The sequence below is a fragment of the Rheinheimera sediminis genome (assembly GCF_004005375.1).
Taxonomy (GTDB): Bacteria; Pseudomonadota; Gammaproteobacteria; order Enterobacterales; family Alteromonadaceae; genus Pararheinheimera.
The window spans coordinates 57,672-148,861 of sequence record NZ_RZUF01000013.1; the positions used below are offsets into that span (position 1 = coordinate 57,672).

The following is a 91,190-nucleotide window of genomic DNA, read 5'->3' on the forward strand; positions in this document are numbered from 1 at the left end:
CCGACCAGTTTGTTCAGCTCACGTTTGTTCAGCAACAGCTTGCGCGAGCGCTCTGGATCGCAGACTACGTGAGAGGACGCGCTGTGTAGCGCCTGAATTTGTGCACCAATTAAAAAAGCTTCGCCATCCTTTAAAATGACGTACGAGTCTGACAAATTAACTTTGCCTTCACGAATACTCTTTATTTCCCAGCCTTGCAGGCACATACCTGCTTCGAAACGCTCTTCGAGGAAATAGTCGTGTCGTGCTTTTCTATTTTGGGCTATGGTGCCGCCCTGATTTTTGCTGCTTTGTTTTTTGCTCATCTTTGCGAACGAATTAACTCTTAAAAGCCAAGGAATTTTATGGCAAAAGGCTTGCGCCTGGGACATTGAGGCTACGGCCAGATCTGTTACAATCGCCGCCTGCATTAAGGGGAGAGAGTATGCCACAAATTGAGCGCAGCGCACTGGTTTTTTACAGCGCGCGCCAGATGTTTGAGCTGGTGAACGATGTACCACGTTATCCGGAATTTTTACCAGGTTGTGCCAAAGCATTAATTTTGCAGCAGTCTGCAGATCAGATGCTGGCTAAGTTACAGGTAAAAAAAGCCGGTATTAGTCAGGAGTTCACCACTCGTAATACCTTGGTGACTGACTCGCAAATTCAAATGCAATTGGAGTCAGGCCCTTTTAAGTCTTTATCCGGTGGCTGGACTTTTATTCCACTGAGTGACGAGGCCTGCAAAGTAGTGCTGGCGTTGGATTTTGAATTTTCCAATAAAATTGTCGAATTTGCTTTTGGTAAAATTTTTAACGAATTAACAGCGGCCATGGTCGGTGCTTTTACACAAAGAGCGAAGCAGGTATACGGAGAGCAACATGGCTGAAACCAAGGCTGTTGAACTGGCTTATGCCACGCCAGCCAAACAAAGTTTGTTGAGTTTAACTGTAGATGCTAGTGCTACTGTAGAGCAGATTATTCTGCAGTCCGGTATGCTGGCGACTTTCCCTGAAATTGATTTAAGCCAGAATAAAGTTGGGATCTGGAGCCGCAGCTGCAAACTCAGTGACGTGCCAAAAGAGGGCGACCGTATTGAAATTTACCGGCCTTTAATCGCCGACCCTAAAGATATGCGTCGTCGCCGTGCTGAAAAAGCCAAAGATGAAGGTAGAGCGAATAAAACCACAGGTGGCCGGCCGCAAGGGCAGGATTGATAAAAAGTGGATTCAGATCACAATGTTGGTGAGGCCCACAATGTGATCTGACCCCTTTTCAGAAGTTATTGATCCAGCGGGATGTTGAAGTTTTCTGGTTTTTTAAAGTCACCTGTTATATCAACCAGTTTGTTATCTTTAAAATTGGCGACCAGTTGTTTTTCAAAGTTTTCACCTCGACCGCCTTTTAATGCATAAAAATAATGCCAGATGTCGTCGTCAAAGGCATTTTCCGCAACAGGGTTGCCTAAAACAAAACGTACCTGTTCTTTAGTCATTTGCACACGCAGTTTGTCGATATCTTTTTGTTCTAAAAAGTTACCTTGGGGTACGTCAATCCGGTAAATCCAACTGCTGCAAGCACCCAGAGTCAATGCTGTGGCCAATACGAGGGCCGTTTTCACTACTGCTTTCATCTGTCTCTTCATCTGAATAAGTCTGACGGCATCATACCGCAAGCTTGGGCTGAAATTAAAGCCTTAATCAGACCTAAGTCTTCTGGCTAAGTTCTCACTTTGAGAAAACTTTAGTGCACCGAGCTGCAGCTAAGGGGCGCATAGTAGCTCGCGGGCATTGGCAATTGCATTTGCGCTGACGTTCTCGCCGGCCAGTAAGCGGGCTATTTCCTGAACTCGCTCCTCATCTGCCAGTTCGCGTATACGGGTTTCTGTAGCTATTCCGTCTGTGTATTTTTCGACAAACAACTGATGATGGCCTTGACTAGCAACTTGGGGTAAATGGGTAACACAAATCACCTGAGTGGATTCACCCAACTGACGTAATAATCTGCCAACACCAGCGGCGACTGGCCCACTAATGCCCACATCTACTTCATCAAAAATCAAAGTTGGTGTGGTCACTTTGCCAGCTAATATCACCTGAATAGCAAGACTGATGCGGGATAGCTCCCCCCCTGACGCTACTTTATGCAATGCCTGTAACGGCTGGCCAGGGTTAGTGCTGACCAGAAAGTCGACCTGATCCCAGCCAGATGCATTAGCTTTATCTATACCTGCGCTTTGGACTGCGATGTGAAATTTACCATTCGCCATACTCAAATCAGCCATACTGCGGGCAATTTTATCTGATAGCTCCAAAGCGGCTGATTGACGTAATTCAGAGACTATTTCGGCCGCCTGACAATACAATTGCTGAGCTTGTTGAATTTCAAGCTGCAGCTGCACTATGCGTTCGTCGTCACCTGCCAGTTCTGATAATTGTTGGGACAATTGCTGATGAAAGAGCGCCAGTTGATCGTTTGGAATTTGATGTTTACGGCTTAAATTTAGCCACAGGACTAAACGCTGATCGATTTCCGCTAAACGTTCCGGGTCTATATCTACTTTTTCGCTATAGCGACGTAATTCCCGGCCTGCCTCTTCTATTTGTACTAAAGCTTCTGTCAGCAGTTGATGAATAGGAGCTAAAGCAGGATCTACTTCGATATAATCGTCCAACTGCTGGCAGGCATGACTTAACAAGCGGAAGCTGTTGGCTTCTTCATCTTCATAAGCAAGTTGCAGGGCTTGTTGGCTGGCTTGTATCAAGCTGTGGCTATTACTCAAACGCTGATGTTCGATTTCCAGTTCGGCAAATTCATCCTGACCAGGTGCAAACTGATCCAGTTCAGCCACCTGATACTCTAACAACTGGCGCTGCGCTTCACGTTGCTGCTGGCTACTTTGTAATTCGCTGTATTCTTGCTTCAACTGCTGCCAGGCTTTCCAATGTTGGCGACAATTGGCTAATGCAGAATGGGTATTGGCATAAGCGTCCAGTAACTGGCGCTGATGATCGGATTTTAACAACAGCTGATGGGCATGCTGGCCATGAATACTCAGCAAATGATGGCCCAAAGCTTTCAGTTGTTGAGCTGGCACTTGTACACCATTGATATAGCCACGGGAGCGGCCTTCACTGCCGATCACCCGCCGCACTATGCATTCGTTACCCATGGCCAGATCTTGTTCAGTCAGCCAGTGTTGGGCTGAAGCTAATTGACTGATATCAAAGCTCGCTACTATATCGGCTTTATCACAACCTGGGCGCACGACCAAACCATCGGCACGATCGCCTAAACATAAAGACAAGGCATCTAAGGCAATAGATTTGCCTGCACCTGTTTCGCCCGTAATAGTGGTCATGCCGCCGCGCCAGTCGAGTTCCAGTGCGCGCACTATGGCAAAGTTGCTGATATGCAGATGGTTGAGCATGGTCCAACTCCCTTATACTGTATAACTGTTAATTTATACAGTAATTAGGCTTTTAGCAAGGGAGTAGGGCAGAGATTTTTTAGTAGAGTTTGCTACCCCAGCCTAACTTGTTGCGCAGTACATTAAAGTAGCTATATCCTGGCGGATGCACCAGTTTCAGTGGCTTCGGGTGTTTACGAATACGGATTTCATCGCCAGGCATTACGGCTAAAATCACATGGCTGTCACAGCTGACCTGTAAATGCGCATCATTGCTTGGGGATACTTTAAGTATTATTTCACTGGTACCTGAGACGACGAGAGGGCGGCTACTTAAGGTATGAGGAAACATAGGTACTAAACTCATCGCATCCAACTCAGGTGTCAGAATAGGACCTCCACCTGATAATGAATACGCTGTAGAGCCAGTTGGCGTACTGACTATTAGGCCGTCGGAGCGCTGACTAAAGACAAATTCGCCATTAATATAAGCTTCAAACTCAATCATGTGTGCTACTTTGTCGGCATGCAATACCGCTTCGTTCACAGCACTGTTACTGCTTTTTACGCAGTCGTTACGATACACTTCGACTTCCAGCAGATTGCGCTTTTCTGTGACAAAATTACCGGCCAATACTGCGGCTAAAGGAGTTTCAAAATCTTCTGGTGATAAATCAGTTAAAAAGCCCAAGTTGCCACGGTTTACTCCCAGCACTGCCACGCCAAAACGCGCCAGCACACGGGCCGCGCCGAGCATATTGCCGTCGCCACCTACTACTATAGCCAAATCACAGTTTTTACCCAGGGCCACCAAATCCATCATCTGTATATCAGGCAGAGCAAGAGACTCGGCGACCTTTTCTTCTACATACACTTTTAATTGCCTGGCAGTTAAAAACTGATACAGACTGATCAGAGTGCTGTTAGCACCAGGATGATTAGGTTTTCCAATTAATCCAATAGTTTGAAATGCGCTACCAGGGTTTTGACTCATGAGTGTTCCTTTCAAAGTGCAAATGCAGTATACCCATAGTTTGCTGCATGGAACAGCTTTGTGCAGTTGGGCCTGTGACAAAGCATGAGGCTTGAATTTTTTAATAAAGTCCCCACAATGCAGGATGATAGTTAAGCATTAGTGGATGAGTCGTCTTTTTAACCGGAGTGAGAGTTGTAGTGGTTCAGTTAACCAGACCAGAACTGATATTAAAACTCATAGTCGAGCAGTATTTGACGGACGGCATGCCTGTGTCCTCTAAGTTGCTCTGTGAGCAGTCAGAACTTGGCGTCAGTTCCGCTACAGTGCGAAACACTATGATGCTGCTTGAGCAGCAAGGTTTTATCCGTTCTCCTCATACTTCGGCTGGCAGGGTGCCAACGACCTCAGGTATACGTTTATTTATCGATAAAATGCTGCAGTTTGAACCTTTAACTGGCCGCTGGTTGGATGCTATACAGGTCAACTTACCTCCTCAGTTGCCTGTGTCTTTGTTGTGTCAGCAAGCCGGGCAATTACTGGCAAACCTGACAGGTATGGTCAGTATTGTCAGTTCACCTAAGGAACAAGGGCGGGTGATCCGGCAGGTTGATTTAGTTCGTCTGGCGACACAGCGTCTGTTACTTGTAGTGATAGACGAAGACGGCGATATTTTACACCGCGTGCTCTTTTATGACGATTTAATAGATAATCCAACCTTGAGCCGGGTCTTGTGTTTACTGAACGCAGCTTTATGCGGTCAGGATTGGCTGGACGGCATTTCCCGCTTAGCTCTAATAGCCAGGCAAGAATGCGGAGCTGTGCAGGCTTTAGTGAAAACAGCCATGGCACAACTGAGTCTCGACGAGATGCAACAGCATCAGCCACTGATTTATGGCCAGCATCAATTAATGCAGGCCAGCGACTATCACCGTGATCCGCAATTGCAGCAAGTGATAGAACTCTTGGATAATCCGGCTTGTCTGGTGCAGTTATTAACACCCGTCACTCAGGATAACCAACCTAAGCTGATACTGGGACGAGAGTCTGGTATCGAACCTTTAGCCAAGGTGAGTTTGATTTGTGCGCGCTATCGTTCGGAGCCACATGGCTTTATTGCTTTGCTCGGCCCCAGACGTATGAACTACAGTCGTTTTGTACCTTTAGTCGAAGCTGTAGCACAACAAATGTTTTTTAACTTGAATCATCTTAATCAATCCCCATAATAAACCAACCTATGGTGGAGTAGTAACTAATGAGCGAGCAAGATAAAGTGCAAACTGAACAACAACAGGCTGCGGAAGCAGCGGCAGAGCAAGAAGTGGTAGAACTGACGCCGGAGCAGGAACTTATTGCAAAGTTGGATGCGGAATTACAGCAGGCAAAAGCCCAGTTGGCAGAGCAGCATGATTTAATGCTTAGAATAAAAGCTGAAGCAGACAACAGCCGTCGTCGTTCAGCCATGGACGTTGAAAAAGCCCATAAATTTGCGCTGGAGCGTTTCGCTGGTGATTTATTGCCAGTGGTAGACAACCTCGAGCGTGCTTTAACTTTCTTAAATCGTGAAGATGAAAACCAAAAAGCTCTGGGTGAAGGTGTGGATTTAACCTTGAAGGGTTTACTGGATACACTGTCAAAAAACGGTGTGCAGCAAATCGACCCACAAGGTCAGCCCTTTAATCCTGAATTCCATCAGGCCATGTCTATTCAGCCAAGCGCTGATGTAGCACCAAATACAGTGACTTTTGTGATGCAAAAAGGCTATGAACTGAATGGTCGTTTAGTACGTCCTGCTATGGTGGGTGTATCGAAAGCTGTTGAATAACAAGTAACAGCTTAAAAATGAGCTCAGCTCGATTATTCATTAGAAATAATCTGATCTGAGCTCATTTTTTTTGCTTACAATAGCGCTATTCGCACTGTAGGCATTTGTAAAGGAATCTTTTTGTCTGAGCTTGAGTCTGGTACGGCGCCAACGGCGCAATCTGTTGCTGAACTGGTGCTTTGTCGCCATTGCGATCTATTGCAACAATTGCCGCTGTTAGCCATTGGGCAGGAAGCCGCCTGTAGCCGCTGTGGTTATTTACTGGATATGCGACAAAAAGACCCGATATTGCGGCCTGTGCTCTACGCCATAAGCTCACTATTTATGCTTATTCTGGCGAATCTTTTTCCTTTTATTGGTATGGATGTCGCAGGTAACATCCATATCATGAGCTTTTTTGATACTTCCTCTGTGTTGTTTGATGAACATCAGCAATGGTTGGCTGTGCTGGTTTGGTTATTTATTCAGGCCATACCGGCTTTTTGTATGCTGGCCGTCATTTATATCAAGCTCGGCATGGTGCGCCGGGTTCGGGGCTTAGTCTGGACGGCACGAGTGCTCTATATGCTCAAGCCCTGGAGCATGGTGGATATTTTCCTGATTGGTATTCTGGTCGCTTTTGTCAAACTAGTGGTGTACGCCGATATTTCTGTGGGCATGAGTTTCTGGGCTTTTTGTTTGTTCTGTCTTCTGCATTTACGAACTTTTCAGGTCATAGACCGTCATGCCTTGTGGGAGTCTATAGCACCGGCACCGCAACCTGTTTCTGCTGAATACGCAGGACGCACAGGAGTTTCACTGAACATGGCCAGTTGTAGTTGTTGCACAGCCATAGTGCCACTGGAGCAAAAGTATTGTGATCGTTGTGGCACTAAAGTTACAGCCCGCATTCCAGCCAGTTTACAAAAAACTCTGGCTTGGCTGATCACTGCAAGCTTGTTATACATTCCGGCTAACTTGTTGCCTATTATGGAAACGGTGTCTTTGGGCAGCAGTGTTCAGTCGACTATCATCAGCGGTATTATATTGATGTGGCAGGACGGTGCTTATCCTGTAGCTATTGTGATTTTATTAGCCAGCGTTGTAGTGCCAGTGGTAAAAATAGTGGTGATGTTTTGGTTGTGCTATCTGGCTAGTCATTCCGGACATAAAAGACAATTGCTGTCGACCCGGGTGTATTTATTGGTTGATTGGATAGGGCGTTGGTCTATGGTGGACGTGCTGGTGGTGGCGATATTGGCCGCTTTAGTTCGGTTTGATTTATTAATGGGCGTGTATCCAGGTATGGGAGCTATTATTTTTGCGACTGTGGTCATTGCTACTATGTTTGCTGCTATGAGTTTTGACCCACGTTTGTTGTGGGACCAACGCAATAAAAAAGAGGAGCTACGACGTGGCTAAGACACAAGGGCGGGTGGCTGCGGTGAAAAAAATCCGACAACTATCACCCATCTGGATAGTACCGGTAATGGCTGTTGTTATCGGTATCTGGATGTTGTACTACACCCAAAAGAATCAGGGACCAGTCATCACGCTGGTCACTCTGAATGCTGAAGGCATAGTGGCAGGTAAAACTCAGATCAAAAGCCGCAGTGTGGATATAGGCAGGGTTGAATCAGTTCAGCTTTCAGAAGACTTAAGTAAAGTTTTGATCAAAGCCCGCATGGATCCCGGTCTTGAATCTCTGTTAAACGAAGATTCACAGCTGTGGGTGGTCAAACCTACTGTGGGACGAGGAGGCGTCAGTGGCTTAAGTACTTTATTATCCGGTGCCTATATCGAGTTGCAACCAGGTAAAGCTACAGTACAAAAATACTATTACGAATTACTCGACAGTCCACCTATAGCACCGGCTGATGCGCCAGGGGTGCGAGTGACTTTGCTGAGTGACGATGCGACTGCTTTGGCTGTAGGCGATCCTGTTTTGTATCACGGTTATGCTGTGGGCACGGTAGAGACAAGTAACTTTGTTGCTGAACTGGGCCATATGACTTATCAGCTGTTTGTGAGGGCACCTTACGATGCTTTGGTCACAGAGAATGTAAGGTTCTGGCAAGCCAGCGGTATGGCGTTAGATGTCTCGGCGCAAGGTGTACGGGTTGAATTAGCTTCTGTAGCCACATTGCTCAGTGGCGGCGTACATTTTGCTGTGTTGGACGGCTGGCCAGCAGGAGATAAAGTCAGCAACAATACTGAGTTTCAGCTGTTTAAAAATCCCAAGGCCATCAAAGAGGGCTTGTATACCGAATACAACGAATACCTGATGTTTTTTGACGAGTCGATCCGTGGTTTAAGTGCAGGCGCGCCTCTGGAATACAAAGGAATACGTATTGGTACCGTAGCTGTAGCTCCTTACTTTTTTAATATGGACAATCCTCTGGATATTGCCTTTAAACGCGGCATCCCTGTCCTGGTGCGGGTAGAAGCTGGGCGCCTTGCCGGAGAAATGAGCCTGAAAAAGCTGGCACAGGAATTAGAGAGCGCGGTACAGCAAGGTCTAAGGGCTGTGCTTAAAACAGGCAGCTTGCTAACCGGAGCTTTATATATAGAGCTGGAGCAAAGAGAGATGCAGCTTGGATCTTCCCAAGCAGATTTGGTTATGCCTGATGTTGTTGCTGCAGATCACTCAGATCAGGTCGAGGTCGAGATTGCACAGCCTCCGGCCTTTTCTGGCGAGGGACCTGGTACTGAGTCTTATGCTTTAGCAGAGTATGCGGGTTTAAAAATTATGCCGACGGCACCCAGCGGCTTAGCGAATATTGAGCAGAAAGTGCTACAAGTGTTAGATAAAGTCAATCGTTTACCTGTTGAAGAGGTGTTGACACAAAGTTCTGCGACTTTGGTACAAAGTGAAAAAATGCTGAAAAACGCAGAGCAACTGATCCAGTCATTGGATCAACTGGTGAAGAATAATGCGGTACAGCAATTGCCTGCTGATCTTCAGCAAAGTCTGGCTGAATTGCGTAAAACTCTGGCGGGCTTTTCGCCTGGTTCACCGGCCTATGAGCGCTTAAATGGTAATTTGCAGTCGATGGACCAGTTGCTCCGGGATTTACAACCCGTGATTAAAACTATGAATAGTCAAAGTAACTCATTGATTTTTAATGCTGATCTTCCTAAAGATCCAGAACCAGAGAAGGGCAACTAATGCGTTATTTAGTTTTTGTATTTTTGAGTCTGTCTCTGGCCGGTTGTGGTAGTTCAGCTTCACAACTGCAGTATTACCGTCTACCCGCTGTCGCTGTGAAAGCGCCGCAAGTGGACAGCAGCAAAGTGCTGGTGATAGAACCTGTGATGGTAGCCAGCTACTTAAACAGCAATGCTCTGGTGTATCAGAACAATGCTGTGAATCTGCAATTGACCCGCACTCACCAATGGGCTGAAGCTTTGGATCAGCAGCTGAGCCGCAATTTACAGGCTCATTTATCCGCAGCTTTAACTGACTGGCGCGTGACCCAACAGGTCAGCAGTTCCGGCGACAGCCGTCTGACCGTACAGGTAACGCAGTTTCATACGACTGCGGATGGACAAGTCTTGATCAGTGGTCAGGCGCATGTGTTGTCAGGTGCTGTGGTTAGACAATTGCCTTTTGAGTTGCAATTACCTATTGCTGATGATGGTTATGACGAAGTAGTCAAAACCTTGGGCGAAGGCTGGAGTCAGGTCGCAAGCCAGATAGCTGTTATGATCACAGAAAGTCCTGCTTCTTAGTTTTTTTGCCTACAGATAACTGCTTCGCCCGGTTTCAACAACATAACGAGCCCTGCCTTATTGGTGGGGTTTGTTTTTTTAAGACTTCTGGTTGACTTCAGCTTTTTATGGCTACTAAAGTAGATGTTTAGATTCTTAGCTGTCTAAATGGCTATTTCTTGCCTTTGTCAATAGAGTTACGTATAAGTTGTATAAATAACAGCCATCAATCAAAGTGATTAAGTAATGGCTTATGTTCTTCAGAGAAAACTGCTATTAATCAATACAACTATTTTACGGAGAGGACACAAGATGGACGCTGAGCAACAAGTAGGTGTATTACTGTTGGAAGCAGCTGTGTTGATGGTCGTGGGCATGGGTGTTGTTTTTGGTTTTTTGATGGTATTGGTTTTTGCCGTTCAAGCGATGTCCAGATTACTCAAGCATTCCGGTCCGGCAGCAACAACTGCTGCTGTTGCAACAACCCAGTCGGCGGCAGTGCCCGCTGCTGTTGTTGCAGCTATTAGTGTAGCTATTGAACATCATCAAAAACAAAATAAGGGATAAACATGAGCCAACCATTGTTACTGACTGAGCTGGTGCTCAGAGACGCCCATCAATCCCTATTAGCCACCCGCCTGCGTTTAGAGGATATGCTACCTATCGCAGCCAAACTGGATCAAGTGGGCTACTGGTCGATGGAATCCTGGGGTGGGGCTACTTTTGATGCCTGCATTCGTTATTTAGGAGAAGACCCATGGCACCGCTTACGTGAGCTGAAAAAAGCCATGCCCAATACCAAGCAACAAATGCTGCTGCGGGGCCAGAATTTGTTAGGCTACCGTCACTATGCCGACGATGTAGTGCAAGCTTTTGTTGAGCGCTCTTTTGCCAATGGTATAGACGTATTCCGAATTTTTGATGCCATGAATGACGTGCGCAATCTGCAGACCGCTGTGGCTGCTGCTGTCAAAGTTGGAGCTCATGCTCAGGGAACTTTGTCTTATACAGTCAGCCCGGTGCATACCATTGATGGTTGGCTGGATATGGCGATGCAGCTCGAAGATATGGGCTGCCATTCTATTTGTATTAAAGATATGGCCGGTTTACTGAAGCCTTATGTTGCGGAAGAGCTGATCACCCGCTTAAAAGAAAGGGTGAAGCTACCTATAGCGATGCAGTGTCACGCAACCACAGGCTTGAGTACTGCTACCTATCAAAAAGCTATTGATGCCGGCATTGATATGCTCGACACCGCAATTTCGTCTATGAGTATGACCTATGGCCACAGTGCAACAGAAACTATGGTTGCTATCACTGAAGGCACTGCGCGGGATACAGGCTTGAATTTAGTCTTGCTTGAAGAAATTGCTGCTTATTTCCGTGATGTACGGACCAAATACGCTCAGTTTGAAGGTTCGCTCAAAGGCGTGGACGCCCGTATTTTATTGGCTCAGGTGCCAGGTGGCATGTTAACCAATATGGAAAGCCAGCTGAAAGAGCAGGGTGCTTTAGACAAAATGGATTTAGTGTTGACTGAAATTCCTAAAGTTCGCAAAGAGTTAGGTTATTTACCACTGGTGACTCCCACATCACAGATTGTAGGTACTCAAGCTGTATTGAATGTGTTATCCGGTGAGCGTTATAAAACCATCACCAAAGAAACTGCTGCTGTGCTCAAAGGAGAATACGGTTCAACACCAGCTCCTGTAGATCTGGCATTGCAGCAGCGGGTACTGGCTGGTGCAGCAGCTATTGTCTGTCGTCCGGCCGATTTATTACAGCCTGAACTTGACTCATTAACTACTGAGCTTGAGAGCAAAACTCAGGAGCTGCAACTGAAATTGGCGCAAGACAAGATTGATGATGTCTTGACCTACGCTTTATTCCCACAGGTAGGCTTAAAGTTTTTGTTGCACAGAGGTGATGCATCGAAGTTTGAACCTGCACCTGGTCAACAAAAGCCGGCAAACCCGACGAACGCTCAGGTGGAGCAAGTCAACAACACTGCCTCCGCTGTGGGTGTTTACAGCGTCAAAGTGGATGGCAAGGTGTATCAGGTTGAAGTTGGACCCGCTGGTGCAGTGCAGCAGATCAAAGCCGTAGTGGGTGAGACTATTCCACAATCGGCCAGCATTCAGCCTGCCAGCAAGTTAAACTCGCCTTTGGCCGGCAATATACTGGCGCTTAAAGTCAGTGTGGGTCAGCAGGTGGAGGCGGGACAAGTGGTACTGTTAATGGAAGCTATGAAAATGGAGACTGAAATTCGTGCCAGCCAGTCGGGTATTGTCAGTCAAATTCATATTAGTGTTGGGTCTGCAGTCACTACCGGCGATCTGCTGGTTAGTTTTGCCTGAGGATAGATCATGGATGCTTTGTTAACATTGATTGATTCTACAGGGTTGGTGCACTTGACCTGGCCAGCTCTGGTTATGATGGCGGTGGGTTTTTTGTTGTTGTATCTTGCCATAGCTAAAGGTTTTGAACCTTTGTTACTGATCCCTATTGGTTTCGGCGCAATTTTAACCAATATTCCTCTGGCTGGAATGGGCGAAGCTGGTGGTTTGTTGTATTCCATTTATCAGGTGGGTATTGAAAGTGGCGTTTTCCCGTTATTGATCTTTTTAGGCGTTGGAGCTTTAACCGACTTCAGTGCGTTAATCGCCAACCCTAAAATGTTGTTGCTGGGTGCTGCAGCTCAGTTTGGTATTTTTTCTACCTTGTTGGGCGCTATTGCTCTGAACTGGGTGCCAGGTTTAAGTTTCTCGATGCAGGAAGCTGCAGCTATTGCCATTATTGGCGGAGCGGACGGCCCTACCGCTATCTTTTTAGCGTCAAAACTGGCGCCTGAATTATTGGGGGCTATAGCTGTGGCCGCTTATTCTTATATGGCGCTGGTACCTATCATTCAGCCGCCTATTATGCGGGCTTTAACCAGTGTAGAAGAGCGCAAAATCAAAATGGCTCAGTTGAGACAAGTCAGTCAAAAGGAGAAAATCATTTTCCCTTTGCTGGTGCTGATTTTAACTTTCCTGTTTTTGCCAACAGCTGCACCTTTGATTGGTATGTTTTGTCTGGGCAATTTAATTCGCGAGGCCGGAGTGGTGGAGCGTTTATCTAAAACAGCACAAAACGAGCTGATTAATATAGTGACTATCTTTTTAGGTTTAGCCGTAGGCTCCAAGTTAAGTGCGGATCAATTTCTGACCACTCAGACCTTGGGCATTCTGCTGTTGGGTGCCGTGGCTTTTGGGATTGGTACTGCATCGGGGGTGTTGATGGCCAAGCTGATGAATAAACTATCCAAAGATCCGGTCAATCCATTGATTGGCGCAGCTGGTGTTTCAGCTGTACCTATGTCGGCTCGTGTTGCGAACAAAGTGGGTTTGGAAGCTGACCCGCATAACTTCTTGCTGATGCATGCAATGGGTCCGAATGTGGCTGGTGTGATAGGTTCAGCAGTAGCTGCCGGTATTTTGCTGGCGCTGCTGCAGTAAAGTTATGGGTGTGGGATTTAGTTATAGCTAAATTCCACACCTAAGATCACGGCTTTGCTGGCGCCAGTAACTTCAGGAATATTACCCGGAATTTGGTTGTCATAAGCAAAAGCCAACCAGGCAAAAGCCATAGCTTCAACATCATCTGCTTTCACTCCTAAACTGGAGGTTTGCTGCAGTTGTACTGCAGGGAACAGCTGCTGTAAATCGCTCACCAGCACTTGGTTATACGCACCACCACCACAGATAAACAACTCCGCTATGGCTTCATCTGCTAATGCAATTTTGATGCTTTGTGCGGTGAAGCGGGTCAGGGTGCGCTGCACATCTGCTGGAGCATAGGGTCTGCTTTGTAATTTTTGCTCTAACCACAATTCGTTGAAATACTCTCTGCCTGTGCTTTTGGGACCTTGCAATTGAAAGTATGGGTCTGACAACAGAGCAGCTAATAAATCCTGCTGTATTGTGCCAGAAGCAGCATATTCACCATCTTTGTCGTATAAACCTAAGCCTTGTTGCTGGATCCAATTGTCCATCAGTCCATTGCCAGGGCCAGTATCAAAACCACGCACTGGTCGGTTGGGTTGCAGTAAAGTGACATTGGCGATACCACCAATATTTAGAATAGCGCGATAGCTGTCAGGTTTTGTAAAAATAGCTTTATGAAAAGCTGGCACTAAAGGCGCGCCCTGACCACCATAGGCCATATCTTTACGACGAAAATCAGCGATAACCCGGATTTGCGTTTCTGCAGCAAGACGGAACATATCACCTATCTGATAAGTAAAAGGGAACTGAGCGTAAGGGCGGTGACGGATGGTTTGGCCATGGCAACCAATAGCGCTGATCTGTTCAGGGGCAACTTTAGCTTTGGCTAACAACTGCTTCACCGCATTTGCGTAGGCTATAGCCAGTTGTTGCTCTGCTAACCCCATAAGCTCAAGCTCATCAGGGCCGGATTGAGCCAATTGACTAAGCTGCTGACGTAACTCTGTTGGGAAAGGACAAAGTAAAGATTCAAGTAATTCAGGCTGGAGTTTTACTGTAGGGGACTGACCAAAACGAACCAGCACCAGATCGATACCATCGAGACTGGTGCCGGACATAATACCTACGTAGAGGCCTGACATTATTCTGCTGTAGCTACTGTGATCCGTTGGTGATTTTGCATCTGTGCAATCAGCTGTTTAGCCTGATTGACAAAAACAATCCGCTCATTGGGCGATAAAGCTTCTGCTTGAGGCAACTTCACTGTGCGTGGGTCCCGGTGTACACCGCCAACCACAAATTCATAGTGTAAGTGAGCGCCAGTGACACGGCCAGTAGCACCTAAGCGACCTATTACCTGACCCTGACGTACGTTTTCACCTTGTTTGACATCGCGTTTGGATAAATGGAGATATTTAGTAACTATATTATTTTTGTGTTTAATAAACACATAGTTCCCGTTTACGCTGTTGCGGGTGGACGCAATAACTTTGCCATCACCAGCTGCCATAATGGGAGTGCCTACAGCGGCAACGTAATCAACGCCATTATGTGGTCGCACTTTCTTTAACACTGGGTGTAAACGGCGAGGGTTAAAATTAGAACTGACATATTGAAAACTGACTGGTGCCCGTAAAAAGGCCTGCTTAGTACCTTTGCCGTCTGGTTTATAAAAGGCCCCATCTTTATGACGAACGGCCTGATAGACTTGCCCTTGATTGGTAAATTGTGCGGCTAGTATGTCACCGTTACCTACAAACTGGCCGTCTGCATATCGGGTTTCAAAAATGACGCTAAAACTATCGCCTGCTTTGATATCTAAACCAAAATCTATGTCATAACTAAAAATATTATTGGCCAGAACCAACACTTGGGCTTCAGATAAACCTGCTTCCAAACCTGCGTTCCAAAATGAACCGTTGATCACGCCGCTGACAACTTCAGTTCGGGTCTCAACTTCCTTTAATAACTCTTCGGCCGCAAAGTCGCCTTTGGCTGTACGCTGCACCCGTAAAGTTTTAAGGTTATTAATTGGATAACGTAGTTCCTGCAACTTACCTTGATTATCTAAGCCGAATTCAATCTGTTCGCCGGGGAAAATGCGGGTTAGAGTTTTGACAGGTTTACCCAGTTCCAATACTTCCTGCATGGCAGCCTGGTCTAATTTGGCTTTGCGAAAAATAGCCGACAAAATGTCGCCTTTTTTTACATCTACTGTTACCCACTCCAGTGAGTTGTCTTCGTGTGGTAAGGTTGCAAGCTGTTCTGCTGCAATTTTCTCTTCCACCAACGGAATATCAATACTGTATCTTTTTCCAACTTCCAACTCAGAGGTTTCTGTAGTTCTGGAGGCTGAAGCTTGTTCTGACGGGATCAACAGCATAACGGCAACGATGCCGCTTAAAGCGCCGATTAATAACCGATGTTTGATAGGCAAAGAAGAAATCATAGAAAGCGCATCTCTTATTATTATCAGACAAACCAATAAAAAAATGAGGATATAACGATTTTTTGTGCGATGCCACACTTTTGTTGGTTTGATCTGAAGAAATGTTTCAGTAGAATGCAGACTTGGAATTTTGCTTAATACAAGAGAAGTAGGAGTACACCATGGCTCACTGGGAGCAGGCGCTGGCTGAGATAAAACGCGGCTGCGAAGAGATTTTGTTAGAAGAAGAGCTGATTGCCAAGTTAAAGGAAGGAAAACCTTTAAAAATCAAGGCAGGTTTTGATCCGACTGCGCCAGATTTGCACTTAGGTCATACGGTTCTCATCAACAAATTACGTACCTTTCAGCAGTTGGGTCATGAGGTCATTTTTCTGATTGGCGACTTCACCGGCATGATTGGTGATCCAACAGGTAAAAACGTCACGCGTAAGCCTTTAACCCGTGAAGATGTGTTGGCGAACGCACAGACCTATAAAGAGCAGGTGTTTAAAATTCTTGATCCGGCAAAAACCCGTGTGGCTTTTAACTCTGAATGGATGGAAGAGTTAGGTGCTGCTGGCATGATCAAGTTGGCCGCACGCCAAACCGTAGCGCGCATGCTCGAACGTGATGATTTTAAAAAGCGCTATGCCAATAACCAGTCTATTGCGATTCACGAGTTTTTATACCCGCTGGTACAAGGTTGGGACTCTGTGGCGTTAGAGGCTGACATCGAAATGGGTGGTACCGACCAGCGCTTTAACCTGTTGATGGGCCGTGAACTGCAAAAAGACGAAGGTCAGCGCCCACAAACCATCATCATGGTGCCATTGCTGGAAGGTCTGGACGGTGTGCAGAAGATGTCCAAGTCTTTAGGGAACTATATCGGTATCACTGATACGCCGGGTGAGATGTTTGGTAAAGTGATGTCTATCAGTGATGAACTGATGTGGCGTTACTACGATTTGCTGAGTTTCCGTCCTATTGCAGACATAGCTGCACTGAAGCAACAAGCGGCTGAAGGCCGTAACCCGCGTGATATCAAAATTGAGCTGGCAAAAGAAATTATTGCCCGTTTCCACGATGAGGTTTCAGCGGATGCAGCTGAACAGGATTTTATCCAGCGTTTTCAGAAGAACGCCTTACCTGATGATATTCCTGAGCTGACCTTGACCCTGACAGCCGACAGCATCCAGATTGCGAATTTGCTAAAAGAAGCAGGTTTGGTCGAGAGTACGTCTGAAGCTTTGCGTATGATTAAGCAAGGCGCTGTGAAACTAGATGGCGAAACTAAAGTGGAAGACAGCAAAATGGAATTTGCCAAAGGCAGCAGTCATATTTTCCAGGTGGGCAAAAGAAAATTTGCTAAAGTCAGAGTGATTTAACTGCTTATTTTGGAAAAAAACCGGCATCAGCCGGTTTTTTTATGACGTTCTCTTCCGCATTGCTGCAATGTCAGCCGAGCCCTTGCAAACGGGCAAAGAGTAATTTTTGCAATTCGGTTTTTAATTGCAGTGGCTCAAAAGGCTGACGCAGCCACATCATATTCATCGTCAGCCCCGGCTGTGGATCATCTGAAGCTATTATCGCAAGTTTAACCTTGTGTTGTGTCAGTTCGATTTGCAGTAATTGCATATCAATACCAGGTTGGTCAAAGCCCATCAAAACCAGTTCCGGCTTGCGCTCGCCTATCATCAGCAGTGCATCAACAGTATTACGGGCTTGCTGTAGTTCTACCGGAAAATTCCATTGCTGACATAACGCCTGCAGTAGTTCAAAAAAAGCACTTTCAAGGTTTACACAAAGGACATAAGTCAAAGGGTGTAACTTTTGCCTTTTATGCAACAAACTGAGCAGCGATTCCTGCACTATGCGTCTGTGGCCTCCGGGTGTTTTCCAGGCACTTAATAAACCCTGCTCAACCCATAGCTGAATAGTACGGACCGATACACCTAAAAGTGTTGCGGCTTGTCGGGTGGAAAGAAGTTGGCTTTGCTCTGACATAATGTTTTTTCTAATTTGATTAGATTTATCATATTTATCAAATGAGCTGGTGTCAATCAAGTCAGAGCTTTTTGTCTTCAACTGTGCTCTTTTTGCTCTGTTTTGTTGTGGTTATTTCAATATAGTACTATTGTGATATTGAATTAATATCAAATTAAGGTGAGGCTATGAAAGAGTATCTGGCAACAAGCCGCAGTGGCTTGTTGATGTTAGTTGTGTTGCCTGCAGCTTTGGTTCTATCAGTTTTGTCTCTGCTGGTCATGGGAGGACTGCTCAAACTAATTGCTGTATTGGCCCTGATTTTTGTGGTGGTCGGTTTTTTTGGTTTTTATATGGTGCAACCAAACCAATGCGCTGTCTTACAGTTGTTTGGTCGTTATGTAGGATCCGACTTACAAACAGGTTTACGTTGGGCGAACCCCTTTTATAGCAAACAAAAAGTGTCATTGCGGGTACGCAACTTTGAAAGTGGCAAATTGAAAGTGAATGATCACAGTGGCAATCCGGTTGAAATTGCAGCTGTTGTGGTATGGAAAGTGGTAGATAGCGCTGAAGCTGTATTTGAAGTGGAAGATTATGAGAACTTTGTCAGCATTCAAAGTGAGGCGGCACTGCGCTTTCTAGCCTCAAGTTATCCTTATGAAGCTGCTGAAGATGGGGATATTAGTCTGCGCAGCAATGGCCCTGAAGTCACAGACTTACTCAAAGGCGAAATTCAGGCCCGCTTGGAAAAAGCTGGTGTTGAAGTACTGGAAGCCAGGATCAGTCATTTGGCTTATGCACCGGAAATAGCCAGTGCCATGCTACAACGTCAGCAGGCAAGAGCTGTGGTGATGGCACGTCAGCAATTGGTTGAAGGTGCTGTGGGGATGGTGGAATTAGCTTTAGCCCGTTTGTCGGAAAAAAATATGGTGCAATTGGATGAAGAACGCAAGGCCGCTATGGTCAGTAACTTGTTAGTGGTGCTTTGTGGTGATCATCAGGTGCAACCTGTGATCAATACCGGCACTTTGTACTAAGCGGAGACTATGTGGTGTCGAAAAAAGCCTTTGCGTTACGTATTGATGAAACAGTGTTGCAAGCCCTGCAACACTGGGCTGATGATGAGTTTCGCAGTGTAAACGGCCAGATTGAATACCTGTTACGGGAGGCGTTAATTCAGACCGGAAGGTTGAAGAAAAAACCTCCGGCAGAGCCTTCAGCTGAGCTTGATTAAACTGAACTAGGGATTATGAGTGTCGAACTACCTGAATTTAATAAATTGAATCAATAAGATAAGACAGTTCGTTTGAAAAGGACACTCTATTTCCTGACTGAATGTGCAGATTTTTGCGCTTATCAAGGCAGGCTGTCGTACGCCATAGCGAGCTATGGTTAGACAAGGCAACACAGAGAGGCTAAACAAAAGATCCTTTAGTGTCGCTGCTTATCCCGAGTTCAGGTTGATTAGCTTAAGGTCGAAAAATGCAATGAGCATCAGTTTAAACGTAAAACTGTAATAGCCCATACCAAAACGGAAGACTAATAAAGCTAAGTAGTAAGCCCAGTCCTACTAGAGCTGGCACTAAACGTATCGCAAGTCCGGCACCAACAGCGATAGCGCCAGCGGATACCATGGGCGGCATCGCGGCTTCAAATACCACCACTTGCAGCAACAATGGGTCAGGTTGGAATAAGCTTAAAAAACCTAAAGCCAGCAAAGGCATTAAAAACAGTTTTACACCTAGTGCGAAGATCAGAGGTTTGGCCTCTTTTTTATCCAGCTGCAATCTAAACTGAAAACCTACAGCTACCATAATTACAGGCACTAAAGTAGCAGCCAAATTGTCGAGTACCAGGCTAAAAAACTGCGGATAGGTCCAAGGTTTGAGAGCCAGAGCCAATGCTAAGGCAACAAAAGACGGAAAGGTCAGAACTCGTTTAACGATGTGCGCAGCGCTTGGGGTGGTGGCATTTGGGTTGTACCAGGCCGCCAGAATAGTGGAATAAGTGGCCAGTGCAACAAAAGATCCTGCCTGATCATAAATCATGGCGTAGGGCAAAGCCTGGTCGCCAAAAAAAGCTTCAACCATGGGAAAACCTAAAAAAGAGGTATTCCCCAGTGGTAGCACGACCAGCAGGGCTCCCACTGTGGTTTTTTCCCAGTGCCAGATTTTACCTGCCAGTATGACGAGGCCTGCTACTATCAGCAGCAGCACCCATGGAGTGATAGCCGGTAACCACAATTGGCTGGAGAACTCTAACAAAGGGATTTTTTGTAGCACCAAAGCGGGCAGGGCGACAAAAAGCACATATTGGTTCAGTACTAGCCCTGTGTCCTGCGGAAATTGCGGTAACCTGCGCAGCAAAGCACCTATCACTAAATACACTAATACTAACGCAAAACTTTCCATGCGGGCTCCTTATCAATCCCCATTGTATTGCGTCTCTGGTGTCACGCCTATGCGACTTTCGCCTGATAGCTGATGCAGCAGGTTTAGTTGTTTGATTGCTTGCTTTAACAGCAATTCTTTGTCGTTTTTAGTCCACTGTTTCAGCTGATACTCCAGTTTGCTGGCTGAGGAACGGCAGGGCATAACGTAAGTGAAGGCTAACTTCAGAGGACCTTTGCCTTTAAGTGCTTTAGCGCCTCCTGTTAATTCACCCTTATGCTGGCGTAAGCGCCGTTCAGGATTAGTGCTGATCCCTGTGTATAAAGCGCCTGCTTTGGTGCGCACCATATAAACAAACCATGGGGTTGATACTGCAGTCATGCCTTGTCCTGTTAGTTCTGCTACACTAGCGACGATTTATACCCTTCGTACTTGAAGCTGTAGCTTTGTTGACTGCGTGCTCTCGCCCCAGTCACATAGGACTACTATGCTCCTGGGGGCTCACGCACTGGTCGCCTGCCTGCAACTCCAATTACTTTGTGTATAGAAGTTTGAAGGCCGATACTTTAAAGGAAATTGCATGTCATTTGCCACGCTTGGTTTAGATCCCCGTATTCTTTCTGCTGTGACCGCACAGGGTTACCACACTCCAACCCCCATTCAGCAGCAAACCATACCTGTGATCTTAGAGGGCAAAGATGTACTGGCTGGTGCTCAGACCGGCACAGGAAAAACTGCTGCTTTTACCTTGCCTGTGTTGCAATTGCTGAGTAAAAACACCTCCAAAGTGAACAATTTACAAGTGCGCTGTTTAGTGCTGACGCCGACCCGAGAGCTGGCGCAGCAGGTGGCCGATAGCGTTAAAGCTTATGGCGCTGATTTACCTCTGAAATATGCGGTGTTTTATGGTGGTGTCTCGATAAACCCACAATATGATCAGGCCAGCCGGGGCTTAGATATTCTGGTCGCCACACCTGGTCGTCTGCTTGATCATTTGCATCAGGGCACAGTGAGTTTATCTGAATTACAAATTCTGGTGCTGGATGAAGCCGACCGTATGCTGGATATGGGTTTTATTCACGACATTAAACGTATTATGGCGAAATTACCCAAAGAGCGGCAGACACTGTTTTTCTCTGCCACTTTTGCCAAAGAAATCAAAGAGCTGGCTGATACTTTGTTAAAATCACCTGTACTGATTGAAGTGGCGAAACCTAACAGTACCGCAGATAAAATAGAACAGCTGGCTTATAGAGTAGATTCACAACGCAAACGCGAGATGCTGTCTTATCTGATTGGCTCGCGGCAGTGGAAACAGGTACTGATTTTTAGCCGCACTAAACATGGCGCAGATCGTCTGGCCAAGCAGTTGCGCTTAGATGGGATTGAAGCGGGAGCTATTCACGGTGACAAAAGTCAGGGTGCCCGCACCAAAGCGCTGGATGATTTTAAAAACAACAGATTGAGTGTGTTAGTGGCCACTGATATTGCGGCCCGCGGCCTGGATATTGAAGAGCTACCTATAGTCGTCAACTACGATTTGCCGCAAGTGGCAGAAGATTATGTACATCGAATCGGCCGTACCGGCCGGGCTGGCAACTCAGGTATGGCGATAAGTTTAATTACGCCAGACGATCTGGTGATGCTGCAAGCCATTGAAAAGCTGACAAAGCAAGTGATAGTACAGCAGGTTATTCCTGGCTATGAACACGACCCGAAAATGAATCACAGCAGTAAGAAAGCCGATGCTGAAGAAGATAGAGTACAAAAAGTGGCCAGTCGCAATAAACAGCTGGCTAAAGAAAAAGCCAAGTTACGTTCGCAACTGGTGAATAAAAAATAACTGCTATAGATAGTCAGAACCTAAAAAAGCAGCGCAAGCTGCTTTTCTGATGATGGGATATCAGTCGTCTTTGGGTTCTAGCGGAGTCGCCAGCGTCAGCTGATAAAAAGCTAAATCCAGATAACGGCCAAATTTAAAGCCAGCCTGAGTGATAGTACCGCTGTGGCTAAACCCATGTTTGGTATGCAAGGCAATACTTGCTGCGTTGGCTGCATCTATACCACCAATCAGCAGGTGATAATTCTCCAGTTGGGCCTGCTCTATTATTCTCTGCAAAACCAAAGCACCATAACCTTTACCCTGCTGATCCGGTGCCACATACACCGAATGCTCAACTGAATACTTAAAGGCCGGAAACGCCCTGAATGTGCCATAACTGCCAAAAGCCACCAGTTGCTCCTGCTCATTCAAAAGACCCAACACCGGAAAATTCCCTGCCGTTTTATTCGCAAACCATTGTTGCATAGTCGCCATAGTGCGGGGTTTGTATTCATACAAAGCCGTGGTATTCAAAATGGCGTGGTTAAAAATAGCCAAAATCGCTTCGGCATGCTCATCAAAGTTACAAAACACAAAACGCATTGGTTCTCCGTTCACTTGGTCTGTCTCAACTTCTGTACAGGGTTTTAATCAGATGATAACCAAACTGGGTTTTGATGGGGCCATGCACTTCCAGCACGGATTTTTTAAATACCACTTCATCAAAAGCCCTGACCATCTGGCCAGGTTTAAACTCACCTAAATCACCACCTTTTTTGCCCGAAGGACACAGTGAGTGTTTTTTCGCAAGTTCATGAAAACTGGCGCCTTTGGCCAGTAGTTGCTTTAATTTTTCTGCTTCAGCAGCAGTTTTTACCAATATATGGCAGGCGCAGGCTTTGGGCATGTCTTTATCCGGTCTTAACTAAGGTGGGCTTGCTAGTGTAAACAGCCTGAGCTGCGTTGCCCAGATGATACAGCCTTTTCTTCATACTTTTCTTCCAGAGGGCGAAATTCAAGGCCCGTGGTTTTTCTAGCGATAAAAACCTGATAACACGAATGCAAAAGCATGTGACAAGGCTGTATTGATGTGTTAATTATTGTAATTGAGGTGTATGTGCGAATCAGTCACAGAACTGGCATGCATCGAAAACAATAAGATGGTCCAGAGAAATACATAACATCCTAAACGGAGAATTCATGAAACACATTGGAAAAACAGCGCTGGCTTCAGCTATAGGCTTAGCTTTGTCTTGCGGCGCCACGGCTGCAACCTTAGAACAATACAAAATGGGCACTCAGTCAGTTAAAGATTTGTTAGCTGGCAAAGAAGCAACAGGTTCAATCTCTAAAGATCAAGCCCAAGGTATACCTTCTTCCTACTACGTTGTGTTGAAACAAGCTGGTTTACAGGACTTAAAAGGAGCAAATCCTGCATCTGTGAAAGCTGCTTCAGCAAGTATCGCAGATTCTGTGCAAGCTGTTAGCTCTGCTTTGTTAACTTTAGACCGTGATGCTCAGGTGTTGGCGACCACGAAAAACCTGGCGTCAGGTTTAGTTGTTCGTGCATCTGCGAGTGCCCTGCAGAAGCTGCAGGCCAACCCTGCCGTTGCTTCTATTTATCCAGTTTACGACAGCAAGCCTATGGCAGCAGACAGCGCTGTGTACATGAAAGCTGATGCTGTAGTCAAAGCAGGTGTTGCTTCTGGTAAAGGTATCAAGGTCGCAGTACTGGATACTGGTATAGATTACACGCATAAATCCATGGGTGGCGCTGGTACAGTCGAAGCTTATGATGCTGTGAATCAAAGAACACAGCCAACCTGGCCTCAGGGTAAGGTCCTTGGCGGTTATGACTTTATCAACAATGATCCAAACCCAATTGACCCGCGCAGTGCTGGTCATGGTACTTATGTAGCCAGTTCTGTTAGCGCAGCAGCGCCTGATGTTGAGTTCTACGCCTACACAGTCTGTGCTGCAAACTGTCCAGGTGCTGCACAAATCGGCGCTTTAGACGCAGCTTTAGACCCAAATGGCGATGGCGATATGTCTGACCGCGTTGACGTGATCAATATGTCTTTGGGAAGTGACGTAGGTACTACTAACGCGACAAGCGGTACTCAATTTTTGATCCAAAAAGCGGCAACCCTTGGTATCAATATGGTGATATCAGCTGGTAATGATGGCCCGAACCCATTTATTGTTGGTGGTCCAAGTACAACGCCAAATGCATTGTCAGTAGGCGCTATGACGCACCCAACGGGGTCTTCAGTTATTTTTGAAGCCAACGAAATAGCTGGCAAAGCCATTGACATGATTCCGGCAGGTTTCAACACTGTTAGCGAGTTCAGTTTCAACAGCACAGCTAACCCATTGGTTTTTGTTTCAGGTAACGCACAGGGCTGTACAGCGTTTGCCGCTGGTTCGTTAACCGGAAGAACTGTGTTAATAGACCGTGGTACCTGTAACTTCACTGCAAAAGTGATCAATGCCCAGAATGCCGGCGCTGCTTTTGTTATTATCGCCAATAACGCTGCGGGCTTAGGTCCTGTAAGTGCTGGAGGTTCAAACCCGGCAGTGGCTATTCCAACTGTTGGTATTTCAAAAGAAGATGGCGATGCAATCAAAACTGCATTGGCAAACGGCGACGTGGCTTACAGCATAGTGGCTAAGTCCATCAGTTCAGCTGGTGGTTTAGCGACCTTCACGTCACGTGGTCCTTCTATCGAAGGTTTATTAAAGCCAGAAATTACCGCTCCAGGTACGAATATCGTAATGGCAGCTGTGGGTACTGGTGATCAAACTGCGTTAAACTCTGGTACTTCATTTTCTGGTCCTCTGACTGCAGGCGCTGCGGCTTTATTGCGTGAAGCCCTGCCAAATCGTACTGCTCAGGAAGTGAAAGCTACCCTGATGAATACTGCGAATATGGACGTTTATACTTTACCAAAAGCACACCCTGATGCTGAATTAGCACCTATTTCTGCTATGGGCGCAGGTTTAGTTGACGTAGAGAAAGCGGTCAATCTGCCGGTTGCAGCCTGGGTTGAAGATGCTAAGTTCAATACAGCTCAGGCTGCCTTGTCTTTTGGTCTTAATACTCTGTCTGAAACCACCACCTTAACTAAGACGGTGACGCTGAAAAACTTTGGTACTACGCCAAAAACTTACAGCTTGAGTATGCAAGATCGTTTCGCTGAGGATACAGACACTGCAGCTTTAAGCTGGGTTTTCCCTGAGTCTGTTACTGTAGCACCGGGTCAATCCACTAAATTCGATGTGACAGTCACTATTGATCCTACTAAGTTACCTGAGTGGGAGTTGGCAAATACTTCTGAATTAACTGAGAAAAATGCTCAGCTGACTACAGTTGAATACGATGGTGCCTTAGTCTTCAACGACCCAAGCACAGAAGCCACAAATGACCTGCATCTGGTTTATCATATTCTGCCAAGAGCCAATGCAGCTTTAGAATTGAGCAGCAGATTCGTTGACGATACTTCAGTTAAAGTCGTGAAAAACGTTGGTGCAGTTGAAGCAGATATTTTTGCAACTCAACTGGTTGGAACTTCAGAAAAAGACGAAAGCAACATGTACGATTTACGTGCAGCTTCGCTGGATGTGATTTCTGTACCTAACACCTACTGTACTTCAGGTTTACTGCTGGCTCCTACTTTAACTCTAGAAGAGGGTCTGAGCCATGTTCAGCAGGTGAATGTTGGCGTTGACTTGGATATAGATAACGACGGTGAATACGATATTCAGTTAAATAGCTTATTACTGACTCGCTTAGGAACCAGCTATGCAGGTTTCCCTGCTGTCATGGGGACTTTCGTCACTCCATATGGCGCTTACAGTGGCTCTATCAGTGACTTATTCCATTCAGTAGGTCAGCGCAGCGTTACCTTGTCTGCGTGTTTTGAAGACATTGGTTTAACAGCGACTGATGTTGGTCGTACTATAGGAACTCGTTACCGTACTATTAACGACGGTAGTGCTATTGGCGCGGACTGGGGCCCAGCATTAGATGACTCTATTGTGGCAAACGCCAGATTAGTTTCAGCTCCGACTGTGACCTTAACCTCCCTGACTGCTGCAACTCCGGCTTCAGCTGATGCATCACCTGCTGCTGTGGGTGACGAGTTAGAAACTCTGGCTCCGGGTGAAGAAGCGCGTATCGTGATCGATGGTGCCAGTGGTGCCGGTGTGGTGCTGTTGTCCGATGTAGGTGACGTCGCTTTTGCTGCAGAAACTCCATCTTCAACTACTGCGCCTGTGATGGCTGAAACTGTGGCATTTAGCATTGATGAGAACAAGACTGCTGGCACTGTTTTAGGTCAACTGACAGCTGAAACAGGCTTGTTAGATGCCGACGTAGCTGAATTCCTGGTAGCTGGTAGTTCAAGTCTGGCGTTTGCAGTAGCTAAAAATGGCACTGTCACCGTGGCTGATGCTTCTTTACTGGACTATGAGGCAGGTTTCACCAGCGCTCAACTGGCTGTTGTTGCAGTAAACACTGATGGCAATATCTCTGCTCCAGCTACTGTAAATATCGCAGTAAATAACGTGCCTGACGAAGCACCAGTGCTTACAGCTTCAGCAACTGCGGCCACTATTGTGGCAACAGTAGCAACTGCTGGCACTCAGGTTGGTAATGTCTCTGTAACTATCAACGAAGCAAATGCGACCTTAGATAAAGTCACAGTGACTCCGGCGCTGTTTACTTACGCTGATGGCAAAGTCAATCTTGCCCGAGTACCGACTAAGGATGAAGCTGGTACTGTAGCTGTGACTGTAGTTGCAACTGACAGTGCTGGTTTAACCTCTAACACTGCTACTTTTAATGTGACTGTTGCTCCGGCACCTAAAAAGTCCAGCGGTAGCTTCGGTTGGTTGTCACTGATGTTATTACCTCTGGCTTTATTACGCCGTCGTCGTAAATAACCGAACTTTATAGTTCAAGTCAAAAACCGCCGTTTATCGGCGGTTTTTTTATGGCTGCGCCGGGCACGGCGCATTGCGCGCAACTTTAAGGAACAGGGGGGCTGGGATGTCCGGGGAGGGACTGTATGTCGACAATGCCGGGGGATGTCGGGCTTTCGAAATGCCAACTGTTTGGCATTTCGCCGATATCACGCTTTCGCTTGTGGCGACGGCCGAAACATATTTTCGATTATGAGTTGAATTATTTCGAAGCAATAAAAAAACGGGACATGAAGTCCCGTTTTTCTCAACGCCTGAATTTAAAATTAAGCAGGTTGTTGCTGGGTAATGCAGTGCACGTTGCCGCCACCTAATAAAATCTCACGGCCAGGCACTGTGACCACCTGATGCTTTGGAAAGACTTTAGATAAGATGTCGATCGCAACCTGATCGTTGGCATCGTCAAATACCGGCAACACCAAACCGCCATTGCATAAATAAAAGTTGATGTAAGAACCGGCTAAACGGGCTTCAGATTCACGAGGTACTGCTGCGCCCGTTAAATCCACAGTGGCATATTCGTCTGCTTTGGCTAGCATAGGAGCAGGCACAGGCAGCTTGTGTACAGTGAATTTACGACCTTTGGCATCAGTGCTGTTTTCCAGCACTTCTAAAGCAGCGCGTGAGCGTTCGTACTGTGGATCGTTTTTGTCGTCAGTCCATGCCAGCAAGACTTCTGCTGGGCCGACAAAACAACACATATTATCGACGTGACCATCGGTTTCGTCGTTAAAAATGCCTTCTTTCAGCCAAATCACTTTATCAATACTTAAGTAATCGGACAGCATCTGCTCGATTTGTTCGCGCGTTAAATCCGGGTTACGGTTTTTATTCAGCAAACATTCTTCAGTGGTCAGCAAGGTGCCTTCGCCATCGACATGAATAGCGCCACCTTCCAGCACAAAGCCTTCTGTACGGTAACGAGCTGTGCCTTCAATATTGGCAATCTTTTGTGCGACTTGGTCGTCTCTGTGCCAAGGGAAATATAAACCACCGTTTAAACCACCCCAGGCATTAAAGGTCCAGTCAACAGCACGCACTTCTTTGCCATTGGTGACAAAAGTAGGGCCAGTGTCACGGCACCAGGCGTCATCTGTTGAGGTTTCAACCACACGAATGGGGTGAGTGGTTGGCTCTAAGCTCAACTGTGCCTGAGCATTGGCAAACTGAGCGGCAGAGGCCAACACAGTCACCGGCTCAAAACGGGCAATAGCACGGATCACAGCACAAAAGGCTTGCTGTGCTGGCTTGGCGCCTAAACGCCAGTTATCGGTACGTTCTGGCCATACCATCCAGGTTTGTTTATGCGTAGCCCATTCGGCTGGCATAAAAAAACCATCGGCACGAGGCGTACTGTTTAAGGTAACAGCCATCTTAGTTGTTACCTTCAGTTGGGGTAGTTTTGCCATCTTTGGTTAAGATAGCACCGTATAAGTCGATACGACGGTCACGGTAGACGCCCCAGTTACGACGGTTTTTTGCGGTCTCGTCTAAATCGAAGGTATGAACTAACACAGCTTCGCTGACTTCGTCTGCTTCTTCTACCTTGGCACCAAACTCGTTGGCAATAAAAGAGCTGCCGTAGAAGGTAATAGCAAAGTCGTCTTCGGTTTCACGACCAATGCGGTTCGATGCAATGAGTGGAACCAGGTTGGCAGCTGCGTGGCCTTGTTGAGTACGTTGCCAGTGTTCACGTGAATTGACGGTTTCGTCATGAGGTTCAGTGCCAATAGCTGTAGGGTAGAACAGCAGTTCTGCGCCCATTAATGCCATGCTGCGGGCACATTCAGGGAACCATTGATCCCAGCAAATACCAATACCAATTTTGGCATAAGCTGTATCCCAAACTTTAAAGCCAGTGTCACCCGGAGTGAAATAGAATTTTTCGCTGTAGCCCGGGCCATCAGGAATATGACTCTTGCGGTATAAACCTAAGTTGCTACCGTCGGCATCAATCACGGCCACAGTGTTGTAAAAGCAGTTGCCTGCTTTTTCATAAAAACTGATAGGCAGTACCACATTCAGCTCTTTGGCAATTTTGCTGAAATGTTTGATAGCCGCGTTGTCTTCGACAGACGTTGCGAACTCTAAATATTCATATTTTTGTTTCTGGCAGAAGTAGTTACGTTCAAACAGTTCCTGCAGCAGGATAATTTGTGCACCCTGAGCAGCCGCATCACGGACTAAGCGCTCACCACGGGCAATATTTTCTTCTACATTCCAGCCACCAATCATTTGGGTGGCGGCCACAGTTACCTTACGCATGCAAAGTCTCCTCAAGCCAGAGCTATTAGTCAAACAGAATTCAAATCAAAAGATGCAGCTACTCTAGTCAGTTTTGCCCCCCAGAGCAACCAACAGTGGCAACCAAACAAGGGCAATCAAAAGCCTGGGCTGCAAGGGCGCGCAAAATGCCGTATTTTTGCGCGCTCGTCAATGAGTTTTAAGGTGTTGCGGCTGAGTTTCAAGGCAGTTCGTGCTGCCCTGAATTAACTATGGGTGGATATGCATAAATACTGGGTTTTTAGTGAATGTTATTCCTTTGGCTCTTTTGCTAAACGTGCGGCTAACAGCAGAAGCTCCGGCTGCAAACGGACTTTGTAATTAATATGCTGATAGCTGTACTGCACTAAGCCCTCTTTGTTCAGAATATACACCGCAGGCACAGGTAGCACTACTTTGCCGCTGCTTGCTTCCTTATTCAGATTCAGTTTGTAGGTATTTAAATAGGTCGCGCTGGTTTTTTCATCCAAATAATAAGCCACTCCAAAAGCAGAGCTTAAATTGAACTGACTGTCGGATAACAGGGTATAAGTAATAGCTGCATCTTTGGTGTCTTTTAAACTGGCCTGAACGGCAGCAGGACTGTCTGGTGTCACTGCAATCAGCTGGTAACCTAAAGCCTTGAGGTCTGGCTCAATCTCGCGCAAAGCCGCCAGTTGCAGGTTGCAGTAAGGACACCAGCCGCCGCGATAAAATACCAGTACAGTGTCTTGCTGTTTTAGTACTGAGCTGAGCTCTACGGCTTTGCCTGTCGCATCCTGCAGACTGACCATTGGTGCAGACATACCGTTTAATAACGGCTTAATATCTTCAGGGTTTTGGGCAATACGGGGTTCTGCCAACAGACTAAGACTAAAGATGCTGAGGCTAAGTAATAGAATATGCTGAATTTTCATTTTAATTTTTCCTTAAGTGAGTTGAGCTTATATACCGGAGTTGTCTGGATAATCTTTCAGGGTGCGGAGAATAATTGCTGATATAGCGCAAAAAAAAGATTTCAAAGCAGGGTAGAATGGTCTGAAGTGAGCAGGAGGTTGTTGTGCTGGATATAGTAATTGTAGGTGGTGGTATGGTGGGCGCTTCAGTGGCGCTGAAGTTAAGCCGTGCTGGTTTAGAAGTGGGCTTAATTGAAAAACAGCCTGTGTCAGCTTTTGATCCTCATAGCGCCATAGACTTGCGTGTATCCGCTATTAACAGACGAAGTGAGCAGTGGCTGACTGACTTGGGCGCCTGGTCTTTATTGCAGCAATGGCGTTTATGCCCTTATAAAAGGTTACAGGCGTTTGAGGATGAACAGGCCGGACTCACTTTTCATGCCGATGAAGTGGCTTTAACCCATCTTGGCCATATAGTGGAAAACAATCTTATCCAGCAGGCGCTTTGGGCCAACTTTCCTGCCAATTTACAACTGTTTTGCCCAGCCAGTGTGACAGGTTTTGTGCAGCACTCTGACTATGCCAGTGTCAGCACAGTAGAGTTTGGTGAACTAAAAGCCAAACTAGTGATAGCTGCAGATGGTGGTCAGTCGCAGCTGCGCCAGTTAGCACAAATTGGCGTGTCGGGTTGGCAATATCAGCAAAGCTGTTTGGTGGTTACAGTCAATACAGAGTATGAGCAGCAGGACATCACCTGGCAGCAGTTTAACGAGTCAGGCCCACGGGCTTTTTTACCTTTGCCGGGCAAGCAAGGCTCTTTAGTTTGGTACGACCATCATCATAAAATTAAACAGCTGGCGGCATTATCTAAAGCTGCTTTGGCTGAACAAATACAACATGCTTTTCCGGCTAAGCTTGGCAAAATTACGGTGGAGCAAGTGGCCAGTTTTCCTTTAGCTCGTGTGCATGCGAAAGATTATGTGAAAGGGCGGCTGGTGCTGGTAGGAGATGCAGCTCACAGTATTAATCCGTTGGCTGGTCAAGGCGTGAATTTAGGGTTTGCTGATGCGATGCTGTTGTCTGAATTGCTGGAGCAGGCTTTTGCACAAGGTCAGGATTTGGCTGGCGCCGCTTTATTAAAGCAGTACCAAAGTACACGACAGCGCGAAAATGCGCTGATGATGTCGGCTATGGATCTGTTTTATCAGAACTTTAGCAGTAGCTTGCCGCCTGTGCGTTTTCTACGTCAGTTGGGTTTAGCAGTAGCAGAAAAGGCTGGCCCTCTCAAACACTGGGTCAGCCGTTACGCGGTGGGTATCAACTGATATCGGGGTCAGGCCTTGAATATTGAATTTAGATTCAATATTCAAGGCCTGACCCCTTCAGTAAACGCACCTGATACAGTCCACCTGCGATGCTGCCGGGCTTGGCGACAAATTTGACGCGGAAGTGCCCGGCATTTTTCGGCAGCAGCTCATTAGGGATTGGGTAATCGACGCTGTACCAGTCCGGTCCCAGGCCGCTTTTCAGCTCAACGTCGGTCAGCTTTTTATCATCCAGCCAGACCTCAAATTGCCTCCCGCCATCCAGACCAAAATACTCCAGCCGCAAGGTCAGATTTTGCTGGCCCTTGTGGCTTAACTGATAACTAAACCAGCTTTTACTGTGCCGCCAATGTCGGCCTAAATTGATACCTGCTTCGCTTTGTTCACCCTGATAAAAATGATCCGACTCAGGTTGTTGTTCACCCGGATAGACTTTATCCAAGGTCTGCTGTTCAAGCAAAGCTTCGGCTTTATCTTGCTGTTCTTGCTGCTGTTTCTGTTGTTGCCAGCCATCAAGGCTAGTGTGCTGAAAGTAGATTTGGTATCTGCTGTCGTGCAGCCGGAAAAAGGGGATCAGCTCAGGCTTACCCTGTAAAAAGCCTTGGCCAGTGCTGAAGCTTAAAGGTTGATTGGGTAGACGCTTTAAGTTGGCGAGGAAGTTGTTGGTATCACCAATATAAAGTGGTGCGGCAGAAACTGGACAGGTTGGGCCCGACGCTATATGGCCCATTCTGCTGTCGTCAGCAACAAATCTTAAGCTTTCGTTTTTAAAAGGTGCACTGCGACTAGCCAGCACCAGAGGACCGAACAATACCGCATGATAGTCAGGCTTGGCTGGCATAGGGCTCAAACTGAGCTGCATCGGCAGCTCAAGTTTCACTTTATCGCCTTGTTGCCAGGGGCCAGCCAGCAGAATATGTTTACCGGTTTTGGTTGTTACTTCAACTGCTTTGCCATTACGCCAGACTTTCACTGCTCCGGCCCAGGATGGATACCGCAGCTCTAGGTTCAATGTACTTGCTGCATCAAAGACCAATTCAGTGCTGTTTTCATCCGGGAATAGGGTCTGCTGGTGCAGTTTTATCTCCGGAGTGCTCATGCTGGAGGCTATCCACAAATTCACCTGCAAAGCGTTTTTATCCAGGCTGTAAATAAATTCGCCATGTTTGCTATGGCTTTCTATGCCTGAGCCAACACAACACCACATGCCTTGATCCACTTTGGAATAAACCCGGTAATGTTGAGGTCGCATAGAGGTGAAATAAACAAAACCGCCATGCTCCGGATGTTGGCTGGCCAGAATATGGTTCCACAAGCCTCGCTCATAATAATCAAGGTATTTGCTTTGGCCAGTCTGACGGTACAGCAGCATGGAGAGTTTCAGCATATTGTAGGTATTGCAGGTTTCAGGCCCCTCTACTTCATTCAGCATGGGGTTGAAGTCGTCTTTTGGATGAAAATGCTCCCGCACGCTGTTACCACCGATGGCGACAGTGCGCTGCTCTACCACTAAAGACCAGAAATATTCGGCCGCTTTTAACCAGTTTTTATCGCCGGACAATTCGGCAATACGAGCCATACCCACTACTTTAGGAATTTGGGTATTGGCATGCAGGCCGGTGAGCTTGTCTTCGCCTTTCAGTAACGGCTCCAGAATACGTAATTCGGTAAAATCTTTAGCCAACTGCATGTAGCTATTGTCATCAAAAATGACAGCCATATCAGCCAGCACTTCGTTCATGCCACCATGTTCGGTCAGCAGCATTTGCTGGATTTGCTGCGGTGATAAATGTTTGACCAGATTTTTCAGCCAGTTGCCATAATTCAGCAGCAGGGTTTTGGCTCGCTTATCGCCGGTTTGCAGGTAGATATCCCGCAGGCCAGCGAAGGTTTTATGAATATTGTAAAAAGGCACCCAGTGTTTATTCAGGCTAAATAAATCGGCTTCAATCTGGCCTTGCTGAATTTGCTGCCATAAGGCTTTACTGCCAGGCACGCCGCCTAAATAACCATGCTGAACCTGCTGGATTTTCTGAAGTTCGGTGAGTAAATAATCCAGCCGGGCTTTGATTTGTTCATTTGAGGTGGCGCTCAACATATAGGCCAGAGCCGTTAAATAATGCCCCAGCATATGACCGTCTAAACCGGTATTTTCCCAGTTGCCATAGGACTCTACATTGCTTTTAATGTCAGCTTCACGGCGCAGTGGTGCTAGTAATTTGTCTGCATCCAGTGCCAGTAAGTACTGCAGATTGGTTTGCTCTGAATGCAAAAAGGGGCCGTCAGTCAGCTTTACTGCAGACAAAGGTACGAATTCGACCGCAGCTAGCGATAAAGTGGTAAAGCAGAGTAGGGCAGTAAATAACCTAACCATCATCAATCCCCTCAAATTGGGGGCAGATCACAGTGTTAACCGTTAACAAAGTGATCTGACTCCTTTTTTATTCTTGTACTGAAGGGCGGCCAAAAACAGGCATGCCGTTGTCGTCCCAGCGCAGCGCTTTGACGTAGGTATGGCGGTTTGGATCCCAGAGTGGATCGCCAACTATTTCGGTGTAAGTGCGGGCGTGATACACCAGTAAGTCAGTTTTTCCGTCGGCGGATACTGTGAAGCTGTTATGGCCCGGGCCGTACACCTTATGTTCAAAGCAGCTTTGCAGCACAGGCTCTTTCAGCTTATGCCAGCTTTGTGGGTTCATCAGGTTGGCATTTTCATCGGCCCACAATAGCCCCATGGCATAGTTTTCATCTGTGGCACTGGCTGAGTAGCTGATAAAAACTTTGCCGTGACGAATAAGTACGCTTGGGCCTTCGTTCACCCAAAAACCACGGATTTCCCAGTCGAATTCAGGTTTGCTCAGAAGTACAGGCGCGCTGCTGATTTTGTCCGGTGTATCCATAGTGGCGATGTATAAATTGCTGTTGCCTTCAATCTGATTGTCTTTTTGCGCCCATAAATAATACAACTGGCCTTGGTGCTCAAAGGTGGTGGCGTCCAGACAAAAAGTATCGATGCCGGTATCAACCTGGCCTAAGAACTGCCACAGCCCTTCAATAGGGTTAGCGTCTTTGCAGCAAATCACATACATGCGGTGCTGGAACAGTTTGTCTTTAATCTCGCGACTAGGAGCTGCAGCAAAGTAGATATACCAGGCACCTTGGCGAAAATGAATTTCCGGTGCCCAAATAAGCTCAGAATAAGGCCCTGACTCGGGTTTTAACCAAGCGGCGATCGGTGTTGCCTGCGGCAGTTCTTCGATAGTGCGGGCACGGCGCAACTCGATTCTGTCGTAGGCCGGCACCGAGGCGGTAAAATAATAATAGCCATCGCTATGACGATAAATGCAGGGGTCGGCCCGCTGTTCAATTAAAGGCGTTAACAATCGCATAAAAACTCCACTGCGTTATTAATAAAAATCTCTAACTTAAAAAAACGTTATTTAGCATTCAGCAGCTGGACTGCTGGTGCTGCCTGTTCAGGCTTTGGGGGCTGAATTTGGCCTGCCACCATGTCCTGATAAAAGTTGTCGGTAATTTTGTATTTGTACATCAGAAGGCCCATCAGCAAATGGAAAAAGCCAGGGATCACCGACAGCATCAGCGCTATACCCACTAAGCTGGTTTCGCTTTGCATTTGATCCGGTTGATAATCAAAGAAGGTTAATAAGCTACCCACCACAAAACCCGCTATGCCCATGCCTGCTTTCTGGCAAAACGAAATACCACCAAAAGCTAAACCTGAAACGCGCTGGCCGGTTTTGTGTTCACCATAGTCCACGGCCTCAGCAATGGCCGACCAGAACACTGGGGCATGCAAATCCACCACAAAAGAGAGTAAAAAATACAATACAAAAGCCAGCCACAAATCACCGGGTTTCACCAGTACAAACAGCAGCACACTTAACACAGCTACCACAATCTGGCTTGTACGGAACAGTTTTACTTTGCAGTAATGTTTAGTGATCCAGGTCGATGCCACCATAGCCAGAATGGCGGCCACCACACCGGTAGATAAAAAGGCCGACAGCATAGTGGCATCACCACCCAGATAATATTTGGCGTAATAAGCTGCCACTGAGCCACGAATGACATAACCAATAGTGCCAGTGACACATACAGCGCATAAAATTAGCCACTGATCATTTTTGAGTAAAAGTTTTAACTGACTGAAAAAGGGTTTGGTTTCCACCTGATGCTGCAAACGTTCCGTAGTATTAAAAAAGCAGAATAAAAACAATAAACTTGCCATAGCCGCCATCAACCCCATAGCGGCCTGATAACCGGCAGCCAGTTGGCCTTCGCCCCACTGCGCAGCTAAAACTGGCACTATAATAGTCACTAAAAAGGCGGCAATTTTGGCGAAGAATAAACGGTAGCCGTTGGCAGATAATCGCTCTTTCGGGCAGTCGGTTAAAACGCCAATGATGGAAATATAGGGGATAGTGACGGCCGTGAACATCAGGGTGACAAAAATGTACGTGGCGTAAGCCCACACCAGTTTGCCGTTGTAATCCAGATCTGGTGTCGAGAAGGTTAAAAACACCGAGATACCAAAAGGGATAGCCATAAACAGGAAATAATGTCGGTAGCGGCCCCAGCGGGTGGTGAATTTATCGGTCAGCATACCCATTAATGGATCTGTAACTGCATCAATCAGTCGCACCACCAGAAATAAAATCGCAACGTCTGAGGCTTTTAAACCAAAGATATCAGTGTAAAAAAAAGTGATGATCAGCATCATGGATGAAATCACGACATTGACGGCCATATCTCCGGCGCCAAAGCCAATTTTCTCCATGACAGAAAGTTTATAACCTGCCATTCGACTCCCCTGTGGTTTATATCAGTTTTATGCTCAGTTTTTCTCACTCGTCGTTAAAACCTGGTTAGAATCTGATGCTAAAACCTGTTTTATTCGATTAATAATCTTATAGTATTACTATTGAGTTCAGCTGACAAGCCAGAAAAAAGGTTTGAACTTTTTCTGATATTTAATACTTATCTATTTGTTTTATATGGCTATTGTTTGAGTTTGGTTATTGTCTTCAGCGCAATTTATGGCAGAGGTGTTTCTGCATTTTATTGCTTGCTGCGTTGAACTTATGCTATTTGTAATACAAATTCAACTAAAACAGGATGAACTCTATGAGTAAGCCTAATTCTTTGATCACTGTAGCTGGAAAGTCACTTTTGGGCGGCGCTCTGTTGTTGAGCGCTGCTCTTTTTTCTGGTCTGGCTCAGTCTGAACAAGTCAGTATTCATGACCCGGTGATGGCAAAAGACAAAGGTCAGTATTTTTTATACAGTACTGGCCCGGGCATTACCTTTTACCAATCCAGCGATTTAACAAACTGGCGCTTAGGCGGCCGTGTTTTTGCGACTGAGCCTGACTGGGCAAAAACAGTATCCCCAAGCTTTGATGGCCATATCTGGGCACCGGATATTTTTCAGCATCAAGGCAAGTTTTATCTGTATTACTCCATCTCTGCTTTTGGCAAAAATACCTCGGCTATTGGTGTCACAGTGAATACGACTTTGGATCCTAAAGATCCAAATTATCAATGGGTGGATCAGGGCATAGTACTGCAATCTGTGCCACAACGTGACTTATGGAATGCGATAGACCCTGCCATCATTCTGGATGAACAAGGTGAAGCCTGGATGAGCTTCGGCTCTTTTTGGAGTGGGTTGAAACTGGTGAAACTGGATCAAAATCTGACCCGTATAGCGCAGCCTGAACAGTGGCACACGCTTGCCAAAGCAGAGCGACCTGCATTTTTAGATGACGCAGAACCTGGTCCTGCAGAGCTGGAGGCGCCTTTTATCTACAAAAAAGGCGATTACTATTATCTATTTGTTTCTTATGGCAAATGTTGCCGTGGTAAAGACAGTACTTATCATATGGTGGTAGGTCGTTCTAAAACCTTAGCCGGGCCTTATCTGGATAAAAACGGCAAGGATTTAGCTATGGGCGGCGGTTCTCTACTGCTCAAAGGCAACAGCGATTGGCCTGGTTTAGGCCACAACTCAGTGTACGACTTCAACGGCAAAGACTATCTGGTGTTTCATGCCTACGAGATGGCTGACAACGGTCTGCAAAAGTTAAAAATTACCGCCTTAAACTGGGATAAAAACGGCTGGCCACAAGTTGATGATAAAGACTGGTTGGGTTATCAGAGTTCCCTTATTCGCTGAATCCTTGTTTTGGCGGCTGTATGCCGCCCCTGTTGTTTTCCGCTGCTTTTCGTTTTAGACTCATAAAGTCTTATTGTAATACAAATATAAAATCAACAGACCAGACAGGGTTAGCTATGACTTTTAAAACCAAGCCTCTACCCGGCTTAAAAGGGTACGGTTTGCCATTGGCGATCGGCTTACTTAGTGTGTTGGCTGCTTGCTCGCCAGAACAAAAAGGCAGCGATCTAGTTTCAGTCGCTGCCGCGCCAGTTGAAGCTGCCACAGCAGTAATTGAAGACCAGAGTTTCACTAACCCTTTGTTTGCTAATGGGGCCGACCCATGGCTTGAATACTGGCAGGGCAATTATTACCTGACCACCACCACCTGGACCTCTCAGCTGGTGATGCGTAAATCGCCAACTCTGGCCGGTTTAGCTGCAGCCACCCCAGTGAATGTCTGGTCTGAAACGAACCCAAAAAGCTGCTGCAATTTCTGGGCTTTTGAATTTCATCGCTTACAAGGCCCTGATGGTCCACGCTGGTACATGATGTATACCTCGGGTAAGCAGGAAAATTTAGATGGTCAGCATTTGTCTGTGCTGGAAAGTGCGGGTGACGACCCTATGGGGCCTTATCAATACAAAGGTTCTCCGATGCCGGATAGCTGGAATATTGACGGCAACTATATGGAACACAACGGAAAGTTGTATCTGCTGTGGTCGGAATGGGTCGGAGATGAGCAGCTGAATTGGATCAGCGAAATGTCCAATCCATGGACTTTAACTGGCGAGCGCATGGTGTTATCCCGTCCTTCTTTGCCTTGGGAGCAATCGGGCCGTAAAGTGAATGAAGGTGCTGAAGTACTGAAACACGATGGCCGGACTTTTGTGATTTATTCAGCCAGCTATTGTGACACACCGGATTATAAACTGGGCTTGCTGGAACTGGTGGGTGACAATCCTATGGATGCCAGTTCTTGGGTAAAAGCAGAACAACCTGTGTTTGAGCGGGGTAATGGCGTTTTTGGTCCTGGCCATAATGGCTTTTTCACCTCACCAGATGGCACAGAAAACTGGCTGGTGTATCACGGCAATAACAAAGTAACTGATGGTTGTGGCGCGAGCCGTTCAGTAAGAGCTCAGCCCTTCAGGTTCAAAGCGGATGGCACACCGGATTTTGGTACTCCGGTGCCTGAAGGCCAGACAGTGGCTGCTCCCTCAGGCGAAAATGGTGCTCTGACCCTGGTGCCACAGGGCGTGAAATGGCAGTTAATTAACAGGTCTAGCCAGCTGTGTCTGATGCCATCGGAGCAAGGTCTTACAGAGCAAGATTGCACTGAGCAAGGTCAATGGGTTATTGATCCAACCACAAAAGGCCGTTATCGACTAGCCAACGCTGCTGGTTTATTTATCGGTGCAACGTCTGAATTGTCTGCCTGGATGAATCAGCCAAGTCAGCAATGGCAGCTGAAAGCGGGCACTGATGGCTACTATCAGCTATTAAATGCCGCAGATCAAAAGGCATTAAGCTCAACGGCCTGTAAAGCAGGGGATGAAGCAGAGTTATGTAACGACTGGTTCATGCTGCCGACAGGCAACACTGTGCTGAGTAGCAGGCAAAGTGGCAAAGTCTGGAGTACCCAAGGTTGCAGTGCAGAGAGCGGTACAGCAGTAACTCAACAAAACTGGGCTAATCAAAGCTGTCAGCAGTGGAACTGGCAAGTCGGGCAACAAGGTTTTGTTCAGTTACAAAACAGCCAAAACCCGCAACTTTGTGTTCAGGTGAAAGAGGACGCTTTAGCTTCAGGAGCCGATCTGGTACTGGGGAATTGTGCTGCCAAGTCCAGCCAGTGGGCTTTGCAACTCTTAGCTAATGGTGCTTTGTCTTTATTATCCCAGCACACCAAACAAGTGGCTGACTTACCCAGTTGCAGCTTGCAGGATCAGGAAAAGTTAAAACAGGCCCCGGCCTTGTCTGATGTTATCTGTCAGCAATTTCAGCTGAGGACAGCGAATTAAAGCAATGTAGTATTAAAATGCCTCCAGATTCACCACGGCTGCAGCTGTTCGCTCAGCCGTGGTTTTTTCGTCTACAAATACGATTAAGCTGTATTCACCTGCTGTGGATGAAAAGCTAACTTGTAAATGTAATCTACTGTTAGCTGGTTGAAGTTCAGGTTGAAAATCCAGGGTCAGAGTTGAGTTTGCCAGATGACTTTGTCGGTATCCTTCTGTTATTTCAGGCGCAGTTTGCATCACTTGATCCAACAAAGCCAATTGTTGTTCTGGGGTCTGGGTGGCATCAGCCCTTACTTCGGATGAAACCCAAGTCAGACTGCCAAACACAGTGATGAATTGTTGTTGCAGCGCAGAAAACTTTCTTCTGAGTTCAACGTAGTCTTGGCCTTGGTAATAAGTCAGTAACACAGCTTGTAATCTGTCGCCAGTCCACTGCGTTTCTACAGTGGCTTGTGCTTCAAATAAGGTCAGGCTGGTTTTGCTCAGCACCTCTGCATTCAGGTCGGCTTTTTTACTCCCCAACACAAAATCAGTGATCTGAAAATCTGTGGCCAGCACTGAGGCACTGAATAGAGTGACGGCAAAAAAACACAAAATACGCATGAGGACCATCCAAGCTTAAAGCCGAATTACTTATAAGATAGCAGGTATCAGCTTGTTACTAAACGTATTTGATTCAGAGGCTTGTCTTATACCAAGCTGGTTCAGGCTAAACTCCGGATCTGCACAGTGGGGTGATTTATATAAAATGGGTCAAGTCAACAGCATAAAACAACTGAAATACTTAGATTCCAACACCCGTCCCTGGGTGATGTGATGAAGCCACAACTTTGGCACAACTATAGGGTGTTGTGATTCAAATTGTCTTTATTCTTTAAATTTGGAAGACACAGTATTCAGTTCCTGCGCCAAGCCGCGTAACTGGTCGGATATATCAGCTACTGTATGCTGCACCTGAATGGTTCTGCTAAAAGAGTCTGCCATCTGATGGGTATTATCAAGCACCAGACTAGCCACCATAGTTTGTTCTTCGGTGGCTGTAGCTATTTGGGCATTCACCATATTTATTTTGTCAATTTCATGATTAATCAACTCAATAGAGCTACCAGCTTCTGCCGTCAGCACAGCGCTATTATTGGCTTTATTTACGGCTTGATTCATCAGATGCACTGCACTATCGACATTTTGCGTTAACTTACCAAGCAAGTCACGAATGGTAGTCACAGATGAGGCTGTGCGAGAAGACAACAAACGTACTTCGTCTGCAACCACAGCAAAACCACGACCTTGTTCGCCGGCACGCGCAGCTTCTATTGCTGCATTTAGTGCCAGTAAGTTGGTTTGATCGGCAATATCGTTAATGCTCTTTAAAATACCACCCACTTCCTGAGTTTGTTTAGCCAGCTCGGTAATAACGGTACTTGTATGGGCAATTTCGCCTGCAAGGTCTTTCGAAGCCTGTACTGAAGAGGTTGTTTTTTCATAACCCAGTTTGGCCAAACGGCTTGCATCGTTTGCACTGCCAGAAGCTGCATTAGCGGATTGGCTAATGTCTTTCACGCTGCTTTGCATTTCTTCCATCGAGTGTGACACTGTGTCGGCGTCATTTTTTTGTTGGCTGGTCATACCGTCCAGCTCTTTCATGCCTTTGGCCAAAGCATCAGCGGTGCGGCTGACCGGGTCCACTAACTGGGCTATGGCAACAAAAGAGCTTTGCAGTAGAGAGATAAACGCATTGAAGTTACGAGCTACAGCACCGAATTCATCCTCTGCATCAATACTGAGGCGGCTTGATAATGAACCTTTGCCAGACGCCAGGACTTGCAGTGAGCTTGCCAGGTTATTGGCCGTTTTGCTTATATTGCTGCCGATAATGTGACCAACAACAGCCATAATAATCAATAAGATAGTGCCGCATAATACGATGATCAAAACAGATCGTTCTGATGAGTCTGACATATCTACCAGAATTCTCTGAAAGCTATCATCGGTTTGCTTTTCATAGCCTACAAAACCTGTTTTCGCTGTTTCATACAAAGCTGTTTTATTTTGAATAATGCTTTGCGCTGCTCCCATATCTAAAGTGCCGTCGATCATAGATTGTGCTATTTCAGCTGCTGCTTTGGCATAGAGACTAAAATTCTGTTCCAGGCTTTCTAACTGCGCTGAATGGGCTGTATCCAGTTGTTTTAGTTTCGTCAGATTCGCAAGCACCCTTTCTTGTGTGGTTTTAGCTGTGTTTAAGATATCCGGGTCTGATAAGGAAACAGACTGGGTAAAAAATTCTTCAACAGCATTAAACTCCACCACCATTTGTGAGGCGAGTTTAGAGCTGTCGTACATTTTGTCTTTGATCAGCGCAATGCTGTCGGCGTTACGGGCAGTAAAATAAATGGATGAGGTTAGCACTATTAAAAAAGCTAAGATTGCGATAGCAATGATAAGCCATATTTTTTTTAACAAACTCAGGTATTTCAGCATAAGTAGTATCCAGAGTGTGGCTTAAAACCAAGGCAGGCGATGTACTCACCTGCCTTGATACGCTTTAGTTCAGAGTTAACGCCACTTTAACACTGCCAGTGACAGCGCCAGAGCTGACGTAACCTATAGCTGCCGGATTTTTAGCTACTGTATCCAGCACTTCCTGTTCCGACGCCAGTTCTTTCGGTGGTGTTCCTTTCCCTGTAAATACCAGTTTAGACCAATAAGCTTTCATTTGGCTGGAAGAACGGCCTAAAGCTTTTTGATCAAAATCGGCTTTAACTGCAACAGAGTCGGCCAGATTTAAAGGCTCAACAGCTTTGCCATCAGCAAAGGATTTAGCACGGCCAGTAAAAATTTTATTTACATCATCCTGCGACAAAGTCGCCGCATTGGATGGATGAACTATCACTGCAACATTGGCAAAAGCCATAAAGCTCAGAGTCAGGGCAGGAATTAAGAATAACTTTTTTAACATGATTTGACTCCTTAAAACACCAGATCTACGCCAACAACCAAAACACTGTCTTTACGATCAGTGGTTTTATTGTCTGCGTTGGTATATTGAGCTTTAAATGCAGCTGAAGGATGGAAGTCATAACGCACACCGACGTTGATGCTGTTACGTTCAGTCTCCATTTGGTTCACTAAACCTGCCACAGGAGCAAAAACAGGTGATGCAGCTGGCACACCAGCATAAATCTCAGTTTTTGCTTTGTTATCTTCTTTTTCAAACGATACATAAGGCGTTATTGTGTCAAAACGATGTCCAATAGATATGTAGTAGGATTCCTGGTCAGAGATAAAGGAGTTGTCTACTACAGCTTTGGTTACTTCTGAAACAATCAGCCAGTCATTTTTATCGATATTAAAACCAATGCCAGCAAAAGAGCTGGATTCATCGACTACATCTAACTCGCCTGCCAACGCGTTCAAACCAAAGGCTCTTAATTGTGTAAACAAACCCGTTGTGCTGTTATCCAGTGGATCCACATAAAAAGTGGTTTTACCCACCAGGTACGCCATTCTGAATGAATAACCATCCTGCCCCAGTTCCCAGGCTATGCCGCTGATACTCTCTATTTGTGCATCTGCTATCGAGCTGCCAATAGCAGCATCACCATCATAGCTACCTACAATAAATTGCAATGACGAATCAAAGGCGCCCAGAGTAGTGGTGTGATACAAGGATGCACCTTCAATGTTATCAAAACCTAAGCCGTAAACACTCTGTGGCACACGCGACCAGTCATAGGCATAACCCACATCACGGAAATCAGAATACTTGTAGAAAGGTGTTCTTAAACGACCAGCGTTCAGGCGTAAGTTTTCGGTCAGGTCGTAACTGAAAAAAGCCCATTCAAATTTAACATCCCAGTCTGAAGCGCCACGGCCTAACAGCTGAGCAGTGACAGAGAGTTTATCGCCCAAATCAGACTTGACTTGCAGAGCAGCTAAGCTTTCGTTTTTAAAATTGAAATCATTATCGTAACCGTAAAGTTCGTCATCGCTACTAAGCGCCATACCGCCTTTAATTGAAGCAAAACCATTGATATCTATTGCAGCCTGACTGGCGCCACAAAAGACTGCAGCTATGGTTGCTGCCAGCAATTTACGTTTTAACATAGAATATCCTCATCGATTTTATAAAGTTGTACGTTTTATGCAGCAAAACGGCTTAAGCCATTCAATATATCTTTAGTCAACCTTGACTCAGTGTCAGTTTTTCATTGGGTGATCAGCCCTTTTGTTGATAAGACTCTTATGCCAACCCTCTGAATGTGGGGATTTGTGACTTATCGCAGTGAAACCCCGTTTTATCGCACAAATTATACAACCTGCCGAAAGGTATTACCAGTTTTTTCATATTTATCATATTTACCAATGGCCGCACTTGGTGAAGGCGTAGCTTTTCCTTGTTTAACCATAGCCTAAGGCCAAGCAGAAGTTGGTATTTTTGTTTGATTTATAACAAGTTTAATTCGAAGCGGTAACAGTTTGTTCCGGTGGCAAATTTCTGGTGGCTGGTGATGATCACAATCTGCTGATGACAACGATGACGCAGAGTATCGATGAGTTGTTGTGCTGTGGTTGGATTTAACCCGACTAAAGGTTCGTCCAGCAACAGGATAGCGGGATTTTGTAAGAGTAAACGGGCCAGTGCTATACGTCTTGCTTGGCCGCCTGATACGGCAACACCATACTCACCAAGTTCTGTGTCCAATCCATTGGGTAAGGTATTGATCCATTCACTCAATTGAGCATCAGCCAGTGCATGCAGCAGCTCCTCGTCATTAGCCTGAGGTTTTGCCAGACGTAAATTTGCAGCCAGTGACATATTAAACAGCGTGACGTGTTGAGACAACATGCTGATAGAGTGTCTCTGTGCTGAGGCGGTATATTGTTGTAATTCAGAACCATTAAGCAGCACTTTGCCTGAAGCAGGCGGCAGCCATCCGGCCAGAGTACTGAGTAAGGTTGATTTACCTACCCCCGAAGCTCCTTGCAACCACAACATTTCCCCTGCTTTTAACGCAATAGTCAGTGGTTGAGTTTGTTGCACAGCCCCAGGATAAGCAACAGAGAGTTGCTGTAGCTCTAATCGCAAAGGCCCTTCTGCAGTGCTGTATCTGCCGTTTTCGGTTGCTGGCTGAATTTGATTTAAACGTTGTTTTGCCATCTTGCTGTCAGCCAGATGGCGATACAAAGTGGCCAGCGTTAACCAGATCTCTGGTAAAGCCAAAGTTGACATCAGCATGGCCACTAAAGCCGCTATGCTGATCTGCTGGTTTTGTAGCAATGGCAAAGCGCTCACTAACAAATGAAAACTCATCAGGGCAATAGTGCTGATCAGCAAAAACTGGCAGAACAAGTCCAGCAATTGCTGACGCCACAATAACGCTTGGTACTGTTGTTCTGTCTGTTGCCATTGTTGCTCTGCGCCTGACCAGCCCTGATGCAGTTGCAGCATGGTTAAAACGGATAATGGTTCAAGCAACTTGTGTCGGCGCTGTGATGCCAGTTTAACTAAGCTACAGGCACGCTGATAGCCAAGTGCAGCTCCAATAATCGGCACACAAATCAATACCAGCAGATACACCAGGGCGATCTGTGCAAGTTCTGCTTGCCAAAACCAAAGCGCGGCCAGCCAGCCAGCGCTGATAAGGCAAGCCCAGAATAGCGGCGCCACCACTCGCAAAGGCCATTGATCCAGTCTGTCTATGTCAGTGATTAAGCGTTGCAGCAGATCTGCTGATCGAGTATCAGGCCTGAAGCTGCTGGCTAAAAAGCGTCGCATAAACCAAAGCCTTAATTGTTGCAGCAATAACAAAACAGCCTGATGCGAGCTTAAACGTTCAAAATAACGGCTGGCTGTGCGGCTAATGGCAAAAAAGCGGATCAAAGCGCCAGGGCTAAAATAGTTGAAAGTGCCAGCACCGGCAAGCTGTAAACCTGCCACAGCAGCAGCTGTGATAAACCAGCCGGACACTGTCAGTAAACCCATGACACTGCCAAGGGTAACAGCCCCCAGTGTCAGACTAAGTAACCACCAGCGCCAGTGCAGGCGCATTAAAGCTGAAAGCTTCAGTTGATCCTTCATAAGAACTCCTGGCTGTAGCTGGCCTGATACAGAGGGTGAGCCTGAATGTCTGCCACAGAACCTGTGGCAATAATCTGGCCCTCGTTAATCAGCCATACTTGGTCCAGCCACTGCAGGTGTTGCAATTGATGAGTCGCCAGTAGCAGAGTTTTGCCACGACTTAACAGTTCCAATTGCTCAAAGTACTGCCTTTGTTGCTCAACGGGCAGCATAGACGCGGGTTCATCCAGCAGCCACAGCCAGCTTTGCTTTAATAAGGCTCTGGCCAGCGCCAGTCGCTGCAATTGCCCACCTGAGAGGCCAACTCCGCCTTCCGTCAGCTCTGTGTCTAAAGCTTGAGGTAAAGCAAAAACAAAGTCGGCACAAAGCGCCTGCTGCAACACCTGTTGCAGTTCCTGTTCTGTCGCTTGTGGTTTGGCCAGCAGTAAATTGCTTCGCACTGTGCCACTTAACCACTGGCTCTGTTGCGACAAATACACCAGTTGTTGTCGCCACTGAGTCAAATCCAATTCAGTCAGCTTGTGATCTGCAATACAGATCTGGCCTTGATTGGGCTGCTGAAAAGCCAATAAAGATTCCAGCAGACTGGTTTTTCCTGCACCGCTTGGGCCAATAATGCCAATACGTTGTTGGGGGGGGATCTGTAGCTGAATATCCTTAAGCAGTGCAGCTCTGTGTTCCGACCCCAATAGACTTAGCTGCTGAAACTCAATGCTCACTGGCTCAGTCGGGGCCTGAATCTCGCCGCCAGTGCACAGAGGCAGATCCCAGACTGGAGCCAGACTGGCAAAAGCGGCTTCGGCCTGTGCTTTGGCATGATAATCCGCTCCCAGTTGACGAAGTGGGGCATAAAATTCTGGTGCCAGCAATAGGATAAACAGTGCCGGTTGATACGAAACCGGGATCTGCGCTTTAGCCCAGGGTAACTCACCTAATAAACCCAAACCTAAATACAAAGCGACCAGCGCTATAGCTAAAGAGGCAAAAAGCTCCAGTACAGCGCCCGATAAAAAGGCTTTGCTCAGCACTGACATGGTGCGGCTTCTGTAGTCTTCGCTGGCATTGTTTAATCTGTTTAACACCAGTGGTTCGGCCTTCAGTTGCCGGATTAAAGCAGCACCGCGAAGGAATTCCAAAAAACGCCCGCCTAATAAACCTAAAGCCTGGACTTGTTGCTGACTTGCTTCGGCAGCCTTCTTACCCAGTAAAATCATAAATAGCGGGATAAGCGGAGCTGTTGCCAATAAAAGTAAAGCTGCCAGCAGGCTTTGACTTGCTACAGCGATAGATATAAACAAAGGACAAAGGACCACCAGATAAAGCTGTGGGTAATAACGACTGATATAAGGATCCAACGCGTCCACTTGTTCAAGTAAACGGGTCGATAAATCACCATCTGCAGCAATACGTTGCCGCAGTGGTCCCGCCTTGCTGATAACACCAAGTAACTGATGTCGCAGTGAGGTTCGCAGCTTTTGACTGGCTGCAAGACCAAGTAGATCTTTTGCTGCTAACAGCAAAGGACGCAGCAACCAAAGTAGTAAAATATGCAGCAGCAGATCAGGTGGGATCTGCTGCTGATGTAACGCCAGATTACATAAAGTGGCCAGCAACCAGCACTGCCAAATCATCAGTAACGAAGCCGCAGCACCCAGCATTATTGCAAGGTGCAAACGATGTTTTTCTGAGAGGACCAGTTGCCTTAAAGACTGCATGGCTGTTGTATCCGGTTCTATTCTGATGACTCATCCTCTTCGCCAGGGTAGCCATTAAATTCCAACCACATCGCATTAATGATGCCAAAGGAGCAGGCCAGTAATACGCCTAAAATCCAGGTGAAATACCACATAAATTTGCTCCTTAATAAAGTGAATGGTTATTGTTGCTGATGGTATTGCGGTCTAACCGCCCCCACATTTTCCAGTAACACCACAAAGTGTACCCCAGCACTATGGGTACGAAAATACAGGCTACAACAAACATGATTTTTAACGTCAGCTCGCTGGATGTCGCATCCCACATGGTCAGGCTATGATTCGGCATACTGCTGGACGGCATAATAAAGGGGAACATAGATACCCCACAGGTCATAATAACCCCTGTGATTGCCAGAGATGACGCAACAAAAGACTGCCAGCCTTTGGCCAGTTTGCTGAACAAGGCGCAGAGCAGAAAAGCAGCCACACCCAGTACAGGGAAAATCCATAGCAGCGGATAACTTTCATAGTTACTGAACCATGCGCCTGAACTCAGTTCTACAGTTTTAGTCACAGCACTGTTAATCGCATTGCTGTCCATCACACTGGTCACTTTATAACCCATACCTGCAGCGGCCAGCCAAACACCCGCTATAACAAATAGCACTGCGCCAAGCGTTGCGCAGATCATCGACACAGCCTGAGCGCGCTGGCGCAGTGGCGCTTCGGTTTTCATTTGCAGATAACAAGCGCCCTGATTGATAAACATCAGCAAGCTCAGCACACCCACCAGCAAGGCAAAAGGATTTAATAAAGCCCAGAACGAGCCTGTGTAGTAAATCCTTAGCAAGTCGTCAAAATGGAAAGGTACACCTTGTAACAAGTTGCCAAAAGCTACACCAAAAATAATTGGAGGTATCGCAGAACCTGCGGTTAAAGCCCAGTCCCAGTTACTGCGCCATTTGGCATTATCCAGCTTGGAGCGGTAATCAAAGCCGATAGGGCGCAGGAATAAAGCTGCCAGCGTCAACATCATGGCCAGATAAAAACCACTGAACGCTGTCGCATAGACCGGAGGCCAGGCAGCAAACAAGGCTCCACCTGCAGTAATAAGCCATACCTGATTGCCATCCCAGTGCGGCGCTACCGCATTGATTAGAATACGGCGCTCTGTGTCGTCGCGGCCTATGACTTTGAGAAGCGCACCCACGCCCATATCAAAACCATCAGTCACCGCAAAACCAATCAGCAACACGCCAACCAGCAACCACCAGATAAAACGTAAAAATTCATAATCCATATTAAACCTCCCGGGCCTGTTCGCCGTGATACTTGCCGGTATGAATAGAAGCAGGGCCTTTGCGGGCAAAATGCTGCATCAACCAGACTTCTATAATCAAAAACACTGTATAAAGCGCGGTGATTGCCAGTAAGCTGAACCAAATTTCACCTGCTGTCAGTTGAGATGCTGCCAGATGAGTAGGTAAAATTTCACCAACGGCCCATGGCTGACGGCCATATTCAGCAACAAACCAGCCAGCCTCACAGGCAATCCAGGGCAGAGGTAAAGAGAACAGGGCGGCTTTAAGTAACCAGCGTGGTTTTTCCGGTGTGCGTCTGGCGCTGTGATAAAAAGACAGGGCAAACACTAGCAGCATAATGAAACCTGCCGCCACCATAATACGGAACGACCAGAACAGCGGTGCTACTTTGGGGATACTGTTTTGTACTGCTTGTTCAATCTGTTCAGGTGTGGCATTAACAGGATCCTCTGTGTAAGCCATCAACAGCAAGCCATAACCCAAATCATTTTTTACCAAATCAAAAGCAGCGATGTTTTCCGGTGTTTTTTCACCGGCCCGCAGTTTTTTCAGCAAGCCATAAGCAACCTGACCATTGAGAATACGCTCACGGTGGATTTCTTTCAGCTCTGCCAATCCCATCACTTCTTTATCCAAAGAGCGAGTGGCAATCAGGCCCATAGCGCCCGGAATTTTTACCGCGTAGTCTGTGGTTTGTGTTTCTTCATTGGGCAGACCAAACAAGGTAAAGTCTGCTGGTGCTGGATGTGTTTTCCACTCTGCTTCTACAGCGGCTAGTTTTACTTTTTGCACATCACCCAGTTCATAACCAGATTCATCACCTAACACAATCACAGACAGCACACTGGCTAAACCAAAGGCTGAGGCAATGGCAAAGCTACGGCGGGCAAAAGCCAAATCCCGGCCTTTGAGCATGTACCAGGCGGAAATAGCTAACACAAACATGGCGCCTGTGACATAGCCAGCTGAAACCGTATGGACAAATTTCACCTGTGCGACCGGGTTAAACACCACTTCGCTAAAGCTGACCATTTCCATTCTCATGGTTTCAAAATTAAATTCAGCACCAACCGGGTGTTGCATCCAGCCATTGGCAACTAAAATCCATAAAGCAGATAAGTTAGAGCCCAAAGCGACCAACCAGGTCACAGTCAAATGCTGAAGTTTCGACAACCTGTCCCAGCCAAAAAAGAACAAGCCTACTAAGGTAGATTCGAGGAAAAATGCCATCAGGCCTTCAATGGCCAAAGGTGCGCCAAAGATGTCACCAACATAATGCGAATAATAAGACCAGTTAGTACCAAACTGGAACTCCATCGCTATACCTGTAGTCACCCCTAAAGCGAAGTTGATACCAAACAATTTACCCCAGAATTTAGTCATATCACGGTAAATTTCTTTACCTGTCATGACATACACTGACTCCATAATAGCCAGTAAAAAGGCCATTCCTAAAGTTAAGGGCACAAATAAGAAGTGATACATTGCCGTCGCAGCAAACTGTAACCTTGATAGTTCTACAACATCCATTCGGATTGCTCCTCGATCTGGAACTGTGGGCCTGGGCTGGTACTAACATGCAGTACCATTGAGTAGCTAAAACTAATACACCAGCATTAGTGAAGAGCAAACTACGCCTTTTATCTTCCGAACGTGTTGATGCTGATCAATAAAAATCTGCCTGTTAGTAGAAATTGATAAAAATTTGATAAAAGTTGCAGCACATATTCTGTTACCATCAAATGCATCAGTAAATTGGCAAAGGTGGCAGAGATGAAAATTCTTGTGATAGGAGCAGGTTGGTTAGGAACTCAATTGGCCACTCAGCTTAAAGCGGATGGACATGAGTTATGGCTTAGTAGCCGTAGTATCACCAAATCTTCAGTAGTGGCCGAACAGTTTGGTCATTTTGTTTTAGATTTAGCCCAATCCGTCCGGCCCACAGCAGAGCTGGAAAGCTTATTTAAAGACGCCCTTATTATTTGCACTGTGCCAGCCAGCCGCACTGATGGTGAAGGCTATATCAGAGCTGTCAGTCAACTTGCTACTTTGATGAAGAACTGCGGTGCTTTGGCTTGTATTCATTTGAGTAGCACTGGGATCTACGAAGGTTTATTTGGTGAAGTAGACGAGCAAAGTCAGTTACAACTGACTGATGCACGTATAGAAGTATTGGCTGCAGCGGAACAAGTGCTGAACAAGGCTGTCCCTTGTTGCACTTTACGTCTGGCAGGTTTAATTGGTCCTGGCCGTCATCCGGCGCGGTTTTTATCCGGTAAACAGGCAGGTCCAGCGGATGTGGCTGTGAATATGGTGCACAGCAGTGATATTTGTGCCGCCATCTCTGCCATAGTGCAGCAGCGGTTGTGGCCAGAGCTGTTTAACTTATCCAGCCCACTGTTTTGTTCCAAGGCTGAGTTTTACCTTACAGCCTGTGAACTGGCCTCCTTGCCGGCACCACAGTTTGAAGCAAAAAGTACTTCAGCCTTGCAAAGCAGAAGAGTACTGAGTACAAAATCGCAAAAAATTGCCGGTTTTTCCTATCAGTTTGAATCCGCGTTAGCTGCTTTGCCTTTTTGCAGCTGAGCAGCGAATGCAGCAGTTTTAGTCGCTCAGAGTAGCCGGGAAACCGGCTTGATCCAGCGCTGCAATCAGATCTTCTGCGGATAGAGAGCTTTCTACCTGTACCTGCTGTAAAGCCAAATCCACTGTCACTTTGGCATCGGCTTGCAGTTTTGTAATGGCTTTATTGACCAGACTAATACAGTGATTGCAGCTCATGCCTGTTACTTTCAATTCTGTCTTCATTCACTATTTCCTCTTTGCGCTCTTTGTGAGTTGGCGAACATGATGAAAGCTTCTGCTGTGGTAAGGTCAAGTCTTACTATAAAATTTATTCAGTTGACCTTACCACTGGGTAAGCTTCAGCCTTATTTCTGTAAAGCCTTAGCCCCTTTTGTCCGGAGTCATGTTATGTCTGAGCAAATCCAACTGAACATCAGCGGAATGAGCTGTGCATCCTGTGTTGGCCGTATTGAAAAAGCGTTAGCTCAAGTCAGCGGCGTACAACAAGCCAGCGTGAATCTTGCTACTGAAACCGCAATAGTCCAGGGGGAAAAGCTTGCACCACAGCTGCTGATAGATGCAGTAGAGCAGGCCGGATATCACGCCAGTTTACCTGCAGAAACCGCAACAACAGAAGCCATTACAACTGCTTTTTACCAACAAGAGTACTGGCCAGCTATCGCAAGCATGGCACTGACCTTGCCTTTGATGTTGCCGATGTTTGCTTTACTGTTTGGACTAGATTGGATCTTGCCATCTTTCTGGCAATGGCTGCTGGCAACACCAGTGCAGTTTTATTTTGGTGCGCGTTTTTACAAAGCAGGCTGGGCCGCATTAAAAGTGGGCAGCGGCACTATGGACCTGTTGGTGGCTATTGGTACCAGCGCCGCTTATGGTTTGTCGTTGTATTTATGGTGGAGTTTTGATGCTCATCAGGCTCAGCACGGCGCGCCCCATTTGTACTTTGAAAGCAGCAGTGCGGTACTAAGTCTGGTTTTACTGGGTAAATATCTGGAGCACAAAGCAAAACGCCGAACTACAGATGCGCTGCGGGCGCTGGAGAATTTGAAGCCTGCTGTGGCCACTTTGTTTCAAAACGGGATTTGGCTTGAAGTCAAAGCAGAGACTGTGCAGCAAAATGATTTGGTGTTGGTCAAACCAGGTGAGCGTATTGCGGTAGACGCCCTGGTTGAACAAGGCCTGAGTCATGTCGATGAAGCGCTGATCAGCGGTGAGTCTGTGCCTGTCAGTAAAAAACCGGGCGACAAAGTCACAGGTGGTTCAGTCAATCTCGATGGAGTATTACAGCTTAGAGCGACTGCTGTTGGAGCTGAATCGACTTTGTCGCGTATTATTCAACTGGTGGAGCAGGCCCAAGGCGCCAAAGCACCGGTGCAGGCCTTAGTGGATAAAATCAGCGCTATTTTTGTGCCTGTGGTGTTAGTCATTGCTGTAGTGACTTTACTGGGCTGGGGGTTGATCAGCGCAGACTGGGTGGCAGGTATTTTAAATGCGGTGGCTGTGCTGGTGATTGCCTGTCCCTGCGCTTTGGGTTTGGCAACACCTGCAGCTATTATGGCAGGCACAGGCTCGGCTGCACGCTCAGGTATTTTGATCAAAGATGCCAGTGCTTTAGAACAGGCCAAAGCAGTGACCTTAGTGGTGTTTGATAAAACCGGCACATTAACTCAAGGCAAACCCGAACTGCAGCAATTCAGCAGCTTTGTCGATGAGCCCAAACTTTTACTTTGGGCGGCCTCGTTGCAGCAACACAGCGAACACCCTTTAGCCAAAGCTTTGCTACGTTATGCCATTAAACATCAGGTAACAGTTGTTGAAACAGAACAGTTTCAGGTGGTGGCAGGCAAAGGTGTACAGGGTAAGGTGGAGGGGCATCATTTAGTGCTTGGCAGCAGTCACTGGATGCAGCAACTCGGACTTGAATTACCTCTTGATCAGGTCCACACCAGCGGCGCTTCAGTGTCCTGGTTAGCACAACAGCAAGGTAAAAGTTATCGCTTATTGGCGCTGTTTTGTTTTACGGATCAGTTAAAAGCAGATGCGTTACAGGCCGTCAGCTTATTAAAGCAACAAGGTATCACTGTGGCCATGTTAACAGGCGACAGTAAGGCCAGTGCAGCTTTAATAGCGCAGCAACTGGAGCTCAGCGACTGGAAAGCCGAAGTGCTGCCAGCAGAGAAAGCTGCTGCCATTGGGCTCTGGCAGCAACAAGGTTATAAAGTAGCTATGGTCGGTGACGGCATTAATGATGCACCTGCTTTGGCGCTGGCAGATTTAGGCGTTGCTATGGCCAGTGGTACCGAAGTTGCTGTCAGCGCTTCGGCTATGACCCTGATGCGCAGTAAGCCAGTTCTGGTCAGCGCAGCTTTGCAGATAGCGCGGCTTAGCTACCGCAAAATTCAGCAAAACCTGTTTTGGGCCTTTATCTTTAATATAGTGGGTATACCACTTGCAGCCTTGGGTTACCTAAATCCTGTGATTGCCGGTGCAGCTATGGCCAGCAGTAGTTTATTGGTGATTAGTAATGCTTTGCTGCTACAGCGCTGGAAGGCTAAGGAGTAAAATGAATGACGAATATAGTCAAAACCTTGGTGACAATAGGGCAAGCGGCAAAACAGACTGGGCTTTCAGCCAAAATGATCCGGTATTATGAAGAAGCGGGCTTGTTGCTTAAAGCCAATAGAACAGATGCAGGCTACAGGTTATATAACAGCCAGCAATTGCAGCAGTTAGGCTTTATTCAACAGGCCAGAACTTTAGGATTTTCTATAGCGCAAATCGGCTCTTTGTTGGACTTATGGCGCGATCCAAACCGCAGCAGCAGAGAAGTAAAACAGCTGGCTGAAATACATCTTGATGAAATAAAACAAAAAGTAGCTGAATTGCAGCAGATGCAAAAGGTGTTACAGCACTTAGCGAACAATTGTTGCGGTGATGATCAGCCTCAGTGCGCAATTTTGGATGGCTTGACTCTGCAGAAATAAAAAGCCCCAGCCTAATGCCGGGGCTTTCTGTTGATTTAAGGCTGATAAGAGGTCGCTAACGTGACGCCTGAGACTGCTGTATAACCGCGGATACCAATATGGTAGGTCGCTGCAACAGGGTTATTGAAGGTACAGCTTTCATTATTACCATTGAGGTAAGGGCGGCAGTCGTAAGCAGAAGTGGTGGGTCGTGAACCACGACGTACATACAAGTCTGCATCTCCAGTTCCACCAGAAGTATTGACTGTCAGCACGCTCATACCAGCCGGAACCACCACTGTGTAATATCTCCAGGCGTTACGCGCCACGCTGATATTGTTTACTGTTGAGGTAGCGCCAGTTCCGCCGCCGCCGCCCGTGCCAGAAGCAGCAGCTACAGCAGCTGCTGCATCAACAATACCAGTACCACAGTTGTTACAAGTGGCAGGGAATGAACGGGTTGTGGTTTTCAGAATAGTTTCAATCTCATCTGGTGTAGCACCAGGTTTTTTCTGAGCAATTAATGCTGCAACACCAGCGACATGAGGTGCTGCCATTGAGGTACCCTGACTATAACCATAACTGTCTGAACCCGGCGTTGTAGTACCAGTGTTGTAGGTCGATAACACGCCATTTGGATCGTTGGCTGAGTTCATGGCGCCGCCTGGTGCTGCCACATCAATGGAGGTGCCATAGTTCGAGTAATAAGCCCGACCGCCACTGCGATTGGTTGCAGCAACGTTCACTACACCAGCACAGTTGCCTGGGTTGAAGTTATTGGCATTACTGTTGTCGTTTCCTGAGGCAACAACTATCACTGAACCACGTGAACGGGCTGAGTTAATAGCAGCCTGAGTCGTTGAGTTACAGGCACCTGAACCGCCTAAACTCATATTAATCACTTTAGCCGGGTTGGCATTGGCAGGAACACCAGCTACTGTACCGCCTGATGCCCAGATGATACCGTCAGCTATATCTGAGGTGTAACCACCACATTTACCCAACACACGCACAGGTACTACTTTTGCACCATATGCTACACCAGCGACACCTGAACCGTTATTGGTGACTGCTGCTACCGTACCGGCAACATGAGTACCATGCCATGAAGAATCTTGTGCAGGGTTTGAGCCTCCGCATTCATTGGCCAGAACCCAATCGCCCGGATCCTGTGCATTGTTGTCACGCCCGTTACCGTCATTGCCGACAAAACTGTCAGAAATCATATCGTAACCAGGCAGAAGGTTAGCGTTTAGATCAGTATGAGGGCGGTAACCAGTATCTAATACGGCAACAACTACACCTGTACCTGTAGCATTGTCCCAGGCTGTGTTGGCACGTAAACCACCCGCAGATTCATAATAATGCCATTGGCTGGTGTACTGAGTGTCGTTGGGTACAGCAGCAATTTGTAACATAAGGTCTTCTTCTACCGATTCTACCAATGGGTCCTGAGCCAGCAGTTCAATGGTACGTTGCGTTTCTGATTTAGATAAACGACGTTCGACTTTGATGACGTGACGATCTGCAACAGCTAAAGAACGCACAAAGCTCATAGGTTCTCCAGCACGGCTGGATAATTCAGAAGTTGCATGAGTTTTTAACTGATTAACTGAGCTGACCGAAGTGCCGGCCAGACCCTGTGCTTGCAAGGTAAGCGCATTTTTATACTTAACAATAAAGCGGGTTGGTGGCTCAGTAGCTTTTGTTGTTTGTATTTCCGGATTAACACCTGCGGGTTGCGAAGCGGCCTGCACTGCAGTGGCCAACAAGGAAAGTGCCGACAAGGTCACGAAAGAAACTCTGGATAGGTTGAATGTTTTATGTTGCATGTTGTGCTCTCAAATTATTGTTATGTGAATTGCCTCTTCCATGCAGCCACTGTCCCTTAATTAGTTTATTTTGTGGGCGGCGGTATGATGATTGGTCAATAATTTGTTAATGTAAATAGGTTTGTATTTATCAATTAGGATATTTTGTTATCATTTTTTTCGTATTTATAGAGTGGTTTTGCGATGAATTGCGCTCTGAGAGCGGCTAAATTTGTGGGTTTGATTACATTTGGTAACAAGTGTGTATTTTGTGATTTTGGTTATTATTTATTCCTAAATAATATATAGGAGGCTTAAATAATCGTTTTAAAGCTGTTTTTTTGCAGTAGTTATGCAGCAAAACATGTCTGTAAGAGACCTCAGCCCAGCAAATGTGAGCTGAGGTTAACGCATAGTAAAAGATTCAACCGGATCAATGGTGGTGGTGTGATCCTGGTTTTTTCACTTTCAGCTCTACTGCCGCATCTTTGGTATCTGCATCCTTGGTATCTGTCTGAGCGGATCCAGCCTGCGGCACTTCACCTGTCCATTCCTGAGCCACTGTGCCGGCTGGGTGTTGATACCAGCCCGGATCTTTATAATCACCAGCAGCCTGATCTTTACGCACTTTAAATATGCTGAACATGCCGCCCATTTCTACCGAGCCAAAAGGGCCATCGCCAGACATCATGGGCAGGGTGTTAGCTGGCAGCGGCATGTTCATTTCGGTCATATCGGCCATACCCCGTTCACCCATCACCATATAGTCCGGCACCAGTTTATTGATTTTTTGCATCAAGCCACTGTGATCGACACCAATCAGCGTCGGCACATCATGACCCATAGCATTCATGGTGTGATGCGATTTATGGCAGTGAAAAGCCCAGTCACCTTCTTCATCTGCCAAGAGTTCAATTTGCCGCATTTGGCCCACAGCCACATCTGTGGTGACTTCAGGCCAGCGAGCTGAAGCCGGCACTGGGCCACCGTCTGTGCCAGTCACAGTAAACTCATGGCCATGAATATGAATAGGATGGTTAGTCATGGTCAGATTACCAACCCGGATCCGCACCTTGTCGTTTTTGCGCACCACTAAAGGATCGATGCCAGGGAATACCCTACTGTTCCAGGTCCAGAGGTTAAAGTCGGTCATCGTCATAATTTTTGGGGTAGCACCGCCGGGTTCAATATCGTAAGCGTTTAATAAAAAACAGAAATCTCTATCTACTTCATCAATATGCGGATGCGCCTCTTTTGGATGGGTGATCCACATACCCATCATACCCATGGCCATCTGCACCATTTCATCGGCGTGAGGGTGATACATAAAAGTGCCGGGACGGCGGGCGACAAATTCATACATAAAGGTTTTACCAGGCTTAATAGCGCGCTGATTTAAACCAGCAACTCCATCCATACCATTGGGTAAACGCTGACCGTGCCAATGCACAGAGGTATGTTCCGGCAACTTGTTGGTGACAAAAATCCGCACTCTGTCGCCTTCTACCACTTCAATGGTAGGGCCGGGTGACTGGCCGTTGTAGCCCCATAAATGTGCTTTCATGCCGGGTGCCAGTTCGCGTACTACCGGCTCTGCCACTAGGTGAAACTCCTTCACACCATGGTTCATGCGCCATGGCAAAGTCCAGCCGTTTAACGTCACCACAGGGTTGTAAGGCCGACCCGTGTTTGGAATTAGCGGATCCATAGTATCGGCGGATTGTTGAATAACAGGTTCAGGCAAAGCTGCCATAGAGCTTCGACTAACGGTAGCCACACCTACAGCAGCTGTAATAGCACCGACTTTTTTTAATAAATCACGACGGGTTAACATAACTTGCTCCTGTTAATGGCCAGCTGCATTAGCAGCGCTGTTTTTGGTGTCAGTTTCTGTCGTTAGAGGCAGGGAAGGGCTGCCCCATAAGGCTTGTTGCAGACGCAGTTCTGACAAATAAAAGTCCCGCTGGGCCGTCATTTGTCCTGTGACTGTTTCTACCTGAGCCTGGGTATCGGCAATCAGCTCAAATACGCCAATTAACATACCGTTGTAACGCAGCATATTTTGTTGATTAATTTTTTGCGCTAAAGGTACTAACTGCTCCTGATAGTGCCGGGCTATCTGATACGAGCTTTGCTGTAAAGCATAAGCCTGTCGTACTTCAAAGCTGGCTTTTTGCTCCAGCGCTTTAGTTTGCCACCGCGCTTGTAGATACTCTGCTTCAGCCTTACTGGTACGGGCTGCTCCTGAATCAAACAAAGGCAGTTCAACACCTAATGCCAGTTCCCGTTCTGCGCTGTGCTGCACTGATCCAGCAATTTCAGCGGACAAACCTCGGACAAAACGGCTATTTTTCTCTACTTCCAGCTGCAGTTCCAATTGAGCTAACTTTGCTTTGGCTTGTTGCAGATCCAGTCGTTGTGCCAGCGCTTGTTGTTCCAGATTATGCTGAAGAGGCAAAGTGGCTGGAATTGCAGGTAAAAAAGCGGGTAACTGCAGTGCTGTTTCTGAGGCTGATAACCCGAGCAGAAGGTAAAGTTGCTCGCGACTTTGTTGCTGTTGTTGCTGCGTTTTAGCCAGTTGCAGGCGAATTTCTGCTGCAAATTTTAGCTGCCTGGCTTGTTGCAGTTCACTGTAATTACCTACCTGATACATACGGTTAGCCAGTTCTGCTGACGCATCTATCGCTTCCTGTACTGTCTGCAGATAACTAAAACGTTGCTGTGCTACAACAGCTTCAATAAAAGCAATGCGGCTCTTTATCAGCAGATCCATCAGTTGTAACGAGACTTGCTGCTGTTGCTGCTGTGCTTGTTGCTGAGCAATCGCTTTGTTTTTATTCAAAAAAATCAAGTTAAACAAATTCAGTGAAAAATCGAGCTCTGTGTTGTAACCCTCTTCTGAGCGGCTTCGCGTTAACCGAAAACCAGGATTTGGTAATAACCCGGCTTGAGTGAGTTGTGCTTTGCCAATGGCCAGCGAGGATAGAGCAGCCAGGAAATCCGGGTTATTTAATACCGCAATACGGCTGATACTTTGCTGAGTTAAAGGTTCTGCCAGCAGCCTGTCAATTTCCTGCTCAGCCTCTGATCTGAGTGCCGGATCTGTTTGAGGAAGTTGTACTTGCTGCTCTGCAGCCTGTTGTTGCACCAGATCCACTGTATTGAATCCTGAAGTTCCGGCACAAGCACTCAGCAGCACAGCAGCCGCAAGTGGGCTCAGTTTAGTGATGATGTTCATGCTCATCTCCTGTTTTGAGCTGTGGCGGAACTGAGTGCTTTGAATGGTCCATATGATGGTGTTTTGAGTGATCGACCGGCATTTTATGCCCGGAATGATCCATCATTGTGTCCGAACCATTCTGGGTATGGTCCCTGCCCTGATCAGCAGCCGCCTCTTTAACATAAAATTGCCAGCCACCCAGTTCGGCAACTTTTTGATTGGCTTTTTTCCAGTCAGTAGTGCTGTTTTGTATAACCACTGAATGCAGCGGCTGTAGTTGGTTTTGCTCTTTTTTGAAGGCCAGAGTTGGCTCTGGATATAGCAAAGCTAAGACGCCTAAAAGCGCCGGATAAATAGGCTGATACATAAATAATCCTGTTTGTTTAAGCCAAAAAACTACACCAGATAAAAGCACCAGAGCGAGCTTTTAACGGTACAAGTAGTGGGGATCAGCTATGTAAACGGGGAGGGCGCTCCAGGCCTGATGCTATCAGAGGAAAGATAAAGGGAGTGAAACAGAGAAATCGCTCATTTTGCGTCATTTCAGAGATAAACTCATCAGGATTGCACATCAATACTGCTGCAGCACAACTGACGGCGCACCCTGTGCAGGAGAATTGCTGTTGGTCCGTCATCAAATGTTCTTTGAGCTTTTGAGATTCTTCCTGATAGTGCAGCTCTGGCGCGTCTGGCATACCAGAGTGCCCGTGCTGAACAGAATGCTGACCATGAAGTTCTGTCATGCTGTGCTCTGCAGCGGACAATTGCGAATGACTGGCAGAGTGTTCGCTATGATCCGGACCGCAACATAACATAGCCGCAGCTGCCGCTCCTTTAAATAGCAGCAAGAGGATAAGTAAAACTACGCTGATCTGGGGCAAGCGGCCCCGATTTTTATTCACGCTGTTTACTGGCCGGAGTTGTCAAAAAATAATATCGGTAAAGTAATATAAATAACCTCAGAACTCAAGTGAAAGCGATGGAGCCAAGCCTGTTCCCAGCTTTGAGCTGCAGTTAAAGTCAGGTCATTGTAACTGCTCTGAACTGGAGCTAAGTAAGGCCGCATGAAGCAGTATCTGCATGTACCTTGGCATTGATCTGTCCAGACATAGTGTGAAATGGAACGATAAAGACCTTGAAAACCACACAGAATCTCTGCATTTTTTCAGTGATGCGTTTAGTGTTTGCAAAAGAGTATTGGACCCCGTTAATTTAACCCGTCAGCCTAACGTAGGTTGATAACCACTCTCCCGGGCTCGGGTTAGCTATTTTTCGTTATATCGGAGTTTGTATTGATGTTTTCAGCAACAGAGCAAGCCTACAATCTTGAGATAGAACAAGCACAACAGGCTCGACGCCAGCAGCTCTGGCAACAAGCCTGGTATCATGCGGAGCGGGCACATATTTTGGGCCAGCAGCGGTTTTTATTGCACCTGCAAAGCCATTGGCTAATGTTAAAACTGGCGACCGAGCAAGCAGATTGGTTTGAAATCCGTGGGCAAGTACTGCGCTTGCTACTTACGCCTTTGGGGCATTTAAGCGGGCGTTTACCTGTTGGAAATCCAGGTAGTAGCCGATACCCTGTCATGCAGGCTCAGCCTGTGCCTGAAGATCTGAACTCCATTTTATCGGGTACAAAACAGTCTTAGTGATAAACTATGATCGACTATTTTGTGGTATGTTTTGCCAAAGAGCTTTTTTTATCAAAGGAGTGTATGCATGCAGGTTGCCGAAATTCCATCTAACGAACAGGAAAGATTAAAGGCGCTCCTTGCATTGCAGATCCTCGATACTGAAGCTGAGGCTACATTTGATGCTATTACATCCCTGGCAGCAACTTTGTTTCAGGTGCCTATAGCGCTTGTCTCATTGATTGACGAGCAGAGGCAGTGGTTTAAAAGTAAGCAAGGGCTGGAAGTCTGTCAGACCGATCGTAAGTTGGCTTTTTGCGCTCACGCCATTTTACAACCTGATATTTTTATCGTCGAGGACGCATCGCAAGATAAACGTTTTGCCGACAATCCTTTAGTTTCTGCAGTTCCAAATATTCGCTTTTATGCAGGTTGTCCACTGATAAACGAGCAGGGCTATGCTTTGGGCACCTTATGTATTATCGACGTTGCTCCAAGGCAGATAACGGAACAGGACAAAGCCATACTGCGTCAACTTGGCGCTATGGTCATGGTAAGGCTGAATGAGCACAAGCAAAAGCTACAAACCGAACATAAGCTACAGTTATTGGCCTTGTTATTAGATTCTATCCCCGATGCGTTGGTCGCCTGTGACAGCGAAGGAAAATTAGAGCAATTTAATAAGAGTGCGTCTGACTGGCATGGTGTAGATCTTCGGCAATGCGATTCAGAGTCGTGGAGCCACTATTACAACTTGTATGAAGAAGATGGCCATACCCTGTTGCCGATTGAACGAATCCCTTTATACAGGGCTTTTCAAGGCGAAACTGTGTTAGGGCAAGAGATATGTATTAAAGCAAAGGAGAAAGCTCCGCGTTGGGTGCGTTGTAGGGGAGAGCAACTGAAAAGCCGTTCAGGCCAACTGCTGGGGGCTTTGGTGTTGATGCATGATATCAGCGAACAAAAACAGCTGGAGCAGATGAAAACAGATTTTATTTCCACCGTTAGCCACGAGCTGCGTACTCCTATCACAGCCATAAGTGGTGCTCTGGATTTAGTGACTCATCAGGTGTTGGGAGAAGTACCTGAAAAAGCACTTGCTATGTTGAAGGTGGCCAGTCAAAACAGTAAAAGATTGCAATGGCTGGTGAACGATTTGTTGGATATGGAAAAGCTGAGTGCTGGAAAAATGGATTTTAATTTGCAGCCTTGTGACCTTGCTCAGGAATGTCAGCAAGCAGTCAACCAGAATCAGCCCTATGCTGACAGCTTCGCAGTGCAGTTGTCTCTATTACCTAATGAACCTTTGGTTCTGGTGCTGGACAGTCACAGATTGCAGCAAGTGCTGAGTAATTTACTCTCTAATGCTATTAAATACTCAACCAGCGGGGCTGAGGTTTATCTGAGTTATTACCGCAGAGGGGATAAAATTCGTATTCAGGTTGAAGATAAAGGTGAAGGTATACCGCTGCATTTTCAGCCAAAAATATTTCAGCGTTTCGCCCAGGCAGAACGCTGTGATAACAAAGCACGTTCAGGCACAGGGCTTGGCCTTGCCATCAGCCGAGCTCTTATCGAGTCTATGGGTGGTACTCTTGATTTCAGTTCAATACCAGGCCAGGGCTCAGTGTTTTATTGCGATTTTCCCTTTCCAGTCTGAGGCAAGGCCGGCTCAAAGCAAAGGTGCATTTTAGTTGTTGCCCGTCTCAGCCAACAGGCTGAATAAAGCCTCGATTGACTCTGCCTGAATTTTTACAATACAACTTTGAGCCAAGGCAAAAAAATGAGACTGCACCATGGCTGTTAACTCTGACAACTCAAACTGCTTAAATACTAAAGGTAAAGCAGAACTGTCTTGATTCATCTGATGCAGCAAATAAGCCTGACCTTTTGCATCAATCAGCAGGTCTTCTGGTGTTAAGTAAAGTTGCTGCAATGCATGGAACTGCCTGAAACAGCTTGGACCCGCTAGATAAATCAGCTCATCCTGACCTGTGAATTTAAAAATTGCCGGGTAGCTAATCATCATAAGTACTCAGTAAAATCTTAGCGCTAGTGTATCTGCAAAATCCTTGAAGTTGCCACCTGTCAGCAATTTCTGCAGAAAAAAAGCCCCTTGCTATGAATAGACAAGGGGCAAAAGGCGCGGATGGGCCTATGGGTTACACTGTTCTGTGATATTCAGCGGGAACTATCACAACGAATAAAGTTATACTCTCTTTACTTTGTCAGTAAAATTCGAATATAACTTCTGATATGTTCGTAAATTATTGAGAATTAAATGACTCCGGTGAATTACAATCAACTCTATTATTTTTACCTGGTGGCTGAACATGGCAGTATTGCCAGAGTCAGTGAACTGTTGCATATCACTCCACAAACGATCAGCGGCCAAATCAGCGCCTTTGAGCATGGTATAGGCACTGCTTTGTTCTCCCGTCAGGGCAAAAGACTAATTCCTACTGAACTTGGAATTGTGGTGCAACGTTATGCTGCTGATATCTTTCAGCTCGGAGATGAGTTGAAAGCTGTATTGACCCGCCAGCACAGTAGTTGGCAGAGTTTTAGCGTGGGTATTACCGATGTACTGCCAAAAGCTTTTGTCTATGAAATGCTTAAACCTATTTTACAGCTTCCAATTAAACTGATTTGCCGCGAAGGGGAGCAGGCTGGGCTATTGTCCGAGTTAGCCATCAATAAACTGGATATGGTTTTGTCTGATCAACCTATTCAGCCTGGCAGTCATGTCAAAGCATACAGCCATTTAGTCACTGAATCTCCTATGGCTGTGTATGCGAGTGAGTCTTTGGCTGAGCAACTCAGTGCTGATTTTCCACGCTCCTTACATGATCAGCCTTTTTTATTACAAGGAAAAAAATCTATTATCCGCCAGCAGTTAATAGGATGGTTTAACGAAGTGGAAGTACAGCCTGATGTAGTGGCTGAATTTGATGACAGTGCTCTGATGCAGGCTTTTGCTCAGCAAGGACTTGGCGCTTTTGCCGCTCCTTTGTTACTGGAAAGTCAGCTATTGACCAACTACCGCTTGTTAAAAGTTGGGGTGATCCACAGAGTCACAGAGCGTTTTTATGCGATATCGCCTGAACGTAAACTGACCCATCCGGCCGTATTGCAACTGGTAAAGGCGCTGCAACAGGACGGCCGGATCAGTAGTGACAGTTAGCTGGTTAAGCTGCAGAAAAGGGTTGCAGTTGCTGTTGAGTGCGTTTAGTCCCCGATAACAACTGCTCTGTGGCCTGATCTATAGCCGCCATTTGTTGATAGGCCAGATTGGTGCCTTGTTCAATTTCGGTCAGATGATGATGGTTTTGCTCTGAGCTATGCGCCAGTTGCTGCACATGCTGCTGGATATGGTTCAACTGCTGCTGGGCATTTTTTAGCTGCAGCTCCAACTGACTGAAATCGCCACTGGTTTGCTGAATTTGTTGCTGAGCTTCTCCAGCCTGTTGTTGCAGCTGTTCTGACTCATTTTTAGTGTCCCTTACCAGCACATCCATTTCATTCAGAAATCCTGAGATCTGGCCTGTCGCGCTATTCACTTTAGCGGCCAGAGTACGGACTTCGTCTGCTACTACCGCAAAACCACGGCCAGCTTCACCAGCCCGTGCTGCTTCAATAGCGGCATTCAGCGCCAAGAGGTTGGTTTGATCAGAGAAGTTTTCCACCATCAATAAAATCTGCCGCACGTTTTCGGCGTTTTTCTGTAAACCTGTGACTGTGCCACCAAAATTGGCCAACAGCTGCTCAATTTTATGCAGTTGAGTGGTTAACTGGTTTAGTTGAGTACTGGCTGTTTTGGCGTTATGGACAGTGCTAGTGGCCACTTCTATCACTTGGTCGTTGCTTTGCACTATTTCTGACAAACGCTGCAAGGACTGATCGCTTTGAGCGCGGATCTGTTGACTGCTTTGCTCGGCACCCTGTAATTGGTGCCTGGTACTGTGCACTGCTTCAGCTACTTGCTGGTTGACATGAAAGTTACTGGACGCTTGCTGATGAATATCCCGCAGCATAGTGGATAACTGATCAACAAATAAATTGTATTGCTCAGATAAAGTGCGGAATTCGTCAAAGGTAAACGCAGGCAAGCGGGTTTTTAAATCGCTGCCAGCCTGATTCGCTTGTTGTAGTGCATGCACCAGAGCTTTCACCGGCCGCACTATTAAGTGCATCAGATAGCCTATGGTAAAGATAAAAGCCCCGGTGCCGAGGATCAGGATCCACCACCAGCTTTGGCCTGCGCTGCCTTCATTCGGATAAGCCGCGAACATGGCCAGCCAGAAAATCAGTGTTAAGAAGCCAATATTGCCGACAATTTTTAATGTCAGGCTATAAAAAAACTGCCGCTCAACCGCACTGTAAATATCGTTAAATATGCTCATGTCCTGACTCTCAGTCTAAGTTACAAACCCAATTGCTGACGTTGAACTATAAACCATTATGGAAAAGATTTTATTGTTCTGAGTCATACCATAACCAGTTTTTCCAGATTTTTTAAGTGCATAGCGCAGATTGTTTTTATACAATGCGTATATGAATCGTATATAGGTTGTATCTATGGGTATAGTCAAAATATCGGACGACCTGCATCAGGACCTGCGCGAAGCCAGCAAAGTGATGGCGCGTTCGATCAATGCGCAGGCTGAATTCTGGATCAGAGTGGGTATGCTTGCTGAATTAAATCCGCAACACAGTTACCAGGAATTGTGTCGAAAATTGCTGAAGAATAAATCATCCACTTTGCAGGACTTGCTAAATGAACTCGATCCATCTGAAAACCCCGGTTGAACTCGAGATCCAACGCAAAGCCGGGCAGTTACTGGTGCAGGTTTTTCTGATGCTCGATGAGCTGGTTAAGCCTGGTGTCAGCACTATGCAAATTAATGATGCAGTCGAAGCTTTTATCCGTGGACCGCTGGGCGCGAGGCCAGCGAGTAAAGGTCAGTATGATTATTTGTATGTGTTGAACAGCTCGATCAACGAGGTGGTCTGTCATGGTATACCTAAACAGACGGACATTCTCAAAGAGGGCGATATTGTGAATCTGGACATAACGCTGGAAAAAGATGGTTTTATAGCCGATTCCAGCAAAATGTATTGTATTGGCAAGGTCAGTTCATTTGCGCAGAAACTGGTGGATGTGACCTATAAGGCACTGTGGCAGGGCATTTATCAGGTGAAACCCGGTGCTCGTTTAGGAGATATAGCCGCAGCTGTGCAACAGTGCGCTGAACAGCATGGTTATTCGGTGGTGAGGGAATACTGTGGTCATGGTATAGGCCGTGAAATGCACGAAGAGCCACAAATTCTGCATTATGGTAAGGCTGGCACAGGCCTGACGTTAAAACCCGGCATGGTGTTTACCATAGAGCCTATGATCAATCAGGGCGACAGGCGCATTAAACAAAAATCCGACGGTTGGACAGTGGTCACCAAAGATAAAAAACTCTCTGCGCAGTGGGAGCACACCATAGCGGTCACTGACACAGGTTTTTCCGTACTGACATTAAGGCCTGAAGAGCAGCATCTGGTTTTGGCTACTGCAGTATAACGAGGAGCATATTGACTGCTGCAGACTCCATAGGTGTAGCTAAAGCCTCGGCTTTTTTACAACATATAAAAATGACAGAGTCTTGCCAGTGCGCGAAGGGCAGCAGAACTACTGGCTTTGTAACAACTTGCAATCGCGATTGTTAGACTTGAAATGACAAAACCGGACTCAGTGCCACAGGCCTGCGCCCTGAGCAGAGCAGCTGTTAAAACCAGACTCCCGGTTGGCAGATGCTATAGGCCAGAGTGCTGTTACTTTGTTTGAGTTGGCGCACTTGATACGACAAAAATAGCTGGATAAACTCCGGTGTCACATAGTTAAACTCTCCCTATAATCTTTGAGCCTGATCAAAGACTTAGGCTTTGTTCGAAAAATTGTGCAAATTTTCGTCGAAAATAGCTTGCCTGTTGGCTGATGTTTCACCACTATGACAGTCGCTTTTTCTTCAAGGAGTGACTGCCATGACATCGAGCTTTATGCTTGCAGTGCATTTGAAAACTGCACAACAATTCAAAGAACAAGGCCATGATTTGCAGTATGTGGTAAAGCATTTTCACAAAGTGGGCATACCGGAAGATGAAATACCGGAACTGCTGCCCCTGTTGGGTTTTGCTCTGGACGCCGATCCTTTGGCTTTACGCAGTACAAGCCACAAAGACTGACTTCAAATGAAAACGCTACCTAAAAGGTGGCGTTTTACTCTGTTTAGCAAAGGCACTGTTGTAGTAAAAAAACAGGCCCATTCGGGCCTGCTATTGAGAATATAAGCCTTTATGATCAAACGGCTTTTCTATTTTTTATCCTGTCGTGGATAAACGAAGCGGCAACATAAAACACCACCAACGGCAGCAGGCCAAATAAGATACCTTGCTGCAACTCTGTTAAATACGCCTCTTTTAATGCCACAGCGACCAGATACCAGGTGTAGGCGATATACAGCAGCATAAATAACAAACCTTCTATGCGGTTCAGTACTGAGCCGATGAAAAACAGTGGTACACAAAGCACAGCTACAGCCACCATCACTGGAATGTCGACTGTTGCCATATGTTCGCCTGCCAGCAAAGGAATCGGAGATACAACGCCTGATATACCCAGCACACAAAGAATATTAAAAATATTACTACCCACCACATTGCCTACTGCTATATCACGTTCGCCTCTTAAGGTGGCCACCACTGAGGTCACCACTTCAGGTAAAGAGGTGCCCGCTGCAATAATAGTCAGACCAATCACTGCCTCATTTACTCCCAGGGCGCGGGCAATTTCCACTGCACTGTCGACCAAAAAACGAGAGCCTAAAACTAACAGCACTAAACCGCCTAACAATAACAGCAGATTTTGCCAGGTTGGAACTTTGGCTTTGAGCATTTCCTCTACTTCTTCATCTACTGTGTCCACTCCCTGAGCTTTGCCCTGACGGAATAAAAACCAGGTATAGCTAACCAGACCAAAGGCCAGAATAGCAGCTTCGATACGAGTAATAGCTCCGTCAAAAGTCATCCACATGGCAAGGATTGATACTAATACCATAATAGGCACGTCTTGACGGATCAGTTGGCGCGAGATAACTAAAGGCGAAATCATCGCTGCTGCACCCAAAATAAACAGCACATTAAAGATGTTACTGCCCACTGCGTTGGCGATAGCCAGTTCAGCCTGACCAGAATAAGCAGCTTTGACACTGACAGCCAATTCAGGTGCACTGGTGCCAAAAGCTACCACTGTTAAACCAATGACCAAAGCCGGAATGCCAAAAGAGCCAGCCAAACGCGCTGCGCCTTTGACCAACAAATCCGCACCAACGACCAACAATACCAGGCCGACCACCAACAAAAACCAGGTCATTTTTCACTCCGTCATATGATTTCAATTGGCCGCTAATTTAAAGGAAAATCAACTAACAAGGAAGGGTGCAGCCGGATTAAAAAAAGGGGCCACTTGTCATGGCTGCTGCCTGCTCTTTTCCGGCAGAAATAACAAGACCCGTTGCTCAGGCGGGTCTTTGTTAAAGCGTCAAAGTCTGTTTAATACTGCAAGCTTAGTTTATAACCAGTTTCTGTGTCTGGGTCTTTTTCAGCAACCAGCAGGTAAGTACTACCTTGTATAAATTCAATTTCGTCAGTTTGGGCCAGCAAGGTTTTGTTATTGTTTAAATCTTTGCGTACCAACAATATGCTGTAGCTATCGAGCGGCAAAGTGATACTGGCGCTGGTGGCGTCATTAATACTACTGATGTAGTAAGAGGTAGTTTCCATAGTTTTGCCTGGTGGTACAAAATAAATACTGACGTTGTCAAAGTCGGGTACCACGTTGACCACGTTAAAGACAAAGTCGTATACCTGCGGAGTGGCGCTGTCTGTGACTGCTAATACAGTAGGTTGATTATTTTCATCCCGATAAAACACCAGACTTTTGCTCTGGCCCTGATTCAAGGTTAGTAAGCCATTCGGGATCTGGCTGGAGCCTTCATTCGCTGTCAGCGTTACCCGGTAATCTCCATGTGGAATTTCAACATAAGAGGTCAAAGTATCAGCTGCTAAATCAGTAAAAACCGGAGTACCGCTGGTACTGCCTGTGTAAATTTGAGCTGGATCTAAATCGTTTATGCTGTTATAAACTCTGAACTGAGCATTACTATTAATGTCTTCAAGCGGATAGACTGAGGTGGTATTGCCTATCACATCCAGTGCAATTTTACGTTTTAAAGGGCCTGCATTGTCACGTAAAGCCAAGACATACTCTGTTTCGTAGCTGAAGGTGTAAACAGGGCTTTGCAGCACAACAGTTTTGCTGCCAGCGTCAGTTAAATACAAAATGTAGCTGCCACTATCAAAAGTATAAGCCTCGCTAAAGCCATGCTGACCTGCAGTGGCGACAAAGTCTGCGTCATCAAAGTCTTCTGTTGAGCTACTGATGTACAGATCCATGCTTTTGTTTTCTGCCAGTAAGTTGGCAAAATAGATTTTAAACTGATCATCCAGCTCATCATCCCGCAAAAAGCTCAGGTTCAGGATTTTGGGGGCTTCGTAGTTATCGACCATAAAAAGTACAGTTTTCTGGCTGGTTTTCATACTGACCTGACCTTCCAGCACTGTCTGAATATCACCGCTGTTGTCTGTGTAACTAAAAGCCAGAGCATAAGTTTCAGTATTGACGGTAAGCAGAGAGGTGGCATCGCCAAAAGTAGCTGTACCCAGAGTGCTTTCAACCTCATCGCTATCGGTTAAGGTCAGGGTGGTGGTGGCACTATTGGCAGAGCCATTGTAAAACTGCAGGTAACTGCTGGGGTAAGTGTCATTGCCCTCTGACGAGCTACTGCCGCCGCAGGCAGACAATAATACAAGGCTGGTGATAGGAAGAATAAGCTGACGTAACAACATAGTAGTTTTCTTGTCCTGTGAGAATAAATACCGTCATCAGAACAAAAAAATAACGCCGGGTTCAGGTCTTTACCCGGCATTTACTCAGCTTAACCTATCTTAATTCAGGCTTTACTCTGCTTTAGTTTTAGCCTCTTGTTGTTTGGCCCATAACTGTGCATAAAGGCCCTGCTGAGCCAGCAGTTCCTGATGTGTGCCAGCTTCTGCTACTTCTCCTTGTTGTAGCACCAGTATCTTGTCTGCATCTATGATAGTGGACAGTCTGTGAGCTATCACCACTGAGGTATGGTGTTTTGCCAGCTCGCGCAGAGCCTGCAAAATGGCGGCTTCTGAGTGAGAATCCAAGGCTGAGGTGGCTTCATCAAAAATCAGAATAGGGGAGCCTTTTAGCAGCACGCGAGCTATGGCTATACGCTGTTTTTCACCGCCAGATACTTTTAAGCCCCTTTCACCCACTAAGGTTTGATCACCTTGTGGCAAACTTTGAATAAAGCTATCCAGATGAGCCAGCTTGATCACCTGATCCACTTCGGCCTCACTGGCATCAGGTTTACCGTAGCGAATGTTTTCCCTGATACTGGTGTTAAACAGCACAGTATCCTGCGGCACTATGGCAATACTTTGGCGTAACGAGCTTTGGGTGACATCACGTACGTCTTGTCCGTCAATGCAAATACTGCCGTTTTGTATATCGTAAAAGCGGTATAAAAGCCTGGCTATGGTGCTTTTTCCTGCACCTGAAGCGCCCACTATCGCCAGTTTTTGGCCTGGTTCTACCATAAAACTTAAGCCATTCAGGATAGGACGGCCTGGCTGATAACTAAAATGTACCTGATTAAACTCAATGCGGCCTTGTTGTAACTGCAGCTCCGGCGCATTGGTTTTATCTTTAATCTGAGCTTCTTTTTTCAACAGACCCAGCATGTTTTCCAGATCGGTTAAGGATCGGCGGATTTCACGATAAACAAAACCTAAAAAGTTCAAAGGGATAAATAGCTGCAGCATATAGGCGTTGACCATGGCTAAGTCACCTAAGGTTAGCTCTTTGTTAAGCACTCCTTTGGCCGCCATCCACATCATTAAGGTAATAGCTAAAGCAATAATCAGAGCCTGGCCAGAGTTTAATGCCAGAAGCGACATACGGTTTTTTAGTTTGGCTTGCTCCCAATTGGCTAAAAACTGATCGTAAGTGCGCTCTTCATAAGCTTCGTTATTGAAGTATTTGACTGTTTCATAGTTCAGCAGGCTATCGACCGCTCTGCTGTTGGTGGCTGAGTCGGCCTGATTGGCTTCACGTATGTATTTGTTGCGCCACTCTGTAACATAAAAAGTGAAAGCCACATACAAAGCCACAGCGACAAAAGTCAGCACTGCATACCAGTACGAAAACAGCAGGGCAAAAATCACTGCGACCAGCAGAATTTCCAGCAGGGTAGGTACTATATTGAACATTAAAAACCGCATCAGAAAACTAATGCCGTTAGTGCCTCTTTCTATATCGCGGCTGATGCCACCGGTTTGGCGGTCTAAATGAAAACTCAGTTCCAGTTGGTGTAAATGATTAAATACCCGCAGGCCCACTTTACGCATGGCATGCTCAGTCACTCTGCTAAAAAGTGCGTCCCGTATTTCACCAAAAAAGACCGAGCCAAAACGTAACAGGCCATAAAACAATAAAAAGGCCAAGGGCAAACTCAACACAGAGTTTAAGCTGGGATCTAAATCATCAATGATAAGTTTCAGTGCGTAAGGCAGATATAAAGTAGCTGCTTTGGCTGCCAAAAGTGCAGCCAAAGCGAGTAATACCCGGCCTTTAAAGGCCCAGATGTAGGGCCACATATACTCTACTGTTTGTTTAAGATTAAGAGCCTCAGCCTGTTTTGCTGCATCAGCTCTTTTGGCCGCTGTTCCCATACCACGCATAAATCAGATCATCCTGAATGGGCCCGGCCTTTGGTCGATCCGGGCTTTAACTGTAAGTGCAAAGATAAGCCGTGTCAGTTTCAACTTTTAGCTGAAATTTTGCCTGTGCAGGCACTTCAAACGCAGCTCCGCGCGCAAAGGTTTGCCATTCTGCCTGGCCTGGCAATAATACGGTTAAAGCGCCGCTAATCACAGTTAAAACTTCATGTTGGCTGGTACCAAATTCGTACTCACCTGGCGCCATTACCCCCACTGTGGCAGGTAATTGTTCGCCCTGAAAAGCGATTGAGGTTACGTTGCCGTCAAAATAACTATTTACTTTAAACATCTGGTTTTACTCCTTTGAAATACTGATTTCAGTTAACCCTATTTCTATTTTGAAATAAAGAGATTTCTGGGTGTTTAGAAGTCTAAATGCGAAAGAAGGGAAGTTGCAAATGACACGGGCTTTTTCTCAAACTCTTGCTATACCTTAAAAGCACGCTCAATAAATTTTCTCTAAGTTATTGAAATTAGTTCTTAATCAGCATCGGAGTTTTTATGCGGTTCTCTACACACTTTATCTTTCCTGGCATGCTGATGCTGGGATTCAGTCCTGCGGTTTTTGCCGATCTAAGCTCCACTGTTACTCTTGGTTCCAACTATTTATTTAATGGTATTACTCTGACTCAAGATGATCCTGCTGTACAGCCTAGCCTGGATTGGGTTTCAGAGTCAGGTTGGTACCTCGGAACCTGGGGGTCTAATGTCAGCTTTGTGGATGACACTGATATCGAAGTCGATTTTTATACAGGTTATTACACTGATTTAGGGGGAAACTGGGGTTTAGATCTTGGTGTGGCGCACTACACTTATTATGGTAGTAGCGAAAGCAGCGCTTTTGATTATCCGGAAGCGTACATCAAAGTGTCTTATGAAAACACCAAACTAAGCTACTGGTACGCCAGTGACTATTTCGGTGCTGGTGGTGGCCATTACATTATTATGCTGACACAGACTGTTCAGCTTACAGAGAATGTGAGCTTGATTTTGTCAGGTGATCGTTCGACTTCAACAGATACAGATAAATTTTTGCGGGATACAGATGGCACATACCACCATTGGCGGGTTGCTCTCGCTGGTGACTGGTTAGGGGCAAGATGGACAGCAGCTTTTGATGATACTGATTTGGCGTTGGACGATTTAGGCGAAGCCACTTTTTCGCTGTCAGTAGCAAAAACCTTTCATTGGTTCTAGGTGAAGATGATGCAGTTGAATTCCTTACGTTTTAAACTCACTTTTGGTGTTGCACTTTTGTTACTTATCAGTATTGGTAGCATGGCCTTTATTGGCTGGTATTCCATGACCAGCAGCAATGACTCCGCAGTAAACCGATTAACTCAGTCGGTGCGTACTTTAGCCGAGCAAATTCTGACAGAGGCGGCTCAGCGTACTGCATTAGAAACCAGTGCTGTATTGGATCGCAATTTTGATACTGCAAAAAACTTTGCCGCAGTGTTATCCGGTTCGGCTTTAGGTAGTGGCCAAACCCCTTATAGCCGAGATCAGGTGAAAGCTATGGCTGGGCATATCTTGAGCAGCAACCCTGGCATATCATCTTTGTACGGCCAGTTTGAACCTAATGGCTATGATGGGGCTGATAGTCAGTATTCCATCGCTGATGATCACAGCTCGAAAACGGGCTCAATGGAAATTTATTGGGTTCGAGAACAAAATCAATTGAAGTTTGTGCAAACGCCCGACCCTGAAGTGAAGTACAAAGATACAAAAAATGAATACGGCGTGCGTGAAGCTGAATGGTATTTGTGCAGCAAAGACAGCAAAAAAGCGTGTTTAATGGAACCTTATCTATGGGAAATCACTCCTGGCAATCAGGTATTGTTGACTTCGCTGGTTTATCCTGTGGTAACTGAAAACCAATTCAGAGGCGTATCCGGAGTAGATTTAAACCTGCCTGTATTGCAAACCTTATTGCAGGCTCAGGCCGCTTTACTTTATGGCGGCAAAGCACAGCTGTACTTGATTAGCAAATATGGCTCGGTAGTGGCCAGTAATAAATATCCTGATCAACTGGGACAGTCGATTCAAAGCTTAGATGCCGATTTAGCAGCGCAACTACAGCAACAGCAAGTGGGTGTCAGCTTGTACAAAGAGTCAATGCTGGTGACTCAGCCCATTAAGCTTGACAGCACCGAATCCGGTTGGAAAGTTGTGGTGGCAGTACCTGAAACCATAGCTTTGGGGATGGCTATTCAGCTGGCCGATCAGCTGAATGAAGACTCAGCTCAAACCATCCAGAGCATGATAGCTTTGGGTTTAGTGCTCTTACTCGCTTTTGTTCTCTTAATGGCCCTGGGTTTAAAAAGCGCCACAGCGCCCATTTTACATATGAGTGTGCTGATGAAGGAGCTGGCTGGCTCTGAAGGTGATTTAACCCGGCAGTTAAAGCAAAGCCAATACCAGGAATTGAACGACATGGCGGACGGTTTTAATATGTTTACCGCTAAGTTGCGCTCCATGATCAATAACTTAAAAGAATCATCTGGCCTGATGCAACAGCAATCTGAGCAAATGGTGAAAACCACAGACCAAACCAATAGCTCGGTCAGTATTCAAGCTAGTGAAATTCAGAATGTAGCCTCTGCAATGCATCAGATGTCAGCTACGGCTCATGAAGTTGCTAATCTGGCGGGAAGCACAGCGCAAGGGGCGCAAGAGTCTTTAGAAGCACTCACAGCTGCGAATCATTTATTTCAAAATACGGTTGATGCGTTTAAGGCTGTATCTGTCGAATTTAATCATACCAGCCAGGGCGTCAATGACGTGGCGCAAAGTAGTCAAAAAATTAATGGCATTATTGACGTGATTCAGGCTATCGCGGAGCAAACTAATCTGCTGGCGCTCAATGCTGCTATAGAGGCTGCGCGGGCTGGTGAGCAGGGTCGTGGTTTTGCCGTAGTCGCAGATGAAGTTCGATCTTTGGCTGCGCGAACCCATAGTTCTACGGATGAAATTAAGAACCTGATCCATGCCTTGCAGCAGCAAGTCACAGCGTCTGTGCAGCAAATTCGAACCAACACAGCCAAAGTTACCAGTACCTTACAGGAAGCTGAGAGTTCTTATGAAAAACTGTCTTTGGCTACGGCTGGTATTTCCAGCATAGCCGATAATGCATTTCAGGTTGCCTCTGCGGCGGAAGAGCAAAATCAGGTCAGTGAGGAAATTAACCGTAATATTACAGCTATAGATGATGCCACTAAGGCATTACATCAACTTGCACAACAAAACCTGTTGATCAGTAAACAAATTGACAACATAACCGGAGCAATGGATGCTCAGCTGGCGCAACTGCGCTGCTGAGGAAAAAAAGTGAAACACTATCTGGGCTTGTTATGCCTGTGGCCTGCATTCTGCCTGGCCACTGAGTCTGTTCGTTTGGCCAGTTTAGACTGGCCACCTTACACTGGATATCAACTTGAACAGCAAGGTGAAACCACAGTACTGGTAAAACAAGTTTTTACTGCCATGGGACTTGAGGTACAGACGGACTTTTTGCCCTGGTCCCGGGCGCTACGTGACAGTGGGAAATCAGGGAGCTTGTATGCAGGTTATTTCCCTGAGTATCACAGTTTTAATCCTGACTTTATTCTCTCCGACAGTCTTGGTATCAGTGAGTTAGGTTTTGTCGAATCAGTGGAGAAGCCACTGGGTCAGCTCAATGCTGTTCGCTTAGCCAGGGTTCAGCTCGGTGTAGTACAAGATTACATTAATTTAACCCTCGTTGATCAGATGATTGGCAGAGGCCAACTCAAACCCGAACTCGCTTTGTCTGACAGGCAAAATATTCTGAAAGTGGCACTGGGCCGACTGGACCTGGCGGTCATTGACCGTAAAGTTTTACACTATCTGCTGGAGCACGACTCAGAAGTAAAACGCTTGGCGTCAGGTAAAGTACAATTTAATAGTAGTTTAACTGAACTGAAAACTTTACATCTCGCACTCAGGCGTGAAGTGGAATACGAGCAGTTGATAGCAGAATTTAATCAATATTTACAAAAGGTTAGGCTTGAATCTACTGCTATTCAGCTTGAACCTGATTAACTTTCCTGACCTGACGGTAAAAGTTAGCCGGCGCTTGCACTACAGCAAACAAGCTCTACACTTTGGTCAACTATGGCATTTGTACCGGGGCTTGCCTGAGTGTCGGTTTTGCCATTACCTCATCTTCGACTGAACGGAATCGGAGTCTGTTATGAATACAACATTTGGTTTAGCCGCTCGCTTGTCGTTGTCTTTTGCCATCCCATTAATTCTCATGCTGCTATTAGCCGCTACTGGATTGTTTGCTATGAACAGCATGAACCAAGGGTTGAAAACCGTCTATCTGGACAGGGTTGTGCCTTTAAAAGGGCTGAAAAATATAGCAGACTTGTATGCCGTTTCGGTGATTGATGCGGTCAATAAAGCTCAGACTGGTTTATTAAGTTCCGAACAGGCATTGCGTGAAGTGCAAAAAGCACAACAGCAAATCACTGTTGAGTGGACTGATTATATGGCCACTTCATTGACAGCAGATGAGCAACAGCTCGCGAGACAGGCATCCGCTTTATTCAAAGATGCTGACGCTGACATAAAGCAACTCGTGCTGTTTTTGCAGCAGCGCAGCGGTGATATCAGCGGTACTTTGCAGGACTTTAATGGCCCTTTGTATCGCAGTATCGACCCTATCAGCGAAAAAATCACTGAACTGGTAAATTTGCAATTACAGGTGGCTGAAAGCGAGTTCAGTGCCTCTGAAAACCTGTACAGTAAACAAGTCTGGTTTATCAGCAGTTTAACTTTGGTGGCTGTTCTGGCAGCCATAGCTGCAGCGAGTTGGATAGTGCGTCATACTCTCGGGCATTTAGGGGGGGAGCCGGAGTACGCCGCTATGATAGTGCGCAAAGTGGCTGCCGGAGAGCTGGATATTCAAATTGAACTCAAGCAGCAGGATAATTCCAGTTTATTGCATCATTTACGCGCTATGGTAGTGCAGTTATCCGGCATAGTGGGGGAGTTAAAACTAGCGTCCGGTGCTTTGGACAAGGCCGCGGATGAGCTGGCGGTCAGTAGCGAAAAAACCACAGAACAGCTTATTTTGCAGCACCAGGAAATAGAAATGGTGTCTACCGCTATGAATGAAATGAGCACTTCAGTGGCCGATGTGGCGCAAAATGCAGGCAATGCCGCACAAAAAACCAATGAAACTGAAACTAATCTGCGATTGAGCGACGAAGTGATGGCAAAAACTATAGCCTCTATTGAAGCTTTGTCTTCAGACGTTCGTCAAACTACAGACGTTATAGAGCAGCTTTCAGCCCAAAGTGCTGAAATAGGTCAGGTGGTGGAAGTGATACGAGGAGTGGCTGAACAAACTAATTTACTAGCACTCAATGCCGCGATAGAAGCAGCCAGGGCAGGTGAGCAAGGCCGGGGTTTTGCGGTGGTAGCAGATGAAGTTCGAACCTTGGCTAGCCGTACTCAAAATTCAACTCAAATGATTCAAGCTATGATTAGCCGGTTGCACGACGGGGTGCAAGCTACAGTCAGTGCTATGGCGGGCAGCCATAAGCAAGCAGAACATACAGTTCATTTTGCTGCTGGTGCTTTGGAGTCATTCAGTAAAATCAAAGGCTTTGTGGGTATCCTGAACCAAATGAATGAACAAATTGCCAGTGCGGCTGAGCAACAAAGCATAGTGGCCGAAGACATTAACCGTAATGTAATGCAGATCAAGGGCGCCACAGAACTGACAGCCAGCGCTGCCGATCAGGTTGCCCGTTCGAGTTTGGAGCTAAAACAAATCGCCAGCCGTTTGTCAGGCCATGTGAATTACTTTCGCTTAGCCTGATGAAACCCCAGGCATCAGAGCTTCTTATTTAAGTTCTGGTGCCTTGCAAACACTCTTTCAAATCTGTGGGTCGACATGAACTGCGCCCACTCTTCATCTCAGGGATATGCATGATCTTGGTTCAGAATATAAAACAATTGGTTGTTAAACTCTTGGTGGCAACCACGGCCATAGTGATTGCAATCGCCTTGTTTCGCTGGGCTTTATTACCGGCAGCACAGTGGCTGTTTCAGCTTGAGGATAATACTGTAGCTATCGTCAGAAGAGCAGGCATCTTTGTTTGTGTCGTGTTGGCGTATTGGGCTTATGTCAGGTTTTATGAAAGACGGCAGGCCGAGGAACTTCGAATAGCCCCATCGGGTATTGTTGCTGGAGCTTGTTCTGGTGCGGCTATTATTGCGCTGATTTCCTTGTTGTTGTTTGCGTTTGGTATCTATGAAGTCAAAAGCTATCATGGGCTGGATCATGCTTTGCTGGAAGTTGCCGGGGTAATTTTAGTGGCGGCAACTATTGAAGAAATTGTATTCCGTGGTGTTTTGTTTTTGGCGCTGGAAAATGCCTGGGGCACAGTACCCGCACTCTGGCTACAGTCGCTTCTTTTTTCGGTATTGCACATAGCCAATGTTGATCCGCAGATAGGGGCAGCAGAGTTGGTGATGACAGTTATTTCAGGGACTTTGCTGGGGGCATTCTGGACTTTAATCTTTATTCAGAGCCGTAATATTTGGGTGGTCACCGCCAATCATGCTGCATGGAACTTTGCCATAGTGCTGACCGGCTTGCCACTTTCAGGTTTGGATGAATGGACAGCCTTTGCTCCTATCGAAAGCAGTTATCAGGGCCCGAACTGGTTGAGTGGCGGAGCTGTTGGCCCGGAAGACTCTATTGTCACAGTGATAGCTGTGACAGGCATCATGATCGGGCTGGTGTTTTGGGCTAAAAAAACCAACAAATTCGTACCGCGCTCGTCAGGCACCTGACGGTTTAATCTCAATAAAGTGCGTGTTTAGGTTTATGACATCAATGAGCCGCGAATACTGATAGTTTTTCCCCTTGATTTAAACCTGTGTTCCAGGCCTGTGTGTCTTTTACCCATTGGTTTTTAAACTCATAGAGTTGCTAAACTAGTTTCAGCCCCCCAAAGTGGAGAAGTCCATGGATATTGATGAAGATAAAATAGACGACGCGGCTCTGGCTTTACTTTATTTGACCTTACACGAACAGCGCCGGGCATGGAAACAACTGGATTGGGATCTAATGAACAGGCTTTATCAGAAAGGTTTTATTCTCGATCCGGTGAGTAAAACGAAATCTGTGGTGCTGACAGATGAAGGGCTGCAGAAATCGGAAGAGTTGTTTAAAAAGCTGTTTTGTAAGTAGTGGGGCAGCATAGCGAGAAAATTCTGAAGCTTTACCAGTATTGTAAAAGTTTTTTTGTGCAATGTCAGAATTGATACAGCCGCTTTTTGACCCAGAACTATTACCCCGCAGCATTAATTTACGCGTTTAGAGAAATAGAGCTGAGACTTAATGCTGGGCAACAAATCAGAGATGACGACTTTTTTCGGTTACGAACAGGTTGTAATGTTAATGCAGAGACTGTTCTTGAAGGTGTCCTGGTTAAATCTAAACAGCAGTATGAAGAGAGAAAAATTCAGCTTATAGGCAATTTACTTGCTGCTATTTCATTCGACGAGACAATTTCAGCTGATGATGCATGTTGGTATTTGAATATGATCCATAGTCTTAATTATCAATCCTTACTAATTTTGGCGGCGCTCGCTGAACATCAGATCAACACGCAGAATGATGTTTCGATAGAGACTATATATAACAGCGACACTGTTGTTTTACTTCAAATTAGTCATTTAAGGAATATTGGATTGATAGAGCAAGAGAGCGGATTTGTAACAGATATTTCATTGTCTAAGGTGGGTAAAATTTTAGTAACTTCGATGAAGTTAGTTGATGAGTTGAATTTAGAAGGCGATAAAATTTGAAGAATGCTATTTTGATAAATGGATAGTTAAAAGGCGCCATAGGCACCTTTTAACTGATAGGTAAGCGATAAAATCAACCCATCAAAACTTCAACACCACAGACTCCAGCGCTGCCAGTTCAATTTGTACTGAAGCTTGATCACCTGTCACTTTCAAAGAAGCTTTACGTTCAGACAACAGGTCTTTTAACTCATAATCACCTTTGCCCAACTGCCATTGCTGCAGCAAATCGGCAGGTAATTTCAGCGCAAAGCTTGTGACCGTCGTGGCGAAATTGCTGGCCACTATCACTTTGGTTTTGTCGTTAAATCGAGCGAAAGCGTAGGTTTTATCGCTATAGCCTGCTGTATCTTTGTTGCTGCTATGCAGCTCGTGATAAGCGCCGTTAAAGACCGCTTCTGTGGCTGATAAGGTCATTAATTTGGCGTAAAACTCGCGCAGCTGTTTTTGGTCTGGCGTTAATCTTCCACCATCGTATTTACCATCGTTTAACCAGTTTTGATGAGCGGGCACACCAGCGTAATCAAAAATACTAGTGCGGCTTGGGTCGCCAAAACCTGAATCTAAAGCGCCGGCTTCACCCACTTCCTGACCAAAATACAGCATAGTAGGAGAGCTGCTGATCAAGGCTGATACCACCATAGCAGGCTTGGCTTTGTTGGCATCGCCGGCAAACTCAGGGGCGGCAATACGCTGCTCGTCGTGGTTTTCTAAAAAGTGCAGCATATGGTGTTCAATATCCGCCATACCCTGTTGCACGCTTGCGATAGCATCTGTGCTGCCTGTGCCTTGCATTACTAATTTCAGGCTATCGTACATTTCCACTTTGTCGTACAGATAATCCATTTTTCCTAAACGAATATAGTCGCGGTACAAGGCTGGGTTATACACTTCCGCCAATAAAAAGGCGTTTGGGTTTTTGCTTTTAATGCTGGAGTTTAAAAAGCTCCAGAATTCGACCGGTACCATTTCGGCCATATCAAAACGGAAACCATCGACACCTTTATCCAGCCAGTAGAAGGTGATATCACGGAACTTCAGCCAGGAGTTGGGTACGTCTTTGCCCTGCCAGAAAGCGGCATGTTCTTGTACTGATTTAGTGGCGTAGTCGGCAGGCAGGCGGTCAAAATCGTAGCTGCCGTCTGGTTTTACACCGTAGTTTACTTTGACGGTTTCATACCAGTCGTTAAAATCCGGCTGAGCTAAACGAGAGCCATTGCCTGTCCATTTCGCCGGGTTTTCTGCAAACTTACCATCAGACAATGGATGAGCTTCGCCGCCCAAAGGCTGATAACCGTTTTGTGGTGCAGGTACCTGAAAAGGCTGACCCACCACGTAATAGAAGTTATTGTCGCGTTTGTATTCCACGCTGGTGTCGTCGCTGGCACCAAAATCCTCGATACCTTCGGGTTTATGCAGCGATTGATAATGCCGTGCTACATGGTTTGGCACTATATCAATAATCACTTTTAACCCTTGTGCATGAGTACGGTCGATCAGTGCATCAAACTCTTCCAGTCGTTTGGCCGGGTCTACTGCTAAATCCGGGTTGACGCTGTAATAGTCTTTGACCGCATAAGGAGAACCAGCCCGGCCTTTGACTACATCAGGGTCGTCGTGGCTTATGCCATAGGCGCTGTAATCGCGGATCACGGCATGATGCAAAATGCCGGTGTACCAGACATAGCTTGCACCCAACTCTTTAATACCTTTCAGTGCTGCTTCGTTAATATCATTAAACTTACCCACACCGTTTTGTGCTATGGTGCCCCAAGGCTGATTGGTATTGTTGCTATTGCCAAATAAGCGGGTGAACATCTGATACACCACCACCTTGCCTGCTTGAACTTCGGCTGGTGCTGTGACTGGTGCAGGTTTTTCTGCCATTTTTTTAACTTCGGTGGCTGGTGTTTGATTTTGCACCTGAGCCTTACCGCAGGACGCTACTAAAGCCAAAGCAAAAGCGCTGAGCAGCCAGGCCTTTTGGCGGCTGCTTTTAGAATAAATAGAAAGATGCATCTTCGTCTGTATCCATATCGTTTTTCCTTATGCTAACACAGCCGATCTGTCAGACCTTTTTCCTGCATACGTTTTCATTAGGCAGCTATTCGCTTTGAGCTGGCTACTTTGCCTCTATACGTTTTAAGCGTTGGATAAACTGTTCTATATGCTCTTCGTCTTTTGCATCTATATGATATTTTTGATGAAAACCTAAAGTGACAGTCACTTTGTCAGCCACAAAATATAAATCGTAGCCATCAAAGCCGCTGGCAATAGTCATACCGTCCAGCTCAAAACCCTTGCCAAAAGGCGTATCCACTGGCTTGCCCTGTTGTTCCACTTTGCTGAATACTTTCATCAGCAACTTTGCGTCTATTAAATTTTGCATGAAGTTGTCCTGTTGTTTGGGTTTTGCGTTTTTGCCATTGATAAAGGTATAGTGCTGGTACGATAAAAAGGAGTCCGCAGATGCAAATAACTAAAAAAACATTACTTATCAACACCTTTACCTTAGCTGCCAGCCTGGCGTCTGTCTCTGTTGCTGCAGCACCCAGCCCAGCCCAGCAGCAGTTTTTTGAGCAATTAAAAGCGCTTTGTGGTAAGGCTTTTGCCGGTAAAACCACGCTGGATAATCAGCCAAGTGCGGCTTTTAGCGGTGATATGGTAATGCATGTGCGCGACTGCAGCGATACACAAATTCAGGTGCCTTTTGTGGTGGGTGAAAACCGTTCACGCACCTGGATCATTACTAAAACAGCGAATGGTCTGCAGTTACAGCATCAGCATAAACATGAAGATGGTACAGATGACATCTCGACTATGTACGGTGGTCACACTGCGACGCCGGGTTGGGCTGAAGCACAGAGTTTCCCGGCTGATAATTATTCTAAAAACTTGTTTATCAAAACTAAAACGCCACAGTCTATTGGCAACACCTGGCATATGTATTTATACCCAAATGAGAGTTTTAGCTACAGATTAACCCGCGAAGGCCGTGAATTTCGGGTCGACTTTGATTTAACTAAAGCAGTCGCCTTACCAAAAGCGAACTGGGGCGCGGCTAAATAAGCTGTTTTAACGCCATTCTCCTTTAACGGGGCAAAAGCTGCGACCACTGATCTGGTGCGTCGCAGTGGTCTTGGTTAGTATCTAAGAGTATTTACTCAAAAATTTAAAAAATTAGAAATCGGGAGTGTTATGAAACCACAATTTTGGTTTTCAGCCACAACGCTGACCATGATGGCCGCTTTAACCTTAACAGCTTGTTCTAAGCCAGCTGAACCGGAACAAAGCGCTATCACAGCAGCAGTTGAACCTGCCAGAGCCGCTGCTTTGGTTGGTACTGAGTTTAACTCAGCATACAAAGACTACTTAAAAACTCTGGCTTCTGATGAATTTCAGGGCCGTATGCCTGCCACGCCGGGCGAAGAAAAAACCATTAACTATATCTCAGAACATTTTAAGCGCATTGGCTTAAAAGGCATTAATGGTGATAGCTACCTGCAGCCTGTTTCTTTAGTACGTATTGACCCTAAAGAAGTGTCTGGCATGCAATTGTCGGGCGACAAGCTAACCACAGAGCTGAAATACAAAGAACAAATGATGGCCTGGACCACGCAAGTGACTGAACAGGTGGAAGTTAAAGACAGCGAGCTGGTGTTTGTCGGTTACGGCATAGTAGCACCGGAATACAACTGGAACGACTACCAAGGCCTGGATGTCAAAGGTAAAACCGTGGTGATGTTTGTCAACGATCCGGGTTTTGCCACTAAAGATCCAAACCTGTTCACTGGCAATGCCATGACCTATTACGGTCGCTGGACTTACAAGTTTGAAGAAGCGGCGCGTCAGGGTGCAGCTATGGCGCTGATTATCCATGAGACAGAACCTGCCTCTTATGGCTGGCAAGTGATAGCAGGCGGATCTCCTACTAAGTTTGACCTGATCAATGCCAATAAAAACATGGACAGATCCAAAGTCGAAGGCTGGCTGACCACTGAATCTGCTCAGCAACTTTTTGCCGCTATGGGCACTGACATTGACACTATGCGTCAAAAAGCACTGAGCAAAGACTTTGCACCTGTAGCCATGGGCGTGAAAGCTTCGGTTTCAGTGAAAAACAATATCAGTGAGCTAACGTCCAATAACGTGATGGGCTATATCGAAGGCTCTGAAAAACCAGACGAAGTAGTGCTTTATATGGCGCACTGGGATCACTTAGGGGTGGATTTCTCCAATCCAAAAGACAAAGTCTTTAATGGTGCACAGGATAACGCCAGCGGCACAGCGGCCATCATGGCCTTAGCTGAACATTTTGTGAAACAGCCACAACCAAAACGCTCAGTGGCTTTCCTGGCAGTTACGGCTGAAGAGCGGGGTTTATTAGGTTCTGCCTGGTATGCACAAAATCCGGTATTCCCGCTGAATAAAACCATAGCTGGCATCAATATGGACGTGATGAACGTCTATGGTCCGATGAAAGATATGGTGGTGGTAGGGCATAACAACTCAGAGCTGGAAAGTATACTGACCAAATACACTGAACAGCAGGGCCGTTATGTGGCACCAGAGCCAAGCCCTGAACATGGTTCTTTCTACCGCTCAGACCACTTCAACCTGGCCAAAGTAGGGGTGCCTATGTTGTATGCGAAAGGCGGTATCGACAGTTTTGAGCATGGTAAAGAGTGGGGCGCTGCTCAGAAACAAGAATACAACGTTTGTTGTTACCACAAAGCCGCTGACGAATTTAACGACAGCTGGGATTTACGTGGTGTGCAGCAGGACATGAATGTGTTTTATCAGCTAGGTGCTGAACTGGCGAATTCAGAACAATGGCCAAACTGGTTCGAAGGCCGTGAGTTCCGTGCTATTCGCGACGCATCATTGGCATCTCAGTAGACGTTAGTCAAAGATTTAAGGCAGAGCATCGACTCTGCCTTATTTTTTTAAAAGGAAAGCTATGAATAAGTTAATAAGTGCTCTGGCTTTAGGGCTGGTTTTTACCGCCAGTGCCGCAGAGCCAGCATTAGTACAAACCGAGTTTAACCCTAACTTTTCCGGCTATTTTGAAAAAATAGCATCGGATGAAATGCAAGGCCGGGCTCCTGCCACTGAAGGTGAAAAGCGCACTGTGGCTTACCTTGAAACTGAATTTAAACGCTTAGGTTTAACCCCTTATAAAAACGGCAGTTACCGTCAGGCTGTGCCTGTGGTGCAAATTGACCCCGTGGCTGTATCTGCTATGACGTTAACAGGAGATAAAACCGCAGCTACTCTGGCTTATAAAACCGATATGATGGCCTGGTCGACCCGAATGCTGCCGGAGATTAAGCTTGAGAACAGCGAGATGGTATTTGCCGGTTACGGCATAGTGGCGCCTGAATACAACTGGAACGATTACAAAGATTTAGATGTAAAAGGCAAAACAGTGGTGGTGCTGGTGAATGACCCTGGCTTTGCCACTCAGGATGCCAAGCTTTTTACCGGTAATGCCATGACCTATTATGGCCGCTGGACTTACAAATACGAAGAAGCGGCCCGTCAGGGTGCTGCTATGGTGCTGATAGTGCACGAAACTGAAGCCGCCAGCTACGGCTGGAATGTTGTGGCAGGCACCAGTCCTATCCGTTTTGAACTGGCCAATGCCAACAAAAACATGCACAAAGCCGAAGTGGAAGGCTGGTTATCGCTGGACGCCGCCGAACGCTTATTTGCCGCCAATGGCAGTAGCTTAAAACAGATGAAAGAGCGTGCCTTAAAGCCAGATTTTAAAGCTATACCGCTGCATGCCAAAGCCAGCATCAGTATCAAAAACAACCTGCGTGAAATTGATTCCAATAACGTCATAGGTTTTATTCCGGGCAGTAAAAAGCCGGATGAAGCTGTGATTTATATGGCGCACTGGGACCATTTTGGTCTGGATTTCAGCCGCAGCGACGACAAGATTTTTAACGGCGCACAAGACAACGCAGGCGGTGTAGCTGCTTTATTAGCGCTGGCGGAAAAGTTTAAGCAAGGCCCGGCACCAGAACGTTCTGTCGCCTTTCTTGCTGTTACAGTGGAAGAGCGGGGCTTATTGGGCTCTGCCTGGTACGCTGAACATCCGCTGTTTCCAGTGAATAAAACCGTGGCCGGTATCAATATGGACATTATGAATGTGTATGGCCCTATGCGGGATGTGATGGTGTTTGGTTACGGCAGCTCAGAGCTGGAGCCTATACTGGATAAATACGCCAAAGCGCAAAACCGCTATATAGCGCCTGAACCTACACCGCAGGATGGTTTCTATTACCGCTCTGATCACTTTAATCTGGCGAAAAAAGGTGTGCCTATGCTCTATGCCCGTGGTGGTATCGACAGTGTGGCTCATGGCAAAGACTGGGGCTTACAGCAACGTAAAAACTACGTCACAGATTACTACCATAAAGTCAATGATGAGTTCGACCCCACATGGGATTTACGCGGCTCGCAGCAGGATTTATTTCTGTTTTATCAGGTTGGCTTAGAAGTGGCGAACAGCCAAAGCTGGCCCAACTGGTTACCTGGTAAAGAATTTAAAGCAATACGGGATAAATCATTGCAGTAGTGATTTGTTTTTGTTGATGAAAACCGGCCTTAGAGCCGGTTTTTTTCTTTATCGGGCGATAGTTCTTCGTGCTACGAATATTTCTGTGTTTTGTTTGATAGATTTCGCAGTTCAATTTGTAAAGTTTTTTGTTTAGCTATTAAAAAACAATAGGTTGGCTGGTAAGTTTTCACGGTCGCCAGTATCCCGTCTTGTATTTTAGTGCAGAGTTGTTTGTATTTCTGGCCGTAGTATTTGTGTAAACTAGATAATAATCTTCTATTTTTCAATAAGATAATAAATATCATAGTTTCGTCATAATTCCTGTATTTACAAAATGCCGACTTTAGGTAATTGTATTTTCCAGTGTCGTTTTAGAGAACATAAGTCGAAGGAGAGGCAATGAAACATTTACCAGCGGTGATACTGACCACTTTAGTAGCATTAACTGCAAATCCAGTCTTTGCAAGTTGTGAAAACTTAAGCTGTTTCGGAAAAATTAATGGTTTTGCACAGTCACTAAAAGTGACATCAGAAGGAGTCTTCATCACTGTACTAAAAGATGTCGACAGAAAAGCTTTGGCCTGTGAACTGGTGAAAGGAGACTTTATCCGCATCCCGGATAAAGCTGCACATTTTGACAGTATGCATGCTTTGCTGTTAACCGCATTTTCTTCCAATGCCGACGTGATCATCGAGTTTGATCCAACAAAAACAAAGTGCGTGCTGGATAGTATCGAACTTATGCCCGCCAACTGATTCTAGCCCCCATTTTTGCCTGTAGTTGCAAAGGAGTGCGTATTGATGCGTTCTGGATTATTTCGCTTATTGGTTTTAGTGTTTTTATTCATGTCATCTGTCGTCATGGCCAAAGGCTATGAGGTTTATACCGACGAATACGGAGATATTTATTTAAAAGCGCCAGATAAGCTGGTGGTACTACCAGAACGAAAAGCCACCCCTATCTTTGTTCCCTCACCTAATGGCTTGCTGCGGTTGTATGAAGTCAATGGTCAATGGCAGGTGCAACTTTTGTCCAAAGCAGAGTGGGAGCTGCTTAACCTGACTCAAGGGCATGATCAGATTGAAAGTGTGCAAAAAGCAGATTTCGACGGAGATGGTAAAAGCGAGTTGTTTATCGCATTAAATCATCTGACGGCCAACCAGCTATTGCTCAGGGATTTGGAGGGAAATCCCAGCATAGAATCCTCTTATTTTGAACGAATGGAATTAACGGGTGGCATAGGTCAGGACAGACCGGTATTTTCGACTTTTGCTTTGCTCAACCCTACGACAACTGTTGGTTTAAGCAGCGGAGAGTTCAGGGTTGATGAGTCTGGCAATGCAAACTACTCCATGCCTCTGGCTTTGCCTGATGGCATTGCCGGTGTAAAACCTCAGTTAGCATTTAGCTACAGCAGCGCTGCCGGTGACGGATATATGGGCGCTGGCTGGAGCTTAGCTGGCGCATCAGCTATTACTCGTTGTCCAAAAAACTTAGCTGTAGATACAGTGCAGGGCAATGTAGCTTTTGCGGCCTCAGACAGGCTCTGTCTTGATGGCCAGCGACTGGTAAAAAATGGCGCCAGCAATGACAAAGCTGTGACTGATGCCAGCTACTGGGCTACAGCCACCGAGTTTCACACTGAGTTGGATGGCTTTGCGAAAATCCGCCAGCATGGTATAGCCAGTCAGGGGCCGCGTGCTTTTACCGTAGAAACCAAATCAGGTGAAATACATTATTACGGTGATGTTACAGCGGTTTCCGGTACTGATAGCATGAATAAAGCCTTGACTATCAGTTTGAAAAACGCCTCTGGTGGGGCTGAAACCGGAGCTGATGCCTTTTTTGACACTTCATTAAACAGTAACCTCGCAAGGATGTGGGCACTGAAAGCTATTCGGGATGTCAAAGGCAACTACATTGTCTTTAAGTACCATGAAGATCAGGCATTGGGGGAGCACTATTTAACGGAAGTGCACTATACCGGCCGTTCCGGCGGTAATGCGCCATTTGCCAAAGTAGTGTTGAACTATGTGGACAATACTAAAATAGCCATTGGCTGGCAGGCTCAACAGCGGGTGGGGATGACGAAGCTGCTTGATACCGTAGAGGTATTTCAGGACAGCGCGCTGTATCGGAAATACCTGCTGAATTATTTCAATACCAACGTACTGGAAGAAAAAAATTATCTGCTCTCTATTCAGGAGTGTGCTGGCAGTAGTGCAAACCAATGTTATGCACCTACCACTTTTGATTGGAACAGACCTGCAGCTGTAAGCACCACATACACGACTCGTTGCGCCAACGAGCCTGGTACCCCCCAATATTGCTGGCAGGAACCTGTAACAAAGAGTTATTCGCCTTTTATCAGCTTGTCTCAAACCAAAGGCAGTTCTGTTGATCGTTATAATCAAAAAATTATAGATATTAACGGTGATGGTTTTGCTGATTTAGTGTATCCAAGAGGTGGGGCATGGCAGGTTCGTTTAGGGGGGGCTTCAGGTTCAAGTGATGGTTGCAGAACTCCAGCAGGGGAGCCTACTCAATGCACACCAGCGCCTTTGATCAGTAATTTTGCGACTGAACAAACGCTGACCTCTACAGGCATAGCTAAAAAAGAATATGCCCAAACCATAGACTTTAACGGGGATGGTCAACGTGATTTATTAGTAGCCGATAGCGCAAACAGCAATTGGTTTATTATCAGCTTTATTCCTTCAGTGCGTACTGAGCGGACATGTGAACCCTATCCCGACGAGGAAATTTGTGGCACCTATCAGGTAAACAGCAATTATTCTATTGTTCCTGTTGGATTTAAAGCCACAGGCCTGGAAGGTGGTGCTTTAGTTGCTGACTATGATGGTGACGGTTTAGAGGACATAGTGTTTGTCAGCGGCAATGTTTTTCAGGCGTACCGCAACAGGGGCTCTGGTACAAACAATGTTCATTTAGGTTTTGAACATAAAGCAAATTTAGGCTCTGTAGCTGCTGGTGCCGGCCAGATGGGCTGGAATATGGCCTCTTTTACTGCAGATGCCAAGTCTACTGCAGCGATAGATGTAAACGGTGATGGTCGCACAGACTTATTAATTAAAGTGACAGAGGGGCAATGTTCAGTTGAAGGTTTCCTTGAGCAGGAATGTTACTATGAAGGCCATCAGTGGAGCGTGGCCACAACCTGGCGTTTATATCTATCCACTGGCACAGGTTATGCGCATCATCAAGTTATAGAAAACAACCCCAATTTACGGGCCGTAGATTTAAATGGCGACGGGTATACTGATTTGATGTATCAATCAGGCACAACCTGGTATTACCAACTATCGAACGGCAACACCTTATTGCCTGCCAGAAGTAGCGGGCTGACCTCTGCAGCCAACCTGCTTAATTATGTGTATTTCCTTGATTTAAATGCGGATGGCCGGACCGACGTATTACTCCCCACAGCCACTAACAGTTGGAAAGTGATGTTGTCTCGTCCCAGCAAAGTTCACGAACAAGTTTTGTTTGAGCAGCGCGGGACCCGCAGTTTTGACAATACAGCGGCCATCCAGTTTGCAGATATTGACGCAGACGGCAAACTGGATTTGCTAACGGCAACCAATGATGCTGGCTGGAAGATATTCCGCAATAACAGGGCTTATTTTAAAGACCACAGCATTCGTAAAATTACCAATGGCTGGGGTGTCAGTACCATTATTGAGTATCAGGCTATTGCTGATCAAAATGTGTATGTGCGTCAGGATTCAGCCAACAACAACAGCAGCGATTATTTTTCCCCTCGAGCTGGAATGTCTGTTGTGTCGAAGGTGAGCACTGAAGTGAAGCCAAATCAGTTTGTCAGTGTAAGTTACCAGTATGGTGGCTTACTGATAGATAAAAAAGGCCGTGGCTTTTTAGGTTTTGAAATGTTGCGTACGACTGATAATCAAAGCGCTGTGGTGACAGAAACTTTATACCATCAGCTATGGCCCTACACTGGCATTCCTAAAAGCACGTTGCAGACCAGAGCTGGTCATACCCTTTCATTTTCCACTAATACAGTGGCTCAGCGCATCACAAGCTATGATGGGGTGTATCCTTATATTGCGTCTTCCACTGAGCATAGTTATAGCCTGAATACTGCTTTAACCGCCAGCAGCCATCTGGCAACAACAAACAGCAGCTTTTCCTATGATGGTTACGGCAATTTAACCAGTAGCACTGTCACTATTTCTGACCCGGCCAATGCAGCCAATAAACTGCTGACAGAGACCAGCAATACCTTTAACTCAACTACAACCTATCAGCGTTATGGTCGTTTAACCGCCAGTACGGTGCGTAAACGTTTGTATGTAAATAATGCAGTGACCAGCGATATCAGCCGTCAAAGCAGCTTTAGCTATAACGCAGATTATTTACTGGAGACAGAAGTATTTGCCCCAAATCTGGCTGCTGCAAAAAGCACTACCACTTATGGCTATGATGCAGCGGGCAACAAAACCTCGGTGAAGGTGAACGCAGGCACCGGGGCTAATGGTGCAGCAGCAACAGACAGAACCAGCAGCAGTAACTACACAGCTAATTTTCGTTATGTTGCCAGCAGTACAGATGCTATGGGCAAAACCAGCAGTTACAGATACAACGGTGTAGCAGCCACCAGTTTTACCCCAACACTGATTACATCCATCACAGCGGTGAGCCCGAACAACCAAAGCAGCACGACGAACTTTGACGCCTTTGGCCAAAGTACCAGCAGCTCAGTGAAAGGGGCTTTATCCGGCGATATAGCAGTGACAGGCACAGTGACAAAAAGCTTCTGCTCCGGCTGCGAAACTTTATTCCCGGACGCTTATATCAAAGTGGTCACCAGCAGTGTGACGGGGGCGGAGCAACAGCAGTTTATCGATAAAT

General features: G+C 46.3%; 79 protein-coding genes (1 of these 79 only partly in view). 39 read left to right on the top strand and 40 right to left on the bottom strand.

What is annotated here, in order from left to right:
* Window positions 1-305 carry the 5' portion of an SsrA-binding protein SmpB gene (smpB, locus tag EMM73_RS10370; RefSeq protein ID WP_008897453.1) on the bottom strand. The gene continues 178 nt to the left of window position 1, outside the view, so 305 of the gene's 483 nt are visible here — the first part of the coding sequence; it begins with the start codon at window positions 303-305; the stop codon falls past the left edge of the window.
* Between the two features lie 119 nt (window positions 306-424).
* On the opposite strand from smpB, the gene EMM73_RS10375 reads away from it, so the two are divergent.
* Both EMM73_RS10375 and EMM73_RS10380 read left to right on the top strand, forming a co-directional pair.
* On the top strand, window positions 425-868 hold the full coding sequence (locus tag EMM73_RS10375) for an SRPBCC family protein (protein WP_127686360.1): 444 nt from the start codon (window positions 425-427) through the stop codon (window positions 866-868).
* Window positions 861-1,196 carry an RnfH family protein gene (locus tag EMM73_RS10380; RefSeq protein ID WP_127686361.1) on the top strand — a complete coding sequence of 112 codons (336 nt, stop codon included), beginning with the start codon at window positions 861-863 and terminating at the stop codon, window positions 1,194-1,196. Before EMM73_RS10375 ends, EMM73_RS10380 begins: the two co-directional genes overlap by 8 nt.
* 65 nt (window positions 1,197-1,261) lie before the next feature.
* On the opposite strand, the gene EMM73_RS10385 is transcribed toward EMM73_RS10380, so the two are convergent.
* The 3 genes from EMM73_RS10385 to nadK form a co-directional block, all read right to left on the bottom strand.
* Window positions 1,262-1,612 carry an outer membrane protein assembly factor BamE gene (locus EMM73_RS10385; protein ID WP_127686362.1) on the bottom strand — a complete coding sequence of 117 codons (351 nt, stop codon included), beginning with the start codon at window positions 1,610-1,612 and terminating at the stop codon, window positions 1,262-1,264.
* Between the two features lie 129 nt (window positions 1,613-1,741).
* On the bottom strand, window positions 1,742-3,409 hold the full coding sequence (recN, locus tag EMM73_RS10390; RefSeq protein ID WP_127686363.1) for a DNA repair protein RecN: 1,668 nt from the start codon (window positions 3,407-3,409) through the stop codon (window positions 1,742-1,744).
* Between the two features lie 79 nt (window positions 3,410-3,488).
* Window positions 3,489-4,382 carry an NAD(+) kinase gene (gene nadK / locus EMM73_RS10395; RefSeq protein WP_127686364.1) on the bottom strand — a complete coding sequence of 298 codons (894 nt, stop codon included), beginning with the start codon at window positions 4,380-4,382 and terminating at the stop codon, window positions 3,489-3,491.
* A 179-nt stretch (window positions 4,383-4,561) separates the two neighbouring features.
* Between nadK and hrcA the strand changes: the two genes are divergently transcribed.
* From hrcA to EMM73_RS10435, 8 genes are all read left to right on the top strand, one after another.
* Window positions 4,562-5,587, top strand: coding sequence for a heat-inducible transcriptional repressor HrcA (gene hrcA / locus EMM73_RS10400; protein WP_186435185.1), 1,026 nt, complete (start codon window positions 4,562-4,564; stop codon window positions 5,585-5,587).
* Window positions 5,588-5,616: 29 nt separating this feature from the next.
* Entirely contained in the window at window positions 5,617-6,186 is a 570-nt protein-coding gene (gene grpE, locus EMM73_RS10405; RefSeq protein ID WP_127686366.1) for a nucleotide exchange factor GrpE, read from the top strand.
* 120 nt (window positions 6,187-6,306) lie between these two features.
* Window positions 6,307-7,587, top strand: coding sequence for a PqiA/YebS family transporter subunit (locus EMM73_RS10410; RefSeq protein WP_127686367.1), 1,281 nt, complete (start codon window positions 6,307-6,309; stop codon window positions 7,585-7,587).
* Window positions 7,580-9,334, top strand: a complete 1,755-nt coding sequence (gene pqiB / locus EMM73_RS10415; RefSeq protein WP_127686368.1) for an intermembrane transport protein PqiB — start codon at window positions 7,580-7,582, stop codon at window positions 9,332-9,334. Before EMM73_RS10410 ends, pqiB begins: the two co-directional genes overlap by 8 nt.
* Window positions 9,334-9,897 (top strand): ABC-type transport auxiliary lipoprotein family protein, encoded by a 564-nt coding sequence (locus EMM73_RS10420; RefSeq protein WP_127686369.1) that lies wholly within the window; start codon window positions 9,334-9,336, stop codon window positions 9,895-9,897. Before pqiB ends, EMM73_RS10420 begins: the two co-directional genes overlap by 1 nt.
* A gap of 225 nt (window positions 9,898-10,122) precedes the next feature.
* The gene (locus EMM73_RS10425) at window positions 10,123-10,443 is read left to right on the top strand and encodes an OadG family transporter subunit (RefSeq protein WP_261373380.1); all 321 of its coding nucleotides are present in this window, start codon (window positions 10,123-10,125) and stop codon (window positions 10,441-10,443) included.
* A gap of 2 nt (window positions 10,444-10,445) precedes the next feature.
* Complete coding sequence (gene oadA, locus EMM73_RS10430; RefSeq protein ID WP_127686370.1) at window positions 10,446-12,233, top strand: sodium-extruding oxaloacetate decarboxylase subunit alpha; 1,788 nt, start codon at window positions 10,446-10,448, stop codon at window positions 12,231-12,233.
* Window positions 12,234-12,242: 9 nt separating this feature from the next.
* A complete protein-coding gene (locus EMM73_RS10435) occupies window positions 12,243-13,373 on the top strand; it encodes a sodium ion-translocating decarboxylase subunit beta (protein ID WP_127686371.1) in 1,131 nt (376 codons plus the stop codon).
* Between the two features lie 17 nt (window positions 13,374-13,390).
* On the opposite strand, the gene EMM73_RS10440 is transcribed toward EMM73_RS10435, so the two are convergent.
* Both EMM73_RS10440 and EMM73_RS10445 read right to left on the bottom strand, forming a co-directional pair.
* The gene (locus EMM73_RS10440) at window positions 13,391-14,503 is read right to left on the bottom strand and encodes an anhydro-N-acetylmuramic acid kinase (protein ID WP_127686372.1); all 1,113 of its coding nucleotides are present in this window, start codon (window positions 14,501-14,503) and stop codon (window positions 13,391-13,393) included.
* On the bottom strand, window positions 14,503-15,810 hold the full coding sequence (locus EMM73_RS10445; RefSeq protein ID WP_127686373.1) for a peptidoglycan DD-metalloendopeptidase family protein: 1,308 nt from the start codon (window positions 15,808-15,810) through the stop codon (window positions 14,503-14,505). Before EMM73_RS10445 ends, EMM73_RS10440 begins: the two co-directional genes overlap by 1 nt.
* A 161-nt stretch (window positions 15,811-15,971) precedes the next feature.
* Between EMM73_RS10445 and tyrS the strand changes: the two genes are divergently transcribed.
* Entirely contained in the window at window positions 15,972-17,174 is a 1,203-nt protein-coding gene (gene tyrS, locus EMM73_RS10450) for a tyrosine--tRNA ligase (protein ID WP_127686374.1), read from the top strand.
* Between the two features lie 70 nt (window positions 17,175-17,244).
* On the opposite strand, the gene EMM73_RS10455 is transcribed toward tyrS, so the two are convergent.
* On the bottom strand, window positions 17,245-17,793 hold the full coding sequence (locus EMM73_RS10455) for a MerR family transcriptional regulator (protein WP_127686375.1): 549 nt from the start codon (window positions 17,791-17,793) through the stop codon (window positions 17,245-17,247).
* 167 nt (window positions 17,794-17,960) lie between these two features.
* Between EMM73_RS10455 and EMM73_RS10460 the strand changes: the two genes are divergently transcribed.
* Window positions 17,961-18,812 carry an SPFH domain-containing protein gene (locus tag EMM73_RS10460; protein WP_127686376.1) on the top strand — a complete coding sequence of 284 codons (852 nt, stop codon included), beginning with the start codon at window positions 17,961-17,963 and terminating at the stop codon, window positions 18,810-18,812.
* 14 nt (window positions 18,813-18,826) lie between these two features.
* Window positions 18,827-19,009, top strand: a complete 183-nt coding sequence (locus EMM73_RS10465) for a type II toxin-antitoxin system antitoxin (protein ID WP_127686377.1) — start codon at window positions 18,827-18,829, stop codon at window positions 19,007-19,009.
* Window positions 19,010-19,274: 265 nt separating this feature from the next.
* Here the strand turns inward: EMM73_RS10465 and EMM73_RS10470 are convergent, their stop codons facing one another.
* On the bottom strand, window positions 19,275-20,186 hold the full coding sequence (locus EMM73_RS10470; RefSeq protein WP_127686378.1) for an AEC family transporter: 912 nt from the start codon (window positions 20,184-20,186) through the stop codon (window positions 19,275-19,277).
* 12 nt (window positions 20,187-20,198) lie between these two features.
* Window positions 20,199-20,546, bottom strand: coding sequence for a GIY-YIG nuclease family protein (locus EMM73_RS10475; RefSeq protein WP_261373381.1), 348 nt, complete (start codon window positions 20,544-20,546; stop codon window positions 20,199-20,201).
* A gap of 199 nt (window positions 20,547-20,745) precedes the next feature.
* On the opposite strand from EMM73_RS10475, the gene EMM73_RS10480 reads away from it, so the two are divergent.
* Window positions 20,746-22,008, top strand: a complete 1,263-nt coding sequence (locus EMM73_RS10480) for a DEAD/DEAH box helicase (protein WP_127686379.1) — start codon at window positions 20,746-20,748, stop codon at window positions 22,006-22,008.
* A gap of 60 nt (window positions 22,009-22,068) precedes the next feature.
* On the opposite strand, the gene EMM73_RS10485 is transcribed toward EMM73_RS10480, so the two are convergent.
* Together EMM73_RS10485 and EMM73_RS10490 are read right to left on the bottom strand one after the other, a co-directional pair.
* Window positions 22,069-22,590 (bottom strand): GNAT family N-acetyltransferase, encoded by a 522-nt coding sequence (locus EMM73_RS10485; protein WP_127686380.1) that lies wholly within the window; start codon window positions 22,588-22,590, stop codon window positions 22,069-22,071.
* 25 nt (window positions 22,591-22,615) lie between these two features.
* Window positions 22,616-22,894, bottom strand: coding sequence for a peptidylprolyl isomerase (locus tag EMM73_RS10490; protein ID WP_127686381.1), 279 nt, complete (start codon window positions 22,892-22,894; stop codon window positions 22,616-22,618).
* Window positions 22,895-23,187: 293 nt separating this feature from the next.
* Between EMM73_RS10490 and EMM73_RS10495 the strand changes: the two genes are divergently transcribed.
* Complete coding sequence (locus EMM73_RS10495) at window positions 23,188-26,931, top strand: S8 family serine peptidase (protein WP_261373382.1); 3,744 nt, start codon at window positions 23,188-23,190, stop codon at window positions 26,929-26,931.
* A 305-nt stretch (window positions 26,932-27,236) separates the two neighbouring features.
* On the opposite strand, the gene aguA is transcribed toward EMM73_RS10495, so the two are convergent.
* The 3 genes from aguA to EMM73_RS10510 all read right to left on the bottom strand — a co-directional run bounded on the left by aguA (window position 27,237) and on the right by EMM73_RS10510 (window position 30,149).
* Window positions 27,237-28,343, bottom strand: a complete 1,107-nt coding sequence (gene aguA, locus EMM73_RS10500) for an agmatine deiminase (RefSeq protein ID WP_127686382.1) — start codon at window positions 28,341-28,343, stop codon at window positions 27,237-27,239.
* A gap of 1 nt (window position 28,344) precedes the next feature.
* Complete coding sequence (gene aguB / locus EMM73_RS10505) at window positions 28,345-29,235, bottom strand: N-carbamoylputrescine amidase (protein ID WP_127686383.1); 891 nt, start codon at window positions 29,233-29,235, stop codon at window positions 28,345-28,347.
* 269 nt (window positions 29,236-29,504) lie between these two features.
* The gene (locus tag EMM73_RS10510; protein WP_127686384.1) at window positions 29,505-30,149 is read right to left on the bottom strand and encodes a peroxiredoxin-like family protein; all 645 of its coding nucleotides are present in this window, start codon (window positions 30,147-30,149) and stop codon (window positions 29,505-29,507) included.
* Window positions 30,150-30,292: 143 nt separating this feature from the next.
* Between EMM73_RS10510 and EMM73_RS10515 the strand changes: the two genes are divergently transcribed.
* Window positions 30,293-31,453 carry an FAD-dependent oxidoreductase gene (locus tag EMM73_RS10515; protein WP_127686385.1) on the top strand — a complete coding sequence of 387 codons (1,161 nt, stop codon included), beginning with the start codon at window positions 30,293-30,295 and terminating at the stop codon, window positions 31,451-31,453.
* Between the two features lie 34 nt (window positions 31,454-31,487).
* On the opposite strand, the gene EMM73_RS10520 is transcribed toward EMM73_RS10515, so the two are convergent.
* From EMM73_RS10520 to EMM73_RS10530, 3 genes are all read right to left on the bottom strand, one after another.
* Window positions 31,488-33,827 (bottom strand): beta-L-arabinofuranosidase domain-containing protein, encoded by a 2,340-nt coding sequence (locus EMM73_RS10520; RefSeq protein WP_127686386.1) that lies wholly within the window; start codon window positions 33,825-33,827, stop codon window positions 31,488-31,490.
* A gap of 67 nt (window positions 33,828-33,894) precedes the next feature.
* The gene (locus EMM73_RS10525) at window positions 33,895-34,842 is read right to left on the bottom strand and encodes a glycoside hydrolase family 43 protein (RefSeq protein ID WP_127686387.1); all 948 of its coding nucleotides are present in this window, start codon (window positions 34,840-34,842) and stop codon (window positions 33,895-33,897) included.
* A 47-nt stretch (window positions 34,843-34,889) separates the two neighbouring features.
* Window positions 34,890-36,275 (bottom strand): MFS transporter, encoded by a 1,386-nt coding sequence (locus tag EMM73_RS10530; protein ID WP_127686388.1) that lies wholly within the window; start codon window positions 36,273-36,275, stop codon window positions 34,890-34,892.
* Window positions 36,276-36,598: 323 nt separating this feature from the next.
* On the opposite strand from EMM73_RS10530, the gene EMM73_RS10535 reads away from it, so the two are divergent.
* A complete protein-coding gene (locus EMM73_RS10535) occupies window positions 36,599-37,648 on the top strand; it encodes an arabinan endo-1,5-alpha-L-arabinosidase (RefSeq protein WP_127686389.1) in 1,050 nt (349 codons plus the stop codon).
* 116 nt (window positions 37,649-37,764) lie between these two features.
* Window positions 37,765-39,648, top strand: a complete 1,884-nt coding sequence (locus EMM73_RS10540) for a family 43 glycosylhydrolase (RefSeq protein WP_127686390.1) — start codon at window positions 37,765-37,767, stop codon at window positions 39,646-39,648.
* Window positions 39,649-39,660: 12 nt separating this feature from the next.
* Here the strand turns inward: EMM73_RS10540 and EMM73_RS10545 are convergent, their stop codons facing one another.
* The 9 genes from EMM73_RS10545 to EMM73_RS10585 all read right to left on the bottom strand — a co-directional run bounded on the left by EMM73_RS10545 (window position 39,661) and on the right by EMM73_RS10585 (window position 50,279).
* Entirely contained in the window at window positions 39,661-40,251 is a 591-nt protein-coding gene (locus EMM73_RS10545) for a hypothetical protein (RefSeq protein WP_127686391.1), read from the bottom strand.
* 264 nt (window positions 40,252-40,515) lie between these two features.
* Window positions 40,516-42,129, bottom strand: a complete 1,614-nt coding sequence (locus EMM73_RS10550) for a methyl-accepting chemotaxis protein (protein ID WP_127686392.1) — start codon at window positions 42,127-42,129, stop codon at window positions 40,516-40,518.
* Window positions 42,130-42,193: 64 nt separating this feature from the next.
* Window positions 42,194-42,607: a type 2 periplasmic-binding domain-containing protein gene (locus EMM73_RS10555; RefSeq protein ID WP_127686393.1), complete on the bottom strand. Its 414-nt coding sequence runs from the start codon at window positions 42,605-42,607 to the stop codon at window positions 42,194-42,196.
* An 11-nt stretch (window positions 42,608-42,618) separates the two neighbouring features.
* Window positions 42,619-43,755, bottom strand: a complete 1,137-nt coding sequence (locus tag EMM73_RS10560) for a hypothetical protein (RefSeq protein WP_127686394.1) — start codon at window positions 43,753-43,755, stop codon at window positions 42,619-42,621.
* 340 nt (window positions 43,756-44,095) lie between these two features.
* Complete coding sequence (gene cydC, locus EMM73_RS10565) at window positions 44,096-45,730, bottom strand: thiol reductant ABC exporter subunit CydC (RefSeq protein WP_127686395.1); 1,635 nt, start codon at window positions 45,728-45,730, stop codon at window positions 44,096-44,098.
* Window positions 45,727-47,445, bottom strand: coding sequence for a thiol reductant ABC exporter subunit CydD (gene cydD / locus EMM73_RS10570; protein ID WP_127686396.1), 1,719 nt, complete (start codon window positions 47,443-47,445; stop codon window positions 45,727-45,729). Before cydD ends, cydC begins: the two co-directional genes overlap by 4 nt.
* A 17-nt stretch (window positions 47,446-47,462) precedes the next feature.
* A complete protein-coding gene (gene cydX / locus EMM73_RS10575) occupies window positions 47,463-47,579 on the bottom strand; it encodes a cytochrome bd-I oxidase subunit CydX (protein ID WP_008897492.1) in 117 nt (38 codons plus the stop codon).
* Between the two features lie 11 nt (window positions 47,580-47,590).
* A complete protein-coding gene (cydB, locus tag EMM73_RS10580; RefSeq protein WP_127686397.1) occupies window positions 47,591-48,727 on the bottom strand; it encodes a cytochrome d ubiquinol oxidase subunit II in 1,137 nt (378 codons plus the stop codon).
* A gap of 1 nt (window position 48,728) precedes the next feature.
* On the bottom strand, window positions 48,729-50,279 hold the full coding sequence (locus EMM73_RS10585) for a cytochrome ubiquinol oxidase subunit I (RefSeq protein ID WP_127686398.1): 1,551 nt from the start codon (window positions 50,277-50,279) through the stop codon (window positions 48,729-48,731).
* 243 nt (window positions 50,280-50,522) lie between these two features.
* Between EMM73_RS10585 and EMM73_RS10590 the strand changes: the two genes are divergently transcribed.
* Window positions 50,523-51,335 carry an NAD-dependent epimerase/dehydratase family protein gene (locus tag EMM73_RS10590; RefSeq protein ID WP_127686399.1) on the top strand — a complete coding sequence of 271 codons (813 nt, stop codon included), beginning with the start codon at window positions 50,523-50,525 and terminating at the stop codon, window positions 51,333-51,335.
* 18 nt (window positions 51,336-51,353) lie between these two features.
* On the opposite strand, the gene EMM73_RS10595 is transcribed toward EMM73_RS10590, so the two are convergent.
* Complete coding sequence (locus tag EMM73_RS10595; protein WP_127686400.1) at window positions 51,354-51,557, bottom strand: heavy-metal-associated domain-containing protein; 204 nt, start codon at window positions 51,555-51,557, stop codon at window positions 51,354-51,356.
* A 165-nt stretch (window positions 51,558-51,722) separates the two neighbouring features.
* On the opposite strand from EMM73_RS10595, the gene EMM73_RS10600 reads away from it, so the two are divergent.
* Together EMM73_RS10600 and cueR are read left to right on the top strand one after the other, a co-directional pair.
* Window positions 51,723-53,897: a heavy metal translocating P-type ATPase gene (locus EMM73_RS10600; RefSeq protein ID WP_127686401.1), complete on the top strand. Its 2,175-nt coding sequence runs from the start codon at window positions 51,723-51,725 to the stop codon at window positions 53,895-53,897.
* A 5-nt stretch (window positions 53,898-53,902) separates the two neighbouring features.
* Entirely contained in the window at window positions 53,903-54,319 is a 417-nt protein-coding gene (cueR, locus tag EMM73_RS10605) for a Cu(I)-responsive transcriptional regulator (RefSeq protein ID WP_127686402.1), read from the top strand.
* Window positions 54,320-54,354: 35 nt separating this feature from the next.
* Here the strand turns inward: cueR and EMM73_RS10610 are convergent, their stop codons facing one another.
* The 5 genes from EMM73_RS10610 to EMM73_RS10630 all read right to left on the bottom strand — a co-directional run bounded on the left by EMM73_RS10610 (window position 54,355) and on the right by EMM73_RS10630 (window position 60,231).
* Window positions 54,355-56,130, bottom strand: coding sequence for a S8 family peptidase (locus EMM73_RS10610; protein ID WP_127686403.1), 1,776 nt, complete (start codon window positions 56,128-56,130; stop codon window positions 54,355-54,357).
* A gap of 412 nt (window positions 56,131-56,542) precedes the next feature.
* Window positions 56,543-57,943 carry a multicopper oxidase family protein gene (locus tag EMM73_RS10615; protein ID WP_127686404.1) on the bottom strand — a complete coding sequence of 467 codons (1,401 nt, stop codon included), beginning with the start codon at window positions 57,941-57,943 and terminating at the stop codon, window positions 56,543-56,545.
* Between the two features lie 12 nt (window positions 57,944-57,955).
* The gene (locus EMM73_RS10620) at window positions 57,956-59,347 is read right to left on the bottom strand and encodes a TolC family protein (RefSeq protein ID WP_186435186.1); all 1,392 of its coding nucleotides are present in this window, start codon (window positions 59,345-59,347) and stop codon (window positions 57,956-57,958) included.
* Window positions 59,331-59,696, bottom strand: coding sequence for a hypothetical protein (locus EMM73_RS10625; RefSeq protein ID WP_127686406.1), 366 nt, complete (start codon window positions 59,694-59,696; stop codon window positions 59,331-59,333). The genes EMM73_RS10620 and EMM73_RS10625 overlap by 17 nt, the downstream gene beginning before the upstream one ends.
* Window positions 59,697-59,778: 82 nt before the next feature.
* The gene (locus tag EMM73_RS10630) at window positions 59,779-60,231 is read right to left on the bottom strand and encodes a hypothetical protein (protein ID WP_127686407.1); all 453 of its coding nucleotides are present in this window, start codon (window positions 60,229-60,231) and stop codon (window positions 59,779-59,781) included.
* Window positions 60,232-60,624: 393 nt separating this feature from the next.
* Here EMM73_RS10630 and EMM73_RS10635 point away from each other — a divergent pair, with 393 nt between their 5' ends.
* Both EMM73_RS10635 and EMM73_RS10640 read left to right on the top strand, forming a co-directional pair.
* Window positions 60,625-60,978, top strand: coding sequence for a DUF3703 domain-containing protein (locus tag EMM73_RS10635; RefSeq protein WP_127686408.1), 354 nt, complete (start codon window positions 60,625-60,627; stop codon window positions 60,976-60,978).
* A gap of 70 nt (window positions 60,979-61,048) precedes the next feature.
* Window positions 61,049-62,620: an ATP-binding protein gene (locus EMM73_RS10640; protein ID WP_127686409.1), complete on the top strand. Its 1,572-nt coding sequence runs from the start codon at window positions 61,049-61,051 to the stop codon at window positions 62,618-62,620.
* 30 nt (window positions 62,621-62,650) lie between these two features.
* Here the strand turns inward: EMM73_RS10640 and EMM73_RS10645 are convergent, their stop codons facing one another.
* Window positions 62,651-62,989 (bottom strand): DUF4144 family protein, encoded by a 339-nt coding sequence (locus tag EMM73_RS10645; protein ID WP_127686410.1) that lies wholly within the window; start codon window positions 62,987-62,989, stop codon window positions 62,651-62,653.
* Window positions 62,990-63,241: 252 nt separating this feature from the next.
* Between EMM73_RS10645 and nhaR the strand changes: the two genes are divergently transcribed.
* Window positions 63,242-64,144 carry a transcriptional activator NhaR gene (gene nhaR, locus EMM73_RS10650; RefSeq protein ID WP_127686411.1) on the top strand — a complete coding sequence of 301 codons (903 nt, stop codon included), beginning with the start codon at window positions 63,242-63,244 and terminating at the stop codon, window positions 64,142-64,144.
* Between the two features lie 4 nt (window positions 64,145-64,148).
* Here the strand turns inward: nhaR and EMM73_RS10655 are convergent, their stop codons facing one another.
* The gene (locus EMM73_RS10655; RefSeq protein ID WP_127686412.1) at window positions 64,149-65,363 is read right to left on the bottom strand and encodes a methyl-accepting chemotaxis protein; all 1,215 of its coding nucleotides are present in this window, start codon (window positions 65,361-65,363) and stop codon (window positions 64,149-64,151) included.
* 175 nt (window positions 65,364-65,538) lie between these two features.
* Between EMM73_RS10655 and EMM73_RS10660 the strand changes: the two genes are divergently transcribed.
* From EMM73_RS10660 to EMM73_RS10670, 3 genes are all read left to right on the top strand, one after another.
* The gene (locus EMM73_RS10660; protein WP_127686413.1) at window positions 65,539-65,769 is read left to right on the top strand and encodes a ParD-like family protein; all 231 of its coding nucleotides are present in this window, start codon (window positions 65,539-65,541) and stop codon (window positions 65,767-65,769) included.
* Window positions 65,738-66,532 (top strand): type I methionyl aminopeptidase, encoded by a 795-nt coding sequence (map, locus tag EMM73_RS10665; RefSeq protein WP_127686414.1) that lies wholly within the window; start codon window positions 65,738-65,740, stop codon window positions 66,530-66,532. The genes EMM73_RS10660 and map overlap by 32 nt, the downstream gene beginning before the upstream one ends.
* 461 nt (window positions 66,533-66,993) lie before the next feature.
* The gene (locus tag EMM73_RS10670) at window positions 66,994-67,194 is read left to right on the top strand and encodes a hypothetical protein (RefSeq protein WP_127686415.1); all 201 of its coding nucleotides are present in this window, start codon (window positions 66,994-66,996) and stop codon (window positions 67,192-67,194) included.
* 115 nt (window positions 67,195-67,309) lie between these two features.
* Here the strand turns inward: EMM73_RS10670 and EMM73_RS10675 are convergent, their stop codons facing one another.
* The 4 genes from EMM73_RS10675 to ppnP all read right to left on the bottom strand — a co-directional run bounded on the left by EMM73_RS10675 (window position 67,310) and on the right by ppnP (window position 72,166).
* On the bottom strand, window positions 67,310-68,380 hold the full coding sequence (locus EMM73_RS10675) for a calcium/sodium antiporter (RefSeq protein WP_127686416.1): 1,071 nt from the start codon (window positions 68,378-68,380) through the stop codon (window positions 67,310-67,312).
* 179 nt (window positions 68,381-68,559) lie between these two features.
* Window positions 68,560-69,915, bottom strand: a complete 1,356-nt coding sequence (locus EMM73_RS10680) for a DUF4397 domain-containing protein (RefSeq protein ID WP_127686417.1) — start codon at window positions 69,913-69,915, stop codon at window positions 68,560-68,562.
* A 111-nt stretch (window positions 69,916-70,026) separates the two neighbouring features.
* Window positions 70,027-71,838: an ABCB family ABC transporter ATP-binding protein/permease gene (locus EMM73_RS10685; protein ID WP_127686418.1), complete on the bottom strand. Its 1,812-nt coding sequence runs from the start codon at window positions 71,836-71,838 to the stop codon at window positions 70,027-70,029.
* A 46-nt stretch (window positions 71,839-71,884) separates the two neighbouring features.
* Window positions 71,885-72,166 carry a pyrimidine/purine nucleoside phosphorylase gene (ppnP, locus tag EMM73_RS10690; RefSeq protein WP_127686419.1) on the bottom strand — a complete coding sequence of 94 codons (282 nt, stop codon included), beginning with the start codon at window positions 72,164-72,166 and terminating at the stop codon, window positions 71,885-71,887.
* A gap of 212 nt (window positions 72,167-72,378) precedes the next feature.
* On the opposite strand from ppnP, the gene EMM73_RS10695 reads away from it, so the two are divergent.
* The 7 genes from EMM73_RS10695 (at window position 72,379) to EMM73_RS10725 (ending at window position 79,728) form a co-directional block, all read left to right on the top strand.
* Entirely contained in the window at window positions 72,379-73,074 is a 696-nt protein-coding gene (locus tag EMM73_RS10695) for a TorF family putative porin (protein ID WP_127686420.1), read from the top strand.
* Window positions 73,075-73,083: 9 nt separating this feature from the next.
* A complete protein-coding gene (locus EMM73_RS10700) occupies window positions 73,084-75,198 on the top strand; it encodes a methyl-accepting chemotaxis protein (RefSeq protein WP_127686421.1) in 2,115 nt (704 codons plus the stop codon).
* A 9-nt stretch (window positions 75,199-75,207) separates the two neighbouring features.
* Complete coding sequence (locus tag EMM73_RS10705; protein WP_127686422.1) at window positions 75,208-75,939, top strand: type 2 periplasmic-binding domain-containing protein; 732 nt, start codon at window positions 75,208-75,210, stop codon at window positions 75,937-75,939.
* 151 nt (window positions 75,940-76,090) lie between these two features.
* Window positions 76,091-77,728, top strand: coding sequence for a methyl-accepting chemotaxis protein (locus tag EMM73_RS10710; RefSeq protein ID WP_127686423.1), 1,638 nt, complete (start codon window positions 76,091-76,093; stop codon window positions 77,726-77,728).
* Between the two features lie 110 nt (window positions 77,729-77,838).
* Complete coding sequence (locus EMM73_RS10715) at window positions 77,839-78,708, top strand: CPBP family intramembrane glutamic endopeptidase (RefSeq protein ID WP_127686424.1); 870 nt, start codon at window positions 77,839-77,841, stop codon at window positions 78,706-78,708.
* 175 nt (window positions 78,709-78,883) lie between these two features.
* Complete coding sequence (locus EMM73_RS10720) at window positions 78,884-79,108, top strand: DUF6429 family protein (protein ID WP_127686425.1); 225 nt, start codon at window positions 78,884-78,886, stop codon at window positions 79,106-79,108.
* Between the two features lie 86 nt (window positions 79,109-79,194).
* The gene (locus EMM73_RS10725) at window positions 79,195-79,728 is read left to right on the top strand and encodes a hypothetical protein (protein ID WP_127686426.1); all 534 of its coding nucleotides are present in this window, start codon (window positions 79,195-79,197) and stop codon (window positions 79,726-79,728) included.
* An 81-nt stretch (window positions 79,729-79,809) separates the two neighbouring features.
* Here the strand turns inward: EMM73_RS10725 and EMM73_RS10730 are convergent, their stop codons facing one another.
* The gene (locus EMM73_RS10730) at window positions 79,810-81,747 is read right to left on the bottom strand and encodes an alpha-amylase family protein (RefSeq protein ID WP_127686427.1); all 1,938 of its coding nucleotides are present in this window, start codon (window positions 81,745-81,747) and stop codon (window positions 79,810-79,812) included.
* Window positions 81,748-81,850: 103 nt separating this feature from the next.
* Complete coding sequence (locus EMM73_RS10735) at window positions 81,851-82,117, bottom strand: DUF3081 family protein (RefSeq protein ID WP_127686428.1); 267 nt, start codon at window positions 82,115-82,117, stop codon at window positions 81,851-81,853.
* An 80-nt stretch (window positions 82,118-82,197) separates the two neighbouring features.
* Between EMM73_RS10735 and EMM73_RS10740 the strand changes: the two genes are divergently transcribed.
* The 5 genes from EMM73_RS10740 to EMM73_RS10760 all read left to right on the top strand — a co-directional run.
* Complete coding sequence (locus EMM73_RS10740; RefSeq protein WP_186435187.1) at window positions 82,198-82,797, top strand: hypothetical protein; 600 nt, start codon at window positions 82,198-82,200, stop codon at window positions 82,795-82,797.
* Window positions 82,798-82,926: 129 nt separating this feature from the next.
* Complete coding sequence (locus tag EMM73_RS10745) at window positions 82,927-84,627, top strand: M28 family metallopeptidase (protein WP_127686429.1); 1,701 nt, start codon at window positions 82,927-82,929, stop codon at window positions 84,625-84,627.
* A gap of 61 nt (window positions 84,628-84,688) precedes the next feature.
* Window positions 84,689-86,314 (top strand): M28 family metallopeptidase, encoded by a 1,626-nt coding sequence (locus tag EMM73_RS10750; protein WP_127686430.1) that lies wholly within the window; start codon window positions 84,689-84,691, stop codon window positions 86,312-86,314.
* 381 nt (window positions 86,315-86,695) lie between these two features.
* Window positions 86,696-87,052 carry a hypothetical protein gene (locus EMM73_RS10755; RefSeq protein WP_127686431.1) on the top strand — a complete coding sequence of 119 codons (357 nt, stop codon included), beginning with the start codon at window positions 86,696-86,698 and terminating at the stop codon, window positions 87,050-87,052.
* Between the two features lie 45 nt (window positions 87,053-87,097).
* Window positions 87,098-91,190, top strand: a 4,093-nt coding sequence (locus EMM73_RS10760; RefSeq protein WP_145987563.1) for a toxin TcdB middle/N-terminal domain-containing protein, incomplete at its 3' end; no start/stop codon positions are given.

Coding starts and splice junctions, on each gene's coding strand:
- EMM73_RS10680 (WP_127686417.1), bottom strand. CDS start 69,915: ATGTTGTTACGTCAGCTTATTCTTCCTATCACCAGCCTTGTATTATTG.
- map (WP_127686414.1), top strand. CDS start 65,738: ATGAACTCGATCCATCTGAAAACCCCGGTTGAACTCGAGATCCAACGC.
- EMM73_RS10545 (WP_127686391.1), bottom strand. CDS start 40,251: ATGCGTATTTTGTGTTTTTTTGCCGTCACTCTATTCAGTGCCTCAGTG.
- EMM73_RS10490 (WP_127686381.1), bottom strand. CDS start 22,894: ATGCCCAAAGCCTGCGCCTGCCATATATTGGTAAAAACTGCTGCTGAA.
- EMM73_RS10675 (WP_127686416.1), bottom strand. CDS start 68,380: ATGACCTGGTTTTTGTTGGTGGTCGGCCTGGTATTGTTGGTCGTTGGT.
- EMM73_RS10535 (WP_127686389.1), top strand. CDS start 36,599: ATGAGTAAGCCTAATTCTTTGATCACTGTAGCTGGAAAGTCACTTTTG.
- nhaR (WP_127686411.1), top strand. CDS start 63,242: ATGACTCCGGTGAATTACAATCAACTCTATTATTTTTACCTGGTGGCT.
- EMM73_RS10510 (WP_127686384.1), bottom strand. CDS start 30,149: ATGAAAATTCAGCATATTCTATTACTTAGCCTCAGCATCTTTAGTCTT.
- EMM73_RS10375 (WP_127686360.1), top strand. CDS start 425: ATGCCACAAATTGAGCGCAGCGCACTGGTTTTTTACAGCGCGCGCCAG.
- EMM73_RS10625 (WP_127686406.1), bottom strand. CDS start 59,696: ATGTATCAGCCTATTTATCCGGCGCTTTTAGGCGTCTTAGCTTTGCTA.
- EMM73_RS10695 (WP_127686420.1), top strand. CDS start 72,379: ATGCGGTTCTCTACACACTTTATCTTTCCTGGCATGCTGATGCTGGGA.
- recN (WP_127686363.1), bottom strand. CDS start 3,409: ATGCTCAACCATCTGCATATCAGCAACTTTGCCATAGTGCGCGCACTG.
- EMM73_RS10475 (WP_261373381.1), bottom strand. CDS start 20,546: ATGACTGCAGTATCAACCCCATGGTTTGTTTATATGGTGCGCACCAAA.
- EMM73_RS10485 (WP_127686380.1), bottom strand. CDS start 22,590: ATGCGTTTTGTGTTTTGTAACTTTGATGAGCATGCCGAAGCGATTTTG.
- EMM73_RS10540 (WP_127686390.1), top strand. CDS start 37,765: ATGACTTTTAAAACCAAGCCTCTACCCGGCTTAAAAGGGTACGGTTTG.
- EMM73_RS10720 (WP_127686425.1), top strand. CDS start 78,884: ATGGATATTGATGAAGATAAAATAGACGACGCGGCTCTGGCTTTACTT.
- EMM73_RS10550 (WP_127686392.1), bottom strand. CDS start 42,129: ATGCTGAAATACCTGAGTTTGTTAAAAAAAATATGGCTTATCATTGCT.
- cueR (WP_127686402.1), top strand. CDS start 53,903: ATGACGAATATAGTCAAAACCTTGGTGACAATAGGGCAAGCGGCAAAA.
- EMM73_RS10660 (WP_127686413.1), top strand. CDS start 65,539: ATGGGTATAGTCAAAATATCGGACGACCTGCATCAGGACCTGCGCGAA.
- EMM73_RS10555 (WP_127686393.1), bottom strand. CDS start 42,607: ATGTTAAAAAAGTTATTCTTAATTCCTGCCCTGACTCTGAGCTTTATG.
- EMM73_RS10380 (WP_127686361.1), top strand. CDS start 861: ATGGCTGAAACCAAGGCTGTTGAACTGGCTTATGCCACGCCAGCCAAA.
- EMM73_RS10655 (WP_127686412.1), bottom strand. CDS start 65,363: ATGAGCATATTTAACGATATTTACAGTGCGGTTGAGCGGCAGTTTTTT.
- EMM73_RS10445 (WP_127686373.1), bottom strand. CDS start 15,810: ATGATTTCTTCTTTGCCTATCAAACATCGGTTATTAATCGGCGCTTTA.
- aguB (WP_127686383.1), bottom strand. CDS start 29,235: ATGCGTAAGGTAACTGTGGCCGCCACCCAAATGATTGGTGGCTGGAAT.
- EMM73_RS10750 (WP_127686430.1), top strand. CDS start 84,689: ATGAATAAGTTAATAAGTGCTCTGGCTTTAGGGCTGGTTTTTACCGCC.
- EMM73_RS10590 (WP_127686399.1), top strand. CDS start 50,523: ATGAAAATTCTTGTGATAGGAGCAGGTTGGTTAGGAACTCAATTGGCC.
- EMM73_RS10495 (WP_261373382.1), top strand. CDS start 23,188: ATGAAACACATTGGAAAAACAGCGCTGGCTTCAGCTATAGGCTTAGCT.
- cydD (WP_127686396.1), bottom strand. CDS start 47,445: ATGCAGTCTTTAAGGCAACTGGTCCTCTCAGAAAAACATCGTTTGCAC.
- EMM73_RS10740 (WP_186435187.1), top strand. CDS start 82,198: ATGCAAATAACTAAAAAAACATTACTTATCAACACCTTTACCTTAGCT.
- EMM73_RS10525 (WP_127686387.1), bottom strand. CDS start 34,842: ATGCGATTGTTAACGCCTTTAATTGAACAGCGGGCCGACCCCTGCATT.
- EMM73_RS10440 (WP_127686372.1), bottom strand. CDS start 14,503: ATGTCAGGCCTCTACGTAGGTATTATGTCCGGCACCAGTCTCGATGGT.
- EMM73_RS10730 (WP_127686427.1), bottom strand. CDS start 81,747: ATGCATCTTTCTATTTATTCTAAAAGCAGCCGCCAAAAGGCCTGGCTG.
- EMM73_RS10560 (WP_127686394.1), bottom strand. CDS start 43,755: ATGTTAAAACGTAAATTGCTGGCAGCAACCATAGCTGCAGTCTTTTGT.
- EMM73_RS10615 (WP_127686404.1), bottom strand. CDS start 57,943: ATGTTAACCCGTCGTGATTTATTAAAAAAAGTCGGTGCTATTACAGCT.
- EMM73_RS10470 (WP_127686378.1), bottom strand. CDS start 20,186: ATGGAAAGTTTTGCGTTAGTATTAGTGTATTTAGTGATAGGTGCTTTG.
- EMM73_RS10385 (WP_127686362.1), bottom strand. CDS start 1,612: ATGAAAGCAGTAGTGAAAACGGCCCTCGTATTGGCCACAGCATTGACT.
- cydX (WP_008897492.1), bottom strand. CDS start 47,579: ATGTGGTATTTCACCTGGATTTTAGGCGTATTACTGGCCTGCTCCTTT.
- EMM73_RS10610 (WP_127686403.1), bottom strand. CDS start 56,130: ATGCAACATAAAACATTCAACCTATCCAGAGTTTCTTTCGTGACCTTG.
- cydC (WP_127686395.1), bottom strand. CDS start 45,730: ATGAAGGATCAACTGAAGCTTTCAGCTTTAATGCGCCTGCACTGGCGC.
- EMM73_RS10595 (WP_127686400.1), bottom strand. CDS start 51,557: ATGAAGACAGAATTGAAAGTAACAGGCATGAGCTGCAATCACTGTATT.
- ppnP (WP_127686419.1), bottom strand. CDS start 72,166: ATGTTTAAAGTAAATAGTTATTTTGACGGCAACGTAACCTCAATCGCT.
- tyrS (WP_127686374.1), top strand. CDS start 15,972: ATGGCTCACTGGGAGCAGGCGCTGGCTGAGATAAAACGCGGCTGCGAA.
- EMM73_RS10755 (WP_127686431.1), top strand. CDS start 86,696: ATGAAACATTTACCAGCGGTGATACTGACCACTTTAGTAGCATTAACT.
- EMM73_RS10710 (WP_127686423.1), top strand. CDS start 76,091: ATGAATACAACATTTGGTTTAGCCGCTCGCTTGTCGTTGTCTTTTGCC.
- EMM73_RS10700 (WP_127686421.1), top strand. CDS start 73,084: ATGCAGTTGAATTCCTTACGTTTTAAACTCACTTTTGGTGTTGCACTT.
- EMM73_RS10715 (WP_127686424.1), top strand. CDS start 77,839: ATGATCTTGGTTCAGAATATAAAACAATTGGTTGTTAAACTCTTGGTG.
- EMM73_RS10645 (WP_127686410.1), bottom strand. CDS start 62,989: ATGATGATTAGCTACCCGGCAATTTTTAAATTCACAGGTCAGGATGAG.
- EMM73_RS10435 (WP_127686371.1), top strand. CDS start 12,243: ATGGATGCTTTGTTAACATTGATTGATTCTACAGGGTTGGTGCACTTG.
- EMM73_RS10600 (WP_127686401.1), top strand. CDS start 51,723: ATGTCTGAGCAAATCCAACTGAACATCAGCGGAATGAGCTGTGCATCC.
- EMM73_RS10480 (WP_127686379.1), top strand. CDS start 20,746: ATGTCATTTGCCACGCTTGGTTTAGATCCCCGTATTCTTTCTGCTGTG.
- grpE (WP_127686366.1), top strand. CDS start 5,617: ATGAGCGAGCAAGATAAAGTGCAAACTGAACAACAACAGGCTGCGGAA.
- EMM73_RS10685 (WP_127686418.1), bottom strand. CDS start 71,838: ATGCGTGGTATGGGAACAGCGGCCAAAAGAGCTGATGCAGCAAAACAG.
- EMM73_RS10670 (WP_127686415.1), top strand. CDS start 66,994: ATGACATCGAGCTTTATGCTTGCAGTGCATTTGAAAACTGCACAACAA.
- EMM73_RS10420 (WP_127686369.1), top strand. CDS start 9,334: ATGCGTTATTTAGTTTTTGTATTTTTGAGTCTGTCTCTGGCCGGTTGT.
- nadK (WP_127686364.1), bottom strand. CDS start 4,382: ATGAGTCAAAACCCTGGTAGCGCATTTCAAACTATTGGATTAATTGGA.
- EMM73_RS10620 (WP_186435186.1), bottom strand. CDS start 59,347: ATGAACATCATCACTAAACTGAGCCCACTTGCGGCTGCTGTGCTGCTG.
- aguA (WP_127686382.1), bottom strand. CDS start 28,343: ATGGCTGTTACCTTAAACAGTACGCCTCGTGCCGATGGTTTTTTTATG.
- EMM73_RS10530 (WP_127686388.1), bottom strand. CDS start 36,275: ATGGCAGGTTATAAACTTTCTGTCATGGAGAAAATTGGCTTTGGCGCC.
- EMM73_RS10635 (WP_127686408.1), top strand. CDS start 60,625: ATGTTTTCAGCAACAGAGCAAGCCTACAATCTTGAGATAGAACAAGCA.
- EMM73_RS10735 (WP_127686428.1), bottom strand. CDS start 82,117: ATGCAAAATTTAATAGACGCAAAGTTGCTGATGAAAGTATTCAGCAAA.
- EMM73_RS10640 (WP_127686409.1), top strand. CDS start 61,049: ATGCAGGTTGCCGAAATTCCATCTAACGAACAGGAAAGATTAAAGGCG.
- EMM73_RS10455 (WP_127686375.1), bottom strand. CDS start 17,793: ATGTCAGAGCAAAGCCAACTTCTTTCCACCCGACAAGCCGCAACACTT.
- cydB (WP_127686397.1), bottom strand. CDS start 48,727: ATGGATTATGAATTTTTACGTTTTATCTGGTGGTTGCTGGTTGGCGTG.
- EMM73_RS10460 (WP_127686376.1), top strand. CDS start 17,961: ATGAAAGAGTATCTGGCAACAAGCCGCAGTGGCTTGTTGATGTTAGTT.
- EMM73_RS10745 (WP_127686429.1), top strand. CDS start 82,927: ATGAAACCACAATTTTGGTTTTCAGCCACAACGCTGACCATGATGGCC.
- oadA (WP_127686370.1), top strand. CDS start 10,446: ATGAGCCAACCATTGTTACTGACTGAGCTGGTGCTCAGAGACGCCCAT.
- EMM73_RS10585 (WP_127686398.1), bottom strand. CDS start 50,279: ATGGATGTTGTAGAACTATCAAGGTTACAGTTTGCTGCGACGGCAATG.
- EMM73_RS10520 (WP_127686386.1), bottom strand. CDS start 33,827: ATGGTTAGGTTATTTACTGCCCTACTCTGCTTTACCACTTTATCGCTA.
- EMM73_RS10425 (WP_261373380.1), top strand. CDS start 10,123: ATGGCTTATGTTCTTCAGAGAAAACTGCTATTAATCAATACAACTATT.